General features: G+C 56.1%; 87 protein-coding genes and 1 pseudogene (1 of these 88 only partly in view). 39 read left to right on the plus strand and 49 right to left on the minus strand.

Going from position 1 to position 105,623, the window contains the following annotated elements:
• The 3 genes from ACL7TT_RS08280 to ACL7TT_RS08290 all read left to right on the plus strand — a co-directional run.
• Window positions 1-1,881: the 3' portion of a TonB-dependent receptor gene (locus ACL7TT_RS08280; protein ID WP_413394606.1), read on the plus strand. It extends 1,128 nt beyond the left edge of the window; only the last 1,881 of its 3,009 coding nucleotides appear in the window; its start codon lies beyond the left edge, outside the window; it ends in the stop codon at window positions 1,879-1,881.
• A 412-nt stretch (window positions 1,882-2,293) separates the two neighbouring features.
• The gene (locus ACL7TT_RS08285; RefSeq protein WP_413394608.1) at window positions 2,294-3,025 is read left to right on the plus strand and encodes a Slam-dependent surface lipoprotein; all 732 of its coding nucleotides are present in this window, start codon (window positions 2,294-2,296) and stop codon (window positions 3,023-3,025) included.
• A gap of 120 nt (window positions 3,026-3,145) precedes the next feature.
• Entirely contained in the window at window positions 3,146-4,654 is a 1,509-nt protein-coding gene (locus ACL7TT_RS08290) for a surface lipoprotein assembly modifier (RefSeq protein WP_413394610.1), read from the plus strand.
• 141 nt (window positions 4,655-4,795) lie between these two features.
• On the opposite strand, the gene ACL7TT_RS08295 is transcribed toward ACL7TT_RS08290, so the two are convergent.
• Both ACL7TT_RS08295 and ACL7TT_RS08300 read right to left on the minus strand, forming a co-directional pair.
• Entirely contained in the window at window positions 4,796-6,085 is a 1,290-nt protein-coding gene (locus ACL7TT_RS08295; RefSeq protein ID WP_413394612.1) for a S41 family peptidase, read from the minus strand.
• 164 nt (window positions 6,086-6,249) lie between these two features.
• Complete coding sequence (locus ACL7TT_RS08300; RefSeq protein ID WP_413394614.1) at window positions 6,250-6,948, minus strand: aspartate/glutamate racemase family protein; 699 nt, start codon at window positions 6,946-6,948, stop codon at window positions 6,250-6,252.
• A 357-nt stretch (window positions 6,949-7,305) separates the two neighbouring features.
• Between ACL7TT_RS08300 and ACL7TT_RS08305 the strand changes: the two genes are divergently transcribed.
• A complete protein-coding gene (locus ACL7TT_RS08305) occupies window positions 7,306-7,842 on the plus strand; it encodes a PadR family transcriptional regulator (RefSeq protein ID WP_413394615.1) in 537 nt (178 codons plus the stop codon).
• A 510-nt stretch (window positions 7,843-8,352) separates the two neighbouring features.
• Here ACL7TT_RS08305 and ACL7TT_RS08310 read toward each other — a convergent pair.
• A complete protein-coding gene (locus ACL7TT_RS08310; protein ID WP_413394617.1) occupies window positions 8,353-9,234 on the minus strand; it encodes a LysR family transcriptional regulator in 882 nt (293 codons plus the stop codon).
• Window positions 9,235-9,358: 124 nt separating this feature from the next.
• Between ACL7TT_RS08310 and ACL7TT_RS08315 the strand changes: the two genes are divergently transcribed.
• Both ACL7TT_RS08315 and ACL7TT_RS08320 read left to right on the plus strand, forming a co-directional pair.
• The gene (locus ACL7TT_RS08315; RefSeq protein ID WP_413394619.1) at window positions 9,359-10,135 is read left to right on the plus strand and encodes a ferredoxin--NADP reductase; all 777 of its coding nucleotides are present in this window, start codon (window positions 9,359-9,361) and stop codon (window positions 10,133-10,135) included.
• Window positions 10,136-10,272: 137 nt separating this feature from the next.
• A complete protein-coding gene (locus ACL7TT_RS08320; RefSeq protein ID WP_413394621.1) occupies window positions 10,273-10,824 on the plus strand; it encodes a lipocalin family protein in 552 nt (183 codons plus the stop codon).
• Here ACL7TT_RS08320 and ACL7TT_RS08325 read toward each other — a convergent pair.
• The 10 genes from ACL7TT_RS08325 to ACL7TT_RS08370 form a co-directional block, all read right to left on the minus strand.
• Entirely contained in the window at window positions 10,813-12,504 is a 1,692-nt protein-coding gene (locus ACL7TT_RS08325) for a hypothetical protein (RefSeq protein ID WP_413394623.1), read from the minus strand. The two genes, ACL7TT_RS08320 and ACL7TT_RS08325, sit on opposite strands and share 12 nt — an antisense overlap.
• Entirely contained in the window at window positions 12,501-14,720 is a 2,220-nt protein-coding gene (locus ACL7TT_RS08330) for a hypothetical protein (protein ID WP_413394625.1), read from the minus strand. The genes ACL7TT_RS08325 and ACL7TT_RS08330 overlap by 4 nt, the downstream gene beginning before the upstream one ends.
• Window positions 14,713-15,903, minus strand: coding sequence for a BatA domain-containing protein (locus tag ACL7TT_RS08335; protein ID WP_413394626.1), 1,191 nt, complete (start codon window positions 15,901-15,903; stop codon window positions 14,713-14,715). The genes ACL7TT_RS08330 and ACL7TT_RS08335 overlap by 8 nt, the downstream gene beginning before the upstream one ends.
• Window position 15,904: 1 nt before the next feature.
• Window positions 15,905-16,807, minus strand: coding sequence for a DUF58 domain-containing protein (locus tag ACL7TT_RS08340; protein WP_299941083.1), 903 nt, complete (start codon window positions 16,805-16,807; stop codon window positions 15,905-15,907).
• A gap of 5 nt (window positions 16,808-16,812) precedes the next feature.
• Window positions 16,813-17,811, minus strand: coding sequence for an AAA family ATPase (locus tag ACL7TT_RS08345; RefSeq protein WP_413394628.1), 999 nt, complete (start codon window positions 17,809-17,811; stop codon window positions 16,813-16,815).
• A 2-nt stretch (window positions 17,812-17,813) separates the two neighbouring features.
• Complete coding sequence (locus ACL7TT_RS08350) at window positions 17,814-18,539, minus strand: DUF4159 domain-containing protein (protein WP_299941087.1); 726 nt, start codon at window positions 18,537-18,539, stop codon at window positions 17,814-17,816.
• Window positions 18,540-18,691: 152 nt separating this feature from the next.
• Complete coding sequence (locus ACL7TT_RS08355) at window positions 18,692-20,323, minus strand: TldD/PmbA family protein (RefSeq protein ID WP_413394630.1); 1,632 nt, start codon at window positions 20,321-20,323, stop codon at window positions 18,692-18,694.
• Between the two features lie 27 nt (window positions 20,324-20,350).
• The gene (locus ACL7TT_RS08360; RefSeq protein WP_299941092.1) at window positions 20,351-21,682 is read right to left on the minus strand and encodes a TldD/PmbA family protein; all 1,332 of its coding nucleotides are present in this window, start codon (window positions 21,680-21,682) and stop codon (window positions 20,351-20,353) included.
• Window positions 21,683-21,720: 38 nt separating this feature from the next.
• Window positions 21,721-23,352: a TldD/PmbA family protein gene (locus ACL7TT_RS08365; RefSeq protein ID WP_413394632.1), complete on the minus strand. Its 1,632-nt coding sequence runs from the start codon at window positions 23,350-23,352 to the stop codon at window positions 21,721-21,723.
• Between the two features lie 229 nt (window positions 23,353-23,581).
• Complete coding sequence (locus ACL7TT_RS08370) at window positions 23,582-24,964, minus strand: nicotinate phosphoribosyltransferase (RefSeq protein ID WP_413394634.1); 1,383 nt, start codon at window positions 24,962-24,964, stop codon at window positions 23,582-23,584.
• 290 nt (window positions 24,965-25,254) lie between these two features.
• On the opposite strand from ACL7TT_RS08370, the gene ACL7TT_RS08375 reads away from it, so the two are divergent.
• The 6 genes from ACL7TT_RS08375 (at window position 25,255) to ACL7TT_RS08400 (ending at window position 31,011) form a co-directional block, all read left to right on the plus strand.
• On the plus strand, window positions 25,255-25,710 hold the full coding sequence (locus ACL7TT_RS08375; RefSeq protein WP_299941099.1) for a hypothetical protein: 456 nt from the start codon (window positions 25,255-25,257) through the stop codon (window positions 25,708-25,710).
• Between the two features lie 331 nt (window positions 25,711-26,041).
• A complete protein-coding gene (locus tag ACL7TT_RS08380) occupies window positions 26,042-26,704 on the plus strand; it encodes a PspA/IM30 family protein (protein WP_413394636.1) in 663 nt (220 codons plus the stop codon).
• Window positions 26,704-27,357: a YqiJ family protein gene (locus tag ACL7TT_RS08385; RefSeq protein WP_299941104.1), complete on the plus strand. Its 654-nt coding sequence runs from the start codon at window positions 26,704-26,706 to the stop codon at window positions 27,355-27,357. Before ACL7TT_RS08380 ends, ACL7TT_RS08385 begins: the two co-directional genes overlap by 1 nt.
• 15 nt (window positions 27,358-27,372) lie before the next feature.
• Entirely contained in the window at window positions 27,373-29,067 is a 1,695-nt protein-coding gene (locus ACL7TT_RS08390) for a flotillin family protein (protein ID WP_413394638.1), read from the plus strand.
• A gap of 259 nt (window positions 29,068-29,326) precedes the next feature.
• Complete coding sequence (locus ACL7TT_RS08395; RefSeq protein ID WP_299941108.1) at window positions 29,327-29,695, plus strand: hypothetical protein; 369 nt, start codon at window positions 29,327-29,329, stop codon at window positions 29,693-29,695.
• 881 nt (window positions 29,696-30,576) lie between these two features.
• A complete protein-coding gene (locus tag ACL7TT_RS08400; protein ID WP_413394639.1) occupies window positions 30,577-31,011 on the plus strand; it encodes a DUF2214 family protein in 435 nt (144 codons plus the stop codon).
• 420 nt (window positions 31,012-31,431) lie between these two features.
• Here ACL7TT_RS08400 and ACL7TT_RS08405 read toward each other — a convergent pair.
• The 5 genes and pseudogenes from ACL7TT_RS08405 to ACL7TT_RS08425 form a co-directional block, all read right to left on the minus strand.
• A pseudogene (locus ACL7TT_RS08405) lies at window positions 31,432-31,584 on the minus strand (IS1595 family transposase); the annotation flags it as partial.
• 73 nt (window positions 31,585-31,657) lie between these two features.
• Window positions 31,658-34,516, minus strand: coding sequence for a M16 family metallopeptidase (locus ACL7TT_RS08410; protein ID WP_413394641.1), 2,859 nt, complete (start codon window positions 34,514-34,516; stop codon window positions 31,658-31,660).
• Between the two features lie 342 nt (window positions 34,517-34,858).
• Window positions 34,859-35,461: a DNA-3-methyladenine glycosylase I gene (locus ACL7TT_RS08415; RefSeq protein ID WP_413394643.1), complete on the minus strand. Its 603-nt coding sequence runs from the start codon at window positions 35,459-35,461 to the stop codon at window positions 34,859-34,861.
• A 214-nt stretch (window positions 35,462-35,675) separates the two neighbouring features.
• Entirely contained in the window at window positions 35,676-36,665 is a 990-nt protein-coding gene (locus ACL7TT_RS08420; RefSeq protein ID WP_413394645.1) for an SDR family oxidoreductase, read from the minus strand.
• 190 nt (window positions 36,666-36,855) lie between these two features.
• Window positions 36,856-38,964 carry a prolyl oligopeptidase family serine peptidase gene (locus ACL7TT_RS08425; protein ID WP_413394647.1) on the minus strand — a complete coding sequence of 703 codons (2,109 nt, stop codon included), beginning with the start codon at window positions 38,962-38,964 and terminating at the stop codon, window positions 36,856-36,858.
• An 86-nt stretch (window positions 38,965-39,050) separates the two neighbouring features.
• Between ACL7TT_RS08425 and dtd the strand changes: the two genes are divergently transcribed.
• Complete coding sequence (gene dtd / locus ACL7TT_RS08430) at window positions 39,051-39,491, plus strand: D-aminoacyl-tRNA deacylase (protein ID WP_413394648.1); 441 nt, start codon at window positions 39,051-39,053, stop codon at window positions 39,489-39,491.
• A gap of 166 nt (window positions 39,492-39,657) precedes the next feature.
• On the opposite strand, the gene typA is transcribed toward dtd, so the two are convergent.
• From typA to ACL7TT_RS08450, 4 genes are all read right to left on the minus strand, one after another.
• The gene (gene typA / locus ACL7TT_RS08435) at window positions 39,658-41,466 is read right to left on the minus strand and encodes a translational GTPase TypA (RefSeq protein WP_413394743.1); all 1,809 of its coding nucleotides are present in this window, start codon (window positions 41,464-41,466) and stop codon (window positions 39,658-39,660) included.
• Between the two features lie 914 nt (window positions 41,467-42,380).
• The gene (locus tag ACL7TT_RS08440) at window positions 42,381-43,604 is read right to left on the minus strand and encodes a bifunctional alpha/beta hydrolase/OsmC family protein (protein WP_413394650.1); all 1,224 of its coding nucleotides are present in this window, start codon (window positions 43,602-43,604) and stop codon (window positions 42,381-42,383) included.
• A gap of 309 nt (window positions 43,605-43,913) precedes the next feature.
• A complete protein-coding gene (locus ACL7TT_RS08445; protein WP_413394652.1) occupies window positions 43,914-44,318 on the minus strand; it encodes a DUF6632 domain-containing protein in 405 nt (134 codons plus the stop codon).
• A 532-nt stretch (window positions 44,319-44,850) separates the two neighbouring features.
• Window positions 44,851-45,120 carry a TfoX/Sxy family DNA transformation protein gene (locus tag ACL7TT_RS08450; RefSeq protein ID WP_413394654.1) on the minus strand — a complete coding sequence of 90 codons (270 nt, stop codon included), beginning with the start codon at window positions 45,118-45,120 and terminating at the stop codon, window positions 44,851-44,853.
• A 634-nt stretch (window positions 45,121-45,754) separates the two neighbouring features.
• Between ACL7TT_RS08450 and csrA the strand changes: the two genes are divergently transcribed.
• Window positions 45,755-45,943, plus strand: a complete 189-nt coding sequence (csrA, locus tag ACL7TT_RS08455; protein WP_413394656.1) for a carbon storage regulator CsrA — start codon at window positions 45,755-45,757, stop codon at window positions 45,941-45,943.
• A 259-nt stretch (window positions 45,944-46,202) separates the two neighbouring features.
• Here the strand turns inward: csrA and ACL7TT_RS08460 are convergent, their stop codons facing one another.
• Window positions 46,203-46,418: a hypothetical protein gene (locus tag ACL7TT_RS08460; protein WP_413394657.1), complete on the minus strand. Its 216-nt coding sequence runs from the start codon at window positions 46,416-46,418 to the stop codon at window positions 46,203-46,205.
• A gap of 196 nt (window positions 46,419-46,614) precedes the next feature.
• On the opposite strand from ACL7TT_RS08460, the gene ACL7TT_RS08465 reads away from it, so the two are divergent.
• A complete protein-coding gene (locus tag ACL7TT_RS08465) occupies window positions 46,615-48,735 on the plus strand; it encodes a TonB-dependent receptor plug domain-containing protein (RefSeq protein ID WP_413394658.1) in 2,121 nt (706 codons plus the stop codon).
• Between the two features lie 2 nt (window positions 48,736-48,737).
• Window positions 48,738-49,232, plus strand: a complete 495-nt coding sequence (locus ACL7TT_RS08470) for a TlpA family protein disulfide reductase (protein ID WP_413394660.1) — start codon at window positions 48,738-48,740, stop codon at window positions 49,230-49,232.
• Between the two features lie 22 nt (window positions 49,233-49,254).
• Here the strand turns inward: ACL7TT_RS08470 and thiI are convergent, their stop codons facing one another.
• Window positions 49,255-50,754 carry a tRNA uracil 4-sulfurtransferase ThiI gene (gene thiI / locus ACL7TT_RS08475; protein ID WP_413394662.1) on the minus strand — a complete coding sequence of 500 codons (1,500 nt, stop codon included), beginning with the start codon at window positions 50,752-50,754 and terminating at the stop codon, window positions 49,255-49,257.
• 318 nt (window positions 50,755-51,072) lie between these two features.
• Here thiI and glnA point away from each other — a divergent pair, with 318 nt between their 5' ends.
• The 4 genes from glnA to glnG all read left to right on the plus strand — a co-directional run bounded on the left by glnA (window position 51,073) and on the right by glnG (window position 56,150).
• A complete protein-coding gene (gene glnA, locus ACL7TT_RS08480) occupies window positions 51,073-52,479 on the plus strand; it encodes a glutamate--ammonia ligase (protein WP_413394663.1) in 1,407 nt (468 codons plus the stop codon).
• 221 nt (window positions 52,480-52,700) lie between these two features.
• Window positions 52,701-53,273, plus strand: coding sequence for a DUF4124 domain-containing protein (locus tag ACL7TT_RS08485; protein ID WP_413394665.1), 573 nt, complete (start codon window positions 52,701-52,703; stop codon window positions 53,271-53,273).
• Between the two features lie 378 nt (window positions 53,274-53,651).
• Window positions 53,652-54,722 (plus strand): nitrogen regulation protein NR(II), encoded by a 1,071-nt coding sequence (gene glnL / locus ACL7TT_RS08490; RefSeq protein ID WP_413394667.1) that lies wholly within the window; start codon window positions 53,652-53,654, stop codon window positions 54,720-54,722.
• Between the two features lie 3 nt (window positions 54,723-54,725).
• Window positions 54,726-56,150: a nitrogen regulation protein NR(I) gene (gene glnG, locus ACL7TT_RS08495; protein WP_413394669.1), complete on the plus strand. Its 1,425-nt coding sequence runs from the start codon at window positions 54,726-54,728 to the stop codon at window positions 56,148-56,150.
• 92 nt (window positions 56,151-56,242) lie between these two features.
• Here glnG and ACL7TT_RS08500 read toward each other — a convergent pair whose 3' ends face one another.
• The 5 genes from ACL7TT_RS08500 to ACL7TT_RS08520 all read right to left on the minus strand — a co-directional run bounded on the left by ACL7TT_RS08500 (window position 56,243) and on the right by ACL7TT_RS08520 (window position 62,951).
• Window positions 56,243-57,055, minus strand: coding sequence for a symmetrical bis(5'-nucleosyl)-tetraphosphatase (locus tag ACL7TT_RS08500; protein WP_413394671.1), 813 nt, complete (start codon window positions 57,053-57,055; stop codon window positions 56,243-56,245).
• A 30-nt stretch (window positions 57,056-57,085) separates the two neighbouring features.
• Window positions 57,086-57,886 (minus strand): 16S rRNA (adenine(1518)-N(6)/adenine(1519)-N(6))-dimethyltransferase RsmA, encoded by an 801-nt coding sequence (rsmA, locus tag ACL7TT_RS08505; protein WP_413394673.1) that lies wholly within the window; start codon window positions 57,884-57,886, stop codon window positions 57,086-57,088.
• A 61-nt stretch (window positions 57,887-57,947) separates the two neighbouring features.
• Window positions 57,948-58,937, minus strand: coding sequence for a 4-hydroxythreonine-4-phosphate dehydrogenase PdxA (gene pdxA, locus ACL7TT_RS08510; RefSeq protein ID WP_413394675.1), 990 nt, complete (start codon window positions 58,935-58,937; stop codon window positions 57,948-57,950).
• 70 nt (window positions 58,938-59,007) lie between these two features.
• The gene (locus ACL7TT_RS08515; protein ID WP_413394677.1) at window positions 59,008-60,351 is read right to left on the minus strand and encodes a peptidylprolyl isomerase; all 1,344 of its coding nucleotides are present in this window, start codon (window positions 60,349-60,351) and stop codon (window positions 59,008-59,010) included.
• The gene (locus ACL7TT_RS08520; protein WP_413394679.1) at window positions 60,351-62,951 is read right to left on the minus strand and encodes an LPS-assembly protein LptD; all 2,601 of its coding nucleotides are present in this window, start codon (window positions 62,949-62,951) and stop codon (window positions 60,351-60,353) included. Before ACL7TT_RS08520 ends, ACL7TT_RS08515 begins: the two co-directional genes overlap by 1 nt.
• A 209-nt stretch (window positions 62,952-63,160) precedes the next feature.
• Between ACL7TT_RS08520 and ACL7TT_RS08525 the strand changes: the two genes are divergently transcribed.
• The 8 genes from ACL7TT_RS08525 (at window position 63,161) to trpC (ending at window position 70,767) form a co-directional block, all read left to right on the plus strand.
• Window positions 63,161-64,234 (plus strand): aminoglycoside phosphotransferase family protein, encoded by a 1,074-nt coding sequence (locus tag ACL7TT_RS08525; RefSeq protein ID WP_413394681.1) that lies wholly within the window; start codon window positions 63,161-63,163, stop codon window positions 64,232-64,234.
• Between the two features lie 52 nt (window positions 64,235-64,286).
• Window positions 64,287-64,994 (plus strand): nucleotidyltransferase family protein, encoded by a 708-nt coding sequence (locus ACL7TT_RS08530; protein ID WP_413394683.1) that lies wholly within the window; start codon window positions 64,287-64,289, stop codon window positions 64,992-64,994.
• Window positions 64,995-65,012: 18 nt separating this feature from the next.
• Window positions 65,013-65,675, plus strand: a complete 663-nt coding sequence (gene rpe / locus ACL7TT_RS08535) for a ribulose-phosphate 3-epimerase (RefSeq protein ID WP_413394685.1) — start codon at window positions 65,013-65,015, stop codon at window positions 65,673-65,675.
• A 234-nt stretch (window positions 65,676-65,909) separates the two neighbouring features.
• Entirely contained in the window at window positions 65,910-67,421 is a 1,512-nt protein-coding gene (trpE, locus tag ACL7TT_RS08540; protein WP_413394686.1) for an anthranilate synthase component I, read from the plus strand.
• Complete coding sequence (locus ACL7TT_RS08545) at window positions 67,408-68,271, plus strand: ion transporter (protein WP_413394688.1); 864 nt, start codon at window positions 67,408-67,410, stop codon at window positions 68,269-68,271. Before trpE ends, ACL7TT_RS08545 begins: the two co-directional genes overlap by 14 nt.
• Window positions 68,268-68,846 (plus strand): anthranilate synthase component II, encoded by a 579-nt coding sequence (locus tag ACL7TT_RS08550; protein ID WP_413394690.1) that lies wholly within the window; start codon window positions 68,268-68,270, stop codon window positions 68,844-68,846. The genes ACL7TT_RS08545 and ACL7TT_RS08550 overlap by 4 nt, the downstream gene beginning before the upstream one ends.
• Before the next feature lie 80 nt (window positions 68,847-68,926).
• Entirely contained in the window at window positions 68,927-69,976 is a 1,050-nt protein-coding gene (gene trpD / locus ACL7TT_RS08555; RefSeq protein WP_413394692.1) for an anthranilate phosphoribosyltransferase, read from the plus strand.
• Window positions 69,973-70,767, plus strand: coding sequence for an indole-3-glycerol phosphate synthase TrpC (trpC, locus tag ACL7TT_RS08560; RefSeq protein ID WP_413394693.1), 795 nt, complete (start codon window positions 69,973-69,975; stop codon window positions 70,765-70,767). The genes trpD and trpC overlap by 4 nt, the downstream gene beginning before the upstream one ends.
• Window positions 70,768-70,845: 78 nt before the next feature.
• On the opposite strand, the gene crp is transcribed toward trpC, so the two are convergent.
• Entirely contained in the window at window positions 70,846-71,481 is a 636-nt protein-coding gene (crp, locus tag ACL7TT_RS08565; protein WP_413394695.1) for a cAMP-activated global transcriptional regulator CRP, read from the minus strand.
• A 312-nt stretch (window positions 71,482-71,793) separates the two neighbouring features.
• On the opposite strand from crp, the gene ACL7TT_RS08570 reads away from it, so the two are divergent.
• The gene (locus ACL7TT_RS08570; RefSeq protein WP_413394697.1) at window positions 71,794-72,201 is read left to right on the plus strand and encodes an OsmC family protein; all 408 of its coding nucleotides are present in this window, start codon (window positions 71,794-71,796) and stop codon (window positions 72,199-72,201) included.
• A 132-nt stretch (window positions 72,202-72,333) separates the two neighbouring features.
• Here the strand turns inward: ACL7TT_RS08570 and coq7 are convergent, their stop codons facing one another.
• The 11 genes from coq7 to ACL7TT_RS08625 form a co-directional block, all read right to left on the minus strand.
• On the minus strand, window positions 72,334-73,035 hold the full coding sequence (coq7, locus tag ACL7TT_RS08575; RefSeq protein WP_413394699.1) for a 2-polyprenyl-3-methyl-6-methoxy-1,4-benzoquinone monooxygenase: 702 nt from the start codon (window positions 73,033-73,035) through the stop codon (window positions 72,334-72,336).
• Window positions 73,032-74,336 carry a phosphoribosylamine--glycine ligase gene (gene purD, locus ACL7TT_RS08580; protein WP_413394701.1) on the minus strand — a complete coding sequence of 435 codons (1,305 nt, stop codon included), beginning with the start codon at window positions 74,334-74,336 and terminating at the stop codon, window positions 73,032-73,034. Before purD ends, coq7 begins: the two co-directional genes overlap by 4 nt.
• Window positions 74,337-74,482: 146 nt before the next feature.
• Window positions 74,483-76,054: a bifunctional phosphoribosylaminoimidazolecarboxamide formyltransferase/IMP cyclohydrolase gene (gene purH, locus ACL7TT_RS08585; protein WP_413394703.1), complete on the minus strand. Its 1,572-nt coding sequence runs from the start codon at window positions 76,052-76,054 to the stop codon at window positions 74,483-74,485.
• A gap of 142 nt (window positions 76,055-76,196) precedes the next feature.
• Window positions 76,197-76,505 (minus strand): DNA-binding transcriptional regulator Fis, encoded by a 309-nt coding sequence (gene fis, locus ACL7TT_RS08590; protein WP_413394705.1) that lies wholly within the window; start codon window positions 76,503-76,505, stop codon window positions 76,197-76,199.
• Window positions 76,502-77,494, minus strand: a complete 993-nt coding sequence (dusB, locus tag ACL7TT_RS08595; RefSeq protein WP_459564489.1) for a tRNA dihydrouridine synthase DusB — start codon at window positions 77,492-77,494, stop codon at window positions 76,502-76,504. The genes fis and dusB overlap by 4 nt, the downstream gene beginning before the upstream one ends.
• Window positions 77,495-77,689: 195 nt before the next feature.
• Complete coding sequence (locus ACL7TT_RS08600; protein ID WP_413394707.1) at window positions 77,690-78,904, minus strand: DUF3426 domain-containing protein; 1,215 nt, start codon at window positions 78,902-78,904, stop codon at window positions 77,690-77,692.
• Window positions 78,905-78,970: 66 nt separating this feature from the next.
• Complete coding sequence (gene prmA / locus ACL7TT_RS08605) at window positions 78,971-79,861, minus strand: 50S ribosomal protein L11 methyltransferase (RefSeq protein WP_413394708.1); 891 nt, start codon at window positions 79,859-79,861, stop codon at window positions 78,971-78,973.
• A gap of 126 nt (window positions 79,862-79,987) precedes the next feature.
• Window positions 79,988-81,328 carry an acetyl-CoA carboxylase biotin carboxylase subunit gene (gene accC / locus ACL7TT_RS08610; protein WP_413394710.1) on the minus strand — a complete coding sequence of 447 codons (1,341 nt, stop codon included), beginning with the start codon at window positions 81,326-81,328 and terminating at the stop codon, window positions 79,988-79,990.
• A gap of 14 nt (window positions 81,329-81,342) precedes the next feature.
• The gene (gene accB / locus ACL7TT_RS08615; RefSeq protein ID WP_413394712.1) at window positions 81,343-81,795 is read right to left on the minus strand and encodes an acetyl-CoA carboxylase biotin carboxyl carrier protein; all 453 of its coding nucleotides are present in this window, start codon (window positions 81,793-81,795) and stop codon (window positions 81,343-81,345) included.
• A gap of 3 nt (window positions 81,796-81,798) precedes the next feature.
• Entirely contained in the window at window positions 81,799-82,275 is a 477-nt protein-coding gene (gene aroQ, locus ACL7TT_RS08620) for a type II 3-dehydroquinate dehydratase (RefSeq protein ID WP_299944651.1), read from the minus strand.
• 244 nt (window positions 82,276-82,519) lie between these two features.
• Entirely contained in the window at window positions 82,520-84,286 is a 1,767-nt protein-coding gene (locus tag ACL7TT_RS08625; RefSeq protein WP_413394715.1) for a protein-disulfide reductase DsbD family protein, read from the minus strand.
• A 134-nt stretch (window positions 84,287-84,420) separates the two neighbouring features.
• Between ACL7TT_RS08625 and ACL7TT_RS08630 the strand changes: the two genes are divergently transcribed.
• From ACL7TT_RS08630 to ACL7TT_RS08645, 4 genes are all read left to right on the plus strand, one after another.
• A complete protein-coding gene (locus ACL7TT_RS08630) occupies window positions 84,421-85,146 on the plus strand; it encodes an N-acetylglucosaminyltransferase (protein WP_413394716.1) in 726 nt (241 codons plus the stop codon).
• Complete coding sequence (locus ACL7TT_RS08635) at window positions 85,143-85,616, plus strand: copper chaperone PCu(A)C (protein WP_413394719.1); 474 nt, start codon at window positions 85,143-85,145, stop codon at window positions 85,614-85,616. The genes ACL7TT_RS08630 and ACL7TT_RS08635 overlap by 4 nt, the downstream gene beginning before the upstream one ends.
• Before the next feature lie 42 nt (window positions 85,617-85,658).
• Window positions 85,659-86,228, plus strand: coding sequence for a YajG family lipoprotein (locus tag ACL7TT_RS08640; RefSeq protein WP_413394721.1), 570 nt, complete (start codon window positions 85,659-85,661; stop codon window positions 86,226-86,228).
• A 175-nt stretch (window positions 86,229-86,403) separates the two neighbouring features.
• A complete protein-coding gene (locus tag ACL7TT_RS08645) occupies window positions 86,404-88,155 on the plus strand; it encodes an EAL domain-containing protein (RefSeq protein ID WP_413394723.1) in 1,752 nt (583 codons plus the stop codon).
• A 20-nt stretch (window positions 88,156-88,175) separates the two neighbouring features.
• Here the strand turns inward: ACL7TT_RS08645 and ACL7TT_RS08650 are convergent, their stop codons facing one another.
• Window positions 88,176-89,174 (minus strand): adenosine kinase, encoded by a 999-nt coding sequence (locus ACL7TT_RS08650; RefSeq protein WP_413394724.1) that lies wholly within the window; start codon window positions 89,172-89,174, stop codon window positions 88,176-88,178.
• A gap of 376 nt (window positions 89,175-89,550) precedes the next feature.
• On the opposite strand from ACL7TT_RS08650, the gene mrcB reads away from it, so the two are divergent.
• Window positions 89,551-92,133 carry a penicillin-binding protein 1B gene (mrcB, locus tag ACL7TT_RS08655; protein WP_413394725.1) on the plus strand — a complete coding sequence of 861 codons (2,583 nt, stop codon included), beginning with the start codon at window positions 89,551-89,553 and terminating at the stop codon, window positions 92,131-92,133.
• 44 nt (window positions 92,134-92,177) lie between these two features.
• Here mrcB and hemB read toward each other — a convergent pair whose 3' ends face one another.
• The 5 genes from hemB to ACL7TT_RS08680 all read right to left on the minus strand — a co-directional run bounded on the left by hemB (window position 92,178) and on the right by ACL7TT_RS08680 (window position 98,082).
• Window positions 92,178-93,188 carry a porphobilinogen synthase gene (gene hemB, locus ACL7TT_RS08660; protein WP_413394726.1) on the minus strand — a complete coding sequence of 337 codons (1,011 nt, stop codon included), beginning with the start codon at window positions 93,186-93,188 and terminating at the stop codon, window positions 92,178-92,180.
• Between the two features lie 321 nt (window positions 93,189-93,509).
• Window positions 93,510-94,793, minus strand: a complete 1,284-nt coding sequence (gene hemL / locus ACL7TT_RS08665; protein WP_413394728.1) for a glutamate-1-semialdehyde 2,1-aminomutase — start codon at window positions 94,791-94,793, stop codon at window positions 93,510-93,512.
• 191 nt (window positions 94,794-94,984) lie between these two features.
• Window positions 94,985-95,770 (minus strand): bifunctional hydroxymethylpyrimidine kinase/phosphomethylpyrimidine kinase, encoded by a 786-nt coding sequence (gene thiD, locus ACL7TT_RS08670; RefSeq protein ID WP_299944671.1) that lies wholly within the window; start codon window positions 95,768-95,770, stop codon window positions 94,985-94,987.
• Window positions 95,771-95,852: 82 nt separating this feature from the next.
• Window positions 95,853-96,275 (minus strand): protoporphyrinogen oxidase HemJ, encoded by a 423-nt coding sequence (gene hemJ, locus ACL7TT_RS08675; protein ID WP_413394729.1) that lies wholly within the window; start codon window positions 96,273-96,275, stop codon window positions 95,853-95,855.
• Window positions 96,276-96,309: 34 nt separating this feature from the next.
• A complete protein-coding gene (locus ACL7TT_RS08680; RefSeq protein WP_413394731.1) occupies window positions 96,310-98,082 on the minus strand; it encodes a chloride channel protein in 1,773 nt (590 codons plus the stop codon).
• Window positions 98,083-98,226: 144 nt separating this feature from the next.
• On the opposite strand from ACL7TT_RS08680, the gene argC reads away from it, so the two are divergent.
• The 4 genes from argC (at window position 98,227) to erpA (ending at window position 101,062) form a co-directional block, all read left to right on the plus strand.
• Window positions 98,227-99,273 (plus strand): N-acetyl-gamma-glutamyl-phosphate reductase, encoded by a 1,047-nt coding sequence (gene argC / locus ACL7TT_RS08685; protein ID WP_413394733.1) that lies wholly within the window; start codon window positions 98,227-98,229, stop codon window positions 99,271-99,273.
• 53 nt (window positions 99,274-99,326) lie between these two features.
• Complete coding sequence (locus tag ACL7TT_RS08690) at window positions 99,327-100,070, plus strand: DUF6776 family protein (RefSeq protein ID WP_413394735.1); 744 nt, start codon at window positions 99,327-99,329, stop codon at window positions 100,068-100,070.
• A gap of 33 nt (window positions 100,071-100,103) precedes the next feature.
• Window positions 100,104-100,547, plus strand: coding sequence for a bactofilin family protein (locus ACL7TT_RS08695; protein WP_299944681.1), 444 nt, complete (start codon window positions 100,104-100,106; stop codon window positions 100,545-100,547).
• Window positions 100,548-100,708: 161 nt separating this feature from the next.
• Window positions 100,709-101,062, plus strand: a complete 354-nt coding sequence (gene erpA, locus ACL7TT_RS08700; protein WP_299944683.1) for an iron-sulfur cluster insertion protein ErpA — start codon at window positions 100,709-100,711, stop codon at window positions 101,060-101,062.
• 35 nt (window positions 101,063-101,097) lie between these two features.
• On the opposite strand, the gene ACL7TT_RS08705 is transcribed toward erpA, so the two are convergent.
• Window positions 101,098-102,207, minus strand: coding sequence for an anhydro-N-acetylmuramic acid kinase (locus ACL7TT_RS08705; protein WP_299944685.1), 1,110 nt, complete (start codon window positions 102,205-102,207; stop codon window positions 101,098-101,100).
• Between the two features lie 13 nt (window positions 102,208-102,220).
• Window positions 102,221-103,600, minus strand: coding sequence for a peptidoglycan DD-metalloendopeptidase family protein (locus tag ACL7TT_RS08710; RefSeq protein ID WP_413394737.1), 1,380 nt, complete (start codon window positions 103,598-103,600; stop codon window positions 102,221-102,223).
• Window positions 103,601-103,875: 275 nt separating this feature from the next.
• On the opposite strand from ACL7TT_RS08710, the gene tyrS reads away from it, so the two are divergent.
• Window positions 103,876-105,180 carry a tyrosine--tRNA ligase gene (gene tyrS, locus ACL7TT_RS08715; protein WP_413394739.1) on the plus strand — a complete coding sequence of 435 codons (1,305 nt, stop codon included), beginning with the start codon at window positions 103,876-103,878 and terminating at the stop codon, window positions 105,178-105,180.
• The last annotated feature ends 443 nt before the right edge of the window (window positions 105,181-105,623 follow it).

The raw sequence follows: 105,623 nt of genomic DNA on the forward strand, positions 1-105,623 counted from the left end.
TCCGAAACGCGCATCAATCCCCGCACACTGGCACACCGGCAGCGCCCCGGTCACGAAGTGCCCAACACTTCCAGCGAGATGGCGTCGGTACTGCTCAAGGGCAAAGCCCAATTTACCGGGGGGCAGAGCCTGGAGCTGGGTATTCGCCATACGGATGCCCGGTATGGGGAGATCATGTCCAGCCGTGCCGGCAGCCTGGTTGACAATACCATGGCGCAATGGCCCCTCAGCCAGGTGGATGCACGGGCCTATCACCTGAACTACCAGTGGCAACCAGGCAGCAAGTGGATCAATGTGCAGTCCCGCCTGTGGGCCACCGATACGGTCAGCGACACCAATAGCGCCGGCGGATTCCCCAATTTTGCCAATCCGGTGGAGTCACCGCTGCCGGACGCCAGCCCGATTCTGCGCAATACGGCAGCCTCAAATGCCGCAGAGCACCGCGTAGGGGTTGATATCAATAATGCGATGACACTTACCGATTCCCTGGCCTTTAATTTGTCAGGTACCTATCAGTACCAAAAGTTGCGCTCCGATGACCAATACAACGGCATTGTGGATGGCTGGCGACAGTGGCCACGGGCCGGGCGACGGGAGGAGATCAATTTCAGTCTAAAACTGGATTGGCTGGCAACGGAGCATCTGCGCCTAAACGCCGCTATGCGCTACGTGGACTACTGGGCCTTCGACGATTTCCTCGACAGCCGTATCAAGGCGGGTGATGAGCGCATTTCCACCATGTCTAGAGCCAATAAGGGCAAGTACCTCAACTACGATACGCTGGAGCAATACACCGAGGAAGAGATTCAGGAAAACATTGCGATTGTTGAAGAACGGATAGCAAATGATCCACTCTGGGTAATTATATTCCCCGACCTCAAACCGCTTACTGAAGAACAGAAAAAGGCCATGCGCGAACAGGCCAGGGAGACAACCTATGCTGAGAAAAGACGGACAATATGGCTGCACGACGGCCAGGGAAAATACAGCCGGGCGGGAAATCCCTGTACCAATGGTCAACTAGCAGCAACTCTGATCGCCGGCACCTGCCGTATCGGCAACCAGTTCGAAAGTTATGACGTGCCCATTGTGGCGGAAAAACACCGTGGTCGCGGCTGGGTGCCCGCGCTCGCCGCCACGGTGTTTATCTCCGACAACAGCCGTGCCTATGTGCGTTATACAGAGGTGCTGCGCTACCCGAGCCTGTTTGAAAGCACATTGGGGTTTTCCAGCACGTTCAACCCCTATACTGATTTAAAGCCGGAGCACGCCTACAATTACGAATTGGCCTATATACACAATTTCGGAAATTCTGACTTAAAACTCAGCTATTACCATCACCGCACCGAAGACATTATCGAGCGGAGCGGGACCTCAGCCCTGCAGTTTTACAATATTGAGCAACAGACCCTGCGGGGGCTGGAGTTCAGTGGGCGCTATGACAACGGGCGCTTCTTTACCGATCTCAGTCTGGCCTACAACCTGGAAAATACCGTTTGCGATGAGAGTCTGGCCATACAGCAGGACCCAAACGGCGCTCTGGAGGATTGCCAGTACGGCGGCTTCTCCGGCGGATACTTGGTAGATCAGGTTGTGCCCAAGTTGTCCGCCAACTGGAATCTGGGCGGGCGCTTTTTCAACAACCGCCTGGAAACGGGTGTCCGTATGGTTTATCTGTCGGGCAGCGAGCGCGAAGAAACACTGGAGCGCGCCTCAGCAACCACCTTCGATGCCTATCTAAGCTACCGCGCAAAGGGCAATCTGAACTTTGAACTGGTGGGCACCAATCTGACAGATATCTACTACATCGATCCTCTGGTGCGCTCAAGCGTGCCCGCTCCGGGACGGACCCTGAAGCTGGTAATGGGCGTAAATTTTTAATTCTGGCGAACAATAAGGAGGCAGCAACCGGGCCCCATATTCCCGGACCCGAATCAAAATGGCTTGGCTGAACGGGCGGCTCAGGGACAGGCCGCAACTGGCCAAGCGCCGGTGCAACCCTGCGCGATTGTGCTGGCAATTTAAGGAGCGCAAACCCGCCGGTCAGAAATGATCGGTTCAATGGTGAAACCCAAACGCAACAGCCGAAGGGCTTGTCGAGTCAATGCGGTACAGGAAAGTGTAGCAGCCGGCTACAGGTCGGCCAATGTCTCGAAATACTGGCGACTTCGCACAGCTGTCGCGGTATTTCCGGGCGGCGATCAAAGCGGTCAGGGAAGGCCCGTTTGATGGCTGGTATCAATGCAGGCCTTTCGGCAACCAACAACGTGTTATTTTAATGAGGAGATTCACAATGAAAAAGTTCACCCTGGCGGCATGCACTGCCGGTACCCTATTGCTCAGTGGTATCAGCCACGCCGGCTTTGATGGCACGCAAAGTTACAATGTGGATATCGAAGTGGGCGAGTCCGTGATTAACGGCGGCCCCCACACAGCCGGCAAGGCGGGTATTGGCGTTGCGGCCTTCGGTTCCACGCAGTCCAAAGTGGATTTTCAGGGGCTCGCCCTGTCCAGTAGCCAGAGCAACGGCATTTATACCCTGGCCTCCGGCCACGGCGGCCTGGGCGCTTTCAATTTTGCCCAAGTGGGTGCTGGAGATGTCTGGTTTGGGGAATGGGCTGAGGATATCACCGGTGGCGGCACCAATGATGGTAAGCGCGCAGTTTATTACATCGGTGACGATCAGGGGACTACGGTACCCACCAGTGGCACTGCCACCTATTCTGTCAAAGGGGTCAACCATTACACTAGCACCCAAAATAACCAGCTCAGCGGCACTTTCACTGCCGATTTTGGCGCCCAGACACTGAACGGCGCACTGTCTCACGGTGCGTTGGTAATTGATATCGATACCAATATCGACCTCACCACGGCCGAGTTCAGCGGTACGGCAACCACTGTGCTTGCCAACGGCACGGCCACAGGCCATTTTTTTGGCGCTGATGCCGCAGCCCTGGCCGGCATCGCCCAGTTCCCCGGTGTCGCCCGTGGACTGGACACCGCCTTCGGTGGCACCAAAGACTAGACGGAATACGGCCGCGGAAAGATCCTGGTTTATTTTTCCCATAGACAAATAAAAATGTACGACTTTTGGCGGTGGCTTACTTGGTAAGCCCCGCCTTTGTGTTATCGGAATAAGTTAGTTATGGCGTTTTTGGGACAGGTAGTGGGCTTTTATCAAGGATATCGCCCGCAGTGGGCAGTCACACTTTTATGGCTTTTTTTGGGCTTGCCACCTGCCAATGCCGATGAAGATACTGAATTAAGGCTGCGGGAAAGAAATGCACTCACCGAGCAGAGGCGGGAAGCCTCCCTGCTGAAGATGTCTGGGGAAGAGAAAGAGTTCCAGGCGCGAGAGGGTGTTGAGGGAGGGGTTGAGCCGGTGGGGAATACGGTGCAGGAACTCGGTTACGCCTTATACCGGTCGCTGCAACACCAGCAGTGGAATGCTGTCGATCACTTTCTGCAGCGCTATCTTGCGCTGCCCGATCACGACCGGATGCTGGTGTATTATGCCCGTGGCGCTCTGGCCCGCAGACAGGGGGACTTCACCCAGGCGGAGAGCGAATATCGCGCACTGCTGTCATTGCAGCCTGAATTTCTGCCGGGCCAACTGGAGTTGGCCCGGGTTTTGTTTGAGAACCATAAGAATGGCGATGCCATTCGCCTGTTTCGCAGGATAGAAAAAACCATCCCAGAGGCTGAGGCGATGGCACAAGGGGTGCGCAACAAGGTTGCTCTTTTTATCCGGGGGCTCGAAGACCGGAATTCCTGGCGCGGATCAATGGCGATTGGCCCCAGCTATATCGATAATCTGAATCAGTCCTCAAAAAGCTATCGTTGTTTTCTGCGCGCACCCGATAACCGCTGCCTGATCGAGCGTCGGGCACCTGAGGCGATTTCTACCAATGGCTTGAGTTATGATGCTGCATTCGATAGGCACCTTTCTTTCGACAGCCATCACGGCCTGCAGCTCAATACCCTGCTGTACGGGAAAAAGTATACTGGGCACCAGGCGTTCAATGAGAGTACCGTTGCGATAAAATCGGGCTACAGCTACCGCAGCGCAAGAAATCAGTACCTGGCGGCCCCCCTGTACGAGTATCGGACACTTGGCGACAATACCCTTTACTCCGCCTGGGGCGGCAATCTGCAATGGACGCACCACTTGTCCAGCAAGAACGCCTTGAAACTGGAGACATCTTTCAGGGAGGAGGAATACGAGAAAGACGTTTATGCTTTTGAGTCGGGCGGGCGCGCTTCCATCTATGCCACCGCCTGGCATCAGCCTTTTGACCGGTGGTTGCTGTTTGCGGGACTCGATTACATCTCCAAACACACTGACGAGCCGGTGAATGCCCATGTTTCCCGGGGCCTGCGTTTTGGTGCATCGCAAACACTGCAGTGGGGAGTTGAGACAACATTGTTTTGCGCCTTTCGTGAGCGTAAATATGGTGCCTTCAGCAAGTCCTTTGGTACCAGGAGAATGGATCGGGAACAGAATTACAACTTGTTGATCCGGGTGCCAGGAGTCCATTTTTACGGCCTGGCGCCCGCTATCAGCCTGCAATATAGTCGGGTTAAAAGCAATGTGGACTGGCTCTACAGCTATGAAAAGACTTCGGTCGATATAGTGTTGGAAAAGCGCTTTTAAAGCCTCGTTGGCCAGAGAATAGGGATTGTTCCGGTTACTCAAAGTAGTAAGCTTGGCGCTATCTGGTGCCGGTTACAAGATCCTTTGGTTGGGATTGCATCGACAGCCTCGAAAGGGTATGACGATAGTACTTGCCATAAATCAGAGAGACAACAGAATCTCCATGCCCCAGTCTTGCTGTTCTAACAACTGCTTATCACATCCATAAGGGACAGTAAGAGAAACCGGGATTCCGTTTCTTTCAAACCATTCCCCCTCCATGGTTAAATAACGCTCATTGGAGACCCCGAATTTAATGCCACAAGGTAATTGTTTTTCAAGAATGTCGGATAATATGCCCTGGGAAGGTTCACCAATCAGTGTTGCCTGTGGCAATTGCCGCAACATCATTGCCAATAGCTCACCCGCACTTAAAGTGGATGCACTGGTTAATACGCTAATGCGTTCAGGTAGCAAGAGATTATTTTCAGCCGGTTTCAGCGAGTATATTTCAATCTCATTTCCTACCTGCTTTTTGTAAAGCGAGGCTTCAGATGCTATAAAATGTGTCATTAATAGCTGGCTAATCTGGTCAAACCCTCCAGTATTATGGCGAAGATCAATGGCAATATGGGAGCAGTCTGACAGGGCCTTATACACTTCTGGGAACACTTTGACTATCGCGTTCAAGTCAGCTGTTAGCTGGGTATCTTCATCAATAAAATCAGATTGAGTAAAATCTTCCATTTCATCAATAATCAATACGCCGATTTCTGGTGAGATTCTAAAGCAGTGAATCTTCCCATTTGCCAGTTGTAATAATGGGTAGTCGATATGAGCATACTGTTTTTTGATGGTAGTCAATCTGTCCACTTGATCAAATACAAAAGTCCACTGCTCATCTGCCTCTTGAATGCCCTGATCGATAGCCAAGATTCTATATCGATCCCAAATGGTTTCAGCATTTACATATTCAATATCTTCTTCCCCCTCCAATTCCAGTACTACATGAGCATCCTGTAAAGGAGCAATTGTTTGGGAGAGCACCTGAAAAAAATCCTGCTCGGATACGACTTTTGATAATTTTGGATATACAGTTTCGCAGACGCTTTTCCAATCAATTTCACGCAGGGAAAAGGCGCAATAGTAATTGGTAAATGTCTCACAGAAAAAGTCGAATTCCAGATTTGAATTAAAGATATACCCGATATCACCACGTTTTAAAAGCCTCTTTCGGGTTTCGATAAATGTAGTGAAGCAACCTTTTTCGTACGGCTCATATCGATAAGTGATACTGTGCTCAGAATACACTCTTCTTAGATGCAAGCCGTCTGCAGAAACTAACCACCCGTTTTTTAAAAAGGAGGTCAAAGAGAAAGATTGGCACTGGATGATCAGGTAATAATTTTCTGTGTAGTCAATATGCTGTACGGTATGATTTTCAATCAGCATGGCCTTTCCATAGTGGTGACTAAGCCAAAATCCATTCAACTTCATGTTTATACCTTTAAATGTTGGTGTTCCAAACGCTTGCCTGCGGAGTGCCCTGGGACGGAGGGATTCTTTTCAGATTGTTGGTTTCTATTATGTCATGCGGGTAAAGGAAGGCAGCACGATTAAGCCGACTTGGTGGGCAGATGTGCTTGCAACAGCTGCAACATGCGCTCCGAGGGCAGAAACAGGCGGATACCGTCACAGTGCGCAAGCAGCTCTCTATAAAAGTAATCAAAGTGCGTACAGCCCAGGATCAGGATCTGTACACCGCTTTTTACCAGAGCTGCCACCAAGTCGTCGAGGGCGTGCTGTTTTATGATCACCTCCGGGGCGAGGTTGTCCTCGATATCCTCAACAATCTGCAGATTGCCAATGCCTATGACCTTGGCAGTTTTATTACGCTCGAGAATTTCCCTCTCGATATTGGCACAACTCTGGCAGTTGGCGGCCAGCAACCCGAAATTTCGGTAGCGCTCGGTCAGCTCTGTATACACCTCCAGGGGAGAGACCACTTCGATCGGGGCGGCGGCCTTTACCGCCGCCAGGTCCACGGCGCCAGAGAGGGAGTTGCAGTAGATCATAGCGGCCTGGGCCCCGGCCTGACACAGTTGCTCAATGGCGGCGATCAGCTGCTCGGTAAGGGTGCGGCGGTCGAGGGCCTGCAACTGGGTCTGTGCCTGAGGCGAGGATGATAGGGACAGGCCGATCCCGCGCAGCTGGCGTACTGTGAGGAAGTCCAACCCGAAGCGAGTGTCTGTGGGAGTCCCTGCGATCACACCAACCGTTGGCGAATTCTGTTCAATAGCGTTGTAGGTCAACACGGCAGTTTTCCTTTGTCAAAATATTGCGCGCGCGATGGGGTATTTGTTCAGGTGGCATACCCGGCCGGATAGATTCCCTAGGAGGTGCGGTGCAGCTGCGATGCCCGTAAATGGATGGCGTTGGTGCAGGGGCAGGCAACTAAGAAGCGCGTAGATGTCGGGCCCGCAGGAGATTATATCTATTTTTCATATGAAATCCAGCTTACACTATCGGGCTTCTGAGCTTTTTAAGATACATGTCCTAAAAAATTGTATTCCTTGATATAAAGGTTTAGCTTAGCCTTTTGGCAGCGTTTGGTCAGTGGGCTGCGGAGCTTCTATGATGCAGTGCTCTGCATAACAAAAATCGGGGTGCCTATGTCTCTGCGCTATGCCGTTCTCACGCTTTTGGACATTGAGCCCGGTAGTGGTTACGACCTGAAGTGCCGCTTCGAGCGCAGAGTGTCGCATTTCTGGAGTGCCAGTCACCAGCAGATGTACCGGGAGCTGCACAAGCTGCACCAGGAAGGCTTGCTGGACTGTGTTGAACAGTCTCAGGAGGGAAAGCCGGATAAAAAAGTCTACAGTCTTACCGGTAAGGGGCGCGCCGAGTTGCGTCATTGGGTCACCCAACCAACCGCACCGCAAAAAATTCGCGAACCTTTCCTGGTGCGGATGTTTGCCGGCCACCATCTGGATCGCGACGATTTACACAGTGCGCTGGACGCCCAGCTGCAGCTGCACAGGGAGGTGCTGAAAAATTACCGGGAGCAAAATGAAAGGGTGCTAAACAGTGATACTGCCCTGCAAAAGCGCTACTGGCTCGCCCACAAGACCCTGCTGTTGGGGATTGAGGCAGAAAAGACCTGGATCACCTGGCTGGAAAACCTGCGTCAAGAAGCAGAAACGAAATAATGTCAGCAGTTCTCTCATAGCAATTTAAACCCGGATTGCTTGTTATGCTCTGATGCTGGTTTGTCTGCCTAAAAGGTTCATCAGGTAATTGATGAAAAAAACCATGTTGATGCTGGAAAAGTGATTGGCAATGCAGTTTGATGTTTATTGGCATCCATGCCCTATACGATCCTGGCAGAGGCGTATTCTTCCCTCCTACCTTACTAGTTTGTCAAGACATTGGGCCAATCCCCTGTGCGTCCAGCCGGCCGGAAAGCATGGGGGCGATGCCGGTTTAGCCGGCAATTGACCCCGAAATGCAATCGGCTGGGTTCGCCCCGATATACCGGAATACCCATTGGGTAGTCGGGGTATTGCTGGATCAATATTGTGGTCATTTTGAGGGTATTGCCCCCCGATTGCCATCAACGGAGACCGGAATTGTGTAATGGGTATACGGTCGGCATGGGTGCCCCGGCAGCTGTGGGTCATTTTAGGCTGGGCGGTTGCAGGTAGGTTTTACCCTTTACCTTACAAAACCTGCCGGCACAGTTCCAGCCAGCGCTCAATGCCAGCGCTGCGATATTTCTGCCGGTGCAGGGCAAAATAGAACTCCCGGCCGAGGTCCCGCTGGGGCACGGGCAGTTCCACCAGGGAACCACGCTTAAACGCATCCGTCAAAGAAACCCTGGACAGGCAGCTGATGCCGAGGCCGGTTTCCACAGCCCGCTTGATGGCTTCTGTGTGTTGCAACTCCAACAGAATATGAAGATTGGGAAGTAACCCCGCCATTGCCCGTTCAAAAGTCTGACGGGTGCCGGAGCCGGGTTCCCGGGTGATCCAGGTGGCTGTGAGTAGATCCTTGTCCGTTAGGTGTTTGCGCTTGGCCAGGGAGTGGGAGGGCGCACAAAACACGACCAGTTCGTCGCTGCGCCAGGGGATCATTTCCAGGTCCGGGTGGTTGAGCTCCCCCTCGATCAGTCCCAGGTCCAGGTCAAAGCCGAGCACCCGCTCGGTGATCACCGAGGTGTTGGCGACTTCCAGTTCCACCCGGGTGCCCGGCTGCTCTTCCATATAGCGTGCCATTACACTGGCGGCCAAGTAGTTGCCGATGGTGAGAGTGGCGCCTATTTTCAGGCGCCCCAGATCGCGATGGCTGGCGAGGGTCTGCTCCAGTTCCCGAGCCCGCTCCAGCAGCTGCTCGGCCCTGGGCCAGAGTTGGCGGCCCAACTCGTTGAGGCGCAGGCGCTTGCCCGTGCGCTCAAACAGGCGCAGGGCAAACTGTTGCTCGAAGTCCTTGAGAGCGGTGGAGGCGGCAGACTGCGACATACTCAGGCTCGCCGCTGCGCGGCTCACATTCTCGTGGTGGGCGCAGGCGAGGAACACCTCCAGCTGGCGCAGCGTATAGCGCAAAGGGGCATCTCCGGTAAATCGCTAAATTAGATAAGGAATATCGAAATATCCCACTTTGCCAATAGATCTTCCAGGGCTAAAATTCAACTATCAAGATAATCGTGGAATAACTGGTTCTAAATTTATGTCCAAATTGAATATAGAGAAGGTGTTGGATGTCCATCACTGGAACGACACACTGTTTAGCTTCAAGACCACCCGGGATTCGGGTTTTCGCTTTGAAAATGGACATTTCACGATGATCGGTTTGCAGAAGGACAATGGTCGCCCGCTGCTGCGCGCCTATTCTATTGCCAGTGCCAACTACGAAGATGAGCTGGAATTCTTCAGCATCAAGGTGCCGGATGGCCCCCTGACTTCCAGGTTGCAGAAGATTGAGCCGGGCGATGAGATCTATGTGAGCCAAAAGCCCACCGGTACCCTGGTGGCGGATCATCTGCTACCGGGCAAGCGCCTGTGGCTGCTGGCCACGGGCACCGGCCTGGCCCCTTTCCTCAGCATTATCAAAGACCCGTCCGTATATGAGCGTTTTGACCAGGTGATCCTCACACACGGCGTACGCTATGTTTCCGAACTGGCTTATCAGGAGCAGATCGAGAATGAGCTGCCCGAACACGAATACTTTGGTGAGATGGTGCGCGAGCAGCTGCTCTACTATCCGACGGTGACCCGCGAGCCCTACCGCAATAACGGCCGCCTGACGGATCTGATGCTGTCCGGCAAGTTGTTCTCCGATCTGAACGTACCCAAGCCCAAGGTCGAGGAAGACCGCTTTATGCTGTGCGGCAGTCCGGCAATGCTGAAAGATCTCAGCAAAATCCTCAATGACCGGGGATTCAAGGAAACCCGCGCGGGTGTGCCCCACGAGTATGTAATCGAACGCGCTTTCGTGGAAAAATAAGTTGTGAACCCAACAATAGGAAAACCACCTTCAGAGTGGTTTTTATAGGTGAAATAGCCATTGTGGAAGCTATCCTGACCTTGTGAGACATCCCCCTTCCCTTTGGGTTGGGAAGAGAGATTGCCGGGAGTGTTAAGGTGAAGTGGTTTTCGCTGGCTGTGTTGCTGTTTTCCTTTCCCTGGCTTGGGGCCTGTACGCGGGTACCTGAAGGGGTTGAGCCGGTACAGAATTTCCAGCTGCAGCGCTATCTGGGCCACTGGTATGAGATCGCCCGCCTGGACCACGCTTTTGAGCGGGGCCTGACCCTGGTAACCGCTGACTACAGCCTCAACCCCGATGGCTCTGTCGCCGTGGTCAATATCGGTTATTCGAAAGGGCGAGATGCCTGGCAACTGGCGCGGGGGCGGGCTGAATTTGTCGGGCCCAGGGATGTCGGCCATCTGAAAGTCTCTTTCCTCGGGCCCTTTTATTCCTCTTACATCGTGATTGCCCTGACGGATGACTACAAATACGCGATGGTGTCCGGCTATGACAAGTCCTACCTGTGGATATTGTCCCGCACCCCGATCCTGCCTCAGGATGTGCTGGAGCAGTTTCTGCAGAAGGCCAGGGCTTTGGGCTACCCTGTTGAGCAACTGATCTTTCCCAGGCAGGAGGCCCAAGCGGGCAACAAACCCTCAGCGCAATAAGGCGCGCTCGCGCCACCAGCTTATGCACACCAGTAACAGCAGAATCAGGGCCGGCCACTGGCGTTCGATAGGCACCTTAGCTGAGTGGGTATTATCTATCGGCCCCAAGCGTGCGGTAGCCATCTGTTGGGCTTCTCCATCGCTTAGGGATTGCTGCCAGAGGGGCCAGTCCTCTTTGGCAAAGATATAAAAATCAAATACCAGGCCCCCGTCATTTTCGGTTTTTAGCTGGTGCCAGCCAGCATTTCTCGGCCAGAAAGTGTGGCATTGGCCCTGGGCGTTGGTGCCAGCAAGGCCGCCGCTTATGGGCTGGGATTTATTCCGAGAATCCAACAGCTGTGGGCTGGCGCCGGAAAATTGTGAGCTGCACAGGGTGATACGCTCCTGCGCACGGGGCAATGCACTGGAGAGCGTTATCGGCTGTTGTGTTCCCAGGTGTTTCAGCTGGTAATCGAAAATGGATTTCCACAAACTGGCGAACTCTGTGGCAAAGCCACTGGTGAGCCAGCGGTGGCTGTCGCTAAACAGGGTAAATCCCAGGTGCTGGGTTCCTCTCGAGCGTCCCCAGAAGAGTGGATTTCCCCGGTTGCCCATGAGGAAATCACTGGAGGCCGGTTGCGCCGCTTGAAAGCCGTGCGTGCGTAGGGAGAGGGTAGCAGTGCTGTTTGCTTCTTGGTAGCTAAACTCGGTGGAGTTGCGTATATCAGACTCCGTACTTCCTGTTTTTTGCAGGGGCATGGATTGGGTGGCACTGTATTGGACAAAGTCTTCAGTGGCATCGCCGCTCACCAACCACAACAGCGATTTGTTTGAGGCCAGTGAGTCAAGCTGCTGTTTCTGTTGCGAGCTAAGTTGTGGCCACAAGGCGCTATCGAGGACCAGTAGATCGAATGGGTTTGTCTCTGCCAGTAGATTTTTTGGCTCGGTAAGTTGCAGCCCGTTAAGGGTTTCCTTTCTTGTAATTTCAGGTGCTAACTGGGTCATTACCTGTGCCGCAACACCGGATTGGCGCAGCCAGCGGGACAGGGCGGCCGACTCGAAAGCGGGACGTGCGAGCCACAGTAATACCTTCGGCTGGCGCGGCTCTAGCACCATGATTGGCAGTGGTTCGAAACGGCTTTCGCCCGTAGCATTTTCAATCTGCACCCGATAGAGCTGGGGGCCAGTAAGTTTAGGGAGGGCACCGAGTTGTGCCTGCGCTTTCTCCCCGGCTTTCAGCTCAATGCTTTGTTCGATATCGCCGTAGGGATTTAACAGGTTAAGCCGCGAACGCTCTGCCAGTGGTTGATTGCTGTGAATCTGTAATTGCAGCGTTTCCCCCAGGGTGATTTGTCGCTGCCAGTGGAATCTCCAGCCAGCGTTGGAAATCTGGGCATTCGAAAGGTCCAGGCGCACCGGGGCCAGATCCCGCAGGGCGTCGCGGCCAGGGGGCAACCCGTGCAGCGAGATATTTTCCACCCCGGTGAGATTGACCGGTAACGCACCAGCCAGATCCTCACGGTTGAGATCAGCATGGCGCCCGGCTGTGACTATTGCGGGTGGTTGCCAGAGCATCCAGGCACTGAGCCAGATGGCCAGTTGCAGAGCATAGTCGAGTGGTCTGTGGCGACGACGTCGCAACAGAAGCATTGAGACGATGCAGGCCAGCAGGCACAGGCCGGGTATCACAAACTCAATCACTGTTGGCTCTCCCCTTGTCGGTGCTGCCAACGGCTGAAATGGCTATTTTCCTCAGCCTGCACAGGCAGTGAAGGGGCGGCCTCGGGGGCGGGTAGCAGCTGATAGAGCAGCCGGTTGAGGGGTTGCCGGCAGTCGGTACAATTCGGTTGCTGCTGGTAAAGACGCAGTTGTTTGGAAAGTTCTAATCCGAGATCTGCCGCCTGGGTTGTGGCGAGTTCACTGACCTGTTTGTGGAGATCGGTGTCGAGGTCGGCACCCGTGCGTACCTGTTCCATCAGCGCCAGCACCTGCGCCCTTTGCGCCTGATCAAATTCACTGCTGACGGTTTTCGGAACCACTGCTTCCCGTTCTCCACTGAGGCGGCGGCTTTCGTCCAGCGGCGGCGCCTCGAAGCCGACTCTCTGTAAATAAATACGCGAAGCCTGCTGCACTTCCTTGATATAGCCCAGGGCCCGGTGTTGATGGGGCAGGGAGGCCTGGGGCTCGATTACCGAGAGATCGCGCCAGGAGCTCCACATGGCATTCAGCGCATTGCGCAGCAGCTCCTTGGTCTGTGGATCAAACAGGGTGGCATGCTCCGAGCTGTCGTGCAGGTGGCCGGCGGAAGCGGCTATACGTTTTGCCTGTTCGAAGTGGGAGTCATCTTGTAAAAATGGTGCGGCGGCTTCACGGTTGTGCGATTCGTATTCGCTCTGTTCCGAATGATGGTGAGCATCGCCGTGTCCGGCTTCCTCTTCACCGCTGTGCTGTTCGTCTCCACGCTCGGTGTGTTCCGCTTCCGAGTCCTCCTCACCGAGGAAGCGGCCGTAACGCATACGCAGCAGGTTTTGCTCATAGGCCAAGCCCTCGGAGCGCGTGCGGAACGCCTTCTGTTGCAGCTGCTCCCGCTCGGCCAGCAGAGCTTCGGTATCAATAATCAGTTGGCGCTGGCTGCGGAAATACTCCGGCAATACCTTGATCGCCATACCGGCACTGTCGCTGAGACCAAAGATCTCTTCCTGCGGCCAACGCAGGATAAAGTGCTGGCTCTTGGCTACATTGGCACTGGGCTCACGGTTATCCCTGGCTTCCAGGTACCAGTAGAGCTCGTCGCCGGCCTCCATGGAAAACTGATCGATGGGCAGGGTGAACTCGTAGTGAACTTCTTTGCCGTTTGTTGTGGGGTTTGTTGTTGAGGGGGTTGACTGCAAGCTGGTGAGCGCAATACGCTCCTCGCGAAAGCGCAAATTTTCCCCGGTGCCGCTGGCAAGTGTTATCAGCAGGTCTGCCGAGTGTACCTGGTAATCGTCATTCAACATGACTTTTACGGGGATACCTTTGGTACTGCCATAAAGCGTGTCTACACGCAGGCTCGGTGCTTCGAAGGCAAACTCCGGGGCGCTATCTTTTTGTACCTGGATATTGTGAATTTCCGGCAACAGCTTGCGAGTGCTCGAGATCTGCACAGAGAGCTGGTAAAAATCCGCCTTATCCACAGTGCGCTGCAACTGCCATTGTTTGCTGGGCACTTCTCCTTCCGGGATAAAGGCAAAGTTCTCCGCTTCGGCCAGCATTTCCAGGCCATCTACTGCCGTATTGAATTCAATATGCCATTGCACCTGGGCCTGCTCCGGCGCATCGACTTGGAGGGTTTGGCGGGAGGGTGCGAGGCCGGTGTAGGCGGGTGGCTGTATGCGGGTTTCCGCGTGCACGATGGAGAGCTTTTCCGTTGTGGAAATAGCGGTCTTTTGTTCAGCGATGCCGGTTTTGTTTGTTGCAAAAATAGTGTCGCCAAGAATAAATAACAAAAGTCCCAGGCAGGCACCCAAGGCGTGTGCCAGGGGACTGCGCAAGCGGGGCGGACCTGGCGGTGTTTTATTAGGTACTTGCAGTAATTGCTGCAGTTCTTTATGGATACGATTGCGCTGCAGTTGCTGCACGGGGCTCAGGTCGGATTCCCGCTGCCAAAGTAACTGACTGCTGTCCTGCAGTGGGGGGTATTGCCGATCCAACTGACAGCATAAATATGCCCGAGTTGGGCGCCAGCTGCGATCCAACAGTAGCGCCGCCATAACAATGCCAAGCCAGGCGGGTAACAGCCACTGGGGCCAATCGAATAGGAAAACTCCCAGGCCGGCCAGCAGGCTGAGCCCGGTGCCGAGCCAGAGGTAAGGCCGCAAGGCTGCCAGTTGCCAGCGCCTGCGCACAACGTTCATGGTTTGCAGGCCCTTATCCATGGCGCGCCTCCCCGGCTCTCCTGCTTGGAGATCGGGACAGGGCAAGCAGTCGCTCAAGCGTCAGCAGCATCAATAGGGCGGCTATCAGCCAGGGTTGCAGTTGTTCTTCGCGGTGGTTTTCCACCGCACTGTCTACCACAGGAATGCCTATAGGGTTCATGCCCGACCACTGGCCGCGGTTGCGGTGTTGCAGTGGCCAGTCCTGCGCCGACCACTGCGGCCATAAATAGTCGGGCAGCTCCGCACGTTGATAAAATTCTGCGCTGTGCCAGTCGATTCCATAGCGAAGCCAGCTTCCCCGTCCCATGGGAGCTGCCTGAACGGGATAGCTTTGATCTACAGTGACAAAGTCCAGGTGGTCAGGGGGCTGAATACTTTTGTCGGTGATCAACAGGCCACCGTTGGCAACAAAATCCATCACCGTCTGGGGCAGGGGCGCGGGGCCTGCGTAAACCAGCCAATCTGTTTCTTGGGCACTGGGTGCCGCTTTCTGTTCCAGAGTTTGTACCAATAACTCCGGCATGGCGCCACGCCAGTCTTCCAATACCGGTGCCCACCAATTGGGCACCTTGCCCATCACTGCGACCCTCGGTAATACCGGGCCCCTTATTGTGGAGGGCTTATCGAGGCTGTGCCACTGCCAGTGGGGACTGGTGCGAAGTGCCCGATGGGATGCTGGGAATGCGTTGTTTATCAGCAGGATATAAGCCCGACGCAAATCGGCACGGCGGGACAATAGTGTTAAGGTTTTCCACAGGTCGATATTTTGCGGTGGAGGTGAGGTTACAGCAGTTGTTTCTGGGGATAACCACAGTACTTTGTGATCGGCCTCGGCAAGTTGCGGCAGAGAACGGTGGATAAAGGCATTCGCGTCGATTGCCTCAATCCTGGGATCTACCAGTACCACCGCCTCTTGGGGATAAATATTCCTTTTGATCAATGGCTGGCCCAGTAAAAGTGCCAGCAGGGTGACAATCAACAGGCGCAATAACAGCAACCATTTGTTATCCACAACCGGTCGGCGTGCGCGACTCTGTGCATATCTTTGTACCCACTGCAGCGCGGCAAAGGGGATCTGCTGTGGATTACTGCGTCGCAGTAGATGGATGGCAATGGGAATGGCCAGGGTGGCAAACAGCCACAGCCACTGTGGGGACTGGAAAAAGGCATTTATCCACAGCATCTCAGCACAACCTGCCGTGGCGTTGGATAAACTGGCGCAGGGACTTTTCCACAGGCTGCTCGATCAGATCGCTCTGCAATATACACTCCTGGGCGGCAAAGCGTGCTTTGAGCGCACTCTGCGCACGAGCAAAAGCGTCCAGGTAAGACTGGCGTTGCCGCTCGGCGTCAACTTCCAAGGCTGCTGGGGTATTGGGGTTCGCTTCCGGGTTGAGCAACTTCAGTTCCCCGCCAAAGGGAAAAGTCTGCTCCGCCTCGATCAACAATTGCAGCGGCAGGCAGGGGCGACCGGCGGCGTGCAGGTGTGCGGCGAAATTGCTGATCTCATTCTCCTGTTCAAAAAAATCACTCAGTAATATCACTTGGCAGGGGCGCTCGAAGTACTGCCACAGGGGGGCCAGTTGGGATTGATCCGGCCAATGGTTACAGGCATTGAGCTGCTGCAACTGAAGTGCGATCTGGCGCTGGTGACTTTCGCCCTGGCCTTCGGGCACATGGACAGTCTGTTGGCTGTTGATGGCCAACAGGGAAAAACTGTCACCCTGTGCGTTGAGCAGCCAGCACAAGCTGGCAATCCAGCATTTGGCATAATGCAGTTTATTCAGGCTGGACTCGACAAAACTCGCCTGGCCCAGGGAGGCGCTGGTATCGAGCACAAAGCACACATGCATGCGGCTCTCCTGCTCGGTCTCGCGCACATAGTAGCGATCGCTGCGGGCAAACAATTTCCAGTCGATATGGCGGATCGAATCCCCCGCTTGATAGCCGCGGTACTGGTGAAACGCCAGGCCGGTGCCGCGACGCTGGCTGTGCTGAACGCCGAGCATCACGCCTTCGGCGATATGCCGTGACAGCCACACCAGATCGCGACAACTGGCCAGGGTTTTGGGGGACAGCAATGACACGGTGATCAGTCCCGGCCGGGTTCCGGCACCGCAGCCAATAGTTCGTCGATCAGCTGTGGCATCTGGATGCCATCGGCCTGGGCCTGGAAACTGAGCAGTATTCGATGGCGCAGCACCGGCAGCAGCAGGCAGCGGATATCCTCGCGGGTAACGGCGAGGCGCCGCTGCAACAGGGCGCGGGCCTTGGCGGCGAGAATCAACGCCTGGCCAGCGCGGGGGCCTGCGCCCCACTTGATCCACTGGTCCAGGGTAGTGCTGCCACGGGTGTCGGCGCGGGTAGCGCGCACCAGCGCCGACACGTAGTGGTACAGGTCGTCGCTCACATGAATTTCCCGCACCAGTTTCTGCATTTCGCGCAGTTGCTCGGCGTCCAGACTGGGGCTTGGCTTGATTCTGGCGGTACCGGTGGTGGAGCGCAGGATTTCCACCTCATCCCGCGCATCCGGATAGTCGATAAGGATATTCAGCAGGAAGCGGTCCAGTTGTGCCTCCGGCAGGGGGTAGGTGCCGGCCTGTTCGATGGGGTTTTGCGTGGCCAGCACGAAATAGGGGTCGGGCAATGCCAACGTTTTGCCACCCACGGTGACCGAGCCCTCCTGCATGGATTCCAGCAGGGCCGCCTGGGTTTTGGGCGGGGTGCGGTTAATTTCATCCGCGAGCAGAATATGGGTAAATACCGGGCCGCGCTGGAATTTAAAAAAGCGCTTGCCGGTGCTGTGGTCCTCTTCGAGGATCTCACTGCCGAGAATATCTCCGGGCATCAAATCCGGGGTGAACTGTACCCGTTTGAAATCCAACGCGCTGGCATCGGCGAGGGTTTTTACCAACAGGGTTTTACCCAGCCCCGGCACCCCCTCAAGCAGGGCATGGCCACCGGCCAGCAGGCAGATCAGCATCTGTTCCACCACCGGCTTCTGACCGACAATCACCCGCGCAATTTCTTGCTGCAGGTTGTCCAGGCTGTGCAGTTGTTCTTCGATGGTATTTTCCAGAGTGGTCAGCATAGTCAGCTCGTGAGTGCGTAAATAACAATGTTTACCGCGAATTTTGTATTGTCGATGGCGAGCCAGCGTTTGTTGCGGTAGTCGTAGTCCCATTCACAGCCAAAATCCTTATTGCTGTAGAGTACCGCGATGCGCCCGTTGACGACGATGGCTTTCAGGTAATCGTGTACCAGGTCGTCGCCCCAGCCATTTAACTCGAAACTGGTTACCGGCAGTTCGTCGAACTGGAAAAAGCAGCGGTAGAGGTCGTGATCGTGCGGGAGTTTTTGCAGGCAGCCGTTGCCAAACAGCTCGGTCATTTGCGTTTCGAAGGATTTGGCAAAGAGGCCGTCGATATCGTGGTTGCAGTCGTCCACAAATACAAAGCCGCCGCGATTAACGTAATCGCGAAAATTCCTCACCTCCTCCGGGGTGAACTGCACCAGTTTGTGTCCGGCCAGGTAGCAGAAAGGAGCCAGCAGCATTTTCTTGTCGGCCAATGGCACTATGTGCTCTTTGGGGTCGACTTTCAGGTTGGTGTACTCCACCAGCGAGTTAAGCAGGTTGGAGGGCATGCGCTGATCCACATCCCAGTCACCGGATTCGTACATCAGGCGGGTGAAATAAAAATCGTAGTGTTCCCGTGCGCTACCCGCTTCTGTATTTTGCGCACGTCCACCCAGTGGCAGCGCTGCGGCGCAACTGCCCAGGATCAGGTGCTGAAGAAAAGCCTTGCGGGTGAGGGACACGGGATAACTCTATTACGGCATTGGTTGAATTATGGGTTTATTGTTGAAATGATTCTGGGAAAGACTAAGGCAAGGGTCGTACCAGCTACACATTCAGTCTGTAACAGATAGATGCCGGTTTTCACCGGCTTGACCCTTGCACGCATAAATAATCAGCCCAGCTTGCGCTTGGTGTTGATCACATTGATACCGTCAAAACGCGCGGTGGAACTACCATGGGACACGGCACTTATCTGGCTTGGTTGCCCCTTGCCATCGAAGAAGGACCCGCCCAGTCGGTAGTCGCGCTTGTCGCACACCTGCGAGCAAGCATTCCAGAATTCCTGGGTGTTGGACTGGTAAGCGACATCCTCTACCATGCCGGTGATCTTGCCGTTTTCGATTTCGTAGAACAGCTGGCCGCCGAACTGGAAATTGTAGCGCTGCTGGTCGATGGAAAAGGAGCCGGCACCGACAATATAAATACCTTTCTCCACATCCTTGACCATATCGTCGACGCTCAACTCTTCCTTGCCCGGTGACAGTGAAACGTTGGACATGCGCTGGAATTGCACGCTGGACCAGCTGTCGGCGTAACAGCAGCCATGGGATTCCTTCTGCCCCAGCATATGTACCTGGTCGCGAATGGCTTGGTAGTTCACCAGAACACCGTCTTTTACCAGATCCCAGTTGCCGGTCTTCACGCCCTCGTCGTCATAGCCGACTGCACCGAGAGAGCCGGGCTGTACTTTATCGGCATACAGGTTGACCCTGTCGCTGCCGTACTGGAATTTGCCACTGCGCCATTTATCCAGGGTGGCGAAAGAGGTACCGGCAAAGTTGGCCTCATAGCCGAGCACGCGGTCCAGTTCCAGCGGGTGTCCGACGGATTCGTGAATAGTGAGCCACAGATGGCTGGGATCCAGCACCAGATCGTATTTACCCGGTTTTACCGATTTGGCCGTGAGCTTTTCCTGGGCTTGCTGTGCCGCCAGGCGCGCGTCTTCGGTCATATCGTAGGAATCGCGGTAAAGCACTGTCTGCGATTGGATTTTGTCTTGGGTGCGACCGTCCAGGTATTCAAAGCCGCGGCCCACCGGCTGGCTCAGGCCCTGGCGGGTGCGGAAGCCGCCGGTTTTCTTGTCCACCGCCGTTACCGAGAAGGGCGCCCACAATCGGTGGACATCCTGTTCGATGTAAGAGCCGTCGGTGGAGGCAAAATATTTCTGCTCGTTCACCAGGTACAGCATGGAGTTGATATAGCTGGCACCGGCATCCAGCGCAGACTTATTCACCTCCATCAACAGGTCTACCTTCTCCGCGATGGGGATTTGCATGGCATTTTTTTGAATTGGCGTCTGCCAGCTGACCTCGCCGTGGCCTTTCACCGGGGCCAGCTGCACCGGTTCTTGCTGGTATTTGGCATTGGCTTTGGCGGTGGCTACCGCCTGACGGGTAGCGCGGGCGACGCCATCGGTGGTCAGATCATTGGTGGCGGCAAAGCCCCAGGTGCCGTTGGCGATCACCCGGATACCCATACCGATGGATTCGGTATTCACCACATTTTGTACCTTCATTTCGCGGGTGACCACGTATTGGTTCAGGTAGCGGCCAATGCGCACATCCGCATAACTAGCGCCGAGTTTTCTGGCACTGTTCAGGACCACATCCGCAAACTCTTTTTTTACGGCGAGATCAATACCGCTCTGGGTGAGTTTGCTCTCGGCTACCAGGTTGCCGGAAAGCGGCAACATGGAGACACCCAGGCCGGCACCGCTGAGCTGGAGAAATTTTCTTCTGTCCATTTCGTCATCCTCAATGGGGGCGGGCCGTTATACGGCGTCGGAAAGGCTGCTGAAGGTAAAGTCGCGTACTTTCAGTGCGGGCACCATAGCGGACATCCCCCACATGCCCACGCGCTCCGGTATACCCATATCCTCGATATTGTTGAGCATGATCACCGGACTTTCATTGAAACGGAAGTTCTTCACCGGGTATTGGATCTTGCCGTTCTCGATATAGAAGGTGCCGTCGCGGGTGAGGCCGGTGAGCAGCAGGGATTGTGGATCGACCATGCGGATATACCAGGTGCGGGTCACCAGGATGCCGCGGCGGGTGTTCTTGATCAGCTCTTCGGTGGATTTGTCGCCGCCGACCATAATCAGGTTGTTGGGTTCCGGCACCGATTCGCTCTTGCTCTGTTTGGCCCAGTAGCGGCTGCGCGTCAGGTTTTTCACCACCCCGTCCTTGACCCAATCGATGCGCTCTTGCGGCATAAAGTCGGAGTTGGCCCAGGGCTGTGCCGGTACATTGAGGTTGGCGGGATCGGAGTAGATATGTACGCGCTTGTCGAACATCTTTTCGCCGATGCGGTTGCCACCGCCTTTCTTACTCATAAAACTGCGGCCCTCGTCGGCACTGCGTGCGTTGAAACCGCTCAGCATATAGCCCATCAGGCCGGAGACCGCATTGGGTTCCAGGACCACGGTGTACTTGCCCGGCTCCAGGGCACGGGCTTTCTGGGACAGCAGGGCCTTGTCGATGGCCACAGAGGAGGAGCTGCCGGTATTCATGCTGGCGAAGTCAGTGACATCGCTCTCCGCCCAGCCGGAACCCAGGCCATTCTGCGTGCGCATGGTGACGGTGAAGTTGGCGGAGGTGGCGGCGTGATAGCCGAACAGCCCCTTGGAGGTGGCAACTGCGGCAAAGGCGCGCTCATCTTCCAGGTAGCCGGCGGCAACCACTTTCTTTTCCTTAGCCGCGATAATGGAGTCCGCTGCGGCCTTGGCGCGCTGGTCCGGAGTGATATCCGCGGTGGATTTGGCGAAGCCGTCCACACTCATATATTTCTGCGGGCCCAGAATAGGCATGGATTCCGGGTTTTCCGGCGAGAGTTTGGCCAACTCCTCGGCGCGGCGCATTACTTTTTCCAGGGAAGCATCGCTGAATTCATTGATGGTGGCCACACCGGATTTCTTGCCAAAGCGCGCTTCCACTGCCAGTTCGGTGTTATTGACGATACCGCTGGTGGAGACACTGTTGCGCGCATAGCGAATATTGCCGGTCTCGCCTCCGCCCAGTTGTGCGCTGGCCTCATCGGCGCGGCTGTACTTTAAAACCTTGTCGAGAATACGCTTTGCTTCACTTCTGCTGAGAATTGCCATTGCCTTTTCTCCAATTACTTATTTTTGTGCGCAGCCGGTCAGGCAATCTTGCGCTTGGTATTGATAACGTTGACTTTGTCGAATCGGGTAGTGGAACAGCCGTGGGAAACCGCACTTACCTGGCTGGGCTGGCCCTTGCCGTCAAAGAAGGTACCGCCCAGGCGGTAGTCTCTGCTGTCACAAATGGCTGAGCAGGCGTTCCAGAATTCCTGGGTGTTGGACTGGTAGGCAACGTCCTCCACCTGGCCGACAATCTCACCGTTGTTGATTTCGTAGAACAGCTGCCCACCGAACTGGAAGTTGTAACGCTGCTGGTCAATGGAGAAGGAGCCGCGACCGACGATATAAATCCCTTTTTCCACATCGCGGATCATATCTTTTGCCGCGTATTTTTTCTCACCCGGTGCCAGGGAGACGTTGGGCATACGCTGGAATTGCACACTGGACCAGCTATCCCCATAACTGCAGCCGTGGGATTCCTTCTGGTCGATCATATGCACCTGGTCGCGGGTGGCCTGGTAGTTGACCAGGATACCGTCTTTTACCAGGTTCCAGCGCTTGGTTTTCACCCCCTCGTCGTCGTAGGCGACCGCACCGAGGGAACCGGGCTGTACCTTGTCAGCAAACAGGGTGACCTTGTCACTGCCGTACTGGAACTTGCCGCTGCGCCATTTATCCAGGGTGGCAAAGGAGGTACCGGCATAGTTGGCCTCATAGCCGAGCACACGGTCCAGTTCCAGCGGATGGCCGACGGATTCGTGGATGGTCAGGCACAGGTGAGACGGCTCCAGCACCAGGTCGTACTTGCCGGGCTCGATGGACTTGGCCGACAGTTTTGCCTGGGCCTGCTCGGCAGCCAGCACCGCATCTTCGGCCATATCGTAGGAGGTTTTGTAGAGCGTGGTCTGGCCGCGGATTTTGTCTTTCTCGTGACCGGCCAGGTATTCATAGCCTCTGCCCACCGGGTCGCTGAGGCCGTTGCGGGTTTTAAAGGCACCACTTTTCTTATCCACGGCCGTAACCTGCATAGGCGCCCACAGGCGGTGGATATCCTGGTCGATATAGGAGCCATCACTGGAGGCGAAGTACTTCTGCTCGTTCACCAGGTACAGGGAGGAGCGGATATAGCTGGCGCCGGCCTTGAGTGCACTGTTGTTGACGGCCATCAGGTAGTCAACCTTCTCGCTGATGGGCACTTCCAGGGCATTTTGCTGGATGGGCGTCTGCCAGGAGACTTCGCCCATCCCTTTAACCGGCGCCAGGTGAACGGGCTCTGTCTGGTATCTGGCGTTGGCCACAGCCACAGCCACAGCCTGGCGCGCGGCTCTGGCGACACCGTCGGAAGTCAGGTCATTGGTGGCGGCGAAGCCCCAGGTGCCGTTGGCGATCACGCGGATGCCAGCGCCGAGGGATTCCGTATTGATGATATTCTCGACATTGGTTTCGCGGGTCAGTACGTACTGGTTGAGATAGCGGCCGATACGCACATCCGCATAGCTGGCGCCGGCTTTGCGGGCCGTGTTCAGGACTACATCCGCCAGTTGCCTCTTGTCTGAGGTGTGCATCCCTTCATTGAGCAGTTGCTCGGCACTGACCTGTATCCCCTGTAGGGGCAATAATAGACCGCCGGTGCCGACGCCGGCGATTTTGAGGAATTGTCTTCTTTCCATTGGCTACCTTGTATCCCCAACGCAGCGGTTTGCCCGCTTGGGGTGCGTTTATTGTTATGGGCCCGGTCATTGCGCGGGGCTCTTTCGGGCATAGAGTCCGTACCAGGTTTGCACCTAGAAGGATGTACAACTATCAGGCTTCACGCCCTCTTGTAAAGTGGCACCTCGGTGAAGTGAGGCCTGGTGGGGGCAGGTGGATAGTTGGCGGAGGAGAATAGAGGGGGCCCACTTAAATCGATGCGCGTTGGCGTACCTGATCAAAGGTGGCATCGATCAGCAGCTCGCCATTGCGATATACCGGTCTCAGCAGGTTGCGGCGCTGGCCAAGTGACTCCAGGCGAACGGTCTGCAGTGCACCATTGTCCTGCTGAACCAAGGCCAGGCGCCCGCGTCTGGATGCCTTTTCGGGACCGGTGCGCGGGTTCTTGTACACATCCCGCCAAGTGCCGAAGATGCGCACGGCACTGGCTTTCATGGCGAAGCTCATCAGGTCGCGGTCCACTTTCTGCAACAGTTCTCCCCCCATCCCGAAGGTGATGTTGTCAGCGCTCTGGTGCTGCTCCTTCATTGCCTGCAGAATTTTTGGAATAGAAAAACGCGATACGCTGTCGCCCTGGATCAGGCGGATATAATCCGGCAGCACCCGATAGCCTTTGCGATTGGTCTCGGCGCCGAAAATTGTCATTAACCGTTCGATACACTCGACCACAATCTGTACCGGATTGCCGGAATCGGGGCGAATAACCACAGTGCCGGGTGTATTGATCACAGCGTCTCTCAGGGTTTTACCCCAGATATGCTCCACCGCATTCCACAAATCATAGCTGTCGCTCACCACCGCAAAGCGTTTATGTTTACCAGAAAATTGTTCCATCATATTCTGATAGGCGGATACTTCGTGTTCGCGGCCCCAGGCAGTAATGGTGCTGTGTTCTGCTGCAGGTATGGAAAATCCCGGCATGCCGGCACGATAAAATTTCCTTGCCGCCATAACCCCGGAAAGCGTATCGGTTCCGTGAAAATTCACCAGGTGCGCCATGCCGCCGAGCATGGCACTCTCGAGGCTGCTGGTTCCGCGGGCACCAAAGTCATGTAATTTAAAGGGCAGGCCCTCCTGGGAATCCGCGGTTTCTCTTAAATAGTGGGCGATGATTTTTTTGATTTCCCGACTCTGGGTGGCCACTGTGGAGGGGTACCAGATAGCGCGCACCAGCGCGGTTTCAATATAGCTGGTCAGCCAGAAACAGGCGGGGCAGGTGTTGACCACCTGTGTCGTGACGTTGTGCAGGGGAATGACAGAACCCTCTTCGACAGCGCTGACTTCCAGCGGCAACAGGCCCCCGTGTCTCAGTGCTATATGTTCCCAGCCCGCACGGTGGAAAGGCAGGCCGTGGCATTGCAGTATATCTGCCGCTTCCTCGATATGCTCTCGAGTCACCGGTTTGCACAGATATTCCTTGAGGAATGCCTGCAATCCAAACACGACTGTCTGGGTGAATTCTCCTCCGCGGCACTCAATATAGCTGCTGACATACTCTGTGCCTGGCGGGTATTGCAGGTAGTGACTCGCCTTGTAGCTGTCCACATTGAGGATCGGATTTTCTGTTGGCATGGCTATTTCAGCTGAGTTTGGCAGAAGGCATTACCTGTGTCGCAAATTGCCTGTTAGAGCGCCCCGTTTTTGCTGGGGAAACGCCCGGTGTAAGTGCGTGTAATTTTCCTTCGTGTGACATTCTGGATACACGCCCCGGCGAAAGCACGCCTGAATAATAGATAGCACAGCGCAACGCGGTATTTTTCTCCTGTCATTTGGATCACCTGTCCAAATTAATCCGATCCATAGTGGTTGATCTTTTGTATATAGATGTGTACTTTTGTATACATGGCAAGCAAGGGAACAACATGCTCAATAAATCTCAATCCATTTCGACGCGTTTATCAGCGGATGACTATGCCTATCTGATGTCCATCGATCGCAATGGCGCAGTCACGCAAAGTGAAAAAGTGCGTGAAGTCATCGCCATGGCGAGGGAGTCGGTGGGGGTGCAGAGTCTGGCGCGCGCCTACCTCGCTTCGGCAGGCGCCGTACTTGCGGTCAAGGCCCGCTATATAGAGGAAAACCAGCGCAGTTTACTGGTGGAAGCCGTACTGGAATTGCTGGCAGAAAGTGTGGCAATCGTGCAGAACAGTGCTACCTGTGAAGTGATGGCACCACCTTTGGAAAAGGGCCTCGTACCTGTTGTGGATGCCTTTTTGGAAAAAATGCTATTGCTGGCACAGCAGGAGAATCCGCGCAGTCTTCACCGCGAGTCGGCACCAACCATTCGCCAGCGGTTGGAGGGTGCCCTGACCGAATAAAACCCCTTACCGGATGGGATTTATTCAGTTTCAAAATGCCACCAATTACAAGTTTTCTGGGTTGGTAGGGCCGGCAGGGCACGCCAATAAAGGCAATTGCAGCCAGGTATCCCTTATTGTCGAGATGGCAATCCATCGGGGTATGCAAGATCCGTTTAACTGTCGGTCTTTTCATTGTGGTGGTAAAGGGATACGTCACAACCGGCCTGGTGCCGGAAAAATTCACAGACAGTTGAATCCAGTCACTCGGACAGGGTCTGTGGGCAACCGTCGGGTGTTGATGGATCGCATCTGGCTTTGGGAAATTTTAAAACAACAGAGGGTAATACTCATGAGAGAAGGATTGATCAAGCGTATCTCGCGATTAATTTCAGCATCCGCCAATGCACTGGTGGATTCAGTGGAAAACGCAACACCGCAATTGGTGATGGAACAGGCAACCCGTGAGATAGATGAGGCCATTGCCGATGTGCGGGAACAATTGGGTAAGGCGGAAGCTGCCAAATATCTCAACGCCAAGGCACTCAACGATGAGAACAGCCGTCACAGTGCCCTGGTGGAGCAGATTGATGTTGCGGTCAAGGCCGGGCGCGATGACCTGGCTGAAGCCGCCATTGCCAAACAGATGGATATTGAGGCACAACTGCCGGTGCTGGAAAAAGCGATTGTAGAGAACGATGCGGAGATGCAGGAACTGAATGCCTACATCAATGCCCTGCAGGGCAAGAAACGTGAAATGCGCGAGCAGCTCAGAGAGTATGCCAAGGCCAGCGAGCATGTGGTCAATGGTGTCAGCGGGGATGGCCGCGGTACCAGCCGCAGCACGGAAAACCAGGTGGAACAGGCCACCGAGGTCTTTAACCGGGTACTGGAGCGGGCGGGTGTACCCACCTCCAGATCCTGTGCGGATGCAAACAAGCTAGCGGAACTTGAGGAACTGGCACGCAATAACCGCATTCAGGAGCGTTTGGCCAAGCTCAAGTCGGGGGCCTGATGGTATTTCTGTTACAGGACCAGAATCTGATCTTTACCGGCGCACTGATATTGATGTTAATGATCGCGTTGCTCGAGGGTGTGATGACACTGATCGGCGTTGCTATTTCGGATTTGCTCGATAATCTGCTGCCGAATTTTGATTTAGAGGTACCGGATACCGGCTTGTCCGGTGGGCTGACCAAGGTTCTCGGTTGGTTGCGCTTTGGCGAGGTGCCGGCGTTAATCCTGCTGGTGGCCTTTCTGACTGGCTTTGGTGCAACAGGCCTGCTGTTACAGAGCTTGGTCGAGTCCACTTTTGGTTTGCTGTTGCCCGGTGGTCTTGCGGCCCTGGGTGTCTTTTTCCTGACCCTGCCACAGGTGCGCTTTGTGGGGAACCTGCTGCGGCGCTTTGCGCTCGGTGATGAGAGTGAGGCGTTGGAACGCGACGCCTTCGTGGGCCGGGTGGCGACCATCACGATCGGTGTGGCCGAGACGGGATCTCCTGCAGAAGCGCGTTTCAGGGATGAATATGGCACGACCCATTATGTGATGGTGGAGCCGGACGAGAGTGAAACCTTTCAGCAAGGAGAAAAAGTGTTGCTGGTGGAGGCGCTAGGAGCACATTTTCGCGTGACACGCCCCACCAGCCAACATCTGATTAAAAACAATTAAATGGAGAACCACTCAGTGATTGAAAATTTTTCTAGCATCCTTTTTATTGCCGGTGCAGTACTGGTAGCTTTGATTGTGATCGGAGCGATTTTTGCGCGCCTCTACACCCGCGCTTCCAAAGAGCGCTCCTTTGTGCGCACCGGGTTGGGGGGGCAAAAAGTCATTATGAACGGTGGTGCCCTGGTACTGCCGGTGTTGCATGAAATTATCCCAGTCAATATGAATACCTTGAGGCTCGCGGTATCGCGCAAGGAGCAGCAGGCCCTGATCACCAAGGACCGCATGCGCGTGGATGTGCTCGCCGAATTCTATCTGCGTGTGAAACCGGATACCGATGCCATTGCCAATGCGGCGCAGACCCTGGGTTTGCGCACTCTGGATCCCGAGGCTTTGAAGGACATGATCGAGGGTAAGTTTGTGGATGCCCTGCGCTCTGTGGCTGCTGAAATGGAAATGGCCGAGCTGCATGAACAGCGCAGCCAGTTTGTGCAAAAAGTACAGCAGGTGGTTTCTGAAGATTTGCTGAAAAACGGCTTGGAGCTTGAATCCGTGTCGCTGACAGGACTGGACCAGACCCACAAGGAGTTTTTCAACCAGGACAATGTGTTCGACGCAGAGGGTCTCGCCAGCATGACCCGTTCTATTGAGGCGCGACGCAAAGAAGTCAATGATGTCGAGCAGGAAACCATGGTGCAGATCGAGAAGAAAAATCTCGAGGCAGAGCGCCAGAAGCTGGAAATTGACAAGGAAAAACGCTACGCCCACCTGGAGCAGCAGCGCGAACTGGAAAACCGCGAGGCCGCACAACAGGCCGATATCACTCGCGAACAGGCCGCGCAGGAGCGCGCCGCCCGCCAGGCAGAGATTGAAGCCCAGCGCGAAGTGAGCCAGTCGCAGATCGCTGCGGAACAGGCAACCAAGCTGCTGGAAATTGAGAAGGAACGGTGCCTGCAGGAACAGGAAATTGATCGCGAGCGATTCCTGGAAGAGCAGCGTATTTCCAAACAGAAATCCGTGGAGATTGCCGAGCAGGAGCGCGCCATTGCCATCGCGGAAAAATCCAAGGAGCAGTCCCTCGCCGATCAGCAGGCCAACGTAGCCCTGGCCGAGGCGGTGAAAGCCGAGGAACAGGTGCACACGGCCAAGGATGTGGAGGTCGCGGAGCGGGATAAGCGTATCGAGATTATCGAGGCGCAAAAAGTTGCCGAACGCCAGGCCACCGCAATCAAGGTGGCGGCCGAGGCGGAAAAAGCCGCTGCGGAAGACCGCGCCGAAGCGCTGCGCCTGCAAGCCGGTGCGGAGGCGGAAGCTGTACGTATTAAGGTGGACGCAGACCGCGAAAAATACGCCGTGGATGCCGAGGGTCAACGCCTTATGAACGAGGCCTTCAACAGTCTCAACGAAGCGCAGATCGCCCTCAAGAAAGTCCTCAGTTTGCACGAGAATCTACCAAATATTATCCGCGAGAGTGTCAAGCCGCTGGAGGCTATTGAGGGGATGAAAATTATCTCTGTGGAAGGGCTGAACGGCATGGATGGCCGTGCCGGTAGTGGTATTCTCGACAGCGATGCGCAAGCCAAAGGACAAAGCCTGCCGGAAGCCCTGGTAGGCAGCGCGCTCAAACACCGTGCTATGGCGCCATTGGTGGATTCCTTGCTGAAAGAAGCGGGTGTCGGAGATCTCAGCCAGACTGTCGAGACAAAAGCGTAAGAGTGGACATTGGTTTTCTCTGAAAACTCGCAGAGTACTCGCTACTGACGGGTACCGGTAGAGTGTATTGATTGAAATCCTGGTAGCTTGCCCGAGATAAGCATCTAATTTCTAAAAACACATTTTTTGTTAACCCGACCACAGTTTACCGTGGTCGGGTTTTTTTATAGGTAGGAAAGTGCTAATGCCAGTGATAAGCTGGCAATGATCGCTGTATATATAGCGATATCAATGGATTTGAAATTATAAGGTCAGGATTATGTTTACCAAAAAAATACTATTAGCATCTTTGTTTGTGGTCGGCTCCTTTACCGCACTCCCCGCCCTCTCTGCCGATCTTGTATGTACGCTCAATGTGCAATCAGGCGGGAATGTCTTTGGCAACGGGACTTCCCATTGTGAGGGGATAGATTTCAGTTTTGGCAATTCCACTTCGGGAAGCTGGGCAATCACCAACATTACCAAGTCGATTGATCGAATTAACTGGATAAAAGGCTGTAATTCAGGGCTGTCCTGTACAGTGACCGTGCGTGCCTATGCACCGAACCAAGCGGAAGCCTATATCCATTACGACGATGGCACTATCGAGTATGTGGAGGCCAGTATGCATTACGAAACCGGTTTTTAACTTCCGAGGTTGGCGCCGATGCAATAATCGGCGCTAGCGATAGGGTTTGTGGGTGTCCCATTTAACGCTACAGAGCCCTAATTAAAGCTTTGCGCTATATTCCGTAGGTATAGAGACGGTATAGTTTGAAAGTATCAATAGTATTGCACATACCTTCCCAACATGCGGTTTCGATATTAAATTACATCGCATTTATACTGTCGAATGCGGCAAGCCAACCTGCCGACTGAGCTTCAAAGTCGGACTTTTCCCCAAGCGCCTATTGCATGTCCTCTATTTTTGAGTTGATCTGATTTGTGTTAAATTTAAGCATTCGTATCTTTCAGGAAAGATGGTTGTAAAAGAACATTTGTCTTATGGTGAAAATTACATTTGCAATAACCATAGAAATTCGTGAAGTTAAACTTTCGTAGCAAGTATACCGGTATTTTTTGTGCCAAGCTGACTGGTTAACATTGTCCCGGTAATCGAATGTAATGTCGCTACATAAGGCTTTAGTAGTATAATAGCGCCTTGTGAGTTGGGACTTGGGAGAAAACTTGGCGCAAGGCTGCAAAATGGTACACAAGGGTCACATATTCGCTGTAATCTAATCGGTTTGGTTTCACTATTAACCCGGCGGCTTGGTTTCAAGTGTCTGTTAAACTATTTCCAGCTTATCATTTTTTCCTTAGATCGCGGGCTGACATGCACTCGTAAAATATCAACAATATCGGATAGTTGCGCCAGCATTTCAGGGCGGTATGGAATGGCTGTTTAAATATCGGGTAAATAGTACGTGTGTACAATACAAGCAAAACTACACTTGAGGAGCCGGATGTGGCGGTCTGTACCAATAACGGACTTATTGTGGCTGCGAAATCGCATTCGATGAGACAATCATGAACGATACTTTTATTAGATATGGCCATTTTTTAGGCATTATCCTGCTTGCTTCCATGTTGATCTCTGAAAACATCTTGTTTTCAAAAAAATTGGTCATTGAAATGCGTAAAAAATTAGCATTTATCGACCTTGTATACGGTATCTCGGCGGTTTTAACCTTAACTGCCGGTTTATTCCTGTGGCTTTATGTCGGAAAGCCCAAGGAATTCTATTCTGACAATCCCGTGTTTCACGCAAAGCTTGGTCTTTTTTTAGTCATTGCTCTGATCTCAGTGATTCCAACCGTTTTTTTACTCAAAAACCGCAAAAGTGCCAAACCGGTGTTGGATGTTCCAGCGCATATTATTGCCATTAAACGCCTTGAGCTATTATTATTGTTAATGCTCCCCTATCTTGGTGTATTAATCTCTAGAGGCGTCGGGTACCTATAAAAACTGCCTGGTATGTGATCTGTACCTTAACTCTCCACGACTTCCTCTAACTTTTTACTTGGATGCTGGACTTTATGAGGCTGGACCCTCAGGGTTGGGGATGAATCGCTAATTCAGAGATATTTTAATTTCAAAAGGATATTCAGTAGACTACAGAGAGTTTAAAGAAGGCCATAATTACCCCAGCTGGAGGGGAACCCTTTCCGATGGAATAATTTCACTTATCGGAATAAAAAATAACTAACGCTAAAGGTGGTGAAAACAGAGAATATAGTTAATCCCCCTGACTTTCTTTGGGTTGACGATATTCAGGAGTCTTGTGTATTGCCGGCTCATGCGCCCATTCTTTATTGGGCCTGATGGGATTTTTGCGCTAAAGATTAGCCAAATCTAATGGTCTTAAAGGTGCCTAATTACCAGCTAAGTTAAGCCGAGGTTTAGCAATTTTTCTGGTGGCGGTGGTGTCCGGAGAGAGGCGTAGGCGAGCCGTGGAATGAGCGCGCAAAGGTTGAATCTGCAATTGAAACGATATTGAAATTCCGCCAGATAACGCTTCGCATATTTTGACCGTATAAAAGAGAGTTTTGTAAAATAAAAAAAGGCGTGAAGCTCAATACTTCACGCCTTTCAGAGTCTAAATAAACGGTTACTTATCTAAATCAATAACTTCGACTTTGTATCCAAGTTCCTCGAACTGAGGTTTCAGACTTTCAGCATCACCAACAACCAATTTTGCCATTGTATCAATATCTAAATGCTTTTGAGCCAATGAGTTGAATTCAGCAAGGCTGGTATTTTGGATAATTTCAGCTTGCCTCTGAGTAAAATCAGCTGGCAAATCGTACTCTAATATATCACCTAAAAACTGTAGTTTTTGATCTGGCGTTTCATAACTTCTTGCATCACGTTGCCCAACCGCTTTACGCATAAAGTCTAGCTCTTCATTTGTCATACCGTGGTTACGATAGGCTCTAAGTTCTTTTTCAAATTCAATAAATGATTTGTCAGTTGCATCGGCTCTAACACTTGCGCCAACTCGATACTGACCATTGTTTTTACTCGCACTAAATCGACCACCAGCACCATAGGTATAACCCTTGTCTTCGCGAAGGTTAAGGTTTATGCGGCTGTTAAACGCACCGCCAAGATTAAAGTTCATCAAGCCGGCTTTATAGAATTCTCCTGTAAAATCTCGTTTCAGGCTTGGTTTGCCAATGCGGATAACAGACTGCGCAGCCTCATCTTTGTTGACGATATAAACCGTTTTTGGATCAAAACTCACTGGCTTAAATGTGCGGTTAAATACATTTCCCTTACCCGTCCATGAAGTCAGCCTACTCAAGGATTTGTTAATTTGTGGTTGCGATAAATCACTCACAATAATCAACTCAGCACCTTGAGGCTTCACAAAGTTGTTATAGAAATCTCTTACATCAGCAACTGTTAGTTTGCTAACGCTATCCACGCTACCAGTTACTGGTATGCCCGCAATACTATTCCCATACAAAAGCTTACTCCAAGCTTCATTAGATAATGCATTGGCATCCTTGCGAGCGTTCTGTATACCTTGGATGGTTTGAGACTTAAGGCGATTGAAATCAACATCATTAAATGCTGGTTTAAGAAGCTTTTCCTCTACTAATTTTAATGTTGCGTCTAGATTCTTGCTCAAGCTGCTGACAAATATATTAATTGTTTCATTGCGAGCAAAGATTCTTACATTGCTACCCAGTTTTTGTAATTCAAGGCTCATATCTTCGTTAGTACGAGCTGTGGTTGATTCGTTCAACAAGTCAGCTGTAAGATTTGCCAATCCGGCTTTATCAACAGGTTCAGCGAAGTGGCCGCCTTGTACTTTAATTAAAATACTGGTCGTTGGTGTTTCCTGGCTTTGCGAACCTAAAACCTTAATGCCATTACTTAGCTGTGCTTCCCAATATGCCGGCACACTAACAAGTGGGTTGGCGCCCGCAATGGGTTGTTGAGAACGATCAAAGCTATCAATTGCGCGTCGCGTATCTAAATCAGACGTTTTAACTTGTTTTCTTTCGGGTATATTTCTTTGTGGGATGCTAAAATTATCAGCTTTCGCAATAGCGTCAGGCTGTCCTTTAGGAACCACGCTGACAATGACGGAATGTTTATTTTTTAAGTATTGATTGTAAACACGAACCACATCTTCTTTGGTCACATCGTTGTATCGTTCAATATTCTGCCCAATGTAGTTAGGTGTACCTGCAAAAGTTTCAAAGAAAGCCAGTTCAGCTACTTTACCTGCAACAGATTGCAACCCAAAAATAGTATTAGCCTCTAATTTGGCTTTAACTTTTAACAGATCATCTTCTTTCACGCCACGCTGCTCAAACTCTGAGAAAGAGGCTCGAATCACAGACTCTAAATCAGCCAAAGACTTCCCCGCAGCCGGATTAGGTAGTGCTAACATAGTGAAAGTACATGCCAGTTCCTGGCAACGGTGATTGACCTGGGATTGAACGGCTAAGCCATTCTTAACCAGATTTTTATACAAGATAGACGTTTTACCACCACCTAGGATTTCAGCCAAAATGTCCAAAGCAGGCTCATCTTCATGACGCGCATATACCGTAGGGAAAGTCATGAACACTAGCGGCAAATTAACATTGTCTTCAAAAGAGACATAGCGGTCTTCATTCAATGTAACTGAAGGCTTCTTTGCAACAATGACTTCAGGGCCTCTAGGAATCGAACCAAAATATTTGTTTACCAAGGCCATTGTTTGTACTGGGTCTACCGCACCGCCAATGGTAAGCGTCGCATTATTTGGACCATACCAACGTAAGAAAAACTTCTTTAAGTCGTTAACATCAACGCGATTTAAATCTTCGGTGTAGCCGATTACTGGCCAGGAATATGGGTGGCCCTCAGGATAAAGTGCTGCTGACAAAGTTTCAGATAGACGTCCGTAGGGCCTATTATCAACGCGTTGTCCACGCTCGTTCTTAACTGTCTCACGTTGAACTTCAAACTTTTCTTGCGTAACGGCGTTCAATAAGAACCCCATACGATCAGCTTCCAACCAGAGCATTTTTTCAAGTTGATTCACGGGAACCGTTTGGAAGTAGTTGGTTCTGTCAGTATTAGTGGTTCCGTTTAAAGTACCGCCTGATTCTGAAACGATTTTAAAGTGTTCTTCATCCGCCACATTTTCTGAACCTTGAAACATCATATGTTCGAAAAAATGTGCAAACCCTGAATTACCAACCTGCTCACGAGCAGAGCCAACATGATAAGTCATATCAACATGTGCCAATGGATCTGATTGATCTTCATGAATAACAACGGTTAATCCATTGGCCAATTGGTATTTTTTATAAGGGATAACTATTTCGTCACCTTGACGCTTAACCTCTTCAATTAAAGTAACACCTTGAGGTAGCGCAGAACGAGCAGATGTATCACCACCCGAGTAATTAGTTTGACAAGCGGCTAATGACGCCGCTAACCCAACAGCAAGTAATTTTTTCAATGTAGTTTCCTCACAACAAAGAGTATGAATGACCTTTCATGGTCTAGGGTTACTAAAATAGCGCAAGATACTACCGCAATTAGATTTTGACGGTAAAGTATCCGGTGCTCTTGTTCATAATGAATTTTGTAATAGACTAAGAACCTCTTCTATTTTTGTGATAATTGGAGTACAGGAATTATAAACCACCTATTTGTCTTTGACCGAAGGTATTCCACTCGAAATTCCTGAGATTGTTTACCGTTCAAATCCCCAATTTTTAGCATGAGGATACCCGAATTGATCATTTTTTTCAGCCTGACTGAAAAGTCCTGATGAATGGTTCGCTGGGCATGAATCACTTTATTGGCCCGTTGTCAGGCCCGCTGCTTGCGCCGCATCCACACAGCGCTGGTGCGCCGGGCAGGTGTGTAAGTGGTCATTGACCATGCCGGTGGCCTGCATATGGGCATACATTATGGTTGAGCCAACAAAACTAAAACCGGCCTTTTTCAATGCCTTGCTCATGGCGTCGGACTCGGGGGTGCTGGCAGGCACCTGTCCGAGAGAAACGGGGTGGTTTACGATCACCCGGCCACCGGTAAATTGCCAGAGAAACTGCGACAGCGAAGTCCCCTTATCCCGCAGGGCCAGAGTGGCGCGGGCATTTTTCACCGCGGACTCCACCTTGAGTCGGTTGCGGATAATGCCCGGATTCTGCAGCAGTTTTTCCACTTTTTTTGGCGTATAGCGCGCGATCTTTTCCACCGAAAAATCATCGAAGAGGCGCCGGTAATTTTCCCGCTTGTTCAACACAGTAATCCAGGACAGGCCCGCCTGGGCTCCCTCCAGCAACAGAAACTCGAATAGCGTCTTGTCATCTGTCACCGGGCGCCCCCACTCATCGTCGTGATAACGCCGATAAAGTGGTGTAGACAAGCACCAGCTGCAGCGCTCCTCTTTCATTGTTGGCTCCTTAGGGGGTGTTCAGTGGCCGAGTTGTGTAGCGGTGCGATTGCAGTGCGAAACATCACCGTTCGGACAGCTTGGCGTTTCGAGCCAACTCCCCACGGCTTGAAAGAATGGCAAACTATTTACTGCGCACCGGAAAAGAAATAGTGCTGGATTAATTGCAGAATCAATAGGAGGGCAACCAGGATAAAAATAATATTACTGCGATTCACTTTGGCTCCAATAACTTTTGCTGTACCAACCAGTCGTGACATTCGCACAACATGGTCTCCAGTGCCACCCCCGATTGATAGTCCAGTTCCCGCTCTGCCTTGGCACTGCTCGCCACGACCTGACCCGTAACCAAAGTGGCCTTTTGTGGGGTAATCACGGGTTCGCGTCTGCTCACCCGCGACCAGAGGTCTGAACACCAGGCAACAGAATGTATGACAAACGCCGGTGAGGTGCGTTTGGGCACCGGCTTGTGCCGCAGTTCGGCAATTTTACCGAAGAATTCCAGGAAACTGGCATCGGTGCCGGCAAGGATATAGTTTTCGCCACAGCGGCCCTTCTCTACGGCATCAATATGCGCCCGTGCGACCGCGCCGGCGTGGCAAAAAGACCCGTAACCGGGCGGTACGCCCGGCAACTGGCCTTGATCGATCAAAAAAAAGGTTTGCGCCCAGTTGTGGGTATCGTATTTCCCCACAATGGCACAGGGATTTAAGAAGACGGCATCCAGTCCCAGTGCAATCTCCTTCTGCACAGCGAGTTCCCCGCGCTTCTTGGTGTACAGGTAGTGGTGGTGGGGGTTATCTGCCCGTTTTTCACTGTCTTCGGTGATGATTTCACTATGGTAGCCATAGGCGGCGATGGAACTGGTAACGATCAAGCGCCCAACATTTTTCTCCCTGGCCACCCGGGCGATATTGGCCGAGCCCGTTACATTATCCCGCCATTGCTGGGCATTGCCACCGCGCCACAGACTGGTATTGGCGGCGATATGGAAGAGGACATCGACATTTTTCGGAATCGCGGTACGCAGTGAATCGGGATCCTCCAGGTAGCCCTCCACCAGCGCCACCCCCATAGAGCGGAGCCTGCGGGTATCGGTTGTATGCCGGTGCATGGCGGTTACCTGCCAGCCATCCGCACAGAGTTGTTCAACCAGATTGGTGCCGAGAAAGCCGCTAGCACCGGTTACAAATGCATGTTTCATGATGCCACCGGACGTGATTGAATATTATGCCTACCCAGTGACCGTTTCTGTGATTGGCTCTGCCCGGCACCGTTGGAGCCAACCGGCAGTCCTACCGGGTAACACAGGTTGGGTGTATCGCCCGAGTAATAAAAGCGCAATCCGCGACGGGAGCCGCCGGCTACAGCCGGCAGCCACCTGCGAAAAAAGATTACTTGATCTCCATACCCAGTTGGTCGGCGAGGAAGCTCCATTGATTGGCATAGTCCTCCACCTGCATCCACACGGGCTTGCCGGCACCGTGGCCCGCGCGGGTTTCCACTGCCAGCCACACGGGATTGTCGCAACCCTGATCCTGCTGCAGTGCTGCGGCAAACTTGTAACTGTGCCAGGGTACCACGCGGTCGTCACGGTCGGCCGTGGTAATCAGGGTGGCCGGGTAGCAGGTGCCCTCGCGGGTATTGTGCACGGGGGAATAGGCGTGGAGGGCGTTAAATTCTTCGCGGTTTTCACTCAATCCGTAATCGCTGGACCACTGTCGCGCGTTGGCGGAGGCGGTGTGGTAGCGCAGCATATCCAGTACGCCCACTGCCGGCAGGGCCGCAGCAAACAAATCCGGGCGCTGTACCAGGGTAGCGCCCACAAGCAGGCCGCCGTTCGAGCGCCCATTGATGCCGAGCTTTGCAGGAGAGGTGATTTTTTCCGCGATCAGCCATTCCGCCGCAGCGATAAAATCATCGAAAACATTTTGTTTTTGCGTCTTGGTGCCCGCCTGGTGCCAGGCTTCGCCGTACTCGCTGCCACCCCGCAAATTCACCAGAGCAAGGGTGCCCCCCATATCCAACCAGCCTGCGAAATGGTTGTAGAAACGCGGCAGGATCGAGACGTTAAAGCCGCCATACCCATACAGCAGTGTCGGGTTGGAACCATCGTGTTTCATGCCCTTCCTGTGTACCAGGAACAGGGGCACGCGGGTGCCGTCCTCGCTCTTGAAAAAGTGCTGACTTACCGTCAAATCGGAGAAATCAGCGGCATACTCGGGCTGCTTGAACAGCTCGGTTTCCCCGCTCTGCACATTCAGGTGATAAATGCTCGGCGGCGTAATAAAGTTGCTGAACGAGAAGAAGGTTTCCACTTCATCCGCTTCACCATAGAAGCCGGTCACCGAACCCACGCCGGGGAGTTTCAACTCGTACTGCTGCTTGCCATTGGTGTCGGTCACCAGCACCCGTGATTTGGCATCTTTCAGATAATGTAATACGAAGCGGTCGCCAATAAAACTTGCGCTCTGAAGGACGCTGTCTCCTTCCGGTACCAGATTGCGCCAGTTTTTGCGCTGTGGCTTGTCGAGGTCGATGGCGATCACCCGCCCCAAAGGCGCTCCCGCGCTGGTCTCGAAGAAAAAGGTTTTACCCTTGTTACCGAGGAACTGGTAGAGGCCATCCCAGTTATCCAGCAGCTTTACCACCTCATTACTGTCGTCGCGCAGATCCCGATAATAAAAGCCGTTGGAATCGTAACCGTCAAAGATGTTCAACAGCAGGTAATGGCCGTCGTCGCTCACCGAGGCATCGGGGTTGCGGGTGGGATGATCGGTAATCTGGTATACCAACTGGTCGCGTTCCTGCGGTTCACCCAGGCGATGGAAATAGACCGCTACCTGTTTGCTGTCATCGGCACGGCCCGTTTTGTTGAGCGGGTAGCGGCTGTAGTAAAAGCCGGATTCATCGGCTGCCCAACTGGCACCGCTGAACTTGATACCGGTGAGCAGATCCTTGAGATCTTTGCCGGTGCGCAGATCGCGAATATGGTAGTCGGTCCAGTCGGTCCCCCCATCGGAGGTCCCGTAGGCCAGGAAATGGCCCTTGGGGCTGACCGTGAGGCGCTTGGCCGCGATGGTTCCGTCCTCGCTCAGGCTGCGTGGGTCCAGTATGGGTTTGCCTTCCCGGGCCAGGTCTCCGGCACGGTAAAAGATATTCTGGTCCCAGTCACCGCTGTTGTAGCCGTAATAGTAACTATCCCCTTTCTTGTAGGGCACCCCATAGCGTTCATAGCGCCACAGCTTGGTGAGACGGTCATTGATTTTCTGCCAGCCTGGCAATTGCTTCAGGCGCGGCAGGGCGTGAGCGTTTTGCACGGTCACCCAGTCCTTGACCTCCCCCGTGGCCGTATTTTCGAGCCAGCGATAGGGGTCCTCGACTTTGGTATCGAAGTACATATCCTGTTGCGAGACGGTCTTACTGTCCGGATAGCCGTCCGCTGCCTGTACAGTCACTGCGGTCACAGCTCCGGCCAGCAGCACGGTTAATTGTTTTCTCATACCCTACTCTCGGTTTCTCTACGCGAATCAGTCCGCTAATCTAGGGCATTTGTGCATAGGGTTCCAGAGAGGGGAAGAGGTGTGAGATGAAAGGATTGATTCAACGGGTGAGTCGCGCCCGAGTGGATGTCGCCGGGAAATCGGTCGGCGCTATTGATCGCGGCCTGCTGCTACTGTTGGGCGTAGAGGCCCAGGACACTTGTGAGGGCGCGGACAAACTGCTGCATAACGTATTGAACTACCGGGTATTCCCCGATGACAGTGGCAGAATGAACCGGAATCTACAGCAGGCTGGCGGGGGGCTGCTGGTGGTCAGCCAGTTTACCCTGGTGGCGGAAACCGGGCGCGGTCTGCGCCCCAGTTTCAGCCGCGGCGCCAGCCCCGGGCAGGCCGAAGCGCTCTACAACTACTTTGTCGCGCAGGCGCAAGCCCGGTTTGCGCCGGTGGCCTGTGGTGTATTTGCACAGGATATGCAGATTTCCCTGGTCAACGATGGTCCCGTCACTTTCCTGCTGGAAGCCGGTTAACCTGGCAGGCAAACCGGCCTTGGACTCTATTGGGCACAGTCAGCCGGCGTGCATCCTCGGGATAAAACGACACCGCGGGGTTGTGTTGGCAATGCAGAGGCACCAGGCGAGCAGGCCGTGAATTGGGCCGAGGAGCCTCTTCATTTTTCAAACAAAACGCCCCTGTTCACTTCTTCGCCCGCTTGCGCATATTCTCCTGCAGGATTTTCTTGCGCAGGCGGATATGATTGGGGGTTACTTCTACCAGTTCGTCCTCTTCGATAAACTCCAGGGCCTGTTCCAGCGTGTGGCGGATCGGCGGGGAGAGGGTGAGGGCCTCGTCCGTGCCGGCGGCGCGGATATTGGTGAGCTGCTTGGCCTTGGTGGGATTTACCGCCAGGTCATTGCCGCGTGAGTGGATGCCGACGACCTGGCCCTCGTAGATGTCTTCTCCGTGGCCAAGAAACAGGCGGCCACGGTCCTGCAGGGTGTAAAGGGCGTAGGCTAGGGTTTTGCCGTTGACCATGGAGACCAGCACGCCATTGGTGCGCTTACCTACCTCACCCTGTTTTACCGGGCCGTAGTGGTCGAAAATACTGGTCATAATACCGGAGCCGCTGGTGAGGGTGAGGAACTGGCTGCGAAAGCCAATCATACCGCGGGAGGGCACGGTAAAAGTCAGGCGCACGCGGCCTTTACCGTCCGGTTCCATATTGGTCAACTCGGCCTTGCGCAGGCCCAGTTCTTCCATAATCGAACCCTGGTGCTGGTCCTCAACGTCGATGACCACGGCTTCGTAGGGCTCGTGGATGTCGCCGTCCACAGCCTTCTGCACCACCTCCGGGCGGGATACGCCCAGTTCAAAACCCTCCCGGCGCATGGTCTCGATCAGGACGGACAAATGCAGTTCGCCGCGGCCCGAGACCTTGAATTTGTCCGGGGAATCGCCCTGCTCGACCCGCAGGGCCACGTTGTGGATCAGTTCCTGCTCCAGGCGCTCCCGGATGTTGCGCGAGGTGACGAACTTGCCGTCCTGACCGGCGAAAGGGGAGTCGTTCACCTGGAAGGTCATGCTCACGGTGGGTTCGTCCACACTCAGGGCGGGCAGGGCTTCCGGGGTGTCCGGGTCACACAGGGTGTCGGAGATATTCAGCGCGCCCACACCGGTGATACACACGATATCGCCGGCGCTGGCCTGCTCCACTTCGGTGCGCTCAAGCCCCAGATAGCCCATCACCTGCAGCACCCTGGCCTTGCGCGCCTTGCCATCGCGATCCAGTACCACTACCGGCTGGTTTGGTCTGAGGGTGCCGCGGGTAATGCGGCCTACGCCGATCACACCCACATAACTGGAGTAGTCCAGGGCCGAGATCTGCATCTGGAAAGGGCCGTTGAGGTCCACTTTGGGAGGGGGTACCTTATCCAGAATCATCTGGAACAGTGGGGCCATATCGTCCGCCATAGCGGTGTCATCAAGGCCGGCAATGCCGTTTAAGGCGGAGGTGTAAACCACGGGAAAGTCGAGCTGTTCGTCGCTGGCACCGAGGTTGTCAAACAGGTCAAATACCTGGTCCATTACCCAGTCGGGGCGCGCGCCGGGGCGGTCGATTTTGTTGATCACCACAATGGGCTTGAGGCCCTGCTCGAAAGCTTTCTGGGTGACGAAGCGGGTCTGTGGCATGGGGCCGTCAACGGCATCCACCAGCAGCAGAACCGAGTCCACCATGGACAGCACGCGCTCCACCTCGCCACCGAAGTCGGCGTGCCCGGGGGTGTCAACAATATTGATGCGGTAATCACGCCAGCGGATGGCGGTATTTTTGGCCAGTATGGTGATGCCGCGCTCACGCTCCTGGTCGTTCGAGTCCATCACCCGTTCCGCATCGGCATCGCGGCGGTCCAGAGTGCCGGACTGCTGCAACAGCTTGTCCACCAGCGTGGTTTTGCCGTGGTCTACGTGGGCAATAATGGCTACATTTCTTAAGTTCTTGATAATATTGGACATTTACTGCATAACACCTTAAATAAAACAGAATTTGTACACAGCAATGTACATATTCGTAACGCGATCTCCTTCAGGAGCCAAACGAAAAAAGTTGCCAATTATAGCTTCAACTTTCGATAACGTAAGGGGCGGCATTTAAGCGCGGTTTTGCCGCGTCCTTGCGCGGGCGTATTCACAGGTAGCGCGAAGCGCCATCAGGTATCCCTGGTCAATGGGAACACTGGGCCTGGCATTGTGATAGTGTCTATTACCGTCCAGGGTTCAGGATGGCCCAAAATAGTTGCCAAGGGTGTCCCCCAGAGCTAAGAGCGCCGAGATCACGGAACTGTAGGGGCGTGCCGGGCAGACAGGGGCCAGGCCCGCAGAGCGAAAGAGTGACCCTGGGTAACTGTATCTGGATGCCACCGGGCAGGCATAGGCACCGGCATCAGTCTGGACGTTGCGCCAATAGGTGATGGTGCTGAGCTTCAGCGCATGCTGCTAACAGTCAGTAGGCTGCCAGGGATAGAACCCTGTTCCTCCAGACACTGATGTGCTGCTGCCAGAAATCGGATTTACTCCGCATGGCCATTTGAATCTCTTGACCGTTAAAAACAGGAGAATAGAGAAAATTTGACAGGCCCTTCAGTTGGGATTACTTGATTGCTTACGGTTAAAAGCCATCCATTTAATGGCAGGCCAGAAGTCTCGCCGCACCACCGGTTATACTGTGTCTGACCACGAGAGCACTCCCTGAAGCACCGGTAACTGTCGCAACAGGTTCGAGCTATTGCAAGATAGGACCAGGTCGGAGGGAAAGAATGCCCCTCTCCCAGGACACGCAGTGCAACCATCCCTGTACGCCCTTAATCGGCATCCATGCCGCATACGATCCTGGCAAAGGGGTATTCTTCCCTCCTGCCTTGCTAGTCAGCCAGTTTTGTGACGATACCGAGATCGCTGTGCAGGGTCTGATGGACCGGGCATCGGTCAGCAATTTGTAATAGACGATCCCGTACCTCATCGGTCAAATCGCCGACCAGGGTGACCACTCTGTTGATCACTTCAATTTTCTGTGGGCTGGATTCGCAATCCTCGCAGTCACGGGCATGTTCGCGATTGTGGCTCAAGTGCACCGAGACGTCCTGCAGGGGAATTTTTTTGTGCCTGGCGTACATGCGAATTGTCATTGATGTGCAGGTGCCGAGTGCCGCCAATAAGTGTTCATAAGGGTCGGGGCCAAGGTCGCTGCCGCCCATTGCCGTGGGTTCGTCGGCCAGCCATTCATGGGAATCACTGATCACTGTGCGGGTAAACTGCCTGTTCTTTTCTTTAACCAGCACATGCCCGCTGGGTATGGTAGAGTCTTTTTGCTCGATATTTTCCGGTTCCTCAATATATCGTGTCGCCCAGGCGGCAATCGTAGTCGCAACATAGTCGGCATCCCTGGCCCGGGTCAGCAAATGATCGGCGTTATCCAGGCTGATAAAACTCTTGGGGTGTTTGGCGCTGCGGAAAATTTTTTCAGCTTCATGGATCGATACTATGGTATCTACGGGAGAATGAAATATCAGCAGGGGTTTTTTCAATGTTGCAATTTTTTCTGACTGGTAGTGATTCTCCAGGTCATCCAGAAATTGTTTTTTAATAGTAAAGCGCCTGCCAGCTAAGGCTACCTCCGCCACGCCCCGGGTATTGATCTCATCAAGCTTGCAGCCAAACTGCTTCACGACATGGTGCGGGTCTGCCGGGGCACCGATGGTGACCATCCCTCTGACCTCCGGCATCGAATGGGCGGCTGCCAAAGCCGCAGCGCCCCCCAGGCTATGGCCAATCAATAAAGAGGGGGCACGGTACTGATCGCGCAGGAAGTTGGCAGCCATTACCAGATCATTCACGTTCGATGAAAAGTTGGAATTGGCGAAATCCCCATCGCTGCCACCGAGCCCGGTAAAATCAAATCGCAATACGGCATAACCTCGGGCAACCAGTGCGCGCGCAATGCGCGAGGCCGACACCACATCCTTACCGCAGGTAAAACAATGAGCAAACAGGGCAAAGGAATGTGGATTGCTATCAGGTGTTTCCAATAGGCCCGCCACCTTCAATCCATCCGTAGCAGCAAACTCCAGTTTGATGCGTCTGCCCATGGTACTTACCCTCTTTATTTGTTAGCAAATCCTATTCTACAGTACCGCCGCTGATGTTTACTATAGAACAGCATGGTGTATCTGCGGCTTCCAGTCGAGCCGGATATCCCCGAGAGGCAACAGGGTATAGTCCTGAATGCTTTGACGGTAGGGCACAGCGGCAGGGACTTTTTCGACAGATTTGCGAAAGGGTTGGAATGCGCATCGCCCTCTGCCAGCCTATAGCGCAAATATAAACCTGGGTTTTACAGGCATCAAAAACACCCACGGAATCCCACGGCGCCATACAATGTTAAGTCCGAGGATATTCTAGTCGCCAGTATTCTTTTTCTTTCTAAAATTGTGTGTGGGCATCAAATACCAGAGAACGCCGGCTATTAGATATTGTACAGGGATATTGCCGACCAGATTTGCCTGCTCTGTTCGATCAGCCAACACCATCAATAACATAATGGTGGCATAGACCAGGTTCAACCAAATGGTGAACCAAATCAGGCTGACATTGGCGGCAGGATTCTCTGCGGCGAGAAACAGAAAAACACCAAGTGTTGCGAATATACCCATCACAATCTGTTCATACTCAGGTTGTGGTGGTGTCCACCCCCATCCGGCAGGCCATATCCATACCATCATTGGGTAAATGGCAAAGATAAAAAACAGGCCTATAAGTTTCAGCGCAATGGGGAGATACCTTACGCGGGTTATGTCATCCATACGCTCTCCGGTGTAGTGTAAAAATGACTGGGTATTTCAATGACACCTGCAGGCCATCTGCAGTTTCTTCCTGGGTTAGTTAGCGAATGCGCAATATGCTCATGCGCCTGTCACCGGTATCACCAAGAAGACGGTGTATGGATTTTTCCGCCCGGTAGAACCCAGGAATTTGACCATGCAGCTACGGATGCCCCCGCACACGCTAATGGCGGGCACTAAAAGCGAACTCGGGGATTAGTGTATAGTCTCCCGCTTCGGGATCACACAATATCGAGAATACCCAATCCCGACCTCTTGTCAGTAATTCAGATCGTCCATCGGGCAGTGGTTTACCCTGGACGGATTATCAATGGCAGCCCCCAGGGATAAAACACCAGGGGCATGGGCTTTTTGGGAGAGATCCCGGAAAAATATCGGGCCACTGCACACTTGCCCATCCTGAAGGGGCCTATTGAGTGATCAGAACCTGGGCGGTGCAGGTCTGTGGGTGTGGGGGCTAACCTGCCGTGACTCCATTCGGTTTGGGGCTTGTTTACTTCGTGAGTCCCGCCGACAACCTCAATGCTGTCTTCTCCCTTTCAGAAAACGCATCCCAATGTCTGTCCTGGATTGCGCCCTCCAGGGAATACAGGTAATAACAAACGGGAAGTTGTTTTTCCGTATTTTTCTCTGAGAGCCATCGATAGGCTTTGGCCGAACCGAGCTTTCGCAATTCGGCTTCATTGGTGATACCAATTTGATACAGCCTGGATGCCACGGTTTTTCCAATGTTTTTTAATTCTAAAAGTGCTCTATTAGACATTGTTCTATCCTTGTACCGTTTTGTCACTCTAAAAATTACCGGGGTTGATAATTACATACTACTGTGAGTGGCACTGAGAAGTGCCAACTGAATATGCATTTTTAAAGGGGCAACTGCGGTTTTTCCAGGCGTACACGCCTGGAAATATAGGCACCAAAATGATCCTATTGGATTGCATTCGGTTTTCTTCAGGGGTAAAGCGGCGTAAAATCCATAGTTATTGATGAATATTTGGGCCAGTTTCTGCGCACCAATAGCGCAACAGGCCCCAAACCCCCAGGCATTTTTTCAAAGCGCCATTCTTTCCACAGGAGAACGGTAGTGTGACCTAAGCGTAAGTAAAAGGCGCTGACCCAAGGTGGTAGCACACCAGGGGCCAGCTAACCAAATTGATAACACAAGTATCAAAATGGCTATATGGATAATACGCTAGAAACCCGCTCGTCTTCAATAAAGCGGAGTCCCTGCAGGTACCTGGCGCGGTTGCCCAGGCTTTGGGGGCGTTGCGTCCGCCGGTTCTGCTTTACCGCCTACCGCTCCCGTGCACCTCCCCTGCCTTGCCTTCAATCGTTTTTTCCAGGTGTTCCCCTCTCTAAAAATCACCCCGGGATTTGCGACCCGGAAGGAAAGGCTTATGTTGGTGGTAAAGCGCCGGCCAGGCGAGAACCTCAGAATTGGAACCCATGTTTCCGTCACCGTATTGGGTATTTCGGGTAACCAGGTGAGAGTGGGCATAGAGGCCCCCAAATCCACGCCTGTGCACCGGGAGGAAGTGTATCTGCGCATCCAAAAGGAACGGACGCTGGACAATGACAACCCCTGAGCAATGGATTTTTCCGGTAGGGGCGACCCGACAGGGATCTCAATGGCCTGGTGAAGCCACAATGCTCCATGAAAAAATAGCCTTTCGATGCAGGGCTATTTATTGGGTGGGGCGATGCGCCGGATATGATTTTCACTGACTATGCAGAATAGGCGCATAAGGGTGATCCCCTTGAGGGTGGAGAAAATGGTATCCGCTGGTTTTGCTTGGAGAAAAAACAAACCTTCAAAAAAACCAACCACCAGGCAAACTGCGGAAGCTATTTTGCAGAAATTTGCCAACCGCTTGGATCGGGTCCAAAGAAATCCATAGTGCCGGATTCAGAAATGCTGAGCGCCAAGGCAGAATAACGGCCATCAGTGATGGCAGTGCCCTGGCTGGCTGTTGAACGTATCGTTATACAGGGACCTGAGGTTGCTTGAAATTGATTTGGATCAATTGCCAAACCTGCGCCCAGCCGGAAATTTTCCTCCAAACATAACCCTGAAGGTAGCGGCGGCCGGACAGGCCGCCGTAGTGGGCTAATGAAATTCACTGCCTGTAGAAATTCAAACCCTGGATGACTGTGCCAGACAGTCCTCTGACTCCGCGATTATTATTTGCGACGTATAATGCGAGGGTTTATCATTCGCATTTATTGGAAGTATCGTAACAGGAATCCGGAGTAGGCCATGCCCGCTTATCATCGCACTTTGCTGTCATCGGCGATTTTTGCCGCAGCCCTGCCAGCCGCCTTCGCGGCCGAACCCCTGGCCGAGGGGTCCTTAAATGGCGTTATCGAGGAAACGGTGGTTGTGGGCGTGCGCCAACGCCTGTACAACGCCGGTACCCTGCTGGATGCCATCCAGAAAACCGAGGTGGTGGATGAAGCCCGCATAAAGGCCATGCAGGCGGTCAACCTGACCCAGGCCATTGAGAAATCCCCCGGTGTTCGGGTCTCGAACGAGTGCTCCATGTGCGGCGTCAAGCGCATTATGCTCAACGGGATGCGCGGTGAGCATTCCACCATCCTCACCGATGGTATCCCCCTGCACACCATGATGGCCGGCTACTATGCGGTGGACGCCCTCGCCACTACCGGGGTGGAGCGTATCGAGGTGGCACGCGGCGCCGGTGCTTCGCTGCTTGCCCCCGAGGCCATTGGCGGCACCATCAATGTGATTTCCAAGGAGCCACAGGAAACTGGCTTCAACATCAACGCTTCCTGGGAGGATAACGACAGCTTCTTCGTCGGTATGATGGGCAGCCATGTCAGCGACGATGATCGCACCCGCACCAGCCTGGTGTACCAGGGTGACAAGCATCACCAGATGGACAACGATAACAACGGCGTCAGCGAAGCCCCGTTGCAGGAAAACACCAGCTACGTTGGCCGTGTCTCCCATGATTTCACTGAGCGTGACAACCTGGTGCTGCGTCTGGCCTACACCGACTCCACCATCTTCGGCGGCCCCCAGGGCTATAACATCGGCACAGTGCTGCGGGGTTTTGACGGTGTGGCATCCGAGCATCTGTTTGAAAATGACGATGTACGCGCCAAGTTCACCGGTAAACCCTGGGAGACCACCGAGTGGATTGATACAGAGCGCACCGAGGTTTCCGCCAACTGGCTGCGGGAATTCAATGAACACTACAATGCCATGGTCACCCTGGCCTGGTCTGAACACCGACAGGATTCCTTCTACGAGGGATTTGACTATGCGGCGACCGACCAACTCTTTTACTTCGACTGGCGCAACAACCTGATAGTGAACGAGGCGCACACCCTGACCTTCGGTATGGATTTGCGCGACGAGGAAATGCGCTCCGATTCCGTTGCGGGTGCCGAGAGCGCCGACTATGTGGAGGACAGCTTCGACTACCGCACCGGTGGTGTCTACCTGCAGGATACCTGGCAGGTATCGCCACAACTGGAAGTCGCCGCTGCGGTGCGCCTCGACAGGGTGCGCGCCGACTTTGTGGCGGAGGAAAAACCCGGCACCGAGATTGAGGAGACCCTGCTGGTTCCACGGATCGATATGCGCTACCTGCACAACGACCAATGGACATCGCGCCTGGCCTTTGGTCACGGCTACCGCGCGCCGCTGTCTTTCTTCGAGACCGACCACGGTATTCTGGATGCCGGTGATGGCTTTGCCATCGAGATCGACAAACTGGAAAAGTCCCTCTCCGCGACCTACGCGCTGAGCTACGAGGGTGAACGCCTGAGTGGCACCCTGTCACTGGCACACACAACCGTGGAGCATTTGGCCGCACTGGGAGAAACGGAAAACGGTGTGCCACTGCTGACACAGATGCGTGAAAGCGCCGTTGTCAGCGCTGGGGATATCAGTCTCGGCTACACCCTGAATGAGGCACTGAAACTCGCCGTTACCCTGGAAGGCTACGACTATGACCGCATTTTCAAGGAATCCTACGCCATAGCGCCCATCGAACAACGGGCGCTGTTCAGTCTGGACTATGGCAGCGGCCCCTGGATGCTATATGCCAGCGCCAGTTGGGTGGGCCAGCGGGACTTGGGGGATTACGGTTATGAGGGTTACAACCAGCCTGGCAGAGAGCGCAAGAGTGACAGCGCGGAAAGCTACTGGACCCTGGATATGAAGGTGGCATTCGACGTGAGTGAAAACCTGAACGTGTATGTCGGCGGCAATAACATCACCGACTACACCCAGGTCAACAATGCCGAAACCCCGCTGTTCTGGGATGCTGGGGGCGCTTACGATGTGGCTTATATCTACGGCCCGCTGCGCGGCCGGGAATTCTATCTGGGCTTTGACTGGAACTGGTAGTAGTGCGCCGTTTTTTACCCCTGTTCCTGCTGTTTACCCTGTGCATACCGGCCTTTCCCGCTGCTGCGCAGGGCGCTTCGCTTTTGGATCTGACACTGAGAGACCTGGCCAGCCCCGGGCGTATCAGCCTTGCGCAGTACCAGGGGCAACCAGCGGTGATGGTGTTTTTTGAACCCGAGTGCCCCTGGTGCTTTCGCCAGGTGCGGGTGCTCAATCGGCTGTTGGCCCAATGCCCCGGTCAGTTTCAGCCCCTGGCGGTGGGCACCAACGGCTCCCGCCGGGCACTGATGGCGGAATACCGCAGGCTGCGCCCGGATTTTCCCGCCTTCCAGATCAGTAGTGCGCTGCTCGATAGAGTGGGTACCATTCCCGCCACGCCTTTCACCCTGCTGATCGACCGCCACGGCGCACCCGCGGGCTGGCTGAGGGGGTTTATGCCCCAGGAGAAACTGACACCGGTTTTGGCGGCGTACCTGGGGGTCACTTGCGGCAGCTAAACGGTGTGAACCCTTAGCGGGGTTAGTTTCCGATTTTGCCCACTCCCGCCTTCTCCTGCCGATGGGGCCTTTGCGGCCGGTAGACACCCACATTGCGGTAACCCTCGTCGAGCAGATGGGAGGCGTGCAGGCGGCTCATCACACCGCGGGCGCAATACAGCAGGTATTCCTGCGCCTGGTCCAGTTGGGCAAAGCGGTTGTTGAGTTGGTAGAAGGGAATGGTTTGTACTGCGTCGTTTTCCAGTTCCAGCGGGTCCAGTTCCTCTTCGTCCGGGTGGCGGATATCGATGACTACCGCACTGCCGGGTTCCTCGCGGATATCCACCTCCGGCGCCTGTCCGCCTACTTCTTCGATCACCTCGTCGATGTTCTGGATCACGCGGTTGCCGATGGCGCGATCAAGAACAGTGAAGTCGAAGCGGTTCTCCTCGCTTTCCACCTTCTCGAATTTGGCGCGGGTGGTGGGCTTTACCGAAATCACGCCGCAGTATTCCGGCATATTGGCGGCAAACTCTTCTGTGCCGATTGCCCGCGCAGTCCTGATAATATCGGTCTTGTCGCTGGCGATCAGCGGGCGCAGCACCAGGGTATCGGTGACGCTGTCGATGACTGCGAGATTCTTCAGGGTCTGGCTGGAGACCTGTGCGATGGCTTCACCGGTCACAAGCGCATCCACTTCCAGCTCTTTTGCAATCACACCGGCGGCGCGCAACATCATGCGTTTTAAGATCACGCCCATATGGGAGTCGTCGACGCGATCGAGAATTTCTGCCACCACCTCGTCGAAGGGCACTGAAACAAAGCGCACCCGGTGGGAAGCGCCGAACTTGTTCCACAGGTAATAGGCCACCTCCTTAACACCCAATTCGTGCTGGCGCCCCCCCAGATTAAAGAACAGGAAATGGGTGCGGATACCGCGCTTCATGGTCAGATAGCTGGCCACGATGGAGTCGAAGCCGCCGGATACCAGCGACAGCACCGGGTCCTGGGTACCCAGAGGAAAGCCGCCGAGGCCGGGGTGCTGCTCTTCAATAACGTAGAGCTTGTCGTGGCGGATCTCCAGCTTCACCGTGATATCCGGGTTTTTTAGTTTTACTCTGCCCGCTTCGGTGTTTTTGTTCAGGCCCCCGCCCACATACTGTTCTACATCTAGGGACTGAAAATCGTGCTTGCCGGAGCGTTTTACACGTACGCAGAAAGTCTTGTCCTTCAGGGCCGGGCCCCACACCGACAGGGTTTTCTCGTAGATGTCGTGCAGGTCCCCCAGGGGGAACTGGCGCACGCGGGAGAAATTGGCGATGCCGGGGGTGTTGGAGAGCACCTCCTCGATGCGATCGCCCAGATGGGCGACGGCGTCCGGAGCAACCACATCGATCTTTTCCCAGTCCTTGCGCACCTGGATACGATCGTCCAGCTGTCGCAGCAGGCGCAGCAGGTTGTCCTTGAGTTGGCGCGACATACGTTTGCGCACGGGGTTGCTCTTGATGGTGATCTCGGGGAAAAATTTGACGACAAAGTGCATGGGAATTCGCCGGGTACTGCTGTTGATAGAAGATGCGACAGTATAAACCAGCCGAAGGCAACCTGGGCGTGCACCCTCTCGGTGCATCTGTGGCGTATAAATGTGCCATCTTGGTGCATTTCCCGGTGGCTGCCCGGCCATAAAGTATTTATCCTGCCCCAGCCAGCCCGGTGATGAGGGCCGCACGAAGCTAGTCGCCACCGGGGCGTGATTGCCCTGATTTGGCACACTCCTTGCTTTATTTCACGCCAGATAAAGCGTGAATGCCGACAGCAAAGGCAGAGCGACCAATTACTTTTCAAGACCTGGAGGACTGCAATGTCAGCGAAAACGCTCGACTTGATCAATGAGAGTGAGGCCAAGTGGATAGATCTGCGCTTCACCGACACCAAGGGTAAAGAACAGCATGTTTCCATCCCGGCCTCGGAAGTGGATGGCGAGTTCTTTGAAGAAGGCAAGATGTTTGATGGTTCCTCTATCGCTGGGTGGAAAGGGATTAACGAGTCCGACATGATTCTGATGCCGGACGACGAAACCGCTTTCCTCGACCCCTTTACCGACGAGAGCACGGTCATTGTGCGCTGCAACATCGTTGATCCCATCACCGGCCAGGGCTATGAGCGCGATCCACGTTCCATCGCCCTGCGCGCGGAGGAATACCTCAAGTCCACCGGTCTGGGTGACACAGCGATGTTTGGGCCGGAGCCCGAATTCTTCGTATTCGACGACATCACCTGGGGCGCGGAGATGGGCGGGGCCTTCTACAAAATCAATTCCGAAGAGGCGGCCTGGTCTTCCGGACACAGCTTTGCCGAAGGCAATATCGGCCATCGCCCGGGCATCAAGGGGGGCTACTTTCCGGTGCCGCCGGTGGATTCCCTGCACGATGTGCGCGCCGCCATGTGCTCCGCTATGGAGCAGATGGGCCTGCATGTCGAGGTGCATCACCACGAAGTGGGTACCGCCGGCCAGTGCGAGATCGGGGTTGCCGCCAGTACCCTGACCAAGAAGGCGGATGAAGTGCAGATTCTCAAGTACGCCGTGCACAATGTTGCCCATGCCTACGGCAAAACCGCTACCTTTATGCCCAAGCCGCTGGTCGGTGACAACGGTTCCGGTATGCATGTTCACCAATCCTTCTCGAAGGGAGGGGTCAACCAGTTCGGCGGTGACACCTACGCCGGCCTGTCGGAAACCGCCCTGTACTACATCGGCGGTATCGTGAAGCACGCCCGCGCCCTGAACGCGCTGTGCAATGCCTCCACCAACTCTTACAAGCGCCTGGTGCCCGGCTTCGAGGCGCCGGTGATCCTGGCTTACTCCGCGCGCAACCGCTCGGCATCCATCCGAATTCCTTACGTGACCTCGCCCAAGGCCAAGCGGATTGAGACCCGCTTTCCGGACCCCACCGCCAATCCCTACCTGGCCTTCGCGGCACTATTGATGGCTGGCCTCGACGGGGTCAAAAACAAGATCCACCCCGGTGATGCTGCGGACAAGGACCTGTACGACCTGCCGCCGGAAGAGCTGGCCGAGTACCCCACTGTGGCCGCCAGCCTGGAGGGTGCCCTGGACGCCCTGGACAGGGACCGCGCTTTCCTGATCGAGGGCGGTGTATTCACCGATGATGCGATTGATGCTTACATTGAGCTGAAACGCGAAGAGGTCGAGCGCCTGAACATGACCACCCACCCGGTCGAGTTCGATATGTATTACTCCGTGTAACGGCGACCGCTCACCGGGAGAGTGTCGACCGCTTGGCGAAAAGCCCGCACCACCCTGGCGCGGGCTTTTTTATTGGGGGTACACTATCAAAGGGGCAGCTGTTCAGGCTGCCGTTTCAATTACGGTGTTGGGCCCTTGGCGGTGGCTGATTGTCCCGACCGGTTGCGTCCTGTCATAGGGCCTGTGAAGGGAGCATCCGCAGGTTGCGGTTGATTATTGCTATGGGAATTTCAAGACTGCTACAGACATTGTTTCTCGCCGTGCCCCTGGTGGTGTCTGCCGGTCCGGATGGTAATAAAGAATCTGGCGCCATTTACAAGATCATCGGCGCGGACGGCCAGGTGACCTTCAGTGATACCCCGCCGGTACACGGTCAGGCAGAGAAGGTGGAGCTGGCGCCTATCAATATCCAGCCCATCACCCTGCCGCGTCCGTTGCCGATGCGCAAATTGTCACCCAAGGCGGATAGTGGTGCAGGGGAGAACACGGGCCCTGTCTCAATCCAGATAGTCAGCCCCCAGGATGGCGCCACTATTCCGCCGGGACAACGCCTGGTTGCCCTGCAGGTGGATGTGCAGCCGGTGTATCCAGACGGCGCCCGATTCTTTGCAGTGATCGATGGCCAACCCTGGCGCGGCAGCTCCAGCGGTTCCGCCCTGGATATCTCGACGCTGGAGCGCGGCAGCCACAGTGTGCAGGTGGTCCTCACCGATGCCAGTGGGCGGGTGCTGGCCCAGTCCCCGATGATCACCCTTTATGTGCAGCGCCCCAGTGTCAACCTGCCAGCCAGATAAGGGTGTATCGGCTCTCCCAAACCAAACCAAACCAAAGGCATTCCCAGCGCACACCGCCACCAGCTCTGGCAGCGGTGTCTACGGAACCTGAAACCCTTCCCCAACCATTTCCTTCTGGTTAAATTTTGAACTTTGCACCGATATGGTGCATTCTCGTATTTGGGCGTTGCCCCAACCTCCTTCGGGATGGGAAATGATGCTGGACACAACAGAAGGGCACTGGCTGCACACCAGGCCCTCCAGGCAGGGCCACCTTTAAGCATACTCCTGGCCCCGTGCGCCATTTTGGTTTGCTTTTTGCACTGACCAAACCCAAGAGCTTGTGGCACCGCGCGCAGAACACTGCGCCGGCCTTTGAATTGAACCGGGAACGACTGAATGCTGAATGACCGCCAGCTGCTGGACAGCCTGACTTCCGCCGTGCTGGTGCTGGATGGTGAATTGTCGCTTCGCTATCTGAACAATGCCGCCGAGGACCTGCTCAGTGCATCCAGCGCAAGGGTCAATGGCTTGCCGCTGGACGAGGTGGTGCGCGAGACTGGCTCCTGGCAGGCTTTGCGGGAGGTCCTGGTGAAGGGGGAGAGATATACGGTGCGCCGCGCGCGCTGGTACCTGCACAATCGGGAAATGCGCATTGTGGACTACTCCGTAACTCCAGTGCCGGAGCTGCAAATGCTCTTGGTTGAGGTGCAACCGGTGGAGCGGCTGTTGCGCATCGCCCGCGAGGATGCGCTGTACAACACCCAGGAGACCACACGCAACCTGGTGCGCGGCATGGCCCACGAAGTCAAAAACCCCCTGGGCGGTATTCGCGGTGCCGCCCAGCTATTACAGCGGGAGCTGCCGGACCCTGCCCTGGAGGAATATACCCAGGTCATCATTGAGGAGGTGGATCGCCTGCGTAATCTGGTGGATCACCTGTTGGGTTCGCGCCAGCGGCTGAGGCTGAAGGCCACCAATGTACACGAGGTGCTCGAGCGGGTGGCGCAGCTGGTGGATGCGGAGTGTGAGGGCAGGCTGCAAATCCACCGGGACTATGATCCCTCCATACCGGAACTGCCGGCCGACCGCGAGCAGTTGCTACAGGCCCTGCTGAATATAGCCCGCAATGCCATGCAGGCTGTTGGCGAGTATTCCGGCCTCGCCAGTGGTGAGGTTATTTTACGCACCCGTATACAGCGGCGTTTTACCATCGGCCGGCGCCTCTGCCCGCTGATCTGCTGCATCGAGGTTGAGGACAATGGCCCTGGCATTGACGAGGCGATAAGGGAGCAGATTTTCTTTCCGATGGTTTCCGGGCGCGCTGAGGGCACGGGGTTGGGGCTCTCCATTTCCCAGAACATCATCAACCAGCACGGTGGCATGATCCAATATGACAGCCGCTCCGGAGGCAGTGTGTTCCAGATCTATCTGCCGCTTTCAGCCGAATCAGCCAATACAGGATGCTAGAGCATGAGTCATCGCGTTTGGGTCATTGACGACGACAAATCGATCCGCTGGGTACTTGAGCGGGCGCTCTCGCGGGAGGGGATCGAAACCCGGTGTTACGAGAGTGGCAACCGCGCTTTGGTGGATTTTTACAGCGCGCCACCGGATGTGGTGATTAGTGATATCCGCATGCCGGGCTGCGACGGGTTCAAATTGCTGCAACGTTTTCATGAGGAGCACCCGTCGCTGCCCATTATTATTATGACTGCGCATTCGGACCTCGATAGCGCGGTGGCCGCCTATCAGGGCGGGGCATTTGAATACCTGCCCAAACCTTTCGATATCGATGAAGCTGTGGCGGTCACCCGGCGCGCTCTGATACACACCAGCAGCCAGGTCCGTGGAGCGCCTGCTGAGTTGGCAAAGGGCACTGGCAGCCAGGAAATGATTGGCGAGGCGCCGGCCATGCAGGAGGTATTTCGCGCTATCGGTCGCCTGTCCCGTTCGAATATTACCGTGTTGATCAATGGTGAATCCGGCACGGGCAAAGAACTGGTGGCGCAGGCTTTGCACAGCCACAGCCCGCGCAGCGATAAACCGTTTATCGCGCTCAACATGGCCGCCATTCCCAAAGACCTGATGGAGTCGGAGCTGTTTGGCCATGAGAAGGGGGCCTTTACCGGTGCTGCTTCCCTGCGTGCCGGGCACTTTGAACAGGCCAATGGCGGCACGCTATTTTTGGATGAGATCGGCGATATGCCGGCAGAGACCCAGACGCGTCTGCTGCGGGTGCTGTCGGATGGGGAGTTTTACCGTGTAGGCGGCCATACCCCGGTAAAAGTGGATGTACGCATTATTGCCGCCACACACCAAAACCTGGAGGCATTAACACGGCAGCACAGATTCCGCGAAGACCTCTTCCACCGCCTGAATGTCATTCGCATCCATATTCCCAGGCTGACCGACCGCCGCGAGGATATTCCCAGGCTGGTGCGCCATTTCTTTGACGCCGCTGCCAGAGACCTGGGGGTACAGGCAAAGATCCTGACAAGAGAGGCCGAAGGCTGCCTCTCCCGTTTCGACTGGCCCGGCAATGTGCGCCAGTTGGAAAATACCTGTCGTTGGGTAACCGTTATGGCCTCGGGCCGCGAAGTACACAGGGAAGATCTGCCCCAAGAGCTGTTGTGCCACCAGGGTGCTGAGGCAGAAGCACCGCTCGACTGGGAAAAAACTTTGCGGGCTTGGGCGGACCAGGCACTGGCCGCCGGGCGGCGGGATATCCTCAGCGAGGCGGTTCCCGCCTTTGAGCGGGCACTGATTGAAATCGCCCTAAAGCATACCGCCGGGCGCAAACGCGACGCCGCGGCGCTGCTCGGCTGGGGCCGTAATACCCTGACGCGAAAGCTCAAGGAGTTGGAGGTTGACGCTATGGAATCAGGCCTGCAATAACAACTGGCTTTGCCGGCTTACTTGTTGCCGTTTTAAAAAGCCGATCCCATGGATTACCCTTGATATACCCTTTATTCGTTTCGGTGTGTCGATTACCCACTACAGTCCGTATAAAAAAACTGCTCATCACCAAGTCGCATGGCGGTCAGGCAGCCACCCCAAACACAGCCCGTATCCAGTGCGTAAATATTTTTTGTGCCTGCACGCCCTTCAAGGGCGGCCCAGTGCCCGAAAATGATTTTGTCATCCCGGGTTTTTCTATTGGAGAAACTGAACCAGGGTTTGTATTCCCCATGGGCAGCCAGGGGACCGCGTTTGGTGACAAGGTCCAGGGTGCCATCCTGTTTACAAAAACGCATGCGGGTAAAGTAGTTGGTGATGGAGCGCAGCCGCTCAATACCGAAGAGGTGATCATTCCAGCAGTGCGGCTCATTGCCGTACATACCGTAGAAATAGGCCTTGGCCATGGGCGCATCGATGAGTGCCCGGTGCACTTCGCGGGAGAGTTCCTCGGCTTTTGTGATACTCCAAATCGGCGGAATACCCGCATGTACCATGGTGTAGCCTTTCTTGTGCACAAGCAGGGGCAGGTTTTGCAGCCAGTTGAGCAGTTTGTCTGCATCCTTGGCTTGTAGCACCCGAGTTAAATCGTGCTCCTTTTTTGAAAGTCGTTTGGCGCCGTGTGCCAGCGCCAGCAGGTGCAGGTCGTGGTTGCCGAGCACCGCAGTGACCTGGTGTCGGTGATCGTACAGGAAGCGCAGGGTACCGAGGCTGTCGTCACCGCGGTGCACCATATCCCCGGCAATCCACAGTTTGTCGCGGTCAAAGCGGAATGGAATTTTTTTTAACAGGCGCTGCAGTGGTTCGTAGCAGCCCTGAATATCACCAACGGCGTAAGTGGCCAATGTGTCTCCCCAAGATACCCTATTCGACGGTTATTCTTGATTGCGTTCAAAGCAGGTGTTTGCCAATTGTACAAACTCCCCCACGCTGAGGGTTTCCGGGCGGCGGCTGATATCCAATGGCACTGATTCTGCCACAAGTTCCGGAAACAGGGGCTTCAGGGCATTGCGCAGCGTCTTGCGGCGCTGCTGGAAAGCGGTATTGACTATTTGTGCCAACAGTTTCTCGTCCTTGGCGGGAAAAGGCGGAGCGCTGTGGGGGGTAAGGCGTACAATGGCGGATTCCACTTTGGGCGCTGGCCGGAATGATTGAGCGGGTACAGGAAAGAGTCCCTGCACACGGCATTGGTATTGCGCCATAATGCTCAGGCGGCCGTAGGCCTTGGTGCCCGGTGTGGCGCTCAGGCGGTTCACGACTTCCTTTTGCAGCATAAAGTGCATGTCCTGTACCTTGCCTTTGAAACTGAGCAAGTGGAACAGCAGCGGAGTGGAAATATTGTAGGGCAGGTTGCCGACAATGCGCAGAGCATCCTGTGCCGCAAAGCTGCCGAAGTCGAACTTGAGGGCATCCTGTTCAATAACCCTGAATTGCGGATATTCCCTGAATTTGAATTGCAAGAGGGGAATCAGGTCCCGGTCCAACTCCACAGCGGTAAGGCTGGGGCAGCGCTGCAGGAGCAGTTTGGTGATGGCGCCCTGGCCGGGACCGATCTCGACGAGCCTGTCTGATGCCCTGGGCGCAATGGCGCGCGCGATCCGCTCGATAATCGTTTCATCAACCAAAAAGTTTTGGCCGAAGCGTTTGCGGGCTTTGTGCTGGAAAAAGTTGTCCATCAAATAATCTATTGCTCAAGATGCCATTAAGTGCGGTGCGTGCTTGGGGGCGCCTTACAGGCTATTCATGCTTGTGTTGTTTTGCCAACTGGACTGCCTCGGATAGGGCCGCCATCAGGCTGCCACTACTGGCGTTGCCGCTACCGGCAATATCCAGAGCCGTGCCGTGATCGACGGAAGTGCGGATAAAGGGCAGGCCCAGTGTGATATTGACGGCGCTACCGAACCCTTTGAATTTTAACACCGGCAGTCCCTGATCGTGGTACATGGCCAATACGGCGTCGCACCGGGCCAGTTGGGGTGGTGTAAACAGGGTATCGGCGGGAAGGGGACCGATCAGGTGAAAACCCTGTGTGCGCAGTCTGGTCAGGGCAGGTTCAATAATCTCCAGTTCCTCCCGCCCCAGGTGGCCGCCCTCCCCGGCGTGGGGGTTGAGCCCGCATACCCCGATTCGGGGTGAGTTTATACAGAACTGTGTGCGCAGGCCTTGGTGCAAAATCCCAATAACCTGCTCGAGGTGCGGGCCGGTAATGGTGGTACTGACATCTTTCAGGGGAAGGTGTGTGGTGGCCAGGGCCACGCGCAGTCCTTTGGCGGCGAGCATCATTACCACCTGTCCGACACCGGCCTGACGGGCAAGGAATTCAGTGTGTCCGCTAAAGGGGATACCGGCATCGTTGATGACCCCTTTGTGAACAGGACCGGTCACCAGGGCATCGAAATTCCTGCTAAGGCAACCTTGCGTGGCTATTTTCAGGGTTTCCAGAACATAGGGGGCATTGGCGGTATTCAGGACTCCGGGAAGCCCCGGCTCAGCCATGGGTACTGCCTGTACATAAAGGCTGCCGGGCGGTGTCCCGAGGGCAGGGGATTGGGGGCCAAATGGCAAGAGCTGCAGGGGGAGATGTGCGTTGATGGCGGCTTGGCGCAGCAGTGCTGGATCGGCGATGGCAACCAGTTGCGCTGCGCTGCCCTGTTGGGCCAGCTTTACCACCAGTTCCGGGCCTATACCAGCGGGCTCGCCGGGGGTGAGGGCAATTCTGGGTATCATCGGGCCGCCGGTTTTCTATGAGAATCAATAAACCGGCACAAGGGGCCGGTCTTGTCGCGATACCGGATTTTTACCGCTGTTCATCGCCGGAATTGGCCTCTGCCTCCTCAGACAGCTTGATTTCCACATAGGCCTGGTCGCGAATTTCACGGCGCCAATTCTGCAATTCCTCTTCGTAGCGGCGATTGCGCAACAAATTGGCGGCCTGATTGCGGATATATTGGTCCGTCATATCCTGTTTGCGGCGGCCTTCGACCATCAGTATGTGCCAGCCAAACTGGCTGCGAAAGGGCAGGCTGATTTCATCAATGCTGGTCGTGTCCATGGCCTGGGTAAACTCGGGCACGAACTGCCCGGGCATGGACCAGCCGAGATCGCCACCGGAAAGCATAGAGCCAATATCTTCTGAGTTTTCACGCGCCAATTCGGCAAAGTTCTCACTGGCCATGGCTTCTTTACGCAGCCCGATCAGTTTGTTGTAGGCTTCGTCGTCAGTGAGAATGGCGGAAGGCTTGAGCAGTATATGGCGTACCTTGGTCTGCTCAACCAGTTGCTCACCGGCACCTTTCTGGGTGTGGATCTTAAGTAGGTGAAAACCGGCATCACTGCGGAAGGGGTCGGTGACCTCTCCCACCTTGAGGCCATTGAGCGCATCGGCAAACAGGGTGGGCAGCTCTACGGTTTTACGCCAACCCAGGTCGCCACCGGCGAGGGCGTTTTGCCCGGCGGAGTTGGCGATGGCCAGTTGGCGGAAGTCTGTACCCTTGCGGGCCTGTTGCAGCAGTTCTTCAGCCTTCTCACGGGCCTGTGTGACCTCACTGGCGGGGGCGCTGGAGCTGATGGGAATCAGGATATGGCCGAGCTCATACTGGGGGGAGCGCCAGAACGCCCCCTCCTTGGAGCGGAGAAAGTTGTCGATATCCTGCTCGGTGATCTGGATACGCCGGTTGACACTGCCCTGCTCCACACGGCGAATCATAAGCTCCTGGCGAATTTGCTGGCGAAAGCTTTTCATGCTCATGCCATCTGTGCGCAGGCGCTGGCGAAACACCTCCGGACTGACACCGGCATTCTGCTGTACCCGGGCGATCGCCTGATCGAGCTCTGCCTCAGAAATGGTGACGCCAGCTCGGGAGGCCATTTGTAACTGCAGCCGCTCAATAATCAGTTGTTCCAGTACCTGCCGGCGCAGTATATCCACCGGTGGCGCCTGCACCTGCTGGGCCTGGATTTGGGCTGCGATGGTATTCATGCGCTGCGCCAGTTCGCTGGCCATCACAACATCGTCATCGACAACCGCGACCACTTGGTCAAGTGTTTGTACTTGCGCCGTGACAGGGCCCCCGATCAGGGCGCAGGCAGCGAGAATGGAGGACAGGATAAATGTCGAGGTGAATTTCTGCGTTATTCTCATCACGGTTTCAGCTCTTCTCTCTGGTCAAAGTTGGCGATCCCCTGGGTCAGTATTTGGGTTACGGTTGCGCCGAAGCCGCCCAGACCTTTCAGTTGTATCTCGAGAAAGACGCCCTCGTCATACTCCAGATCCTCTGCCGCCACTATCCCGGCCAGGTTATTGTCCAGGGTACGACGCCACACCAGGCGCGCACGATAGCAACAGTCGTCATATTCGATACCTGCCAGGTATTCCAGTTCCCGATCCAAAGTCAGATCATAGGCCGCGCCAGCCATTATAGCGGTATGGGGGGTAATGGGCAGAACGGCGGAGCTGTTCAGCTGCCGGGTGGAGGAATCCACCTCGTTACCATCCTCAATTCCCCTGATTCTGTCATTTCGAACGTAGTTATAACCGAGATTAAAAATCCTGGCATTATCGTCAAAGTAACGCAGGTTGAAGTTACCGCGGTTTATGTTGTGTTCGGTGTCATCGTAGACAAGTTCGCTGTCAATACGCAGGGATTGCAGGGGCCGGCTCTTCAAGCGTGCGGCCAGCTCGGATCGGGGCGTATTCTCTATGAGTTCGCGCAGTCCGATTTGCGAATCGCTTGAATAGAAGGCCTGGCCGACACTGGCGGACAATAATTCACGCCCGCTGACGGGGTCGATAAAGCGCGTAGTCAGGCCCAGGGCAATTCGATCGGCATCGTCTATACGGTCATTTCCGGTAAAACGGCTGTTCCGGAACAGTTGGTCATAACTGGAGGTAAACAGCGAAGTATCGTAGAGCAGATTATTGCTCAGTGGATCAATAGGGCCAATGTCATTAATGTCATCCCCGCTGATATCGAAAAAACCGCTCTGGTCGGCACTGCTGCTGATCAGGGTGAACAAACGGGGCTCCAGGGTCTGGACATAATCGCGGTTGAAAAGATATCCATCCCGCTCAAAATAGAGGCCCGTGTCCAGAGTAAATTGGCCGGCGGAGGCACTCGGGGTGTTATTGGCATCCTCGGGCAGGAACAGGTCGCTGACTCGGTACCCCAGGTAACGTGCGGCTATGCCGGGCTTGAAATAGCCCCAGAGCCACGCCTTGTCCCATTGGAGTTCGTAATCCAGGCGTAGCCGATCCGCGTTAATAAAATCCCGGGTTCGACTGGTTACACTGTCCGGGTCGCCTATATCCCGGATAAAGGTGATTGTCTGGGTATCCTGATGGTCCCATATTGTGGCTTCGTTTTGCAGGGATAACAGCCAGTCGCCCCAGCGGTAATCGCCGTCCACATCCAGGCGTGGCAACTGGGTAAATGCATCAAAAACGTCATTTTCCAGCACCTGGTAGTCCTGGGCCCGAAGATTGACCCGCCAGTTCTCGAAATTGAGGCTACCCTGTACCGTCTGGTTCACCTTGGTTTCGGCATTGATTGCCAGGTTGGCGGTGCTCAGATCGCGGAAGTAATCAGGGTCACTGACCTGTGTGTAATCGATATGAGTACGCCAGACGCTGCCGCTGTAGCCGCCTGCCTGCTCAAGGTTAAACAGCCAGCGGTCCTCTCCCTTGTAGGGCAGCACCAGCTCTTGCGGAAAGCCCCTGTCGATCAATTCGCGGGAGAGGTCGTCATTGCCCCCCTTGTCATTGGGCAAATCCGCCGCCCGCACAATGGTGTTGAACACGGGGCTCAGGTGGCGGAACTCGACTTCCAGGCCGGTACCGCGGTATTGGATATAGCGCGGGGTAATGGTCGCATCCATCTGAGGGGCGATATTCCAATAGTAGGGAACGGCACCGTCCCAGCCGTTTTTATCGCTATTGCTCAGTGAGGGGAACAGGAACCCCGACATGCGGGCATCGTCTACCGGAAAACGAAAATAGGGGAGATAGAGCACCGGAACGCCCATTATTTCCAGGCGCACGTTCCGTGCCACCCCCTGGCTCTCGACTTTATCGATATTGATTTCACCACCGCTCAGCCGCCAGAACTCTCTGCCCGGTTCGCAGCGGGTGTAGGTGCCGTCTGTCAGGGTCAATTCCCCACTGGCCTGGCGGGCAGCAAAGGCAGCGGTGCCGTGAATAAAAATGTCGTGTACCACGTAGGTGGCGTCTTCTATGGAGGCTGCATTACTTTCTGTGTGCACTTCCGCCTCGTTGCCGCGTACCAGTAAATTGGGCTCGCGCAGTTCGATAGCGCCGCTCAGGTAGGCAGTGTTATTGGAGCGATTGATGTCCACTTGATCCGCAAACAGCTGGCGGTACCCCTGGGTGATATGTACATCGCCGCTCAGTTCTGCGCTGCCGTCTTCCAGCCACATTGACTGCTCGGCGGTGGCGCGCAACGGGGCCTCGTCTGGGGGTAGGTCCGCTCCCGGATAGTGCCGGGGGGGGGCGACAAAGGTGCCCGAGCAAATCGCCGGTAATCTGGCCCGCGCCTCCGGGGTCAGCTCTGAACGGGGCAGCCAGTCCAGATACAGGTAGGGGTTGTAGTCCGGATCTGCCGTGGGTGCCTGTTGTGCGTTGGCACACAGGGATTGCGCAGCGATCAGGCCGATAGTGAGAGAGTGGGCTTGAGCATTTTTAGCGATCGCCAGCGCGAGGCGGTGCCACCGGGAGACTTCGAGCATTAAACGATATGTTCCGGCTATCTTGAGTGTGTCTTTTATTGGGATAAGCGTGCGACAGCTATCCAGCCGGGGCGCGCAAAAAATCTTCGTCTGATTCTACTTGAATGTAGAGGTGGTTAATAGCCACAGGGTGGGTAGGGGTGGAAGGGGGGTATTGCCGCCGCTGGAAGGGTTACAATGCAGCCTGATAAATGGGAAACTGCCGCGGAATGAACAAGCGGTTGGCTGGTGAGATGGGTGAGGGGTGTGTTGTGAGTGATGACCTGCGGCGCGAGCAGCTGGCTCGATGGGTGGGTCGAGCCCTGGGAATGGACAGGGCTGCCGCGCTCTTCGATCTCGCCGGCGATGCGGGCTTTCGGCGCTACTTCCGCACCGGCACAGAACCCCGCTTGGTGGCTGTGGACTCCCCACCCCAGCGCACCAATCCCGCCCGCTTTGTGGCTCTGGCGGATTACCTGCGGCGCAATGGCCTTCATACCCCGATGGTGATTGCGGCGGATACCACAAACGGCTTCCTCCTGTTGGAGGATCTCGGGGATATCCAATTATTCTGCGCGCTCAATAAGAACAGTGTTGAGGGCCTTTATGCAGAGGTCCTGAGCGAACTGCTGTGTTTGCAGCAGATACCCCGCGAAGAAGTGCTGTTGCCAACCTACAGCAGGGAACTGCTGCTGGCAGAGATGCGCATTATGCCGGAATGGCTGGCGGGAAAAATGCTTGGCTATCCCCTCGGTGCACAGGATGCGCAGTTGCTGGAGCGGACTTTCCGGCTTTTACTCGAAAGTGCTGCCGAGCAGCCACAGACCCTGGTGCACAGAGACTACCACAGTCGTAACCTGATGGTCCGGGGGGGGCAACGCCCCGGTATCATGGATTTTCAGGATGCTGTCTGGGGGCCGGTCACTTACGATCTTGCCTCCCTCTTGCGCGATTGTTACATACGCTGGCCGCGTGAGCGCGTAGTGCGCTGGGCCCTGGCCTATGCTGCTACTGCCGAATCGGCGGGGATTTTGGAACCTGTGGCCCGGGAGAGGTTCTTACGTTGGTTCGACTGGATGGGCTTGCAGCGCCATATCAAGGTACTCGGCCTGTTTCCGCGCCTGCTGCTACGGGATGGAAAGCCGGGATATTTAGATAATCTGCCGCTGGTGATTCGCTATGTGTTGGAAATTTCCGAACGCTATCCTGAGTTGAGACCCTTTGGCGAATGGTTTCGCAGTGAGCTGCTGCCGCTGATCGAACAGCAACCCTGGTACAGCGATTACCGCATGGCCGGAGGTTAATGCAGGCAGGTTACAAAAAACAGGTTCCAAGAAATTTGTATAGATTAATAAGATGACTCACCGCACTAAGACGCCCCCGACCACTGCCATGGTGCTGGCTGCGGGCTTCGGGCGCCGCATGCGCCCGCTCACGGATCAAACGCCAAAACCCCTGCTGCCTGTTGCCGGAAAACCGCTTATAGAGCATGCCCTGGAGCGTCTGCAGGGTATTGGCGTCAGGCGCGTGGTGATCAACCTGGGCTATCTCGGTCAAAAAATCCGGGACTCCCTGGGCAGGGGAGAGCGCTGGGGGCTGGATATTCTGTATTCGGTCGAGCATGAAGAGCAACCACTGGGGACTGCCGGTGGCATCCTCAAGGCAATGCCACTTTTGGGGGATGCCCCCTTTCTGGTGGTCAATGGCGATGTCTGGTGCGACTTCGATCTGTCTCAGTGGGCGGCCCGGCCTTTGCCGAAGCATTGTCCTGGACGGTTGCTGATGGTACCAAACCCCCCGCACAACCCGGAGGGTGACTTCGGTATTGAACAGGGGCTGTTGTCGGGCTGCTCCAGGCCCCGCTACACTTTTGCCGGTATCAGCTGGCTGCGACCGGAGATGCTCACCGGCTATGCGAAATTGCGTGATTGCTTTGGTCTGGGGGAGGTATTTACCTTTAATGAAGACAGTTTGCAGGCAGAGTTGTACACCGGAGACTGGTGTGACGTGGGTACCCCGGAGCGCCTGGAGCGACTGCACCGCCGGTTGGCCGCAGAATATTGAGTGACTAAGGGTGTTGAAATGTCAGGATACAAGATTGCCCCATCCATCCTCTCAGCCGACTTCGCGCGGCTGGGGGAAGAGGTGGAAACCGTGTTGTCAGCCGGAGCCGATTGGGTCCACTTCGATGTGATGGATAACCGCTATGTGCCCAATCTCACCATTGGTCCCATGGTATGTCAGGCCCTGCGCGAACACGGCGTCGAAGCTCCGGTTGATGTGCATCTGATGGTGGAACCGGTAGATGACATGATCCGTATGTTCGCCGATGCCGGCGCCAACTATATCACCTTCCACCCGGAGGCATCCCGTCACCCGGACCGCTCCCTGCAGTTGGTCCGCAGTCTCGGCTGCAAAGCTGGCTTGGCACTCAATCCGGCCAGCAGCCTGGATGCGGCCAAATATGTTATGGACAAGCTGGATATGATCCTGCTTATGTCTGTAAACCCCGGCTTTGGTGGCCAGAAGTTTATACCCGCTACGCTGACCAAACTCAGTGAGGCGCGCAGGATGATCGATGAATCCGGCTTTGATATTCGCCTGGAAATTGATGGTGGGGTAAACCGGGACAACATTGCGGACATTGCCGCCGCTGGTGCCGACACCTTTGTGGCGGGGTCCGCCATCTTTAACGCCCCGGACTACGCTGAGGCCATCGGCGCTCTGCGCAGGAGCCTGGGTTGAGCAATGCCCCGCGGTTGGGTTCTTGCCTGCCGCACGGGGGGTTTGTAAACTTGTGCGCCTTGTAAAGAGGGAATCTCCGTGAATCGTGCTGCCCCCCTGACTATCCGCTGGCGATGGCGCCACTGACCCGTTGAGGCTCAATCGGTAATCACTGCCAATTCGGCCGCCTTCCCCTTAAGCGCTGCCTATACTCGGGCGCCAAGCCAAAAAATACAAAGACAGACTGGAGTCTCTATGACCCCAAGCGAATACGCCCGGCTCGTGTCTGCGGGCTATAACCGGATACCGCTGGTGCGACGTGTACTGGCCGATATTGAAACGCCTTTATCCACCTACCTGAAGCTTGCTGCGGGGCCCTACAGCTACCTGTTCGAGTCTGTGCAGGGAGGGGAAAAGTGGGGCCGCTATTCCATTATCGGTCTGCCGGCGCGGACCCTGCTGCGGGTACGCGGCAATGTGGTGACCGTGGAACGGGATGGCGAAGTGGTGGAGAGTGAGACCTCTGCGGACCCGCTGGCGTTTGTGGAGCGCTTCCAGAAACGTTACCGGGTGCCGGAATTGCCCGATCTGCCGCGCTTCCACGGTGGCCTGGTGGGCTATTTTGGCTACGACTGTGTGCGCTATATCGAATCGCGCCTGGCCTTAAGCGCGCCACCGGATACACTGGGCAATCCCGATATTTTGCTGATGGTCAGTGATGAGCTGGTGGTGTTCGACAACCTGGCCGGTGCGGTGATCTTTATTGTACATGCCGACCCGGAGCAACCGGCTGCTTTCGAGCGGGTGCAGCAGCGCCTGGATCGGCTGGTCAGCAAGCTCGCACAGCCGCTGCCGGATCTGGTGTCTCTGGACCTGGAGGGCATGGGTATCGAAGAGGGTGCCTTCCATTCCCATTTTGGTGAAGCTAACTTCAAGCGCGCGGTGGCGCGGGTTAAGGAATATGTCCTGGCCGGCGATGTGATGCAGGTGGTGCCGTCGCAACGGTTATCCGTACCCTTCGATGCGCCGCCGCTGAACTTTTACCGCGCCCTGCGCAGTCTGAACCCCTCGCCCTATATGTATTTTCTCGATCTGGGGGACCACCAGGTGGTGGGGTCCAGTCCGGAGATCCTGGTGCGTCTGGAGGAGGGGGAAATGACGGTGCGCCCCCTGGCGGGCACCCGCCGTCGCGGCGCCTCGGAAGAAGAGGATCAGGCCCTGGAGAGGGAGTTGCTGGCCGACCCCAAGGAGCGGGCGGAGCACCTGATGCTGATCGATCTGGGACGCAACGACGTGGGGCGTGTGGCGGAAACCGGCAGTGTGCGGGTGACTGAGCAGATGGTGGTGGAGCGCTACTCCCATGTCATGCATATTACCTCTAATGTGACCGGCCATATCAAGGATGGCCTGAGCGGTATGGATGCCTTGCGCGCTGCGCTGCCTGCTGGCACCCTGTCGGGAGCGCCAAAGATTCGCGCCATGGAAATCATTGATGAGCTGGAGCCGGAAAAACGCGGCATCTATGGTGGCGCTGTGGGTTATCTGGCCTGGAATGGCAATATGGACACCGCCATCGCTATCCGCACTGCCGTGATCAAAAATGGCCGGCTGTTTATCCAGGCCGGCGCCGGTCTGGTGGCGGACTCTGACCCCCAGTCCGAATGGGATGAAACCATGAACAAGGCCCGTGCGCTGTTCCGCGCAGCGGGCATGGCCCTGGCCAGTCGTTGTGATGCTGTAAAGACCGAGCAAAATGAGCGAAGCTAGTATTTCCCAAAAAATCACCTTTGTTGCACGCTGTCAGCGTATTGTTGCAGCGCCGCTGTTTAATCAGATGATTATCGGCATGATTTTGCTCAATGGGGTTGTGGTTGGACTGGAGACTTCCCGCTGGATGGTGGAGTATTTTGACGCACTGCTCGGAGGCATCAATCAACTGGTGCTGGGTGTGTTTATTCTGGAGGCGACAGTCAAGATTGTCGCCTATGGATCGCGCCCCTGGCGCTATTTTTCCAGTGGCTGGAATTGTTTTGATTTCACAATTATCGCCTTGAGCCTGATTCCCGCCGCGGGGCCGCTGGCAACCCTGGCTCGACTGGTGCGTGTACTGCGGGTTTTGCGCCTGGTGTCCGCTTTTCCTGAGTTGCGCGTTCTCGTGGATACCCTGCTGCGCAGCCTGCCGAGCATGCTGCATATTGCGCTGTTGATGGGAATTATTTTTTATATCTACGGCGTGGCCGGTTATTTTCTCTTCCACGAGGTTGACCCCGTACACTGGCGCAGCCTGCCAATCGCCCTGCTGAGCCTGTTTCGCATTGTTACCTTCGAGGACTGGACCGACATTATGTATATCGCCATGGAGGCAATGCCCTGGGCCTGGGTCTATTTTGTCAGCTTCGTAGTGATGGGGGCCTTCGTAATGATCAATCTGTTTATTGGGGTTGTGCTCAATAACCTGGAAGAGGCCAAATTGCGTCGTATGGATGAGATGTGCCTGCCACCGAGCCAGACAGAGATACTGCGGGAACTGCGCGCCACCCAGTTGTCTTTGGTACGTCTGCAAAAGCGCATGGAAGCAACCACTTATTCACCAAAGGTTATGGGGGCCGTGCAATGATTTTGATGATAGACAACTACGATTCCTTTACCTGGAATGTGGTGCAGTATCTGCAGGAGCTGGGCGTGCAAGTTGAGGTCAAACGCAACGACGAGTTTGCGCTTGAGGAGATTGAGGCGATGTCACCGGAGAAAATTGTGATCTCACCGGGGCCCTGCACACCCAATGAGGCGGGCATTTCTCTCGATGTGATTCGCCGCTTTGCCGGCAGGATCCCAATACTGGGGATTTGCCTTGGCCACCAGAGTATCGGTCAGGTCTTTGGCGGCAGGGTGGTGCGTGCACGCCGGGTCATGCATGGTAAAACCTCCCCTATAGTGCACAATAACCTGGGGGTATTTCACGGTCTTTCCAATCCCTTCGAGGCGACGCGCTACCACTCCCTGGTGGTGGAAAAAAACAGTTTGCCGGAATGCCTGGAAATCACCGCCTGGACCGAAACCGAAGACGGTGAGATAGATGAAATCATGGGGTTGCGCCACCGTGAACTGGCGATTGAGGGGGTGCAGTTTCATCCAGAGTCCATCCTCACCATGCACGGCCACGACATGGTGCGGAATTTTCTCGGGTCCTGATTTTCTGGGACAAATGATTGCGGGACAGGGTGCTGCCTGTCCCGCACAATAAACCACAGAGCAGGGCCAAGGGGAGCACCATGAATATTCAACAGGCTATCGCCAAGCTGGTGGATGGCGAACATCTCACCCGTGTGGAAATGCGCGGGACCATGGGCCAGATTATGCGTGGAGAGGCTGAGGAGGCGCAGATTGGCGCGCTGCTGATCGCAATGCGTATCCGCGGCGAAACCGTCGATGAAATCGTGGGTGCCGTGGAAACCATGCGTGCGCTGGCTACCAAGGTAGAGTTGAGCCTGGATAATACTGTGGATATTGTCGGCACCGGTGGTGACGGCGCCAACCTTTTCAATGTTTCCACTGCCAGCAGCTTTGTCGCGGCGGCGGCGGGGGCCAGGGTGGCCAAGCACGGCAATCGCTCCGTTTCCTCCAGCAGTGGTTCTGCCGACCTGCTCGAGCGCGCGGGCGTTTTTCTTGAGTTGAGTCCGGAACAAATGGTCCGCTGTGTGGAAACCATCGGTATTGGCTTTATGTTTGCCCCCAGTTTTCACAGTGCGGTACGCCATGTGGGGCCGGCACGCAAGGCGCTGGGATTGCGCACCATCTTCAATCTGCTCGGTCCCATGACCAACCCTGCTGGCGTCAAACGCCAGGTGATCGGTGTTTATGACAAGCGTTACTGTCGGTTGCTGGCAGAGGTGTTACAGCACCTCGGTTCCGAACATGTACTGGTGCTGCACAGCGATGATGGTCTGGATGAAGCCAGTCTCGCCGCGGACACGTTTGCCGCGGAGTTGAAGCACGGGGCCATTACAGAATTCCTGGTGCGCCCGGAGGACTTTGGCCTGAAGCGCCGCGACCTGAGTGGTCTCAGTGTATCCGGCTCCGAGGAGTCCCTGGCGTTAATTTGCGATGCTCTCGGCAAGCGCTCGACCGCGAAAGGACAAAAAGCTGCAGATATTATTGCCCTGAATGCCGGTTTGGCTATTTATGTGAGTGGTGTAGCGGCTACCGCCCGGCAGGGTGTCGCCATGGCACAGGATGCTATCCACAGTGGCCTCGCCGCCGAGAAAATCAACGACCTGGCTGCTTTTAGTAGCGCCTCTCGTCCAGAGGAAGTGCGATCGTGAACACACCGACTATTTTAAATAGCATTATTGCGCGCAAATGGCAGGAAGTACTAGAGCGCAAGTCCCGGTGCGCACTGGAAGAGATGCGTTTGCGCGCACAGGACCAGGCCCCGGTGCGGGACTTCGTGGCTGCACTGGAGGGCAAGATTGCCGAAGGCGAAGCGGCGGTGATTGCAGAAATCAAAAAGGCCTCTCCCAGCAAGGGGGTGATCCGCGAGGATTTTTTGCCTGCGGAAATTGCCACCAGTTATGAAAAGGGCGGTGCCGCCTGCCTGTCGGTACTGACCGATGTTGATTTCTTCCAGGGCGCCGACAGCTATTTGCAACAGGCGCGCAACGCGGTGCGTCTGCCGGTATTGCGCAAGGACTTTACCGTGGACCCCTACCAGGTTTACGAGGCGCGGGCTATCGGGGCCGATTGCATATTGCTGATCGCCGCCTGTCTGGAAGATCGGCAAATGCAGGATCTCAACGGCTTGGCACGGGAGCTTGACCTGGATGTGCTGGTGGAAGTGCACAACCGTCAGGAGTTGGAGCGCGCGCTGGTTGTGCCGAATCGTTTGATCGGTATCAACAACCGCGATCTGCACACCTTCGAGGTACATCTGGAAAACACGTTTAAATTGCTCGACCTGGTGCCCCCCGACCGCATTGTGGTGACCGAAAGTGGCATTCATACCACCGATGATGTCGCCGCCATGCGTGGGCACAGCGTCGATACATTCCTGGTGGGAGAGGCGTTTATGCGCGAGCGGGAGCCCGGGCGCAAACTGATGGAGATGTTTAACTGAGCTGTACTATTTTTTATATGACAAAACAAAACAGCTGATCACAAGATCGCCTGTTTTGTTTTGTGCATTCGGGTAGGCTCAGCGGGTACCATAAACCACCATGGTTTTGCCTTTTACGGAAACCAGGCCCTGCTCTTCCAGGGTTTTCAGCACCCGCCCCACCATTTCCCGGGAACAGCCGACGATACGGCCGATTTCCTGGCGGGTAATTTTAATCTGCATCCCCTCGGGATGTGTCATTGCGTCCGGCTCATTGCACAGGTCCAGCAGGGTGCGCGCCACGCGGCCGGTGACATCCAAAAATGCCAGGTCGCCGACCTTGCGTGTGGTATTGCGCAGGCGGCCCGCCATTTGTGTGGCCAGGGCAAACAGGAACTCGGGGTGCTGGCGGGTCAACTCCTGGAATTTGGTATAGGAGATTTCCGCCACTTCGCACTCGGTCTTAGTGCGTACCCAGGCACTGCGGGTATCCTGATCAAAGAGCCCCATTTCACCGAAAAAGTCCCCATCATTCAGATAGGCGACGATCATCTCGCGGCCCTCGTCGTCTTCAATCAGAACGGTCACCGAGCCGCGTATAATAAAATAAAGGGATTCACAGCGGTCGCCGGCATAGATAATCGTGCTCTTGGCCGGGTAGCGGCGCCGGTGGCAGTGGGCCAGAAAGTCTTCAATATTGCCGGTGGTTATGGATTCTTCGATAGCAACCGTCACGATGTATTCCTCATTTTTGTCTCGTGCTCTATTCAGGCTTGAGCAACTGAGCACTGTTGAATTATCGCGCGAAAAAAGCGTCCCCAACAGAGGCTGGCTGTGGCAAAGTCCCGCATTGTGACCTGTGACACTCTGGCGCTTGTGGGATTGGACTTCAGTATGGCCCAGGTGTCACTGGCGTCTGCTGAAAATGGTGCTCTGGGGCATTTCGCGCGGAGGCGTGCAGACACTATACCGGAAATAGGCCGACACCGAGATAAACTTGCACAATATGCTAAGCTTTGTGGCTTGAAATTTCGTGGGGGGATGCGGATGCAAGGCAAGGTAACCTGGGTCAGTGATTTGATGTTCGTGGGTGAAGCCGGCAGTGGTAATGCGGTGGTGATGGAAGGCGGGCGCACCAATAACGGTGTTCGCCCCATGGAAATGATCTTGCTCGGCGTCGGCGGTTGTGCTGCCTATGATGTCGTTTCTATTTTGAAAAAAGCACGCCAGGATATTATTTCCTGCGATTGTGCATTGGATGGGATACGCCCAGATACAAGCCCCTCGCCGTTTGAACGGATAGAAATGGAATTTGTAGTGCGAGGTCGCGGGCTGAAAGAAAGTCATGTGGCACGCGCGGTGAGGCTCTCTGCGGAAAAGTACTGTTCTGCCTCTATTATGCTGCGCAATGCAGGGGTGGAAATAGTGCACCGCTACCGAGTCGAGGAAGCGTGATTGATCCACTGCCTGACTCACCGGGTGGCGTTAAAACGGGGTGTTCGAAACCATTTCATGGCCGCGCAGGGATATACCCTTAAGCCATTTGCGTTACCCGCCAAGCCACAATCGCCGCCTGGCGCATTGCCGTCAGATTCTATAGCTGGCAGAGGTCATCACTTTTGCCACCAGCGACATGAGGCCTTTAACAGGCCCGGGAAAACGGCGCCCACCGGCAGCCAGTGCGGCATGGGCGTGCTCCTCCTCGTCGATCAGCATCTGCTTCACCACCGCGCGGCTTTTCTTGTCCTGGCTCGGCAGTTTTTCCAGGTGGTTCTGCAGGTGCTGGCATACCTGCTCCTCGGTAGCGGCCACAAAACCCAGGCTGATGTGATCGCCGATTTTGCCGGCGGCGGCGCCAAGGCCGAAGGATAGGCCGTACCATAGGGGATTGAGCCTGCTGGGTCGGCTGTCCAACGCCTGCAGGCGCTGTTCGCACCAGGCCAGGTGATCGATCTCCTCATCGGCGGCGCGTGCCATTTCACTGCGCACTTTCGGCAATTTCGCTGTGAGTGCCTGGCCCTGGTAGAGCGCCTGGGCGCAGACTTCGCCGCTGTGATTGACTCGCATCAAGCCGGCGGCATGCCTGCGCTCAGCGCTGCTGAGTTCGGCTTCCGCCTCGGCCCTGGCGGGGGAAGGCCGCCCATGGCAGGGTGTGCCGGGGCTCAGGGTGCGCAGGGCCCGGTCCGCCTGAATAAGCAAGCGGTCGAGCCCGCTCAGATGGCGTTCACCCACAGGCGGCACACGCTGCTGCGTTGACCCCTGGGTGCAATCGTCCCGTGTAGTTTTCATGGCTGTTCACCGGCAGTGACCTCTTCTCTTTCGATCGCGCGATAGCCAATATCCCTGCGATAGAAGACACCATCCCAGTATATCCCGCGTGCCGCCGCATAGGCATTGGCCTGGGCATCGGCAACACTGTCGCCCAGGGCTGTGGCGCACAGGACCCGACCGCCGCTGGTTACCACCCGGTCACCATCTTCGGCGGTACCGGCGTGAAAGATTTTTGCACGGTCGCTGTCAGCGCCCTCCAGGCCGCCAATGGCGTCGCCCCTGCGGTAGCTGCCGGGGTAGCCGTGTGCAGCGAGCACCACACCGAGGGCGGGACGCGGGTCCCATTCGGCCTTGGCGTTGTCCAGCTTGCTATCCAGGGCGGCCAGGCACAGGTCCACCAGATCGGACTTGAGGCGCATCATGATGGGCTGGGTTTCCGGATCGCCAAAGCGACAATTGTACTCGATGACCCGCGGTGTCCCTTCCGGGTCGATCATCAGCCCCGCGTAAAGAAAGCCGGTGTAGGGCATGCCCTCTGCAGCCAGCCCCTGCACGGTAGGCTCAATCACTTCTTTCATAATGCGCTGGTAAATACTGTCGGTGACCACCGGAGCGGGGGAATAGGCACCCATGCCACCGGTATTGGGGCCAGTATCGCCATCGCCAACCCGCTTGTGATCCTGGCTGGTGGCCATGGGCAGTATGTTCTTGCCATCGACCATCACGATAAAGCTGGCCTCTTCGCCCTGCAGAAATTCCTCAATCACCACCCGACAGCCGGCATCGCCAAAGGCGTTACCGGACAGCATATCCCGTACTGCCAGTTCGGCCTGCTGTTCGGTTTCCGCCACGATCACGCCTTTACCAGCGGCGAGGCCGTCCGCTTTCACGACGATTGGAGCACCGCATTCACGGATATATTCAATGGCCGGGTGAATCTCGGTGAAATTGCGGTAAGCGGCGGTGGGGATCTTGTGACGCCGGAGAAAATCCTTGGTAAAGGCTTTGGAGCCCTCCAGTTGGGCGGCACTCTTGCGGGGGCCGAAAATGGCGAGGCCGCGGCCATTGAAAAAGTCTACAATACCGTCAACCAGGGGTGCCTCGGGGCCGACAATGGTGAGTGCCACCGCATTCTCCTCGGCAAAATCTGCCAGGGCGGAGAAGTTGTCCACACCGATGGCAACGTTTTGCAACCCGGTTTCACGCGCGGTGCCGGCATTCCCCGGCGCCACAAATACGGTTCCCACAGCCGGATTTTGCGATGCCTTCCACGCCAGCGCGTGCTCGCGGCCACCGGCACCGATAACCAATACATTCACTGTTAAATCCCCCCTAAATAGACCCGATTGGCCTGTTGAGCCGATATTTGATGCGCTAGTTTAACGCGGAATCGGTGCGGGGAAAGTTTTGCCGCCGCTATGCTTGCGCCAGACTGGGGCTGTCACAAGCCCGGCCCCACGCCTGTCTAGTGGCGGAAGTGGCGTAAGCCGGTAAAGACCATGGCCATATCGTGCTCGTCCGCTGCCGCGATCACCTCTTCGTCGCGCAGGGAGCCGCCCGGTTGGATGACCGCTTGGATGCCTGCGGCAGCGGCATTGTCGATGCCGTCGCGGAAGGGGAAGAAGGCGTCTGAGGCCATCACTGAGCCCTGCACTGAGAGGCCTGCCTGCTCAGCCTTGATCGCGGCAATACGCGCGGAATTGATGCGGCTCATCTGGCCTGCGCCCACGCCGATGGTGCGACCGTCCTTGGCGTAAACGATCGCATTGGATTTGACGAACTTGGCCACCTTCCAGGTAAATAACAGGTCGCGAATTTCCTTTTCACTGGGCTGGCGCCTGGAGACCACTTTCAGATTTGCAGTGGTAACGATAGCGTCGTCACGCTCCTGTATCAGCAGGCCACCGTTGACGCGCTTGTAGTCCAGCTCTGGCACGGGTTTGGCACTCCACTGGCCGCACACCAGTAGGCGCAGATTCTTCTTCTCTGCAACAGCCTGCCTAGCCTCTGCGGAGACGGATGGCGCAATGATCACTTCGACAAACTGGCGTTCAACAATAGCTCGGGCTGTGGCGCCGTCCAACGTGCGGTTAAAGGCGATAATGCCGCCGAATGCGGACTCGCTGTCGGTGGCAAAGGCCAGGTCGTACGCCTTGTGGAGCGCTTTGGCAACGGCCACACCGCAGGGGTTGGCGTGCTTGACGATCACACAGGCGGGCTCGTCAAAAGCTTTCACACACTCCAGCGCTGCGTCGGTGTCGGCAATATTGTTGTACGACAGCGCTTTACCCTGCAACTGGGTGGCGGTGGCAACACACGCTTCGGCAGGGTTGGTCTCAGTGTAGAAAGCGGATTTCTGGTGAGGATTCTCACCGTAGCGCAGATCTAGTTTCTTGATGAACTGGCTGTTGTAGGTGTGCGGGAACCGTTGCTTTTCGCTGCCCTTGAGAGTACCCAGGTAGTTGGCAATAGCGCCATCGTAAGCGGCGGTGTGCTCGAAGGCTTTCATCGCCAGATCGAAGCGGCTAGCGTAGCTGAGCGCGCCATCATTGGCTTTCATCTCATCGACAATGCCTGCGTAATCGCCGGCATTCACCACGATAGCGACGTCTTTGTGGTTCTTGGCAGCGGCGCGCACCATGGTGGGGCCGCCGATGTCGATATTTTCGATTGCATCTTCCAGCGAGGCGCCCGGTTTGGACACAGTCTGTGTGAACGGATAGAGATTCACGACCACCATATCGATCGGGACAATGCCGTGCTCGTCCATTACGGCGTCATCGGTGCCGCGGCGGCCGAGGATGCCGCCGTGTACCAGAGGATGCAGGGTTTTCACGCGCCCATCCATCATCTCGGGAAAACCGGTGTAGTTGGAGACTTCCATGACCGGAATGCCGTTTTCTTCCAGTTGGCGGTGCGTGCCGCCAGTAGAGAGAATTTCAACGCCCATTGCGCAGAGTTGCCGGGCAAACTCTATGATGCCACTTTTGTCGGAGACGCTGATCAGTGCGCGGCGGATCGCTACCTTGTCTGTCATTGCACTTGGTCCAACTGATTCTTCAAAGGATTCGCCACCGGGTTTCTGCCAGGTTTTCTGTGCGGTGGGGAAATCACGGTGGGGGAATAGGGAAGGGGGTGAGAGACCTCACCCCCTTCGTGCTATTCACTCTGTCGACGGCTTACAGCAGTCCGTAGCGCTTCAGTTTCTTGCGCAGCGTGCCGCGGTTGAGGCCCAGCAGCTGAGCGGCGCGGGTCTGGTTATGGCGGGTATATTTCATCACGACCTCAAGCATGGGTGCCTCTATCTCTGACAGCACCATGTCGTAGACTTCGGTCACCATCTGGCCATCCAAATGGCGAAAGTAGTTTTCCATCGCCTGCTCAACAGCATCGCGCAGGGATTGCTGTTGAGGCTGTGCTAATTGAGTTTGCCCCCTGGAGGATACCTCTTCGCTGCCAGTATCCGGAATCAATACGTCATTGTTCATGCCGCTTGTGCCCCTCTCGTTATTCGGCGTTCAAACCACTCGTGAACGCTGGCATTTTGTACTTCTGCGCTCTCTATCTGGAAAAAGGTCTTGCGGAAGGACTCGCTGTTCGCAAGTGTCTTCAAGTACCAACCCACGTGCTTGCGGGCGATACGGACCCCCATCAGCTCACCGTAAAACCGGTGCAGCTCACCTAAGTGAGTGAGCAGTATTTCTCTGACTTCATCCAATGTCGGTTCGGGTAGCCGCTCACCGGTGGCGAGGAAATGGGCTATCTCCCGAAAAATCCAAGGTCGTCCCTGTGCGGCGCGACCAATCATAACCGCCGCTGCGCCAGTGTAATCGAGCACTTCGCGGGCTCTGTCGGCACTGGTGATATCGCCATTGGCAAAAACCGGGATTTTCACCCTGGATACAATGTCGGCAATGGTATCGAATTCAGCTTCCCCGTGGTACCCGCAGGCGCGCGTACGGCCATGCACCGCGAGTGCAGCGATCCCGGCATCCTCGGCCATTTTGGCGATAGTGATGCCGTTGCGAAGATCCGGGCACCAGCCGGTGCGAATTTTCAGTGTCACTGGAACCGAAGCCGATTGCACAACAGCCCGGAGAATGTCCGCAACCAGCTTTTCATCTCTCAGCAGGGCTGAGCCTGCAGCCCTTTTGCACACTTTTTTTGCCGGGCAGCCCATATTGATATCGATGATTTTCGCACCGCGACGCACATTCTCCCGGGTGGCTTCGGCCATCATGTCGGGGTCGCTACCGGCGATCTGCACCGATACGGGCGCCGTTTCACCGCAGTGATCCAGGCGCAACCGGGACTTGCGGCTGCCCCACAGGCGGGTGTCCGACGTCACCATTTCCGAAACTGCCAGTCCTGCACCGAGTTGGCGGCACAATTGGCGAAAAGGGCGGTCGGTCACGCCGGCCATAGGTGCCAGAATTACCGGACTGTCGATAATATAGGGGCCTATGGCAGTGGGCACGGCAGCTCCGTTGGCTCTGGGAGGGGCCGCTCAAGACCCAGGCAAAACAGCGGCCTATGATAGCGGCTGGTGGTGTATTGGAAAAGCGAAAAAGCGGACAATTTGATCGATCCCTGTGCATTTAGCCTGCGGAGTGGTCAATTTTAGTTGTTTTAAGCGCCAATTTAATGGGAGATATTGGGATAAAACCAAGCTTCAATGTGTGATATCCAGCTCGTAGTTTACCGCTTCGGCACCGGGGTCCACTATCTCGATGGCGAGATGAATCGGGCTTGCCGGCGGCATCAGTTTGCGGCCCGCCAGTTCGCCCTGGAGATATTCCTGAGGCGTAAACCGGCGGCTGGCTACCGCTTTGTCCTTCAGGTCTGTGAACTGCAATAGCAGGCTGGGAAAAGGCTGGGGATAGGGTGCCGTATTGAGCAGGACTGCATCCACCACCAGGGCTCCCTTGCGCTGGGGGTGGCTGCGTACCATCAAGTTGGAAGCCTGTATGGCTCCGGGGTCCCTGAGCTGGGGCAGGGAACAGCCGAACAAAGGGCAGGTCGCGGCGTAGAAGCTGCGCCAGGGCTGTTTTTTGTTGAGATTGTCGAACTGAAAATAAGCCACCTGCGCGAGCAGTGTAAGAGCCAACAGGGGCAGCAATAGCCCCCAAAGCCAGGGGCGTGCAACTGTTTGCTGTGGTGAGCCCCAGACTATTTCCACAGGCGCTGGCTGAATGGAGGAAATCAGCGGCTCGCCTTCCGGTTCCGTACCGACTTTATCCACGGAAGTAAAAAAGGGCTCCCTGCGCTCTCCAGCCCCCAAAGGCTCGGAAGCCCCTTGTGCTGTCAGTGCTGCCCTAGGGGGTGTATTGCAAGCATCGCTTTGTGATTTTTTCCCGGCGCCGATCTGTGGGGCGTTTGCCAGTCCGGTGGGGGCAGTGTCTGAGTCACAGACAGGATCTCCGTCGGGCTTGAGCACATCGTCGAGGTTTTCCTCGGGCCTTTCCTCCGGAACCCTTTCAGGGCGCGGTACCTGCCAATCACTATCACCAAATGCATCCCCGATGGAGGAGGCTGAATCCCCCTCACTGTGCGTATCCACCGGGGTCGGTTCCGCCGCGGCCTCTCTCTCCGGCATTGGTTGTCGGGTCGATGGGGGTTTGGTCAGGGACTTCCGCCGTTTCTCTGTTGCCGGTTCTACGGCATCCAGTTCCATATCATCGTGGATCAGGAAGTCGTCGTCTTCGAGCAGTGTCTCCAGGCTGCTGGAGATATTGGCGTCTTTATCATTGAAGACGATGTTTTCATCTGCACGGAAAACCTGCAGGCAGGAGCCACAACGCACTGCGCCGCGCGCGGCGCGCAGTTGCTGTTCGTTGACATGAAATGCGGTGTTGCAATGGGGGCAGCGGGTAACCAGTTGGGACATTCGATTGTGGCGCAGTGTATTTTGCGGTCAAGTCTACCAGCCTCCCCGGCCCCCGCGTAGTGGCGGTTAGCGCATTTGGGTAATACGGGTGCCGCTCAGGCGCACCCAGCCCCCCTGTTCCCGATCTTTATCGAATGCAACATGCTGTCTGTAGGCCGTCTTCACCTGCTCCGCCTGGGAGGCGAGGATACCCGACAGACAGATACGCCCGCCGACTCTGGTCAGGCCAATCAGCTTGCAGGAGAGATCCATCAAGGGGCCCGCAAGGATATTGGCGAACATGATATCCGCGGGCTCCCGTGGCATCTGTTCCGGCAGGTAGACAGGGAAGCGCTCGGGATCAATACCGTTGCGCGCGGCGTTGTCGCGGCTGGCGATCAGCGCCTGCGGGTCAATATCGGCCCCCATGGCATGTTCGGCACCAAGGAGCAGGGCGCCGATACCCAGGATGCCGGAACCGCAACCGAAGTCGATCACGCTGCGGCTTTGCAGAGGTTCCCCGGCCAGCCACTGCAGGCACAGAAATGTGGTGGGGTGGGTGCCGGTACCGAAGGCAAGACCGGGATCGAGCATCAGATTGGTCGTCTCCAGGTGCGGGGGCTGACACCAACTGGGGCAGATCCACAGGTTTTCGCGACACTGGATGGGCTTGTAGTGGGACATCCACTCGCGCTCCCAGTCTCTGTCCTCCAGTGGCTTCCAGCGGGCATTGGGCAGCTGTGCACAGAGAAAGGCGGCGGCTTTGGCTTCTGTGACCGCAGTGTTGATTTCCGCATCGAACAGGCCGGTCACCCGTGTCTGATCCCACAGGGGCGCCTCGCCGAGAGCGGGTTCGAGAATAGGTTGATCTGCGTTGTCCTGCAGGGAGACGGATACGGCGCCGGCAAAAAGCAGAGCCTCTTCGATTTTTTCTGCATACACGCGATCAGTATCGACGCGAAGTTGTAGCCAGGGCATTGGGGTTCCGTGGTGAGTAACTGCGGATTGGAGCGGGCTCGCGCATAGGTGTTTTCGGCGGTTACTGCCATCCTTGGCGCCGGGATTCGTCGTCGGGCTACACAATGTGTGCCGGCCGGCACGGCATTACAGCCCCAGCTTTTTCTCCAGATAGTGGATATTCACCCCGCCCCTGGCAAAGGCCTCATCCCGCACCAGTTCCTCCTGCAGGGGAATATTGGTTTTGATACCGTCCACCACGAGTTCGGACAGGGCAACGCGCATACGCGCCAGGGCGGTGTCGCGGTCCTCCCCATGGGTGATGACTTTGGCGATCATCGAATCGTAGTTGGGGGGTACCGAGTAGCCTGAGTACAGGTGGGAGTCCACGCGCACCCCGAAGCCGCCGGGCATATGGAAGTTGTTCACTGTGCCCGGGCACGGGAAAAAGGTGCGCGGGTCTTCCGCGTTAATACGACACTCGAAGGCATGGCCGCGAATGACAATGTCTTCCTGCGTTAGGGAGAGTTTCTCGCCGGCACAGACGCGGATCTGCTCCTTGATCAGGTCGATACCGGTGACCATTTCGGTAACGGGGTGCTCCACCTGGATGCGGGTATTCATCTCGATAAAATAGAAGTTTTGGTCTTCGTAGAGAAACTCGAAGGTGCCGGCACCGCGGTAGCCGATTTCGATACAGGCCTGTACACAGGCCTCCTGCACGCCCCGGCGCACGGCATCGGGAATCCCCGGAGCAGGGGCTTCCTCAAGCACTTTCTGGTGGCGGCGCTGCAGGGAACAGTCGCGGTCGCCCAGATGCACAGCGTTGCCCTGGCCATCGGACATCACCTGGATTTCCACATGGCGCGGGTTCTGGAGGAATTTCTCCATATACACGGTGGCATCACCGAAAGCGGCTTGCGCTTCGGATTTTGTGATGGCGATGGCGTTGACCAGATCCGCCTCACGCTCGACCACGCGCATACCGCGGCCACCACCGCCGGAGGCGGCCTTGATAATAACCGGGTAGCCGACCTTGCGCGCGATCTCCAGACAGCCCTCGCGGCTGTCGGGCAGCGGGCCGTCGGAGCCGGGGACTGTGGGAACGCCGGCTTTTTTCATTGCGGCGATAGCCGAAACCTTGTCACCCATCAGGCGGATCACATCCGCGGTGGGCCCGATAAAGGTGAAGCCACTCTTTTGCACCTGTTCCGCGAAATCGGCGTTCTCAGCCAGAAAACCGTAGCCGGGATGCACGGCCACCGCATCGGTGATTTCCATCGCGGAAATAATGGCCGGTACATTCAGGTAGCTTTGCGGTGATGGGTTGGGGCCAATGCACACCGACTCATCAGCCAGGCGCACGTGCTTTAGATTGCGGTCCACCAGGGAGTGCACCGCGACTGTGGCGATGCCCATTTCCTTACAGGCGCGTAAAATCCGCAGGGCGATTTCGCCCCGGTTGGCGATCAGGATTTTGTCAAACATGGTCACTACCCCGCTCAGACAATGGTCACGAGCGGCTGATCAAATTCCACTGGCTGGCCGTCTTCCAGCAGAATGGCTTCGATAGTGCCGGCCTTGTCGGCTTCGATCTGGTTCATCATCTTCATCGCCTCGACAATGCAGATGACATCACCAACCTTGACTTGCTGACCCAACCTGACAAAGGGCTCGGCACCGGGGCTGGGTGCCGCATAGTAGGTGCCTACCATGGGTGACTTCACCGCGTGGCCACTGGTCTCCGGCTTGGATTCCATTTCACTCACGGCCGCGCTTGGCGCTGGCGTCGCCGGGGCGACAGGCGCGGGTGCGCTGTACACCGGAGCGGCGGGCTGTGCAGCGCTACCTCCGCGGCTGATGCGCACGGACTCTTCGCCCTCCTTGATCTCCAGCTCGCCGATATCCGATTCCTCGAGCAGTTCGATAAGTTTTTTAATTTTGCGGATATCCATAGTTCAATCACTCGCAGGTTTGACTCGTTGATGTCGGGGCGCCATACCCAGCTGGTGTATGGCCGCCTGTAGGGCCAGTGTGTAGCTGTGCGGGCCGAAGCCAGATACTACGCCACAGGCCAAGTCGGAAAGATAGGAACGGTGCCTGAAGGTCTCCCTGGTGTGGGGGTTGGACAGGTGCAGTTCAACAAAGGGTATGGCAACTGCCGCCAGGGCGTCCCGCAGGGCCACGCTGGTGTGGGTAAAGGCCGCTGGGTTGATGACGATAAAATCGACATCGGTAGTCGCAGCCAGGTGAATGCGATCCAGCAGGGCCGACTCGCTGTTGCTTTGCATAGTCTCCAGCTTGTGGCCGGCCGCTTTGCACTGGCGCTCGGCGGCCTGGTTGATTTCCGCAAGTGTGGTGGCACCGTAAATGTGCGGTTCCCGGCTGCCGAGCAGGTTGAGGTTGGGGCCGTGCAGAAGAAGAATTTTGGCCATAGTTTGCTCTGGGGAAGTTGCCGAAAAAGTCACAAAAAAGGAATTTGTCGTGGTTATTTCGCGGGTTAAGCCGAAGTTGGACCGTGTTGTTCGAGTGTGCCGCAAAAATGACCCTCTGTCCATGCATTCCGGGCGGTTTATAGAAGTTAGCGACAATTCGGCGATATTTACCTAAAGTTGGCGCAAGATATAGGGGTTGAGGCTTTATTGGCCAGATGAATGGCTGTAAAGGCAGGGCTTCCCTTTACGGGGTAGAAGAGGTGCTCAGCCCGCCTTGGGCGGCGGCCTCAAGCTCCGCCAGCAATTCACTGCGCGACAGTATCTGCGGCAGGACCTTGGCTTCACCGCCGCCGGCGGGGTAGAGAAGGTACAAGGGGACGCTGGTGCGCTTGTACTTGGCCAGCAGCGCACTGATGTGGGGGTCCTGGTTGGTCCAGTCCCCCTTGAAGGCCACAATCCCGAGTTGTTCGATGGCACGGCTCACGGCACCGCTCGACAGCACCACTTGCTCATTCACCAGACAGGTGAGGCACCAGGCTGCGGTCATGTTGGCCAGTACCGCGCGACCTTCGCTGCGTGCGACATCCAGTTGCTGGGCCGAATAGGGTTGCCAGTAGTCGCTGGATTCTTGTTGGGCCTGGGGTAGAGTGCTGAGGCGCGGCAATAATAACACCGCAAAGGCCAGCGCCACCGCCGCCACACAACCCTGCAGCCAGCGCCACTGGTAGCGAGGCCACAACCACAGGGCAAAGGCGATTGCGACAGCGCCGGTGAGTGCCAGCGCAACACCATCCCCCCCGGTTTGCCGCCCCAAAACCCACAGCAGCCAGACTGCGGTCAGATACATGGGGAAGGCCAGCAATTGCTTGAGGCGATCCATCCAGGGGCCGGGGCGCGGCAGCTTCTCCGCCAGTGCGGGTAGGTAAGTCAACAACAGGAAAGGCGCGGCCATACCGGCGCCCAAGGCGGCAAAAATGCTGAGTGCCGGCACAGCCGGCTGCGTCACAGCGAATCCCAGTGCAGACCCCATCAGCGGTGCCGTGCAGGGGCTGGCCACCAGAGTGGCCAGGGCGCCGGAAGCGAGGGAACCGCGCCAACCCCGGCCGTTGTTCAGGTGACCGCCAATGCCCATCAGGCTGCTTCCGAGCTCGGTGACTCCGGAAAGGCTGAGCCCCATCACAAAGAACAGGTAAGCCAGGGCGGCCACCAGCCAGGGGGACTGTAGTTGGAAGCCCCAGCCGATCGCTTCACCGCCGGCGCGCAGCACCAGCATTACCGCGGCAATGGTGACAAAACTCAGAATAACGCCAGCGCTGTAGGCCCAGCCGTGATGGTGGCGCTGGCTGGCACTCTGCGCTGCCTGACTCACCGCCAGTAGTTTGATCGAGAGCACCGGGAAAACACAGGGCATCAGGTTCAACAGCAGCCCGCCGGCGAAAGCAAATAACAGCGCCAGGGGCAGAGTGATGAAGCTATTGTTATTCGAAGTATCGGTACTGGGGGGGGGCGCCTCCAGCATCCGGATACTGCCGCTAACGGTGTCCACGCTGTAGTGACGGGTCTGTGGTGGATAGCAGAGCCCCGCATCGGCGCAGCCCTGGTAGTGCAGCTCCAACTGCACGATTTTGCCGGTGCCCGCCAGGCGGATGGGGACTTCCAGTTGACCGCGATAGACCTCGGTCTCCTTCTCGAAATAGTCATCCCAGATCACCTTGCCGCTCGGCAGGCTCAGGGGCAATTCGGTCTTTTGTCCGTTATCAATGCGGTAGAGGGCGAGTTTTTCGCGGTAGAGGTAGTACTCGGGGGCTATTTCAAAAATAGCACTGAGCTGGCTGCCGCTCAGCAACAGGTCCTGCCGGTAGGCTTCGTCGACCGGCAGAAAGGGATTGTCCAAAGTGGCATCGAGCGTGGCAAAAGGAGCGCCGGGGTTTTGCCCCTGGGCGCTGGTGCCGGACACCAACAACAGGATTGCCAGCAGGGAGAGGAACTTATTTCTGAAAGTTTTGGTCATCACAGCCATTGATGAAAAAATTCATTATAGTCGGAGGTACAGCTCTGACTGTTGCGCCGGGTGGGGGTTCAGTCGCGCCGGCAGTGCAGTATAGCGGTGTCGGCGGTACAAAAAAACAACAGTGGGAGATTGTTTTGCCGTCATTTGAACGCCTTCACAGCCTTGGGATCTGTCTATTGGTGACCGGTGTGCTGGGGGCCTGTTCCGCCAATAAACCGATTCCGCCCCCGGCCATCCCCCCGCCCAAGAAGACAGGGCCCTCACAGGAAGAGATTCGCCAGAGCAACGTGACTTTTTTTCTCAAGCGGGCCGAACAGGCCCTGCTCAAGGGGTACCTGACTCAACCGGCCGGTGCCAGTGCTTATGATTACTACCTGCGCGTGCAGCAATTGGATCCGGGTAATCGTCGGGCCGAGGCCGGTATCCAGACCCTTGTAGTTACCTATGTCGAACAGGCCCGTGAAGCTCTGCGCCAGCGCAGCTTTGGCGCGGTGGAAGCGCTGCTCAAGCGCGCCGAGATGCTGGCACCGGGCAATACACTGGTGGCGGAAGTGCGCCGACAACTGGTCCGTGAGCGAGACCGCGCCCGCTTCGACTTACCCGAGGGAGAGAGCATTGGTCTTTCGGTAGCGGAACTGAATTCCAGGTCGGCGCAACTCGCGGAGCAGTTGCGCCGCTTGGCCCGGCGCATTCGCAGCGAGCAGTTGCGCGTTATTATTGTCGCGCGCAATGATGCCGAGGGGCGCTGGATTTACCAGCAACTGCGCGAGGCTGTACCCGGTTACCGGGTGCGGGGAGATATCAAAATCGGCAGTCCCGCGCGGCTGCTTCTAGTTCAACCCGGTGGGAAGGCCCAATGAAAAAACCCTTGATATCAGTCTGGATAGTCTTTGGCACAGTATTGCTGTTTGCGACACAGGCCCTGGGCACTACCCCGGTCCTCGCGGTGGAAGGTTATGCCCGTGAGACACCGCCGGGAGCGCCGATGAGCGCGGCCTATCTGTCCTTCCACAATACCGGAGCACAAGCGCTGCTGCTGACTGCCGTGGCGCTGCCGGAAGTGAAAGATGGCCGTGCCGAACTGCACTCCACCGAGCGCAAAGGTGGTGTCAGCCGTATGCGCCGACTGCAGCAAGTGGCCATCGGCGCTGGAGAGCAGCTACAGATGGCGCCTGGTGGAGCGCACCTGATGATCAACGGATTCCGTCTCCGGGCAGGGGAAACGCTGCTGCTGCGTCTATTCTTTGCGGATGCCCCGAGTTTGGATATTCGGGTGCCGGTGATACGCATGAATGGGGTAGATAAGGATCAGCATCAGCACCATAAATGAAACGGGTTCATGTTTTTTATCGCAGTAAAAGGGGGAGAAAAAATGAAGAAATTATGGTTGCTTGCGGGGGTCCTTGCCCTGGCCAGTTGCGCCTATAGCCCGCTGCAGATTCAGGTGTACCCTGAGTTCCAGGTCACTGCGGATAGCATAGGGGCTGGCCATACCCTGAGCGTGCAAGGGATCAATGAATTGCCCGGTGGTGGTTTGGGCTCTCTCGGTGGGGTCTACTCCGAGACGTCCCGAATCAGTGTCGCCAATGATGCGGGGGAGGCGATAGCGACGGGGCTGCGGCGGGGATTTGCCAACTGGTCTTTCCGCGTGACTGACACCGCCGCACAGGTGCAGGTGGTAGCGAGGCTGGTGAGGCTTACCTATAACAGTCCCGATATTGTCTACACAACCACCATAGACACTTCCGCGGAAATTCACCTGGAAGTCAAAGTGGGTGCCGCAACCTATTTCGGGACCTACAGTGCCTCTGGCACGGATCGCAATCTGGTCAAACCCAGCCGGGAGGAGGTGGAAACACGGGTGAACGGCATACTGGGTGCAACCCTGCAACGGGTATTCGAAGACAGGAAACTGAAAGATTTCCTGTACACTCACTTGTGAGCGTGCCCTTTAGGCACTGAAGGGGTCAACAGGGAGGCTGAATCATTGAATAAAATCGGCAATCTCGAGTGGTAATGTCGGTAAAGTTACTCAAAATACCGTGTGGAGAGTCCCATGGTTACCTCTGCCGAGGGGTTCGGCAGGCTGGAGCCCTGCCTTTTACGAGTGTGTGGCCGTGACACTGTTTGATCCTAACTCCGCGGAATATTTGGGACCATTGGCCCAGTTGGAGAAAGGCTTGGCTCCCAGTGAGGGAATCAGCCTGCAGGCGGCGGAGGCGGCACTTGGGCAGGTTGCCGATGGGGTCATTGTGACCGACGCCAGCGGGATCGTTCTCTATGCCAACCCCCTGATCAGTGAAATGACCGGCAACCTGGTCGGTCTGTTGCCCGGCCAGCCCCTTAACGAAGGGTTGCAGCTATGTGATATTCAGGGTGCGTCCTTGCCGTCGCCACTGCCGGATGCTCCCGTGCGCGAAGTTCCCAGCATGCGCGAAATCCAGGCTTACATCTTGCGCTGCGACGGCGCCCGCGCTCCTCTGGAAGTGACCCTGCAGGTGATGGCGTTGTGGGATGCCGGCACCTTGAAAAATTACGTACTGGTACTGCGGGATACCTCCGCCGCAAAGCGGGTTTCCACGCGCCTCAGCTGGCAGACCAGCCACGATGCCCTCACCCGTCTGCCCAACCGCCAGTATTTCGAACGTGCGCTGCAGAAGCTTCTGGCCCAGTGTGTCGATAAGCGCCAGCACCATGTCCTGCTGTATCTGGACGTCTATCAGTTCAAGGTGATCAATGACACCCTGGGTTTTGTCGCCGGGGATCAGTTGCTGGTGCAGTTGGTGGCTTTATTACAGCACAACCTGTGCAGTGCCGACCTGTTTGCCCGCGTGGGCAGTGATGAGTTCGCTATTTTGCTGCGGGACTGCACACTGGGGGAGGGTGGCCGGGTGGTGGCACGCCTGCGGGATGCCGTACAGGCCTTCAGCTTTGAGTGGGAGGGCAACAGCAATCGCGTGGCAGTCTCGATCGGGGTTGTGGGGGTGGATTGCTTTACTTCCAACGCCAGCCAGCTGCTGGCCTCCGCCAACGATGCCTGTTGTTCGGCGCGGGAGCAGGGGCGAAACCGGGTCAAGCTGTTTGGAGGCTCCCGCAAGGTCCTGGAGCGGCGCCGGGAAACCACCTGGGTTGCGGAAATTCATGCCGCCTTACGGGAAGATCGCCTGATTCTCTATCGCCAGCCGGTCATCTCCCTGAAAGGTGGGCGCAAACTGCATCACTACGAGATCCTGGTGCGGATGCTCGGTCGCGATGGCGGGGTGATTTCACCGGGCCTGTTCCTGCCCGCCGCGGAACGCTATGGACTGATTGAAGAGGTGGATCGTTGGGTGGTCCGGCGCGTTTTTCATTATATGGCGCGGGAGCAGAAAATCGGGGTCCCCCGGGCCAGTTACGCCATAAACATTTCCGGTATCAGTCTCGGCGATGATACGTTTGCCGGCTTCGTCTCTCAGGAACTGGTGGAGACGGGGATTGCTGCCTCGCGGGTACAATTTGAGATTACCGAGACCAGCGCCATCAACAATCTGGAAAGGGCGCTGGTTTTTATTCATAAGCTGCGCGCCGCCGGTTGCAGTTTCGCTCTCGACGATTTTGGCCGCGGTGTCTCCTCGCTGGCTTACCTGCGCCAGTTGCCGGTGGATTTTCTCAAGATTGATGGAAGTTTCGTGCGTAATATGCTCGAGGATGAAATCGATAGCGCCATGGTCAGCACCATCGACCACCTGGCCAAGTGTATGGGCATCAGCACCATCGCAGAATATGTGGAAAGCCCGGAGGTGATGGAGAAACTGTACCGGATGGGGGTGGATTATGCCCAGGGGTTCGGCATTGCCCCTGCGACGGGGCTTCCGGTGATCGGTGATTGAGCGCTCTCTCTTTCTCCTGTTTAAATAACTGCTGCAAGCAGCTCCGGGTGCTGCGCCTCCCGCAGGCGGGGTCCGTACTGGCTGACTACCTGGGCGGCGGCTCGACAGGCCAGCTCTCCGGCCTCTGTAAAGGGCATATCGCGATTAATGCCGTAGAGGAAGGCCCCCGCAAACATATCCCCGGCGCCATTGGTATCGATGGCATGAACGCGCGGGCTGTGCACCCGACGTACCTGGGTGCCATCCCAGATCAATGCACCATCGGCCCCGAGGGTAATGGCAAAGCTACGGCAGTAGTCGCGCAGGGTGTTTGCAGCGGCATCGAGAGACCCACTACCGGTAAAGCCCAGAGCCTCATCCCGGTTGCAGAACAGCATATCCACGCCGTCGCCAACCATCTCCCGCAAGCCTTCGCCAAAGAACTGCACCATGGCTGGGTCGGAGAGGCTCAGGGCAGTTTTTACACCCGCCTGCTGTGCCTGTTTGCGCAGGGCGATTGCCGCTTTGCGCCCGGTTTCCGAGGAGACCAGATAGCCCTCGATGTAAGCCCAATGTGACGCTGCCAGGGCTTCACTGTCCAGTTCCTCGACAGACAGTTTTTCACTGATACCCAGGTAAGTGTTCATGCTGCGCTCTGCATCGGGGGTGATCAGAACCAAACACTTGCCGGTGGTACCCATGCCGGCCCGACGCAGGCCGGCCGGGTAGTCGACCCCTGCGGCGGTGAGATTGTTGCGGTAAAAGTCTCCATTGTCATCTGCGGCAACTTTGCAGGAATAGAAGGTGCGCAGACCGAAGTAGCTGGCGGCAATCACTGTGTTGGCGCCGGAACCTCCACAAGCGCGCTTGGCGGTCATAAGGTTGTCCCGCAGAGCATCCAGCAGTTGCTGTTGCCGAATATCGTCTACCAGGGTCATCAGCCCCTTTTCAACGCCAAGTGCGGACAAGTCTTCATCCGAAACCTCGATCTCCGTATCCAGCAGGGCGGCGCCGATGCCGTAGAGGTCGTATTGCTGCATATTTATCCTTTTCGGGCTTTTTGTATGGATTTACGCCGCATTATGGCTGTGATTCTGCTAAGTGCAAGGTGGTGGATTTGACTTCAGCACAGCAGCCTTTATAACGGCACTGGGTGCTCCAATGTGAACTTATGCAGGGAAACAGCGGTCAATCCTCGCAAAGGCGTGAATAACCTCTTTAAATGATCAATTGACAGGCAGAGGTCGCTTGGGCGGTGTGGGGAGGTTTCCCCCCACTGGCACAGGCTCAGAATCGGCGGCAATAGACCAGCGGAGCTGCCACCGGCTGGTACCTTGCCTGTGGCGGCGACAGGGCATTGATGCCCTTCCGGCTATCGCATGATGTACTGAATTGGCAGCTGGATACCACATTTCTATGGTTTCGACGAAACGTCGGCGCACTAAGGCGTCTACACCGAAGAGGCGCTATCGCTGGCTCAAGTTTCTGTTCCTGCTGGCCCTGCTGGGGGCCTTCGCCCTGGCCGGCTACATGGTGTACCTGGATGTGCAGCTGCGCGAGCGCCTGGACAGCCGTCAGTACCAGTTGCCTGCGCGAGTCTACGCGCGACCGCTGGTTCTGCGTGAAGGCATGATGATGCATCCAGGTGAATTGGCCTCCGAATTCTCCGCCCTCAATTACCGCGAGCAGAAAGTACTCAGTGAGCCGGGTTCCTGGACTCGGGAGAGCATGGACTACCGGGTGTGGCGCCGCGACTTTATCCACTCCGATGGCCGCAGGGCCGGGGCAGAGGTTTCTTTCCGCCTGCGCAACGACGAAATCAGCAACCTGCGCGATGGCAACGGCCAGCGCCTGCCCGAATTTCGCTTGGACGCCGCCAACATCGGTTCCCTGCTCGGTGGTGGCGATGATCGCAATCCGGTGCGTTTCACTGATATTCCCCCGTTGCTGGCAAACACGCTGATCGCAGTTGAGGACCAGGATTTTCTCCACCATTTCGGTATTTCGCCCCGCGGTATCGGCCGCGCCATGGTGGCCAATATGAAGGCCAGGCGTTTGGTTCAGGGCGGCTCCACCATCACCCAGCAGCTGGTGAAAAACATCTTCTTTGACCACAAGCCGAGCCTGCAGCGCAAAATCAACGAGGCGCTGATGGCGGTGTTGATGGAGATGCATTACGACAAGGGCTATATCCTGCAGGAATATATCAATGAAGTGTGGTTGGGCCAGCAGGGCGCCCGCGGCATCTACGGCTTCGGCCTGGCGTCGGAGTTCTATTTCCAGCAACCCCTGGATACCCTGGAGCCCCACCAGGTAGCTCTGCTGGTGGGCCTGGCAAAGGGCGCATCCTATTACAATCCCCGGCGCCATCCGGAGCGCGCGCAGGCGCGTCGCAACACTGTGCTGGGTTTGATGCAGGCGCAGGGGCTGATCACCCAGGCACAATACGCACTGTACTCGACAAAACCCTTGGGGGTGGTCAAGGACGGGGTCACTGCGCAGAATCCTTATCCGGCCTTTACCGAGCGCTTGCTGGAGGAATTGCGGCCTTACTACTCCTATGAGGAGTTGCGTACCGCGGGCCTGAGGATCTACACCACCCTGGCGCCCTCGGTGCAGAAACTGGCCGAGGAGGCAGTCAGCAACGGTGTGCAAGCGCTGGAGAAGGAACGCCGTATCGAGGCTAACTCCCTGCAGGCGGCCGCCGTGTTGCTGGATAATAACAGTGGCAATGTGCTGGCTATGGTGGGAGACCGCGACCCGGATTACCCCGGCTTTAACCGCGCACTGGAGGCCCGCCGTCAAGTGGGTTCCCTGATCAAGCCGGCAGTCTATCTCACCGCGTTGGAACGGCCTTTGGAATACAATCTGGCCACACTGCTGGACGATGCCCCGATTCGCATTGAGGAAGCGGATGGCGATGTCTGGATGCCGCAGAATTTTGACAAACGCGCCCACGGTCAGATCCCGTTATACGTGGCTCTGGCCAAATCCTACAATCTGGCCACCGCCCACCTGGGTCTCGATCTGGGGCTGCAAAATGTGCGCCAGACGATTCGCCGCCTGGGCGTAGAAGCCCATCTGCCGCGTGTGCCGGCGCTGCTGCTGGGTGCCGTAGAGATGACCCCCTTCGAGGTGGCGGGCATGTACCAGACCATTGCCAACGGCGGCGAAACCGTGCAGCCGCGCACACTGTTGGCGGTAGCCGATGCAGAGGGAGGGCGCGTCCAGCATTTCCGGAGCCACACCCATCGTGGCGTGGATCCGGTACCGGCTTACCTGCTGCGCTGGGGCCTGGAGCAGGCCATGCGCGAAGGCACCGGGCGCAGGTTCGCAAAGCGTCTGCCACGCAGTGTCGCCTTTGCAGGCAAGACCGGCACCACCAACAACAACCGCGACAGTTGGTTTGCCGGTTTTTCCCCGGATGTTACCGCGGTAGTATGGCTGGGACGCGACGACAACGAGCGCACCAGGCTCACCGGTTCCACCGGTGCCCTGCCGATCTGGACGGAAATCATGCGCAAGCTGCCCCACCAGCACGGACTGATAGAGCCGCCGCGGGGGGTAGAGTTCAAATCGGTCAATGCGCGCGGCCAGTATATGGATCCCGACTACTGCCGCGGTGGCTCCGAGATACCTTTCTCTTACGAAACACACCTGCAGCCGGCACCGGAATGCCGGGGACGTGATCGCTGGCGCTGGTTCCGCAATCTGTTTGGCGGGGATCGCAGTGAAGTGGCGCCGCAGGAGCAGATGACGCCGGGCTGGGGTGTAAACCCCAGCGAGCAGCAACTGCGCGATGAGCGTCGCCGCCAGTTGTGGGAGCAGCTGAGCGGGGATGATGCGGAAGAGTTCGGACCTGCGCCGGGCTCTGAGGACGAGCCGATCGAGCTTCCCAGCGATCGGGACCGCTCGCAGCCTGTCGAAGTAGAGTCCAGCGGCGTGCCCATCGAGGAGGCGCAGCCCATAGGCCCCGCACTGGAAGACCAGTGGCCCTGAAGGTTGGTCGTGGGACTACAACCGGTATATCCGCTTCAGGGCTTTTATCCCTGCAAAAGTTGTGCGGATTCCTCGGCAAAATAACTGAGAATGCCATCGGCGCCAGCGCGTTTGAACGCCAGCAGGCTTTCCAGAATCACCGCCTCGCGTTGAAGCCAACCGTTTTCAAAGGCCGCACAGTGCATCGCGTATTCTCCACTCACCTGGTAGGCGAAAGTGGGCACGCGCAACGCCTCCTTCACCCGGCGCACAATATCCAGATAGGGCATACCCGGTTTCACCATCACCATATCCGCACCCTCCTGCAGATCCAGGGCGCATTCGTGTAGCGCTTCGTCGGTATTGGCGGGGTCCATTTGATAGCTCGCCTTGCTGCCGCCTTTCAGGTTGCCGGCGGAACCCACGGCATCGCGGAAGGGGCCGTAATAGGCGGAGGCGTACTTGGCGGCGTAGGACATGATCAGGGTATTGGTGTGGCCCGCACACTCCAGGGCTTCGCGGATGGCGCCGATACGGCCATCCATCATATCGGAGGGCGCCACTATATCCGCACCCGCAGCGGCGTGGGACAGGGCCTGCTGCGCCAGTACCTCGACGGTTTCATCGTTGACAATATAGCCGCTGTGGTCCATCAGGCCATCCTGGCCGTGGCTGGTGAATGGGTCCAGGGCTACATCGGTAATTACGCCCAGTTCCGGCGCCGCATTTTTCAATTCCCGCACTGCGCGCTGGGCCAGTCCGTCGGCATCGTGGGCGGCGCGGGCGTCGTCGCTCTTATGGATGGGGTCGACCACTGGGAATAGTGCCACAGCGGGGATCCCCAAATTTTGCAGGGACTTGGCCTTTTTCGCCAGCAGGTCGACGCTCAAGCGCTGCACCCCCGGCATTGACGCCACCCTTTGGGTTTTGTTGCGGCCCTCGATCACAAACAGCGGCAGAATTAGATCATCGCTACTGAGCTGGGTTTCCCGCACCAGTCGGCGGGAAAATCCCTGGGCGCGCAGGCGGCGCAGGCGGGTGTTGGGATAGGCACCGCGGCCGAGATTATGACCCATGGGAAAGGTTCTCCGGTTATCACTACCATCAGGAGCCGCGGGGACCCCGCGACCGCAATGGGCGGCATCATATCAAATTGCCGCTCCGGGTGATTTTTCCACTTGTGGTGCTGGGGACGGAGACGATTGACGATTTGGGGTTGGCGCACATAGTCCTCCCGCAGCGTGCCGACTGCTCGGAGAAGCTTTGCCAGTCATTGGGGGTACGGCAACCGGTGCTATGAAGCGCGTCAAGGGTGGTGATCCGACTGGCACGCAAGAGGTGAAATTGGTTATGGGTAACAGCACCCGCGCCATTGCGGGTGCCAGAGTAGGGGGCAATCAGTCGAGGCGAGCGAAGACCCGCTCAGCGGCGGCGATCGTGTCCTCGATATCTTCATCGGTGTGGGCTGCAGACATAAAACCGGCCTCATAGGAAGCTGGTGCCAGATAGATTCCCTCTTCAAGCATGCCGTGGAAGAAGCGGTTAAAGCGCTCGTTGTTACACGCCATGACCTGCTGGTAGTTGCTTATCTGGGGTTCTTCACTAAAGAAAAAGCCGAACATACTACCGGCCTGATTGGCGGTGCAAGGAATACCCGCAGCCCTGCCGGCCTTAAGGAGGCCCTCCACCAAGCGGCCTGTTTTGGCAACAAGCTGTTGGTAGAAGCCGGGCGCTTCAACCAGGCGTAGGGTTTCCAGGCCTGCCGCCATGGCCACCGGGTTACCGGATAGGGTACCCGCCTGGTACACCGGGCCCAAAGGGGCGATCTGTTCCATTATCTCGCGCTTGCCGCCGAAGGCGCCCACTGGCATACCGCCGCCGATCACTTTGCCGAGTGTGGTCAGGTCCGCCTCAATGCCATAGAAGCCCTGGGCACCGGTCAGGCTGACGCGGAAACCGGTCATCACCTCGTCGAGAATTAGTACCGCGCCGTGTTGGTCGCAGACTCCGCGCAGGGTTTCCAGAAAGCCGGGCAGCGGCGGAATGCAATTCATATTGCCAGCCACGGGCTCGACAATAATACAGGCGATCTGGTCACCGATCTCCCGGAAACAGGCGCGCACGCCCTCCACATCGTTGTAGTTGAGGGTGATGGTATTGTCTGCCAGGGCCGCGGGTACACCGGGGGAGGAGGGCACGCCCATGGTCAGGGCGCCGGAGCCCGCTTTCACCAGCAGGGCGTCGGAATGGCCGTGGTAGCAGCCCTCGAACTTTACAATTTTGTCGCGTCCGGTATAGCCGCGCGCCAGGCGGATGGCACTCATGGTGGCCTCGGTACCGGAGTTGACAAAGCGCACCAGGTCCATATTTGGCCACAGGCGACAGAGTGCCTCGGCCAGCTCGGTTTCCAGTTCGGTAGGTGCACCAAAGCTCAGGCCGGATTGGGCTTGCTTCACCACCGCTGCAATGACTTCGGGGTGAGCGTGGCCCAGCACCATCGGGCCCCAGGACTGCACATAGTCGATGTAGCGTTGGTTATCCGCGTCGTAGAGGTAGGCACCTTTGGCTCGGCGGATGAACAGCGGCGTGCCGCCCACTGCGCGAAAGGCCCGTACTGGTGAGTTAACGCCGCCGGGGATAAATTGTTGTGCCTGTGCAAAGAGCTGCTCGGATGTACTCATAGAATTTCTTCACAAATTGCGCAAAAAACAAGGATCAGCGCAATATTATCGGGGTGGTGGGCTTTCAGGACAATGTGCAGATTGATAGGCGCTGGTTCTAAAGGCGGTGGCCGACAGGGCAGTCAGGCGCTCCAAGCCCGATTGCGTGCGGGACTTCCATCTGAAGGGGGGAGAGCGGAGGGTAAGGCTGCTCAGCGCCCACACCAAAAGAGGCGGTTGGGGATTGGCCTGCCCATGCCCAACCGGCGGCTGTCCCTGATCGCGCTCCAGGTGTACTGCTGGCTGCGGCTTACCGCCTCAATGATGGTCAGGCCATGGGCAATGTGGCAGGCGATAGCGGTGGCCAGGGTTCCGCAAACCCCGTAGGCTGCCGGCGGCAGTCTCTCCCAGTGAAATTCGCGGATCAGCCCGCGCACGTCGTAGAGGCGATTTTGCAACTGTTGTTCACGGGGGACACCGGTGAGCAGCAGGTAGCGGCAGCCCCCTTCCAGCAACTCCTGCGCCATTGCATCCAGCACATCCGCCTCTACCGCCATGGCGCGGGCCTCGCGCCGGTTCGGGCAGACCATGGTGGCATGGGGCAGCAGCAGGGACGCCATGGCTGACCAGAGCGGCGGGGCTAGAACACTCTCCTTGTCCGCCAGTGTGGCATCCGGGTCGATAACCACCGGGATATCCGGATAGTCCCTCAGTACGCTGTGCAGCGCCCGCACATTTTCCACCGAGCCCAGATAGCCGATCTTGATGGCCGCCACCGGCATATCCTCGAGAACCGTTCGGGTCTGTTCCACCAGCAGGCTGTCGTCTATCGGCGCCACCCCGAGCAGCTCACCGGTATTGCCGACACTGATGGCAGAGACGGCGGAGGCTGCGTGGCAGCCGAGACTGACTGCCGTCTCGGTATCTGCCGCGATGCCGGCACTGCCGCTGGGGTCGTGGTGAGTGACAGTCAGGATAATGGGCTGTGGTGTGTCCATAGGAGATCTGGGTGACTGCTAATAGCTGTGCGGCTAATTCTAGTTGCTGGGCCGACGATACTTGGTAGTACTAAACGCCAAATTAAAAGGGTTTAACCACCACCAGGATGACAATGGCGATCAGTGTCAGAGTCGGAAGCTCATTGAAAACACGGAAAAAGCGCCCACTGCGGGTATTGCTGCCCTGGGCAAATTTACGCACATAGGCGCCACACATATGATGATAGGCCAGCAGCAGTATCACAAAGGCGAGCTTTGCATGCATCCAGCCTGCGGCCGTGTAGTAACTGGTGTTAAAACTGTACAGCCAGATACCCAGGGCGACTGTAGCGATCATGGAGGGGATGGCAATAACGCGATACAGGCGCCGCTCCATAATGCAGAAGCGATCGCGGCTGATGGCATCTGTGGCGTCCACGTGATAGACAAAAAGGCGCGGTAAATAAAATAGTGCCGCAAACCAGCTCACCATGGCGATAATGTGAAAAGCCTTAACCCACGGCATTGGATATCCCCTCGAAAATGAAATCGGAATCTGCTTATTTCCGGTAAAAGTTATCGATTTGTACCGGCAGAATAATGCCTGCGATGCGATTGTCCAGCGGGCCGCTCTGGTGGCGGCTGATGTACAGGGCGTCGGCGCCGGTGCTCTCCAGTTTTTGCTGGGCCTCCAGCAGCGTGGCGTACCAGTTCAATTCCGCCAATTGTTTGCGCTCACCGGGTATTTTCAGCAGATCGATCCGCAGTTGCGCTTTGGCACTTCCCGTCTCTTTTGAAGCAGTACTTTCCGGGATCTCACCTTTTTCGTCGCCCTGAAGAAACGTGGCCAGGTCAGCGGCGCGCAGTAACTGTGGCGAGGGTTCATCGGGTAGGTCAATGAGGATCCACTGGGGGTGCTGAGCGATGTATTCCCTGGCTTGTTGCAGGGTGATCATTTGTGGCGCTACGATAAAGTGCCGGTCCATTTCACTGGCGACGCCGACACCGCTGAGCATCTGCTGGCGCCAGCTCGGGGTGCCGGCCCTGTTCAATGCCCGCAGTGTCTCCTGGTAGATGCCCTGGGTGGAGAACAGTTGTCTGCTCACCACTGTGGCCACAACGATCATCATCATTCCGGGAAACAGGATGTTGGGGTTGTAGGTCAGCTCGAGTATGGCCAGCAAGGCCGCCAGTGGCGCATTCAGCATCGCGGCCATCATCGCGGCCATGCCCACCATGGCATAGAAACCGGGGCTGGCAGCGTGCTGGCCCAGCCACAGATTGGCGAGTCCGCCGGCGATTCCGCCCAGGCAGGCGCCGAGAATCAGGCTGGGCCCGATCACCCCGCCGGGAATGCCCAGGCCGGAGCCCAGGGCCGTGGCCACCAACTTGGCCGCGACCACCACAGCCAGGGTGGTGATACCGAGTTCGCCGAGCATTGCCATTTGCAGGGTGTCGTAACCGCCGCCGAGAATTTCCGGTACCCAGATACCAAGGGTTCCGGTCACCAGGCCCACCAGCAGAAAGCGCAGTAAAGGCGAGCGGTATTGCTGGCGTGCAAAGCTGCGGTGGGCCCTGATAAATAGGGCCGCCAGAAAACCGATGGCCAGGGCACAGACAAGGAGAATGGGCAGCTCTGCCAGGGAGTTGAGCTGGATTGCCGGTACATTGAAATCCGGTTCGCGCCCGAAGGTAAGCTGGGTAAGGGTGCTGCCGGCCACCGCCGCCAGCATGACCGGTAGAAATCCGGCCACGGAATATTCCAGCATAACCACCTCCATGGCGAACACCACACCGGCCAGAGGGGTGTTAAAAGACGCGGCGATGGCTGCGGCCACACCACAGCCCAGCAGGCTGCGTGCGGCGTTGTTGGGCAGGTGCAGGGCGCGCGCCAAGCCACTGCTGCTGGCCGCGCCGAGATGCACTGCGGGGCCTTCGCGCCCCACCGAATGGCCGCTGATCAGGATGATGGCACCGGCAAAAAACTGTAGGAGTGCATTCTGTACCGGCATCTTCCCCTGGTGGTTGTAGAGCCGGTCAAGCACGTGTACCACGCCGACGTCGTAGTGTTTGGGGCTGAGTGGCCAGTAGATAAAGCCGATCACCAAAGCGCCCAGTACCGGCAGGACAAACCGCCAAAGGGGCGAGAGGGATTCATAATTCTGCGGCACCGATAAAAAAAATGTGGTGGGCCACTCCATCGCCAGCCGGAACAGAATGGTCACGCCGCCGGCCAGAATACCGATAATCAGCCCCAAACCCGCCAGTGGTACCAGGGCCTCTCTCGCGGAAAGCTGCAAACGCACATGCTCAAGCGTGTTTGTACGGGGCACACACCGGGCTAGCGTATTCTTGAGTAATTTCCTGGGGCGCTGTGACACCGCCGATCCTTCAAGTACTGGAGCTTGTGATAAAGTGCTCTGCTGGTTTTATGATTATTGTCCCAGTTGGTGGATTTGCCGGGAGATTCTAGCAAGGTGATCAAGGTAGCAATTGTCGGTGGCACCGGCTATACGGGGCTGGAACTGTTGAGGCTTTTGGCGATACATCCACAGGCTGAAGTTACCGCCATCACTTCCCGCTCCCGCAAAGGCACCCGCGTGGCGGCGCTTTTCCCCAGTCTGCGCCGCCACTGTGAGCTGGCTTTTTGCGAACCGCATATCGACCAGTTGGCCGATTGTGACGTGGTGTTTTTCGCCACCCCGCACGGTGCTGCCCAGGCCCAGGTTCCGCCTCTGCTCGAGCGGGGCATAAGGGTGATTGATCTCTCTGCAGACTTTCGCCTGCGGGACATTCCCACCTGGGAGCGCTGGTATGGCCAGGCGCATGGAGCGCCGGCACTGGCACAGGAGGCCGTCTACGGGTTGCCCGAAGTCAACCGCGCCGAGATTGCGGGGGCCCAATTGGTCGCCTGCCCCGGTTGTTACCCCACTGCGATTCAGCTGGGCTGGATTCCCTTGTTGGAAGCGGATGTGGTGGAGCCCGAAGGGCTGATAGCCAGTGCCGCCAGCGGTGCCAGTGGTGCCGGGCGCCAGGGCAAAACAGGCTTGATTCTGGCAGAAAACAGCGATAATTTCCGCGCCTATTGCGCCTCCGGTCACCGGCACCTGCCGGAAATCGAGCAGGGCCTGAGCCGGGTTCAGCCCCTGGGGGCCAACCCCGCACAAGTTACTTTCGTGCCACATCTGTTGCCGATGGTCAGGGGTATCCACGCCACTCTGCTGGCACAAGCCAAAGGGCATTTGTCAGCTGCCGAACTTCAGGCGCTGTTTGAAAACCGCTATAGGGATGAGCCATTTGTAGATGTACTGCCCCCTGGCAGTCACCCGGAGACACGCAGTGTGAGAGGCACCAATCTGTGTCGCCTCTCTGTGATGCAACCTCAGGGAAGGAGTACGCTGCTGGTTATGTCAGTCATCGACAACCTCGCCAAGGGCGCTTCAGCTCAGGCGATTCAGAATATGAACATTATGTTTGGCCTGAGTGAGACCTTGGGCTTGGAGAGTCCGGCGGTACTGCCTTAGAATCGGGATACCGAAGACAATCGATAAAACCCGAATAAAACGCAACGGACTTTATGGAGCTCAAAGTTAAAGGCAGCAAGCAGTACCGCATGAAGGTGGTACCCCATAAACCCTTTTCTGGTGTTTTCACCGCCGTTGGTGTCACTCTGTGGGTCCTGGTCACTGCTGCCGGCTCCTATTTCGCTGGGCAGTACCAATTGCGCAAAAGTCTGGATGAAAAGACTTTGCAGCACAGTAAAGTACTGGAGCACCTGGCGGCCCTTAAGGGCGAAAATGAAGTCCTGCGTATGCGCGCGACAACCGCTGAACAGTCCCTGGCAATCGGTGACAAGGCCAGCGAGGCTGTGCGCGCTGAACTGGTGCAAAAAGAAAATCAGATTGCTGAACTGAAGCAGGAGATTTCTTTTTACCGTGGCGTTATGGCGCCTGCGGATGGTGGCGAGGGCGTTTCTATTGGCCGCTTTATCCTTTCGCAAACTGCCGATGCGAGAATGTACCAGTACAAATTGCAGGTGCAGCAGTCGGCGGCGCGGCGCAATGTGGTCAGGGGATCAGCCACTTTTACTGTAGTGGGGCGCCAGGATGGACAGCTGAAGCGCTATCCCCTGAAAGCGTTGTCCGAGCAGGTGGATAGCGAGTCCATTGCGTTGCGTTTCAAGTATTTCCAGAATATCGAGGGCGAGCTGCGCTTACCGGAGGGATTTGTGCCCGAGGGTGTGGAGTTGTTGCTCAAATCCACCGGGCGCAAAGGGTTCAATATTGAACAGCGCTACGGTTGGCTGGTTCAGAAAAGCTAGCAACGATGCCACAGGCATGAGGTTTTGGAGAATATGTTGAGAAAAAAAGAGAAACAAACCACTATGGCCAGTAACGGTAGTAACCACACGACCCTGATTGCGCGCCAGACCGAAGTGTCCGGCGATATCCATTTTCGCGGAAATCTGGTGATCGAAGGCAAGGTGAAAGGTAATGTCAGCGCCAACAGCGACAGTGAGGCGCGCCTGCAAATTGTTGAGGGCGGTATTATCGAAGGGGAGATCCGCGTGCCCCAGGTGGTCATCAATGGCCATGTGAATGGTGATGTGTATGCTGCGCGCCATCTGGAGCTGGCCGCCAAGGCGATGGTGGAGGGCAATGTACACTATAAGTTGATCGAGATGGTCAAAGGGGCGCAGGTGAATGGCGCGCTGGTCTCCAACGTGGATATCAGCACCGCCGGCGAGCCCCAAAGGATTGGCTACACGGAAGATGAGACCGTGATTGAAGCCTCCTAGGTCATTCTCTGTGCCGGGCACTCACGCTATTGCGGTGGTTGCAGGGGCGCTTGCCCATATACTTGACTGATTTCCTGGGTTTAAGCATGATGTGCCCCCGGGCCGCGTTCTGTTTGGCTTTTATGCCAGCCGGAAAAGTCCTGCTGAGGTGAGAGAGACTTATGTCAGAAGCTGTATCCTTTTCTCCTGTGCCACTGGTTGTCACAGATAACGCTGTGGCCAAGGTAAAGAACCTGTTGGAAGAGGAAGGCAACCCAGACCTGAAGCTCAGGGTATTCGTCACCGGTGGCGGCTGCTCAGGATTTCAATACGGCTTCTCTTTTGACGAACTGGTCGCTGAGGATGATGCTGTTATTGAAAAAGATGGTATACAAGTATTGGTTGACGCCATGAGCTATCCCTATCTGGTGGGCGCCAATGTCGACTATGAAGAGGGCCTGTCCGGCTCTCGTTTCGTTGTGCAAAACCCCAATGCCTCCTCGACCTGTGGCTGCGGTTCCTCCTTCTCCCTATAACGCCGATTGGGTTCGTATCCGCTCAAAAGGCGAACTCAGGGCGGGTAGACTGCCCCCAAAACGGCTTCTTTCCGGGCCCCGGTGACGCCGGGGCAATTACCTGGCAGACCGAGCAGTGTCTGCCGGGCCAGCCAGGCAAAGCCTACCGCTTCCAGCCAGTCAGCATCAATCCCGTAGATATTCGTGTTGGAAATCGACCAGGTGGGCAGTCTCCGCTGCAGGCGGGACAGCAGGTTTTTGTTCTTGGCGCCACCGCCACAGATCAGTAGTTCCCCACCGTCCGCAAACAGGTGTACCGCCTCGGCAATGCTGGCTGCCGTAACTTCCGACAGGGTTGCCTGCACATCCGCAGGCGTCAGCTCCAGGCCCGTCAGGGCCTGCTCAAGCCAGTTGGCATTGAAGGTCTCACGGCCGGTGCTTTTGGGTGGCTCGGCGGCAAAGTAGGGGGTGGACATCAGTCGGTTGAGCAGCTCCGGATTGGCGCGGCCGCTCGCCGCCCAGGCCCCGTCCCGGTCAAACAGCTGATCCCTGTGCAAGCCCACCCAGTAATCCAGTAGCGCGTTGCCGGGTCCCGTATCGTATCCGTACACACTACCGTCAGTTGCCAATTCGGTGATGTTGGCGATACCGCCGATATTCACGACGGCACGGTTGATACCGGTACTAAAAACAGCGCGATGAAATGCCGACATCAGAGGTGCGCCCTGGCCACCGAGGGCCATATCGCGGCGGCGGAAGTCCGCCACTGTACGGATACCGGTCAGGGCTGCGATGGTGTTGGGGTCACCCAACTGCAGGGTAAAGGGCGAAGTCACGGTGCCTGGGGGGCGGTGCCGCACAGTCTGCCCGTGGCTGCCGATTGCGGTCACGGCAGTGGTCTCGACGCCTGCGCGGGCCAGCAAAATACTCGCAGCCTCAGCGAAGATCTGGCCTAGCTGGCGGTCGAGTTGCCCGGCGCGGTCCAGTTCCGAGGGGCCAGGTGTGCACAGGGCCAATATAGCCTCGCGAAGTGCAGCGTGAATGGGGTGGCCTATGGCTGCCAGAATTCGCGGTTTCAGCTTGCCTTCATCGCCGAAATCAACCAGAACTGCGTCGATCGAGTCGACGCTGGTACCGGACATCAGGCCGATAAAAAGACTGGGCATATCGGTTGCCATTTTATGGGGTGTTTTCGTCGAGTTTGGCCAGTGCCGGCCCCTGGTAACTTCCCAGTTTTGCCAGCAAAGGCTGGGTCTGGTTCTTAAAGCGGGTCATTTCAGAGGTCGGCACCGATTTCGCTTTCGGGAGTTTGCGCACTATGGTGGCCGGGTTGCGATGCCTGCCATCCACCAGGAATTCGTAGTGCAGGTGTGGCCCGGTTGCATAACCGGTGGAACCCACGGTGCCAATCACCTGGCGCTGTTGTACACGCTGGCCTTTTTTCACCTTGCGTTTGGTCAGGTGCAGGTAGCGGGTAACATAGCGCTCGCCGTGTTGGATGAATATATAGTTCCCATTGGCCTTGCTGTAACTAGAGGCGATGACACGGCCATCGCCGGTGGCATAGACCGGCGTGCCGCGAGGTGCGGCATAGTCGGTGCCGTTGTGAGGGCGGCGGGATTTGAACACAGGATGTAGGCGCCGGGGGTTAAAGTGAGAACTGATACGGACAATATCCAGCGGAGTACGGATAAATGCCTTGCGCATACTCTTGCCTTCCGGCGTAAAATAGTTGGCGTCACCATTGCTGTCGACATAGCGCACAGCACTATAGGCTTTGCCCTGGTTGGTAAAACTGACTGCCAGAATGGGGCCGTTGCCAATTTTCTCCCCATCGAAGAATTTTTCTTCAAACATAATGCTAAAGCTGTCGCCCTTGCGGATATCCAGCGCGAAGTCGATATCAGAACTGAAAACGTCAGCCATTTCCATAATCAGGCTGTCGCTCAATCCCGCCTCGCTGCCGGCGACAAACAGTGAGCTGTCAATCTCACCGTGGCGATAGGCCGGGTGACTGTCCGGCTCGCGCTGTACCAGGGTGTGTTTAAACTTGTTCCCTTCCGTGCGGGTAAACCTGACTTGGCTCAGTTGGTCCTTGCGCAGTTCGAGGCGCTGTAATTGCCCCTCTGGATTCAGCAAGAAGGTGAGTTCTTCGCCGGGAGCCAAGCGGGCCAGTTTCTTGGCTTCCGCGCCGCTGCCGAGCAGGTGATACATCTCGCTGGCATGCACTTTGGCGCGTTTGAAAAGATCGAAGAGGGTATCGCCATTGCGTATTTTCAGACTCAGTGATTGAAGGGCTTCTGTGCTGGCGCTGGCCAATGGCACAAGTTGATGGGGTGCAATAGCGGTGTCGAGACGGGCCTCACCTGCTTCCCCGGGGACAGGGGAGAGTTTGACCGGCAGGGGCATGCGCCTGGCTTCTACCTCAGGTGTGGGAATAAACACTGCCAGCACCAAAATAAATACAGCGACACCAGCGGTAAGTGCATGTACTCGGGGAAAATGCTTGGGCAGGGCGCCAATACGGGGGGTTGAAATCGGTTCGCGGTGGTTTTGCATGGTATTAACGGGCGGCGCCGGCGGTCGTTGTTATCTGCGCTTGGAATTCCAAGTGTCTAAAAAACAGACATTGAAGCGACTTTATAGCAAAAAAACCGCCTTGTTTCACGGGGTAATTGACCGGTCTGCCCATGGATTAGTTCCTCTTTAACATCATCTACAGCTTGGGTTTGTTGCCGCAGTGCGCTTGTATTTGCTGCAGACTCCGGTAATGTTGCAGCGCATTTGCCGCCGGCTGGCGGCGTGAATTTCAAGCCAGAAGATGAGGGGGAGGCATGGCTGGGGTCGACATGGCACTGCTTGAGGACTTGAGCCGTCGTGGATTGATCAATCAAGCGACGGGCGATGGCGAACTGACACAGCATTTGTCGGAGAGTCGGACCCTGTATTGCGGTTTCGATCCCACTGCAGACTCCCTGCATATAGGGAGTTTAGTACCGCTACTGACTTTAAAGAGGTTTCAGATGGCAGGGCACAAACCAGTTGCCCTGGTTGGCGGGGCCACCGGCCTGATTGGTGATCCGTCTTTTAAGGCACAGGAGCGCAGCCTCAATACGCCGGAGGTCATTGCCGGCTGGGTGGACAAACTGAAAAATCAGGTTTCCCGGTTTATCGATTTCGGCTGCGAGGAAAACGCGGCCATCGTTGTCAATAACCTGGACTGGACCTGCGACCTGAACGTGCTCGATTTTTTACGCAATGTAGGAAAGCATTTCTCCGTCAATAATATGGTGAACAAGGAATCGGTCAAACAGCGTATCCAACGCGAGGGGGAGGGCATCTCCTTCACCGAGTTCTCCTATCTGCTGCTGCAGGCCATGGACTTTTCCGAGTTGTACCAGCGCTACAACTGCACACTACAAATTGGCGGCTCGGACCAGTGGGGCAATATCACCGGCGGTGTTGACCTGGCTCGTCGCCAGTACCGCGGTAAGGTATTTGGCCTGACGCTGCCGCTGGTGACCAAAGCAGATGGCAGCAAATTTGGTAAGACGGAGAGTGGCACCATCTGGCTCGATGCCAAACGCACCAGTCCATACGCTTTTTACCAGTTTTGGTTGAATACCGTTGACGCTGATGTTTACAAGTTTTTGCGGTATTTCACCTTCCTGGTTGTCGATGAGATTGATGCCATTGAAGACGCTGATCGCCAGCGTGACGGCAGACCCGAAGCCCAGGGAATCCTTGCGCGCGAAGTAACCCGCCTGGTACACGGGGAAGAGGGACTGGCCGCTGCGGAGCGTATTTCCCGCGCGCTCTTTTCCGGTGATATTACCGATTTGTCTGCCGCTGACCTGGAACAGCTGCGTCTGGACGGTCTGCCTTCCTCAACCTTGCCGAAGGATTTTAGCGGGCAGAGCCTGATCAACCTGCTGGTGGATGCGGGCATGGCACCCTCTGGCAAACCGGTGAAGGATGCCCTGGGTCGCAGCGCGGTCCTGATCAACGGAGAGGCGAAGGGTATGGACAGCAATGCAACCCCGGCAGCGGTGTTCAGCGCCGATAAGGCTCTGAGTGACAATTACTTTATCGTACGCCTCGGCAAGAAGAAATATCACCTGTTTACGCTCGCGGACTGAGGCCCTTTCGGAGTGCTTGCTGAAAGCCCGCTGTTAAGTTTCGTCACAGAAGTGCTTGCAGTGCTGCAGGAAGCCTGTATAGTTCGCGCCCCCGCCCGCTGTAGGAGTGGGGTTTTTGCGCCAACCGATTGATTTTCCGAGGAAATTCCTTCAAAGAAAGCGCTTGCCAAGCGGTCTTGTGCAGCTATAATGCGCGCCACTTCAAGCACAGTCAGAGCAGGCTGGTTGAGGTTGGGAAGGTGCCTTAAGCGCACTTTCGGTTTTGGCGGAGATCGCTGCGAGAAAGCACTTGCTTCAGCAGCCCGGATGTGTAGAATACGCGTCCCGCAGTTAGGGCCTGGCGCCCAGCTGAGTTGTTTAAAAATTTGATCAAGCAATATGTGTGGGTGCTTGCGGATCGGTGAATCGATACAACGATTTATCGGAAGTAAGTAACTCATGTC

This window comes from Microbulbifer jejuensis (assembly GCF_047289955.1).
Lineage (GTDB): Bacteria > Pseudomonadota > Gammaproteobacteria > Pseudomonadales > Cellvibrionaceae > Microbulbifer.

Coding starts and splice junctions, on each gene's coding strand:
- thiI (WP_413394662.1), bottom strand. CDS start 50,754: ATGCACTTTGTCGTCAAATTTTTCCCCGAGATCACCATCAAGAGCAAC.
- ACL7TT_RS08525 (WP_413394681.1), top strand. CDS start 63,161: ATGAACAAGCGGTTGGCTGGTGAGATGGGTGAGGGGTGTGTTGTGAGT.
- ACL7TT_RS08400 (WP_413394639.1), top strand. CDS start 30,577: ATGAACGATACTTTTATTAGATATGGCCATTTTTTAGGCATTATCCTG.
- ACL7TT_RS08365 (WP_413394632.1), bottom strand. CDS start 23,352: ATGGAAAGAAGACAATTCCTCAAAATCGCCGGCGTCGGCACCGGCGGT.
- ACL7TT_RS08690 (WP_413394735.1), top strand. CDS start 99,327: ATGGAGCTCAAAGTTAAAGGCAGCAAGCAGTACCGCATGAAGGTGGTA.
- ACL7TT_RS08445 (WP_413394652.1), bottom strand. CDS start 44,318: ATGGATGACATAACCCGCGTAAGGTATCTCCCCATTGCGCTGAAACTT.
- erpA (WP_299944683.1), top strand. CDS start 100,709: ATGTCAGAAGCTGTATCCTTTTCTCCTGTGCCACTGGTTGTCACAGAT.
- ACL7TT_RS08290 (WP_413394610.1), top strand. CDS start 3,146: ATGGCGTTTTTGGGACAGGTAGTGGGCTTTTATCAAGGATATCGCCCG.
- ACL7TT_RS08515 (WP_413394677.1), bottom strand. CDS start 60,351: ATGAGAATAACGCAGAAATTCACCTCGACATTTATCCTGTCCTCCATT.
- ACL7TT_RS08425 (WP_413394647.1), bottom strand. CDS start 38,964: ATGAGAAAACAATTAACCGTGCTGCTGGCCGGAGCTGTGACCGCAGTG.
- ACL7TT_RS08520 (WP_413394679.1), bottom strand. CDS start 62,951: ATGCTCGAAGTCTCCCGGTGGCACCGCCTCGCGCTGGCGATCGCTAAA.
- aroQ (WP_299944651.1), bottom strand. CDS start 82,275: ATGGCCAAAATTCTTCTTCTGCACGGCCCCAACCTCAACCTGCTCGGC.
- fis (WP_413394705.1), bottom strand. CDS start 76,505: ATGAACAATGACGTATTGATTCCGGATACTGGCAGCGAAGAGGTATCC.
- hemL (WP_413394728.1), bottom strand. CDS start 94,793: ATGAGTACATCCGAGCAGCTCTTTGCACAGGCACAACAATTTATCCCC.
- ACL7TT_RS08635 (WP_413394719.1), top strand. CDS start 85,143: ATGAAAAAACCCTTGATATCAGTCTGGATAGTCTTTGGCACAGTATTG.
- glnA (WP_413394663.1), top strand. CDS start 51,073: ATGTCAGCGAAAACGCTCGACTTGATCAATGAGAGTGAGGCCAAGTGG.
- ACL7TT_RS08345 (WP_413394628.1), bottom strand. CDS start 17,811: ATGCTGACCACTCTGGAAAATACCATCGAAGAACAACTGCACAGCCTG.
- ACL7TT_RS08695 (WP_299944681.1), top strand. CDS start 100,104: ATGTTGAGAAAAAAAGAGAAACAAACCACTATGGCCAGTAACGGTAGT.
- ACL7TT_RS08650 (WP_413394724.1), bottom strand. CDS start 89,174: ATGCAGCAATACGACCTCTACGGCATCGGCGCCGCCCTGCTGGATACG.
- rpe (WP_413394685.1), top strand. CDS start 65,013: ATGTCAGGATACAAGATTGCCCCATCCATCCTCTCAGCCGACTTCGCG.
- trpE (WP_413394686.1), top strand. CDS start 65,910: ATGACCCCAAGCGAATACGCCCGGCTCGTGTCTGCGGGCTATAACCGG.
- ACL7TT_RS08420 (WP_413394645.1), bottom strand. CDS start 36,665: ATGAAACATGCATTTGTAACCGGTGCTAGCGGCTTTCTCGGCACCAAT.
- ACL7TT_RS08570 (WP_413394697.1), top strand. CDS start 71,794: ATGCAAGGCAAGGTAACCTGGGTCAGTGATTTGATGTTCGTGGGTGAA.
- accC (WP_413394710.1), bottom strand. CDS start 81,328: ATGTTTGACAAAATCCTGATCGCCAACCGGGGCGAAATCGCCCTGCGG.
- ACL7TT_RS08285 (WP_413394608.1), top strand. CDS start 2,294: ATGAAAAAGTTCACCCTGGCGGCATGCACTGCCGGTACCCTATTGCTC.
- ACL7TT_RS08450 (WP_413394654.1), bottom strand. CDS start 45,120: ATGTCTAATAGAGCACTTTTAGAATTAAAAAACATTGGAAAAACCGTG.
- thiD (WP_299944671.1), bottom strand. CDS start 95,770: ATGGACACACCACAGCCCATTATCCTGACTGTCACTCACCACGACCCC.
- csrA (WP_413394656.1), top strand. CDS start 45,755: ATGTTGGTGGTAAAGCGCCGGCCAGGCGAGAACCTCAGAATTGGAACC.
- mrcB (WP_413394725.1), top strand. CDS start 89,551: ATGGTTTCGACGAAACGTCGGCGCACTAAGGCGTCTACACCGAAGAGG.
- ACL7TT_RS08710 (WP_413394737.1), bottom strand. CDS start 103,600: ATGCAAAACCACCGCGAACCGATTTCAACCCCCCGTATTGGCGCCCTG.
- hemB (WP_413394726.1), bottom strand. CDS start 93,188: ATGGGTCATAATCTCGGCCGCGGTGCCTATCCCAACACCCGCCTGCGC.
- hemJ (WP_413394729.1), bottom strand. CDS start 96,275: ATGCCGTGGGTTAAGGCTTTTCACATTATCGCCATGGTGAGCTGGTTT.
- ACL7TT_RS08600 (WP_413394707.1), bottom strand. CDS start 78,904: ATGTCCCAACTGGTTACCCGCTGCCCCCATTGCAACACCGCATTTCAT.
- tyrS (WP_413394739.1), top strand. CDS start 103,876: ATGGCTGGGGTCGACATGGCACTGCTTGAGGACTTGAGCCGTCGTGGA.
- ACL7TT_RS08315 (WP_413394619.1), top strand. CDS start 9,359: ATGTCCAAATTGAATATAGAGAAGGTGTTGGATGTCCATCACTGGAAC.
- ACL7TT_RS08295 (WP_413394612.1), bottom strand. CDS start 6,085: ATGCTGATTGAAAATCATACCGTACAGCATATTGACTACACAGAAAAT.
- purH (WP_413394703.1), bottom strand. CDS start 76,054: ATGACAGACAAGGTAGCGATCCGCCGCGCACTGATCAGCGTCTCCGAC.
- ACL7TT_RS08640 (WP_413394721.1), top strand. CDS start 85,659: ATGAAGAAATTATGGTTGCTTGCGGGGGTCCTTGCCCTGGCCAGTTGC.
- ACL7TT_RS08375 (WP_299941099.1), top strand. CDS start 25,255: ATGCTCAATAAATCTCAATCCATTTCGACGCGTTTATCAGCGGATGAC.
- ACL7TT_RS08625 (WP_413394715.1), bottom strand. CDS start 84,286: ATGACCAAAACTTTCAGAAATAAGTTCCTCTCCCTGCTGGCAATCCTG.
- ACL7TT_RS08370 (WP_413394634.1), bottom strand. CDS start 24,964: ATGCCAACAGAAAATCCGATCCTCAATGTGGACAGCTACAAGGCGAGT.
- ACL7TT_RS08335 (WP_413394626.1), bottom strand. CDS start 15,903: ATGCTGTGGATAAATGCCTTTTTCCAGTCCCCACAGTGGCTGTGGCTG.
- ACL7TT_RS08330 (WP_413394625.1), bottom strand. CDS start 14,720: ATGGATAAGGGCCTGCAAACCATGAACGTTGTGCGCAGGCGCTGGCAA.
- trpD (WP_413394692.1), top strand. CDS start 68,927: ATGAATATTCAACAGGCTATCGCCAAGCTGGTGGATGGCGAACATCTC.
- ACL7TT_RS08305 (WP_413394615.1), top strand. CDS start 7,306: ATGTCTCTGCGCTATGCCGTTCTCACGCTTTTGGACATTGAGCCCGGT.
- ACL7TT_RS08485 (WP_413394665.1), top strand. CDS start 52,701: ATGGGAATTTCAAGACTGCTACAGACATTGTTTCTCGCCGTGCCCCTG.
- ACL7TT_RS08380 (WP_413394636.1), top strand. CDS start 26,042: ATGAGAGAAGGATTGATCAAGCGTATCTCGCGATTAATTTCAGCATCC.
- ACL7TT_RS08385 (WP_299941104.1), top strand. CDS start 26,704: ATGGTATTTCTGTTACAGGACCAGAATCTGATCTTTACCGGCGCACTG.
- ACL7TT_RS08545 (WP_413394688.1), top strand. CDS start 67,408: ATGAGCGAAGCTAGTATTTCCCAAAAAATCACCTTTGTTGCACGCTGT.
- ACL7TT_RS08530 (WP_413394683.1), top strand. CDS start 64,287: ATGACTCACCGCACTAAGACGCCCCCGACCACTGCCATGGTGCTGGCT.
- ACL7TT_RS08395 (WP_299941108.1), top strand. CDS start 29,327: ATGTTTACCAAAAAAATACTATTAGCATCTTTGTTTGTGGTCGGCTCC.
- rsmA (WP_413394673.1), bottom strand. CDS start 57,886: ATGGACAACTTTTTCCAGCACAAAGCCCGCAAACGCTTCGGCCAAAAC.
- ACL7TT_RS08360 (WP_299941092.1), bottom strand. CDS start 21,682: ATGGCAATTCTCAGCAGAAGTGAAGCAAAGCGTATTCTCGACAAGGTT.
- ACL7TT_RS08465 (WP_413394658.1), top strand. CDS start 46,615: ATGCCCGCTTATCATCGCACTTTGCTGTCATCGGCGATTTTTGCCGCA.
- ACL7TT_RS08355 (WP_413394630.1), bottom strand. CDS start 20,323: ATGGACAGAAGAAAATTTCTCCAGCTCAGCGGTGCCGGCCTGGGTGTC.
- ACL7TT_RS08705 (WP_299944685.1), bottom strand. CDS start 102,207: ATGCCCAGTCTTTTTATCGGCCTGATGTCCGGTACCAGCGTCGACTCG.
- glnG (WP_413394669.1), top strand. CDS start 54,726: ATGAGTCATCGCGTTTGGGTCATTGACGACGACAAATCGATCCGCTGG.
- glnL (WP_413394667.1), top strand. CDS start 53,652: ATGCTGAATGACCGCCAGCTGCTGGACAGCCTGACTTCCGCCGTGCTG.
- prmA (WP_413394708.1), bottom strand. CDS start 79,861: ATGCCCTGGCTACAACTTCGCGTCGATACTGATCGCGTGTATGCAGAA.
- coq7 (WP_413394699.1), bottom strand. CDS start 73,035: ATGAAAACTACACGGGACGATTGCACCCAGGGGTCAACGCAGCAGCGT.
- ACL7TT_RS08415 (WP_413394643.1), bottom strand. CDS start 35,461: ATGAAAGAGGAGCGCTGCAGCTGGTGCTTGTCTACACCACTTTATCGG.
- ACL7TT_RS08440 (WP_413394650.1), bottom strand. CDS start 43,604: ATGGGCAGACGCATCAAACTGGAGTTTGCTGCTACGGATGGATTGAAG.
- ACL7TT_RS08550 (WP_413394690.1), top strand. CDS start 68,268: ATGATTTTGATGATAGACAACTACGATTCCTTTACCTGGAATGTGGTG.
- pdxA (WP_413394675.1), bottom strand. CDS start 58,937: ATGATACCCAGAATTGCCCTCACCCCCGGCGAGCCCGCTGGTATAGGC.
- dtd (WP_413394648.1), top strand. CDS start 39,051: ATGAAAGGATTGATTCAACGGGTGAGTCGCGCCCGAGTGGATGTCGCC.
- accB (WP_413394712.1), bottom strand. CDS start 81,795: ATGGATATCCGCAAAATTAAAAAACTTATCGAACTGCTCGAGGAATCG.